The sequence below is a fragment of the Denitratimonas tolerans genome (assembly GCF_037203605.1).
GTDB classification, from domain to species: Bacteria; Pseudomonadota; Gammaproteobacteria; order Xanthomonadales; family Xanthomonadaceae; genus Denitratimonas; species Denitratimonas tolerans.
The window spans coordinates 57,672-169,963 of record NZ_JBBDHC010000004.1 but is presented as its reverse complement, the minus strand read 5'-3'; the positions used below and the strand labels follow the sequence as shown (position 1 = coordinate 169,963).

Genomic DNA, 112,292 nt, shown 5'->3' with positions numbered 1-112,292 from the left:
CATCACGCGCCCACCGGTGGCCTGGCTGGCCAGGCCGTGTTCGTACAGCAGGGCCAGCAGCAGCGCCTCGTCACGCACGTCCGAGCCGTAGTCGCCGAGATAGCCGGGACGTTCGGAGGTCATTTCCAGGGCCGCGGCGATGGCGGCATCGGCGCGCTTCTCGTCGCCGGCCAGCTTCAGCGCGATACCCAGATGCACCAGCGGCAGCGCCGTGAGCGAGCGATCGCGCTGGTTGTCCCAGAGCGAGCGCAGGGTGCCGAGCGGAGCGCGGTTCACGCGCGCGAGCACGTAGCCGCCGTAGGCGTTGGACGCAAAGCGCAGATGCTGGGAATGGTCGTAGCTGTAATAGCCGTCACCGCCGGTGAGGAGGTCGTCGTTGAGGCGCGTCAGCGCCTTCTCCAGCACGGTTTCGGGGATCGCGATGCCGTTCTGCTTCGCGGTGATGAGGATGTCGGCCACATAGGCGGTCATCTGCGGCATCGGCGAATCCTCGCCGGGCCAGAAGCTGAACTGGCCGTTCTGCCGCTGCATCGCGGCAATGCGGCCGAAGCCGGTATCGAGCATGTCCTTGCGCTTGGCCTCTTCCAGTGGTTCCAGGCCGAACTTGCGCGACGTGGCGGCGTCCAGGTCCACCAGCGGCCACAGCCGGCTGGTGGTCTGCTCGATGCAGCCGTAGGGGTAGCCGATCAGTCCGTCGATCGCGGTGGTGAAGGGCAGCGGCGGGATCGAGGCGATGCTCAGCTGCGCGATGCCCGATTCGGCGAACAGGCCGTCGAACAGGCTGGGGCCGAAGCTGAGCGTCTGCGCGCCGTCGAGCTGCTGCGCCTGGCTGCGCCGCACCGCCGGCCAGGCCGGCCGCACGGTGATCTCGAACTGGCGCGTGAGGCTGGATTCGGGCGACTGCGCGCTGACGCTGAACTTGCCCACCGCATTCTGGCTGCCGGCCAGCAGCGGGAAGTGCAGGGTGGTGCGCGCATTGTCCGCCAGGGTGACTTCGCGCGCCGGTGCCTCGATGCCGATCGGCGCGGTGCCGACCGCGCTGACCCGCCAGCTGGCGCTCTTGCCGCTGAGGTTGTGAAGGTCGACGGTGAGCTGGGCGCGGTCACCCGGTGCCATCACGCGCGGCGTGCTGACCTCCATCACCAGCGGTGCGCGCACCAGGGTTTCGTCATCGGCACGGGCATAGCGATCTTCGGAGAATGCCAGTGCGGCGACGCGCAGGGTGCCGTTGAAGTCCGGGGCGGTGAACTCGACGCTGGCGCGGCCCTGCGCATCGAAGCGCACCGGAGCGGCATGCAGCGCGACGGTCTGTACCTTGGCGGTGGGGCGGCGCGCCTGCGGCAGCGCCGCCAGCGCGGCATCACCGCCGTAGCGCAGGCGTGCGGCGGCACCGTCCAGCGGCGCGATCACGCGGCCGTAGAGGTCGTAGGCGTCGATGCCGAAACCGCGCGGGGCGAGGAAATGGCCGGCCGCGTCGGGTACCGGATAGCCGGTCAGGTTGATGATGCCCAGGTCCACCGCCTCCACCACGGCGTGCGCCTCCGTGCCCGCGAACTCGGGAGAGGACAGATCGATCCGGATCGCCTGTCCCGGGCGCGTCAGTTCCGGCACCTTCACCTCGAGGCTGGCATCGCGCTGGCCGCGGGCGATGGGCAGGTGCGCCACGCCGATCGCTCGATTGGGACCAACGAGGCTGGCCTGGTCGGCTGGCCGGAAGACCAGCGCGGTCACGTAGACGTCGTGGCGCATGAAGCTGGCGTCGACCGGAATCTTGACCGTGGTGGCACCGCGCACCTGCACGTTGCCGCGGTAGAGCAGCCGGTCGGATTCGACCAGCACCACGGCCGGACCGTCGTAGGGCGAGGTCAGGGTGACGACGGCGGTGTCACCGGCACGGTAGCCGCTCTGGTCGAACGCCACCTTCACCTTGTCCGGACGCGCGTCGATGCCCTGGTTGTCGTTGTTCCAGCTCCAGCCGGCGGTGAAGGGGTAGCGCATGGTGAGGCCGGTGGACGGGTCGGTGACTTCGAGCCGGTACTCGCCCCATTCCACGCGTGCCGAGAAGCGCGCCGGCGTGGTGCCGTCGAAGTTCACCGTCGCCTCGGAGTCGGTCTGGTAGCGGCGGGTGAAGTCGGTGTTCCAGCCGCTGCCGTCGACCCAGTGCCAGTGGTAGTTGCGCAGTTCGCGCACCAGCTTGACCGAGAGGTTCTGCGCCGGCTGCAGGTTTCCTTCCGGATCGGATTTCACGATCTCGAAGGCGATCTCGCTGTTGGCATTGGGGCCGTCCTCGGCATCGAACAGCGGGCGCACGCCGACCAGCGCGTCGGCCGGCCACACCGCGCGTACCAGCGAGCGGCGTACCGCGCGGCCGCCGGACTCGAACACGCTGCCGCTGACGATCACCTCGAACGGTGCCTTGGGCGCTTCGGCATCGGGCAGCACCGCGATGGGTTCGTGCAGCTGGCCTTTGTCGTCCAGCGTCGTGTCGATGGACTGTTCGGGCTCCTTGGGCAGCGAGACGGTGGGATCGCCGAAAAAGTAGCCCTTCAGCGCCGGCACCGCGCGCAGCGCCGGACGGTAAAGCACTTCGGCCAGGAAGCGGTTGCCGGCAGCGGGCGCGCCGTAGAGGAAGTCGGCGTCCACGTCGAGCGGCAGCGGCGCGCCGGGCGCGAGCCGGGCAACCGCCGATTCGAGCACCAGCTTGAGGCGCTCGGGCAGGAACTCCTCGATGCGGAACTCGAAGCGGCCGATCGGATCGGCGGCGGTCGGATCGAGCCGGAACTCCAGCGCCCAGCGGCCGGTGGGCACGTCATCGGTCAGGGTGCGCTGGTAGCTGTAGTAGCCCAGCTCGCCCGGCTCCAGCGGCAGGGTGGAGGTGACGCGGCCATCGGGCTGGCGCAGGGTGGCAAACAGCGTCTGCGCTTCGGGCAGCGGGCGTCCGTCGTAGTCGCGCAGCAGCGCCGAGACCTGCAGCACCTCACCGGGGCGGAAAAGGTCGCGTCCGGACCAGGCGTAGACATCCTGCGCGGTCTGGCGGCGGCCGCCCACGGAGAAGTCGGAAAGGTCGATCGCCGGCTGGTTGAACGAAACCACGGCCACTTCACTGCCCTGGCGGGCGATCAGCACGAGCTTGTCCTTCGGCTGCGCCGGCAGCATGGCGGCGCCATCGGAGTCGGTGCTGGCGCTGGCCAGGGTTTCACCCTTGCGGTTCTGCAGGCGCAGCTCCACGCCGTTGCGCGGCTGGCCGCTGGAGAGGGCGGCGGCGTGCACGAACAGCCCGTCCTTCTCCGCGCGTGCGTGCAGGCCAAGGTCGGTGACGTAGAAGTGGGTGGTCTCGTAGCTGCCGTCGAACGCGCCGGCGCGGCGCAGTACCGCGAAATAGACGCCCGGCTCGCGCAGTTCGGCGATGGTCTGCACCGGCAGGAAACTCACCTGGCGCACGTTGCGGCTGGCGTCGACGGCAAAGCGGTTGGCATAGACCGAGTCGGCCAGGGCGTTGATATGGTCCAGCTCCCAATAACCGCGGCTCTCGGCGCGACCGTAGCGCCCGAGGAAGTCCGACAGCGATTTCTCGCGCACGCGGAAGAACTCCACATCCACTTCCGGCGTGTTCACCCCGATGATCGGCAGCCCGCGCGTGCCGCGCGCCGGCAGCACGCTGCCCTGGCTGGCGAACCCGACCGCCGGCGGCAGATTGCCCGAATACACCTCGCGGTCAGGCAGGGCACCGAGGCTGCGGCCGTCCGGCGTCGCCAGCCCGGCCTTGAAGCTGATCGTGTAGGTTTTGTCGCCCTGGACGTAGGGGAAGCGCAGCACGCGCGTGTCTTCCTCATCGAGCGACCAGCTTCCCGGGGCATCCGCGCCTTCGGCATCGCGCACCAGCAGCAGATCGTCGAACGGCAGGTCGGCCACCAGCGGCTGGGAGAACGCGAGCCGCAGCGCGGGGCGGCCGTTCCAGCTTTCCCCGGTGGCCTCGGCCAGGATGAAGGCGTCGGTGGTGGCGGGCTCGGTGGCCACCGGTGGTGCCTGCGGCGGAGCGTCGGGCGTGCCGCAGCCGGGCAGCAGCACCAAAAGGATCAGCGTGGCAAGAAAGGTTGCCGTGAGGCCGAATCGACGCGAGATGCACATGCCGGATGCCCTTGGGAAAGACTGGCCGCAGTATAGGCGAGCGGCGTCACGCTTCCGTGGCAAATCGCGGGCAGGCGCGTGGCGCGGTGCGGCCGATTGGGGCGGCTTGCGCGGATGCGGGGCGACGAAGAACCTGCGGCAGCTCGCGCGGGCTGCCGCAGGCGGGAGCAGCGGCCTACTTCGCCGCCACAGCGAATTCCTCGTAGGCCTGAATCGCGTGCGAGGCGTACATCAGCGAGGGACCGCCGCCCATGTAGACCGCCACGCCGAGCATCTCGCGCAGTTCCTCGGGCGTGCCGTGCAGGCGTACCAGCGCCTTGGCGTGGAAGCCGATGCAGTCGTCGCAGCGCGTCGCCACGGCAATGGCGAGCGCGATCAGCTCCTTGGTCTTTTCGTCGAGGACGCCGGCTGCGAGCGCGGCGCGCGAGAGTGCGCCGAAGCCCTGCATCACCTCGGGCAGGTGGCTGCGCATCGGGGCGAGGTGGCGGCTGGTGTTGGCGGTGAGATCCTGGAAGCGGGTGTCGGACATGGGAGTTCCTCGGGAAGGTTGGAGCGGGACGCACGGGCCGTGCGCCGCGGACGAAGTGCATCAGCGCCGCATCGCGCCCTGGACGAACGGCAGGCCGGCTGCCATCCAGGCACTCATGCCGCCGGTGACGTTGACGTAGCGGTGCCGCGCATCGCGCGACAGGAGGTTCTGGGCGATGCGCGAGCGCATCCCGCTCTGGCAGATCAGCAGGATCTCGCCGCCGTTCGCCGCAGGCGCGATTCCATCCAGTGCCGCCGTACCGCGCACCTGGATCTGCCCCAAGGGCAGCGAGCGCGCGGCGTTGGCGCGGGCACGGGAAAATTCCGCCGGCTCGCGCACGTCGATCAGCACCGCGCCGTCGTTCAGCCGCCTGACGGCCTCGTGCGGCCCGACGCTTTCGCCGCCCAGGCCGAGCAGCGCCTTGATGAACGCGATCATCGGCGACCTCCTCGGGTGGCGGCCTGGTCGGCACCGGGGGCGCAATAGATTCCGTGCAGGGTCTGGATGATCCGATAGGCCGGGCCGGCGGACAGCGCGTAGTAGATGCTCTGCGCCTCGCGGCGGGTGTCGACCAGACCTTCCTCGCGCAGCACGGCCAGGTGCTGGGACAGCGCCGACTGGCTCAGGTCCACCAGCGCATTGAGATCGCCCACCGAACGCTCGCCCTCGGCCAGCAGGCACAGGATCAACAGACGCTTTTCGTTGGCCAGCGCCTTGAGCAGGTGTGCGGCCGAATCCGCGTGCTCGCGCATGGCGCTCGGATCGATGACCGGCACTTCCGGACGCGGGAGCGCCATGTCAGGCTCCCTCGACCGGCAGGCCGGCGCCGGTCCAGCCGGTGAAACCGCCGATCAGGCACTCGACCTTGCGAAAGCCCAGGCGCTGCAGGCTGTCGGTCGCCAGAGCGGCGCGTCCGCCGGAGAGGCAGTAGACCACCAGATGGCGCGAGCGGTCGGCGAGGGTCGGGCTGGTCTCGCAGGCGAGCGCCGGATGGGCTTCAATAGCAAACTCGAGCACGCCGCGCGGCAGGTTCACCGCGCCGGGCAGGTGCCCGGCGGCGAATTCGCCCGGCTCGCGCACGTCGATGAGCAGCGGTGCTTCGGTCATGGCGTGCAGCGCCATGGCGTCGATCTGACGGATGCGGGTGCAGGCGTCGGCGACGAGGTCGTTGGCTGTCATGCCCATTTCAGTTCCTTCTGAATTAGTTGACACTAATATAAGTCAAGGCTAATATTCATGCAAGCGCCGCTGCGCAGGCAGTCCGGTCCACAGTCCATCCGAGCAAGTCAGAAGGTAAGAGTCATGGCAAACATCGTGGTTCTGGGAGCGGGAATCGGCGGCATGAGCGCGGCGTTCGAGCTGCGCGCACTGCTGGGCAAGGAACACTCGATCCAGGTGGTGGGCGAGGGCGGCCGGTTCGCCTTCACCCCGTCCAATCCCTGGGTGGCCGTGGGCTGGCGCAAGCCGTCGGACATCACCCTGGACGCCGAGGCGGCGCTCAAGCGCAAGGACATCGCCTTCGACGGTGTCGGCGCAGCGCGCGTGTATCCGCAGGAAAACCGGGTCGAACTGCGCGACGGCAGGAGCCTGGCGTATGACTACCTCGTGGTCGCCACCGGCCCGCGCCTGGCCTTCGACGAGGTGCCGGGCCTCGGGCCGGAGGGCGGTTTCACCCAGTCGATCTGCACCACGCCACACGCGGCAGCGGCCTGGGACGCCTATCAGCGCTTCCTCGAGAATCCGGGTCCGGTCGTGGTGGGCGCGGCGGCGGGTGCCAGCTGTTTCGGCCCGGCCTACGAGTTCGCCATGATCCTCGACCGCGACCTGCGCAAGCGCAAGCTGCGCCACAAGGTGCCGATGACCTATGTGTCCCCCGAACCCTACATCGGCCACATGGGCCTCGGCGGCGTGGGTGATTCCAAGGCCCTGATGGAAAGCGAGCTGCGCCAGCGCGACGTGCGCTGGATCATCAACGCGAAGGTCGCGGAAGTGCGCGGGAACGAGATCGACGTGGTCGAGATGGATGAAGCCGGCCAGCCGAAGAAGACGCACACGCTGCCGTTCGCCTATTCGATGATCCTGCCGGCCTTCACCGGGGTGGACGCGATTCGCCAGAGCGAAGGGCTGGGCAATCCGCGCGGCTTCACTCCGATCGACCCGTACCAGCGCCATCCGAGCTTCGGCAACGTGTATTCGATCGGGGTGTGCGTGGCGATCGCCCCGCCCGAGCCGACCCCGGTGCCGACCGGCGTGCCCAAGACCGGCTTCATGATCGAATCGATGGTCACCGCCGTTGCCGAGAACATCAAGGCCGAGCTGGAGGGCAAGCCGGTCAGCGTGATCCCGACCTGGAACGCGATCTGCCTGGCCGACATGGGCAATACAGGCGCCGCCTTCGTGGCGCTGCCGCAGATGCCGCCGCGCAACGTGACCTGGGCCAAGGTGGGCAAGTGGGTGCATCTGGCCAAGATCGCGTTCGAAAAGTATTTCCTGATGAAGATCCGCTTGGGCAACACCGAGCCCGTCTATGAAAAGTACGTGCTCAAGCTCCTGGGCATCGTGCGCACCCGCTGAGCCTTTTCCCGAAACCAACTCCAAGGAAAGCCGACATGAACCTCGATCGTGCCATTTTCGCCTTTGCTGGCGTGATGATCCTCGCCAGCCTCGCGCTGGGCCATTTCGTTTCGCCCTGGTGGCTGCTGCTGACCGCCTTCGTCGGTCTGAACCTCCTGCAGTCCGCCTTCACCGGATTTTGTCCCGCGGCCAAGCTGTTCGCGAAGCTGGGCGTGCCCGGCGGCTGCGCGTTCAAGTAAGGGGCCCGACGTGCGAGAGCGATCCATGGTCACATCGACGCTTGCGCTGGCCCGGATCGGCGGTTTGGCGCTGCTGGCAGCGGCGCTCGCCGCCTGTGGCGGGGCCACCGACGATGCCCGCGCGCCCGGCAGGATCGAGGGTCTGGAAACCTGGGTCGTTGCCGATCCCGTCAGCGACGAGGGCCGTGCCTGGGACGGCGTGGTCGAGGCGGTGCAGCAGGCTACGCTGACCGCGCAGACTGCCGGTCGCGTGGCCGAGGTCGCGCACGACGTCGATGATCACGTCACCGCCGGCACCGTACTGGTGCGCCTGAGCGCGGTCGAACAGCAGGCCGAGGTCGACACCGCCCGCGCCCAGCTGCACGCCGGCGAAGCAGCGGCACGCGAAGCCGAGGCCGACTACCAGCGCTATGTCGAACTGTCGCAGCGCCAGTACGTGTCGCGTTCGCAGCTGGAACGGATGCACGCCGCACGCGACGCCGCGGTGGCCGCCCGGGATGCCGCCCGCGCGCGCCTGGCCAGCGCCAGCCAGACCGTCGACTACACCGTGGTGCGCGCGCCCTACGACGGCATCGTCGCCAGCCGCGACGTCGAGCCGGGAGAATCGGTGGCGATGGGGCAGCGCCTGGTGTCGGTGTTCGCGCCCACAGCGCTGCGGATCGAAGTCGAGCTGCCGCAGGGCGCGGCGGATCAGGTGCGCGCGGATCCGCGCGCGCGCGTGCGATTGCACGACCAGCGCGTGATCGAAGCCGACGATGTCATCGCCTTTCCCGCCGCCGACGCGGCCACGCACACCGTTCGCGTGCGCGTGCTGCTGCCGGCGCTGGATCCGGCACCGATACCGGGGAGCACGGCCAAGGTGCGGTTTCCGGCGGTGGCGGGCCACTCCCAGCCGCGGATCCCCGCGAGCGCGATCGTGCGCCGCGGCGAAGTCACCGCGGCCTATGTGCTCGCCGATGGCCGGCTGTCGCTGCGCCAGCTGCGGCTGGGCGAGGCCATGCCGAGCGGCGTGGATGTGCTCGCCGGCCTCCAGCCCGGCGAAACCATCGCGCTCGATCCGGTGGCCGCGCGCCAGGCCCTGGTCGCCGCCCGCGGAGGCGACTGAAGTGACGGCATCCGCTCCCTCGCGGCTTGGCGTCTCCGGCCGCCTTGCGCGCACCTTCCAGGACAATCCGCTGACGCCGATCCTGGCGCTGCTCGGCCTGCTGCTTGGCCTGGTTGCGGTGTTGATCACGCCGCGCGAGGAAGAGCCGCAGATCAACGTGACCATGGCCAACGTGATCGTGCCCTTCCCGGGCGCGGACGCGGGGCAGGTGGAGCAGATGCTGGCGTATCCGCTGGAGCAGGTGCTCTCGGAGATCGAGGAGGTCAAGCACACCTACTCGATCAGCCGTCCCGGCCTGGTGGTGGCCACCGTCGAGTTCGAGGTCGGGGTGAAGCGCCAGCCGGCGCTGGTGCGCCTGTACGACAAGGTGTTCTCCAACCAGGACTGGATACCGCAGGGCTTGGGCGTCGGCCAGCCGCTCATCAAGCCCAAGGGCATCGACGATGTGCCGGTGATGGCGCTGACGCTGTGGACCGACGACGCCGACCGCGGCCCGCGTGAGCTGGCCGAAGTCGCGCACACGCTGGAAACCGAGCTCAAGCGCATCCCGGGCACCCGCGACGTGTTCACCATCGGTGCGCCCGAGCGCGCGGTGATGGTCGAACTCGACGCCACGCGCCTGGCCAGCCACGGGCTCGCGGTCGAGGATCTGGCCGGGGCGCTGCAGGCCGCCAACCTCGCCCGTCAGGCCGGGGAGCGCGTTGGGGTCGATGGCGTGGCCCAGGTCACTTCCGGCAGCTTCCTCGCCGGGCGCGGAGAGGTGGAAGGGCTGGTGCTCGGGCTGAAGGATGGCCAACCGGTGCGGCTGGGCGACGTGGCCCGGATCAGCGACGCCGCCGACACGCCCTCGAGCTACGTCTGGCACGGCGCGCCGGCCGGGCGCGACGGCCCCGAGACCGGCACCGCGCCCGCGGTGACGCTGGCGATCGCGAAGAAACCGGGCAGCAACGCCGCCAGCATCACCGGCAGCGTGCTTGAACGCATCGAGGCGCTGCGCGGCCAGGTCATCCCCGAGGGCGTGAACGTCGAAGTCACCCGCGACTACGGCCTGACCGCCAGCGACAAGGCGCAGACCCTGATCAAGAAGCTGTTCTTCGCCACGTCGGCAGTGGTGCTGCTGGTGCTGTTCGCGCTCGGCCGACGCGAGGCGCTGGTGATCGGTACCGCGGTGGTGCTGACCCTGTCGCTGACCCTGTTCGCGTCCTGGGCGATGGGCTTCACCCTCAATCGCGTGTCGCTGTTCGCGCTGATTTTCTCGATCGGCATCCTGGTGGACGATGCGATCGTGGTGGTGGAGAACATCCACCGCCACATGGCGCTCGGCGGCAAGAGCCTGCGCGAGGCGATTCCGCCGGCGGTCGACGAAGTCGGCGGTCCGACCATCCTCGCCACCTTCACCGTGATCGCGGCACTGTTGCCGATGGCCTTCGTCAGCGGACTGATGGGGCCGTACATGCGCCCGATTCCGATCAATGCGTCCGTCGGCATGCTGCTGTCGCTGCTGATCGCGCTGATCGTGACGCCCTGGCTGTCACTGAAGCTGCTCAAGCGCCACGCCGGCGGCGGGCACGCCGATCATGATGCCGCCGATGGCCACGCTCCCGGCAGCATCGCCGCGCGCCTGCAGCATTTGTTCGAACGGCTGATGGGGCCGTTTTTCGATCCCGCGCGCGGCGCGCGCCGGCGCCATCTGCTGTTCGCATCGATGGCGGGGCTGGTGCTGCTGGCGGTGAGCCTGGCCGGCTTCAGGCTGGTGGTGATGAAGATGATGCCCTTCGACAACAAGTCGGAGCTGCAGGTGGTGGTCGACCTGCCCGAGGGCCGCACCCTGGAGGACACCAGCGCGCTGCTGGCCGAGCTCGCCGAGGCCATCGACCGGGTGCCCGAGGTGCTCAACTACCAGGGCTACGCCGGCACCGCCGCGCCGATCAATTTCAACGGCCTGGTGCGACAGTACGACCTGCGCGCCGGTGCCAACGTCGGCGACCTGCAGGTGAACCTGGTCGATCGCCGCGAGCGCCGCCGCAAGAGCCACGACATCGCGGTCGCGCTGCGTCCGGAACTGGCGGCGATCGGTCGCCGTCAGGGCGCGTCGGTGAAGGTGGTCGAAGTGCCGCCGGGACCGCCGGTGCTGTCGCCGATCGTGGCCGAGGTCTACGGCCCGGACTACGCCGCTCAGCGGCGGATCGGGCTGGCGCTTGAGCAGCGCTTCCTCGCCACCGAGGGCATCGTCGATGTCGATACCAGCGTCGAGGCCGAGGCTTCGCGCGAGATCCTGGCGATCGACCGCGAACGCGCCGCGCGCCTGGGCGTGTCGCAGGCGACGATCACCGAAACCATCGCCGCCGGGCTGTCCGGTCACGATGCGACCTGGGTGATCGACGACAGTTCGAAATATCCGCGCCCGATCCGCCTGCGCCTGCCGGCCTCCGACCAGGCCACGCTCGACGGCGTGCTGTCGCTGCGGGTGCGCGGCGGGGATGGCCAGCTGGTGCCGTTGTCGGCGCTGGTGCAGGTCCGCGAGGTGGCCTGGGATGGCGTCATCCACCACAAGGACATGCTGCCGGTGGTCTATGTCATGGGCGACGAAAACATCGTCGCCGACAGCCCGCTGTACGGCATGTTCGACCTGGTCGGCCAGGTGGCCGACAGCGTCATCGAAGGACAGTGGCTGTCGCAGCACTACATCGCCCCGCCCGCGGACACCGCCGCTTTCTCGATCAAGTGGGACGGCGAGTGGCAGATCACCTACGAGACCTTCCGCGACATGGGTATCGCCTACGCCGCCGGCCTGCTGCTGATCTATCTTCTGGTGGTGGCCTACTTCCGCAACTACCTGGTGCCGCTGGTGATCATGGCCCCGATTCCGCTGACCGTGATCGGGGTGATGCCGGGGCACGCGCTGATGGGGATGCAGTTCACCGCCACCAGCATGATCGGCATGATCGCGCTGGCCGGCATCATCGTGCGCAACTCGATCCTGCTGGTGGATTTCATCGACCATCTGGTGGCGCGCGGCAGGTCGCTGGAGGATGCGGCGATCGAGTCCTGCGCGGTGCGCGCCCAGCCCATCGCGCTGACCGCGGTGGCGGCGATGGCCGGCGCGGTGTTCATCATCGACGACCCGATCTTCAACGGACTGGGCATCTCGCTGCTGTTCGGCATTCTGGTGGCCACCGTGCTGACCCTGGTCGTGATTCCGCTGCTGTACGTGATGCTGCGCCGCCGCTGGCCGCATCGCGATCCCGAAAACCCCGTTCCGGAGGAGTCGCACGCATGAAGACACGGATTCCCCGCGCACTCGGCGTACTGCTGCTGGTCGCCGGCAGCGCCGCATTCTCGCAGGAGGGCGAGCCGTCCGGCCCGGCCGATGCCGCGCGCGCCGAGGCGGCGATGAACGATCTGGGCGGTCGCCTCAAGACCGCGCTGACGGCGAAGGTGCAGGCGGATGGCCCCGTTGCCGCGGTCGGCTTCTGCCGCGAGGAGGCACCGAAGATCGCCGCTGCGGTGGCGGCCGAGCGTGGCCTGCGGGTCGGGCGTACCGCGCTGCGCCACCGCAGCCCGGCCAATGCGCCAACGCGCTGGCAGGAGGAGGTGCTGGAGGCGTTCGTCGAACGCGCGACGGGCGCGCCGCCGGCGAGCCTGTCCTGGGCCTCGCGCCAGGATGGCGTGTACCGCCAGGCGCGCGGTATCGCGACCGAGGCGGCGTGCCTGACCTGCCACGGTTCCGGCATCGCGGAACCGGTGCGCGCGGCCATTGCCGCAAGCTATCCGCAGGATCGCGCCACCGGCTTTTCCGAGGGCGAACTGCGCGGCATGTTCTGGGTCGAGATCGGCAAGGGCTCGGATGCGGGCGAGGTGCGGCCATGAGCGCCGCTTCCGCGCTGCTGCTGGCCTGCCCGGCCTGTCATCGCATGAACCGCGTGCCGGCCGCGCGGCAGCACGACGCGCCGACCTGCGGCCAGTGCCACCAGCCGCTGTTTGCCGGGCGTCCCTTCGATCTGGACGAGCAGGGCTTTGATGCGCACGCCGCGCGCAGCGACGTGCCGCTGCTGGTGGATTTCTGGGCGCCCTGGTGCGGCCCCTGCCGCGCCATGGCACCGGCCTACGCGCAGGCGGCCGGCGTGCTGGAGCCCGAGGTTCGCCTGGCCAAGGTCAACACCGAAGACGTTGGCAGCCTCGCCGCGCGTTTCCGGATACAGGGCATTCCGACCATGATCCTGTTCCTGCACGGCCGCGAGCTGGCGCGCCAGTCCGGTGCCATGCCGGCGCAGGCCATCGTGCAGTGGGTGCGCCAGCACCTTCCCCTTTCACCCGCATGAGGAGCATGAGATGAGCGAAACCATCGGCATCACGCTGGAGCAGATCGACGGCTACGAGTTCCGCGTGCGCTTCGACAAGGATTCCATCGCCGACCTCACCACCGACCTGAGCGAGCCGCTGGGCCAGTCGCGCGGCCCCAATCCCGAGCATCTGCTCAACGCCGCCATCGCCAACTGCCTCAGCGCCAGCCTGCTGTTCGCACTCGGCAAATTCAGGAACGACGTGCGTTCGCTGCGCGCCACCGCCAGCGCCCGAATGGGTCGCAACGCCGAAAACCGGATGCGGGTGGAGGCGGTGCAGGTGAATATCACGCTGCCCGGCGAGGCTGGCGGCTACGCCAATCTGGATCGCGTGCTGGCCCAGTTCGAGAACTTCTGCACCGTGACCGAAAGCGTGCGCCACGGCGTCGCCGTGGATCTGACCGTGAGCGACGGCAGCGGTACGGCGCTGCACCACAGCCTGGCCGGCGGCGCGGGGCAGGGCGCGACGGGCTGAAGGCCGCGCGCCGCCGCGGCGCATCGCGCGCCGCGAGATCGACGCGGGTCGGCGTGTCCGCCGCGGATACGCCCTAGAATGCCGGCGTGAGCGTTCCTCCGACTCCAACCCTGTTCGATACCCCCGCGCCGCTGCAGCCGCTGGCCGAGCGGATGCGTCCGCGCACGCTGGACGACATGGTCGGCCAGCGCCGCCTGCTGTCGGAAAACTCCGCGCTGCGTCGCGCGGTGGAAGCCGGGCGGGTGCATTCGATGATCCTGTGGGGGCCGCCCGGCTGCGGCAAGACCACTTTCGCCCTGCTGCTGGCGCACTATGCCAAGGCGCGGTTTCGCGCGATTTCGGCGGTGCTGTCGGGGCTGCCGCAGGTGCGCGAGGTGCTGGCCGAGGCCGAGCGCGCCTTCCAGGCCGGCGAGCGCACCGTGCTGTTCGTCGACGAGGTGCACCGCTTCAACAAGGTGCAGCAGGACGCCTTCCTGCCGCACATCGAGCGCGGCACCATCGTGTTCGTCGGGGCCACCACGGAAAACCCCAGCTTCGAGCTGAACTCGGCGCTGCTGTCGCGCTGCCGCGTGCACGTGCTCGAAGCGATTTCGGCCGACGACATCGTGCAGGCGTTGCAGCGCGCGCTGGGCGATGCGGAGCGTGGCCTGGGCGGGCGCGGCATCCGCATCGGCGCGGACGACCTCGCGCAGATCGCGCAGGCCGCCGACGGCGACGTGCGCCGGGCGCTCACCCTGCTGGAAATCGCCGCCGAGCTTGCCGAAGGAGAGGGCGGGGAAATCACGGCCGCAACGCTGGCGCAGGTGCTGGCCGACCGCACCCGGCGTTTCGACAAGCAGGGCGAGCAGTTCTACGACCAGATCTCGGCCCTGCACAAATGCGTGCGCAGCTCCAATCCCGATGCCGCGCTGTACTGGCTGGCGCGGATGCTGGACGGTGGCTGCGATCCGGTCTACCTGCTGCGCCGCCTCACGCGCATGGCGACCGAAGACGTCGGCCTGGCCGATCCGCGCGCGCTGGCGATGGCGATCGACGCCTGGAACACCTACGACCGGCTCGGCAGCCCCGAGGGCGAGCTGGCGCTGGCGCAGGTGGCCGTGTATCTCGCCTCCACCGCCAAATCCAACGCGGTCTACAGCGGCTGGAATGCCGCCCGCGCCGACGTGCGCGAACACGGCAGTCTGCCGGTGCCGCTGCACCTGCGCAATGCGCCGACGAAGCTGATGAAAGAGCTCGGTTACGGCAAGAACTACCAGTACGACCACGATGCGCAAGGCGGCGTCGCGCTCGGCCAGACCGGCTTTCCCGAAGCGATGGGCGAGAAGGTCTACTACCGCCCGGTGGATCGCGGGCTGGAACTCCAGCTCGGGGAAAAGCTGGATCGCCTGCGCGACGCGCGCGCGAAGGCGCGGAGAGCGGGCGGATGAGCGCGGCGACGTGGTGGCAGCATGCGGCTCTGGTCGCCGCCGGCGGCGCACTCGGCTCGTTCGGGCGCTTTGCCGTCGGCACCTGGATGGCGCGCCTGGCCGGAACCGGCTTTCCGTGGGGCACGCTGGCGGTGAACCTCGCCGGCAGCCTTGCGGCCGGGCTGCTGTTCGCCGCGCTCGACGGGCGCGAGCATTCCGCCTGGCTGCGCGCCCTCCTGATGGTGGGTGTGCTCGGCGGGTTCACCACCTGGTCCTCGTTCGCGCTGGAGGCGCTGATGCTCGGGCGCGGCGAGCATCCCGCCTGGGCACCGGCGTACGTGCTGGTCAGCCTCGCCGGCGGGCTGGTGCTGGTCTGGATCGGCTGGCGCGGCGGGCTCTGGCTGCGCGGGTGATCCGGCGCGAATCGCGAATGGCACGCTTCCGCATATCGCCGGAGCTGCCGCTTCGCTACCATGGCGCCGCCCGAGGGGGCAGGTTGTTCTCGACCACACCACTGGAGTCTCATGATGAACTGGGGAAAGTTCCTCTTCTCGTTTTCCGGCCGGATCTCGCGCAAGGCCTTCTGGCTCTATGTCGCCGCATCGATCGCACTTGGCCTGATCCTCAACGCGGTGGCGATGCCGTCGCAGCCGGTGCTTGATCCTTCGGCGTCGCCCGAACAGGCGATGGCCGCGATGTCCGGCTACTACGGCGCAATTCCGCTGTGGTACTGGCTGCTGCAGATTCCTCTTTTCTGGATCGGTCTTGCGGTCATGGCCAAACGCTGGCACGACCAGGACCGCTCCGGCTGGTGGACGCTGCTGCTGCTGGTTCCGCTGCTGGGCGCGCTGATCGTGCTGATCATGCAGGGCTTCATCGCCGGCACGCCCGGCCCCAACCGCTTCGGCGAAGGGCCGATGGCCTGACCTTGCGTCACGCGCAGGGGCCGGCGACGGCCCCTGCGTTGCCTCGGCCGCGCCCTGCCGGGGATAATTGGCGGTTCCGCACCGAAGGATGCCGCCATGCTCGATCCCACCCTGCTTCGCACCCAGCTTGCCGAGACTGCCGCGCGGCTCCGGGCCACGCGCGGCTATGCGCTTGATGTCGCCGCGTTCGAGCGCCTGGAGGCCGAGCGCAAGACCATCCAGGTGCGCACGCAGGAGCTGCAGAACCTGCGCAACACGCGCTCCAAGGCCATCGGGCAGGCCAAGGCCAAAGGCGAAGACGCCAGCGCGATCCTTGCGGAAGTGGCCGGAATCGGCGACGAGCTGAAGGCCAGCGAGGCGCGGCTGGAGGCGGTCCTGGCCGAGGTCGATGCGATCACCTCGGGCATTCCCAACCTGCCGGATCCGTCGGTGCCGCTGGGCGCGGACGAGGGCGGCAACGTCGAGCAGCACCGCTGGGGCGCGCCGCGCCGCTTCGAATTCGAGGTCAAGGACCACGTCGAACTCGGCGCGCGCCACGGCTGGCTCGATGGCGAGGCCGGTGCCAAGCTCTCCGGCTCGCGCTTCACCGTGCTGCGCGGCGACCTCGCGCGCCTGCACCGCGCCCTGGCCCAGTTCATGCTGAACCTGCACACCGGCGAGCATGGCTACCTCGAAACCAACGTGCCGCTGATCGTCAATGCCGACAGCATGCGCGGCACCGGCCAGCTGCCGAAGTTCGAGGAAGACCTCTTCGCCACCGAATTGGGCGACAGCCGGCGCTACCTCATCCCGACCTCGGAAGTGCCGCTCACCAACCTGGCGCGCGGCGAGATCCTGGAGGCCGAATCGCTGCCGCAGCGCTACACCGCCCACTCGCTGTGCTTCCGCTCCGAGGCCGGCAGCGGCGGGCGCGACGTGCGCGGCATGATCCGCCAGCACCAGTTCGAGAAGGTGGAGCTGGTCAGCGTCGCGCATCCGGCGCAAAGCGCCGAGGAACACGAGCGCATGACGCGCTGCGCCGAAGTGGTGCTGGAGCGCCTCGGCCTGCCGTATCGCCGCATGCTGCTGTGCACCGGCGACATGGGTTTTGGCGCAATCAAGACCTTCGACCTGGAAGTCTGGCTGCCCTCGCAGAACACCTATCGCGAGATCAGCTCGTGTTCCAACTGCGGCGACTTCCAGGCGCGCCGCATGCAGTCGCGCTTCCGCAATCCGGACACCGGCAAGCCGGAGCTGGTGCATACGCTCAACGGTTCGGGCGTGGCGGTGGGGCGTGCGCTGATCGCGGTGATGGAGAACTACCAGAACGCCGATGGCTCGATCACGCTGCCCGAAGCGCTGCGCCCGTACTTCGGCGGTGCCGCGCAGATCGCCTGAGAACGGTGCAAAACTGAATCCCGAGCGAGCCGCCGCGAGATATCTTTGACGGGGCATGGATTTTGCGACGGAATTGACGTATCTTACGCACGCTGTATTTTTTGCCCGGGGTCACGGAGGTTCGTGACCTGACGGCGGGTCGCAAGGCACGCCGTCTTTCCGCTCCATTCCACTCCCGCAAAAAAGCAGTTCCGTAGCCCGACAACGGGCGTTTTTTTGTTTTTGCAGGAGTTGCAACAATGTCTGATCGTCAGACGGGTACCGTGAAGTGGTTCAACGACGCCAAGGGCTTTGGTTTCATCACGCCGGAGAGCGGCCCCGACCTGTTCGTGCATTTCCGCGCCATCCAGGGCAACGGCTTCAAGTCGCTCAAGGAAGGCCAGAAGGTGACCTTCGTCGCCGTGCAGGGCCAGAAGGGCATGCAGGCCGACCAGGTCCAGGAGGCCTGATCCACTGAGGCATCCGCGCAAGCGGATGCCTCTCGCCGAAGAGACGCCGGGTTGCGCAAGCACCCGGCGTTTTTTTGTGCGCGCGAAGCCGCGCCGGCGCGCCCTGCGTCGTGCGATGCCGGCCGACGCGGTACCAGTCCGGGTTGCGCACAGGTGCCGTGAACAAGTCGCGGGACAATGATGTGGATAACCAAGGCGTATTCCTTTTGGAACAATGACTTGGCGCATATTGCTCAACAATTGGCCAGGTCCGCCACCGGCGCGTGAACACAGCGCCCGGGATCGGACAGGGCGGCGCTGTCGAACCACCCGGCGCGGTGTACCATGGCAACGTTTCGGCAGGCGTGCCCGCCCGTCTTGGGATCCTCGGGCCGTGCCGCACAGGGCAACGGATCGCCACACAACAACACATCAGAAAACACTATTTGAGGAGTCAGCCGCCATGTCCAAGGGACAGTCTCTCCAGGATCCCTTCCTGAACGCCCTGCGCCGCGAGCGCGTTCCCGTTTCGATCTACCTGGTCAATGGCATCAAGCTCCAGGGCACGGTCGAATCCTTCGACCAGTTTGTCGTGCTGCTGCGCAACACGGTGAGCCAGATGGTCTACAAGCACGCCATTTCGACCGTGGTGCCGGCGCGCAACGTGCGCCTGACGCCGGCGGGTGAAGAGGACGACGGACAAGAGGTCTGATGTTCGAACGATCCCGAAGGGGCGAGCGCGCCCTGCTGATCCAGCCGTTCACCGCGGGCCACAGCGACCCGTCCTCGCTCGAGGAGTTTGCGGAACTGGCGCGATCGGCCGGTGCCACGGTGGTGGGCAGCGTGCCGGCGCGCATCGACCGCGCCAACCCGGCGACCCTGATCGGCAGCGGCAAGGTCGAAGAGGCGCTGAGCCTGTGCAACGCCGTCGATGCCGACCTGGTGCTGGTCAACCACACGCTTTCGCCGGTGCAGGAGCGCAACCTGGAACGCGCCCTGCAGCGCCGCGTGGTGGACCGCACCGGCCTCATCCTCGACATCTTCGCCCAGCGTGCCCGTTCGCACGAGGGCAAGCTGCAGGTCGAGCTGGCCCAGCTGCGCCACATGGCCACGCGCCTGGTGCGCGGCTGGACCCATCTGGAGCGCCAGCGCGGTGGTTCCATCGGCCTGCGCGGCCCCGGCGAAACCCAGCTGGAAACGGATCGGCGGCTGCTTGCCAAGCGCGTCGACGCGCTGCAGGCGCGCCTTGCCAAGGTGGAGGTGCAGCGCACCCAGATGCGCCGCGCCCGGGTTCGCCAGGGCGTGGCACGGGTGGCGCTGGTCGGTTACACCAACGCGGGAAAGTCGACGCTGTTCAACGCACTGACCGGCGCCGATGCCTACGAGGCCGACCAGCTCTTCGCCACGCTCGATCCCACGGTCCGACGCCTGGATCTGCCCGGGGGCGAAGTCGTGCTGGCCGATACGGTGGGGTTCGTGCGCGACCTGCCGCACGATCTGGTGGCGGCGTTCCGTTCCACCCTGTCCGAAGCGCGCGACGCCCAGCTCCTGCTGCACGTCGTCGATGCCTCCGATCCGGCGCGCGACGAGCGGATCGGGCAGGTGGACGAAGTGCTGCGCGAGATCGGTGCCGGTGACATTCCCCAGCTCGTGGTGTTCAACAAGATCGACCGGCTGGATGATGCAAGCGCGCGCGTGGACCTGGACGAAGACGGCGCGGCGACACGGGCCTGGGTCTCCGCGCGCACCGGCAGCGGCCTGGGTGGCTTGCGCGATGCCATCGCCTCGCGCCTCGCGCGCGAGCGGGTGAGCGGACGGATTCACCTGCCCTCCACGGCCGGTCGCCTGCGCGCGCGGCTGTTCGCGGCCGGCGCGGTGCAGTCCGAAGAAACCTGCGATGACGGCTGGCGGATCGATCTGGACATGCCGCTGGATGCCGCTCGCCAGCTTGTCGCCGACGCCGATGCGGAAGCTGCCGCGCTGCGCGACCTGCTGCCCATGGATGACAGGGCCTAGTCCGGCTACCTACAATCCACGATTCGCCGCGCCTCGCGGCCGCGCCCGCCCCCGGGCCGGTGGATGCGCGGCGCACGGACAACGACGGAGTGATGCATGGCCTGGAATACGCCCGGCGGCGGCAAGGACAAGGATCCCAAGGACTCGTGGGACGGCGGGCGCGGCGGCCAGGGGCCGGACGTGGACGCGTTTCTGGATCGCCTGAAGGCGAATCTCGGGCGGGTTTTCGGCGGTGACGACGGCCGCGCCGGTCGCGGTGGTGCGGGCGGCGGCAGCGGCGGGCCCTCGTTGGGCCTGATCCTGCTGGCGATCTTCCTGATCTGGTTCGTTTTCGATTCCTGGACCCTGATCGACGAGCGCCAGCGCGGCGTGGTGCTGCGCTTCGGCAAGTACGAGCGCCTGATGACGCCCGGCCCCAACTTCAAGCTGCCGCGACCGATCGAGAGCGTGATCAAGGTCGATGCGACCCAGGTGCGCAACATCTCCGATCAGGTGCGCATGCTCACCCGCGACGAGAACATCGTGCTGGTCGACTTCAACGTGCAGTACCAGGTGTCCGATCCCAAGCTGTACCTGTTCGGCACCCGCGACCCCGACGACACCCTGCGCCAGGCGGCCGAAAGCGCGGTGCGCGAGGTGATGGGCAACAGCGTGATGGACACCATCCTCTCCGGGCAGCGCGCCGAGTTGGCCGCACAGGCCAGCGAGCGGCTGCAGCTGGCGCTCAACCAGTACCGCACCGGCCTGACGGTGAGCGAGTTCAACCTGCAGAACGCGCGCCCGCCGCAGGAGGTGAAAGACGCCTTCGACGACGCGATCATCGCGCGCGAGGACAAGCAGCGTTTCGAGAACGACGCGCTCGGCTATGCCAGCAAGCAGGTGCCCGAGGCGCGCGGCGCGGCGGCGCGCATCAAGGCCGAATCGGAGGGCTACCAGGCCCAGATCGTCGCGCGCGCGCAGGGCGACGCCGACCGCTTCACGCTGCTGGCCGACGAGTACCGCAAGGCACCGGCGATAACGCGCAAACGCCTCTATCTCGAGACCATGCAGGAAGTCCTGGCGTCCAATCCGAAAGTGGTCGTGGGCGACCGCAGCGGCAGCAACGTGATGTACCTGCCGCTGGACAAGCTTTCCGGTTCGCCCCCCTCGGCCCGCGCCGACACGACCTTCGTCGAGCGCCTGCCGGCGATCCAGTCGGCGACCGTGCCGACCACCCCGCGCGCGCCGGCGCGCGATGCGACCCGTACTCCGCGCGAGGGCTCCAACCGATGAAAAATGCAGCCGTCATCCTCGTTCTGTTCGCGGTGCTGCTGCTCACCAGCACGATCTTCGTGGTGCGCGAGGATCAGGTGGGCGTGCTGTTCCAGCTGGGCCGCATCGTCAAGACCGACATCGAGCCCGGGGTGCACTTCAAGCTGCCGCTGGTGCAGGACGCGCGTACCTTCGACCGGCGCATCATGACCCTGGACTCCCAGCCCGAGCGCTACCTCACCTCGGAGAAGAAGGACGTGAACGTCGACTTCTTCGCCAAGTGGCGCATCGTCGAGGTGGGACGCTACTACACCACCACCTCGGGTGACGAGCTGCAGGCCATGCAGCGCCTCAACCCGATCATCAAGGAGGCGCTGCGCAACCAGATCAACCAGCGCACCCTGCAGGAAACCGTCTCGGATGCGCGCAGCAGCATGACCGAAGCCCTGGTGCGCACCGCCAACGAGGGCACCAGGAGCCTGGGCATCGAAGTGGTGGACGTGCGCATCAAGCGCATCGACCTGCCCGAGGAGGTCTCCGAATCGGTCTACAACCGGATGCGGGCCGAGCGCTCGCGGGTGGCCAACGAGCTGCGCTCGCAGGGCGTGGAGGCGTCGGAGACGATTCGCGCCAATGCCGACCGCGAGCGTCAGGTGATCCTTGCCAATGCCGAGCGTGACGCGCAGCGCATCCGCGGCGAAGGCGACGCCCAGGCTGCCGACATCTATGCCCGCGCCTACGGCCAGGATGCCGAGTTCTATGCCTTCCACCGCAGCCTGGAAAGCTACCGCACCGCGTTCGAGGGCGGCGACAGCGTTCTGGTGCTCGACCCCGATTCGGAGTTCTTCCGCTACTTTGGCAACGCCGGCCGCGGCGAGTAAGCCGTGTCCGACGACCTCCTTGCCGCACTGTGCCTGGTGCTGGTGCTGGAGGGGCTGCTGCTGTTCGCCGCGCCGGGCCTGTGGAAGCAGGCCGTGGCGCAGCTGCTGGAGCGGCCTGATCAGTCCCTTCGCGCCGCGGGTGGCGTGATGATCGTGCTGGGCCTGGTCGCGCTGCAGTTCGTGCGCTGAGAGCGGTGCAGAGCCCCCGCATGGGGAACTGCAAGCTGAATCACGCGCTGCCGTTTCTGACCTGAGTCAATTGCGGTTCGGGAAACTGGCCCCACAATAGCCGGGACGGTGGCCGCGTGGTTGCCGCACTGATGCATTTCACGAAGGAGTCCATTCCATGTTGCGTTCCTCCCTGCTGGCCATCGCGGCCCTGCTGCTTTCCACCCAGCTGCAGGCCAAGACCTGCGAACTGAGCATCGATTCCACCGACCAGATGACCTTCAGCGCGAAGGAATTGTCGGTCGGTGCTGATTGCACCGAGGTCAAGCTGACCCTGCACCATGTCGGCAAGCTGGCCAAGAACGTCATGGGCCACAACTGGGTCCTGACCAAGACCGCCGACTACCAGCCGGTGGCCCAGGACGGCATGAAGGCCGGTCTCGACGCCGATTACCTCAAGGCCGACGATGACCGCGTCATTGCCCACACCGCGCTGATCGGCGGCGGCGAGACCACCAGCGTGACCTTCCCGGTAAGCAAGCTGGAGAAGGGCGGCGACTACACCTTCTTCTGCTCGTTCCCCGGCCACTGGGCCGTGATGCACGGCAAGCTGGTGTTCGGCGGCTGATCGCCGGATCCACGCAGTTGTGCACGAAAACCGCCGGCCGCAGGGCCGGCGGTTTTTTTTGCGTGTCAGATTCCGCTGTGCTCGATCGTCTCGCGCAACTGCGGCGGGAGGTGCTGGCCGAGGTGATCGAGGAAACAGCGCGCCGCCCGGCTCAGGCCCCGGCGCGAGGGAAACACGGCGTGCAGGTACATCGTGCCGCCGTGGAACTGCGGCAGCAGCCGCTCCAGCCGTCCGGCCTCCACCTCGCGCTGGCACAGGCTCCCGGGCAGCAGTGCCACGCCGATGCCGTCCAGAACGGCCGGCAGCAGCACCAGCGGATCGCTGGACGACAGGCGCGGATGGTGCGCGATGGAATGCACCCCTTGGCTTGAGTCCAGAACCTGCCAGACCGTGCCGGCCAGCGTCTCGCCCTCGTTGCGCAGGAAGGCGCTGGCACAGCCGTTGAGGTCGGCCGGCCGGCGTATCGGCCCGAGCCATCGGGCAATGTCGGGGGAGGCCACGAGCCAGTGCTGGTCGAGGCGAAAGGAGCGCACGATGAAGCGCGAGTCGTCGAGCTGGCGCTGGATCTTGAGCGCAAGGTCATAGCCTTCCCCCAGGAGGTCGACCTCGCGGTAGTCGGCGTCCAGGACCACGTCCACCTCCGGGTAGGCCCGCAGGAATGAATTGACCACCGGCATCAGCACCGCCTGGGCAAACAGCACCGGGCAGCTGATCTTGAGCGTGCCGCGCGGCACGCTGCGCGCCTCCTCGACGACGGACTGGGCGCGCTCGACTTCCGCAAGCACGCTCAGGCAGCGCGCGTGGAACTCGAGGCCCAGAGCCGTGACATCCATGCGCCGGGTGGTGCGCTGGATCAGGGAGACGCCCAGGGTTTCCTCCAGGCGCGACAGGTGCTGGCTCAGCAGCGACTTGGTGACGCCCAGTGCGCGGCTGGCCCGGCTCAGGCTGCCGGCATCGATGATCGCCGCAAAGTAGCGCAGGTCGTTGAGATCCAGTGGTTTGCTCATGTTTGCCCTCCCTGACGCCGGTGGCGCACGGCGATTGTTCAATATTCTGAACGATGTTTCGCGCGATCTGGGCTGTACCTTCCGTTTAGGTTCATACAAAGTTCGGTCAACGAGAAGTTAACCAAAACTTCCACTGCGCCGACGGCGCACCCGAGCCATACCGCCAGGGGAGGGAACATGCGAGCACTCTTTTTCGGCTTTTTCGCGGCCTCGTTGCTGCTTTTGCCAGGGGTACCTGCAGCGCAGACCCCGGCCTCCAACGCCCTTCCGTCCACGCACTTCTCGGCTGAGCCGGGATTGTCTCCGGGCGACGTGGCGGGCGGACAGTTCGCCGACGTCGCGCCCGGGTTCTCCTGGGCGTTCCCGGCAAGCAACCCGCAGGCCCCCGACGCCAAGCCGATCGGCGAGGCGAGCTGTGCCAGCTGCCACACCCTCGAGACCGAACATTTCGCCCACACCACCCACGCGCTGGGCATGGCGGTGGCGCTGCGCGCCAACCCGATGGCGGCGACCTGCGAAGCCTGCCACGGTGCCGGTTCCGAACACGCGGCCGAGCCGACCACGCCGGGCAAGATCATTGCCTTCACCCACGGCGGAGGAACCACCGTCGCGACCCAGGCCGCGACCTGCCTGACCTGCCATCAGGGCGGGCCGCGCGACCACTGGACGGGTTCGGTGCACCAGCGCAATGACGTGAGTTGCTCGGATTGCCACAACCCGATGGCCAAGTTCTCGGCCGAAGGACTGATGGCTACACAGTCGATCAGTGAGACCTGCGCCACCTGCCACAAGGACATCCGCGTCCAGTTCAATCGGCGCTCGCACATGCCGCTGCCCGAGGGCCTGATGTCTTGCGACGACTGCCACAACCCGCACGGCAGCCGCGATGCGCCGCTGCTCAAGACCGCGACCGTCAACGAAACCTGCTACACGTGCCATGCGGAAAAGCGCGGCCCGTTCCTGTTCGAGCACGCGCCGGTGCGCGACAACTGCCTCAACTGCCACACCCCGCACGGCTCCAACCAGCATGCGTTGCTGGTGGCTCCGGTGCCCGTGCTCTGCCAGCAGTGCCACTCGCATGTGCGACATCCCAATGACATGCACCTGCCCGGCGGGCTGGCCAGTGGTCAATTCCCTGACGAACGCCTGATCGGCCGCGGCTGCATCACCTGCCATGCGCAGATCCACGGGTCAAACCACCCGGGCGGCCCTCGTTTGCACAAGTGATGGAGGACGAACCCATGACCTGCATCAGATCGGCATTGGCCCTCGCGCTGGCAAGCGCGCTGGCCGGCACGGGAGCCCAGGCCCAGGATTCGGGCGTCGGCATCGATTACGGATTCGGCAGCAAGCTGGAGGCGGCCAGCACGTCGGCGCGGGACTGCGATCCGCGCGGAATGAGCTGGCTCAGCGCCGAAGGCAGGCGCTCGCCGACGGGTGCCCGCTACATCTGCGCACCGGAGATTCTCGAATCCGCACACGGAGAGTGGCTGCGTTCGGGACAGCTCAGCGTGGGTTGGCTCGCCACCGGCGGGGACGTGGATGCCCCGAACTGGCTGCGCTACAGCGACTGGGACGATGCCCCCGTGCTGGGACTTCTGGCGCTCAATTTCAGGCGACCCTACGACGGCACCTATGTGGAACTGCGTGCGAGCCGGGTTTCCTCGGACAACCAGTACATCAAGGCCACGGCAGGGCGGGCCGGCAAATATCGCATCGAGGGGTTCGCGCGTTCGCAGCCCAACGTGATGAGCACCACGGCGCGCTCGATCTGGAATGGCGTGGGCAGCAATCGGCTCACGCTGGTCCCCGGCCTGACGCCGGGTGCGAGCCCGGTTCCCGACGTCATGGCGGCTTCCGCGACGGCCGTACCGCAGCGCCTGCAGGTGACGCGCGACAAACAGGGCCTGGGCGTCAATTATTTCTTCACCTCGCGCTGGACAGGCTACTTCAGCACCACCAACGAGGAGCGCAAGGGCGCGCGCGCCTTTGGCGGTGCATTCTTCTTCAACTACCCGTTCCCCGCCAACGGCGGCATCTACGAAACCCCGCGGCCGATCGATGACGCCACGGTCAACGTCAACGGCGGTCTGCGCTACGTCGGCAACCAGTGGCGCATGGACCTTGCCTACACCGGCTCGTTCTATCGCGACAGCCATGATGCGTTCACCTACGAGAACCCTTATGCCTTGTGGGCCGTGGTCCCGGGCGCGACGTCCATCACGCCGCTGGTGGGCGAGTTCGCCACCGAGCCGGACAACGATTACCACAACGTCCGCGCCACGTTCACGCGCAAGCTGGCGATGAACGGCGAACTGTCCTTCGGCGCGGCGGGCGGTACGATGCGGCAGAACGAGGCGCTGCTGCCGCCGACAAACTGTACCGGCATGATGGGCATCGATCTGTCTCCGCTGGGCTCCCCGGTCAATCCGTATCTGTTCGATTGCGCGGACTGGAACACCCCCGCCTCGCTGTCCCGGCAGAGCGCCGGGATGCGGATTGACACGACCGATGCCAACGTCGGCCTGGTGCTGCAGCCCACGAACTTCGCCACCTACCGAGCCACCCTGAAGTTCCGCCGCGAGGATTACCGCGATACGTACGTGGCCTACAACCCGATCACCGGGCAGTACGGCTACGTTGCCGAGAACGGCGCGATGGGCGCGGTGGTTCCGGGCGAGATGGGCATCTGGGATCCGTTTGCGAACGCCAGAGTGCCGACGCGCGTCAGGAGCCTGGCGCTGGACAAGGAAACGCGTGAGCTGGCGCTTGCCGCCGATTTCCGCCTGAACAGCCGCAACACGTTCGGAGCGGCCTATACCTACACCGACGTGGAGCGGACCCATCGCGAAGTCAGCCATGCGCGCGATCACGTCCTGAAGCTGACCTGGGTCAGCCGCGCGTTCGAGTACGCCACGCTGCGGGCCAACTACCAGTACCTGCGCCGCAGCGGCAGCGACTATGTGTCCAATCCCTACGAGCACACCCTGTCCATGGGCATGCCCGGTTTTGGCGGCGATCACACGAACACCCCTCCGCATACCGTTGATGCGCTGCGCAAGTACGACGTCGGCGGCCGCACCCAGCACAAGGCGACGCTGATCGCGAGCGTGATGCCGAGCGAGACCACCAGCCTCAACGCCACGCTGCGCGGCGACTGGAACGATTACCGTGCCGAGCTGGGGCGGCAGTCGCTGGACACCTATGGCTTCACCGTGTCCTGGGACTGGCAGCCGTCGCTGCAGACCAGCGCCAGCGCGTTCGTGGGATGGGACAAGTCCTCGCTGGGCATGGCCAACGTCAACGACGCGGCCACCGTGCCGGAAGATCCGACGCTGGGCGGCCCGGTGTATCCGGAGAGTTCTCGCTGGTGGATGGACGACGACAACCGCAGCCGCAACGCGGGAGTGACTTTCAACCACGACTTTGGCCGGGTGAAGCTGGATGCGATGTGGAACTTCGTGCACACGCGCGGGCTGACCAGCTACAGCTACGCATCCGCAGCTGCGCTTGCGTGGCCGGCGCTTGCCGAGGCCAGTCTGTCCGGCGAGTACCCGAACCTGACCTATCGCACCAACACCTTGACCGTCGGGCTCACCGTCCCCTTCAACGACCGATTCTCGCTGCGCATATTCGACTCGTGGGAGCGCGGGCAGATTTCCGACTGGCACTACAGCGGGCTGGAGGATGGCCTGGTGATCGACCATCGGGTCTATCTGGATGCCGGTCAGCGCGGCTACAACGCCAATCTCATCGGTGTGATGCTGGAGGTGAAGCTGTGAACGCGCGATCCTTCCTACTGGCAGTCGCGGCTGCCGCCGTGCTGCCCTCCGGTGCCGCGTTGGCGGCCAAACTCGACCTCATCGAGTTCAGGTATCCGGGGCCGGTTGAGGGCAGCGTTGCCGCCGGCAAGGAAAAGGCGCAGGTCTGCAACAACTGCCACGGTGCCGATGGCAAGGCTCCGGTGGCGATGTTCCCCAGCGTGGCTGGTCTTCCCGACCAGTACCTCTACTGGAAGCTGGTCGAGTTCAAGCACTCGCTGCGCGGCGACTCGATCATGACGCCGCTGGTGGCGAACAACACGATCGAGGACCTGCGCGACATCGCGGTGTTTTATGCCTCCCTGCCGCTGGTGGCACCTTCGCCACTGACCCCCGAGCCTGTCGATGCGGCAGTCCTGGATCGCGGCCGCAGCCTGTACCTGCACGGCGATCCGGCGCAGGGTGTGCCACCCTGCCAGGGCTGCCACGGCGTCGAAGGCAAGGGGCCGACGAACGCCCAGCCGTTCCAGATGGCCTGGCCCGCGCTTTACGGCCAGCAGGCGACCTACATGACCACGCGGCTCAACAACTTCCGCACCGGTTACGCCATCGACACCACCATGGACAAGATCATGCAGGGCGTGGTGCGCAACATGACGGCAGAGGACATCGACGCGGTTGCCGCCTACGTCGAACGACTCGACGGGCGCTGACCGTCGAGACACTGCCGCGCGCTGCGCGGCAGCGTCGAATCCGGGTAGGCTTGCGGGCACGTTGTTCCCGAGTCAGATCCGGCGTCCATGCTGACCAACACCGTCGTTGTTCTCGCAAGCCTGCTCTGGCTGGGCATGCTGTTTGCCGCCGCGGTCTGGGGCGAGCGGCGCGGCTGGAGGCTGGATCGCCATTGGGGCACGGTCTACGCGCTGTCGCTGGCGGTGTACTGCACCTCATGGACGTTCTACGGCACCGTGACCCAGGCGATGCGCTCGGGCTGGCCGCTGCCGCCCACCTTCGTCGGCACCATCCTGCTGTACGTCTTCGGGATCGGATTGCTGTACCGCGTGGTGCGCCTCGCGCGCGAGCACAACGCAAGCTCCATCGCCGACCTGATCGCCACGCGGCTGGGGCGCAGTTCCTCGCTGGCAGCCGCGGTCACCGGCGTCGCGCTGCTGGGGTTGATTCCCTATGTGGCCCTGCAGCTCAAGGCCGTGGCGATGAGCTACGGGATGCTCACGCGCGGCAGCGAGCTTTCCGTGATGCCATGGAACGACAGCGCGCTCTGGGTGGCGCTGGCGATGGCGCTGTTCGCGATGCTGTTCGGCACCCGCAGCGTGGCGGCGGCCGAACACAACCGCGGCCTGGTGCTGGCGGTGGCGGTGGAGTCGCTGCTCAAGCTTGGCGTGATGCTGGCGCTGGGGCTGTTCGTGATCCTGGGTCCGGACTGGCCGGCACCGCCGCTGGTGCCCCAGCCCGGTGGTGCCGATGGATTTCCGGCGCTGGTCATCCTGGGCGTGCTGGCGATGTTCACCCTGCCGCACCAGTTCCACGTCGGCGTGGTCGAGTGCCGCGACGAGAGCCACCTGCGCACCGCGCGCTGGATGTTTCCCCTCTACATGGTGCTGATCGCGCTGCCGCTGTTGCCGCTGGCGCGTGCCGGACTGGCGCAGCTGGCACCGCTGGGCGTGCCCTCGGATCTCTACGTCCTGGCCCTGCCGCTGGCGCAGGGAGAGCGGGGGCTCGCCCTGCTGGCCTTCCTCGGCGGCCTGAGCGCCGCCACCGGCATGGTGATCATCGCCACGCTGTCGTTGAGCCTGATGATCGGCAATCACTGGCTCGCACCACTGCGCGTGCGCGGTGCGTGGGCGCAACCGGGTGGCCCGAGCCGGCGCGGCGAGGTGCTGCTACAGCGGCGCCTCGGCATCCTGGGGACGGTGCTCCTGGCCTGGGCCTACAGCCGTGCGATCGGCGGAAACGAGGCCCTGGCCGACATCGGCGCGGTGTCGTTCTCGGCCCTGGCGACCATCGCGCCGGCGCTCGGGTTCGCGATGTGGCGCCCGCGCACCTCGCCACAGGCGGTGTTGATCGGCCTGTTGCTCGGGGTGATGGCCTGGGCCTGGATGCTGCTGGTGCCCACGCTGTGGCCGATGCTTTCACAGGACCAAGGGTGGATCGACAGCGGCCCCTTCGGGCTGGCTTTTCTTTCACCCGACGGGTTCCTCGGGCTGACCGGCTGGAGCCGCATGCTGCGCGCCTTGCTGGGCAGCCTGGTCATCGCGACCCTGGCGACCTGGCTGATCGATCTTTCGTGGCGCCGCGCGCCACGCGCGGGTGACGCACGCCCGATCCCGGTGGCGGCGCTGCGCGACCTCGGCGGGCGCTTCCTGCAGCCGGCGCGCATCGAGCAGCTGTTTGCCGGCAGCGCCGCGGACGCCTTCGCCAGCGCGTCCCTGCAGCAGGGCATCGAGCGCGAACTGGCGGCCGTGCTGGGCGCGGCGTCGGCGCGATTGCTGATGGATACCGCGCGCACCGACCTGGGATCGGAGCTGGAAACCGTCGCCACGATCGTGGGCGAGGCGTCGCAGGCCTCGCGCTTCAATCAGCAGCTGCTGGAGGCGGCGCTGGAAAACATGAGCCAGGGCATCAGCGTGGTGGATCGCGAACAGTGCCTGGTGGCGTGGAATCGGCGCTATGCGGAAATGTTCGGATTCCCGGCCGAACTGCTGCAGGTCGGCCAGCCGGTCGAGGCGCTGGTGCGCTGGTCGCTGGCGCACGGCTTTGGTGGCGGCGACGCCGGCGACGCCGCCGTGCTGCGCCGGCTCGCCCACATGCGCGCCGGCACCCCGCACCTGTCCCAGCGCCGCTTCCCGGATGGCAGCGTGGTGGAAATCCGCGGCAACCCGATGCCTGGCGGCGGCTTCGTCGCCACCTTCACCGACGTCACCGCGTTCCGTCACGCCGAAGCCGAGCTCAAGCTCGCGAACGAGACGCTGGAGTTGCGCGTGGACGAACGCACGCGCGAACTCGACACCTCGCGCCGCATCGCCGAGCGCGCCAACGAGGCCAAAAGCCGTTTCCTCGCGGCCATCAGCCATGATCTTCTGCAGCCGCTGCACGCCGCGCAGCTTTTCGCCCACGCGCTCGACGAGCGCGTGCACCACGAGGAATACCGCCCGCTGGTCGGAAACCTTCGCAGTGCGCTGGGTTCCACCGAATCGCTGCTTGGCGGAATCCTCGATATTTCGCGGCTGGACGCCGGCCGCCAGCCGACCGAGGTGCGCGACTTTCCGCTTGCCCAGCTGCTCGAACCCATGGCGGCCGAATTTCGCGTGATGGCCGCCGAACGCGGCATCACGCTGACCCTGGTGTCCACTGCGGCCTGGGTGCGCAGCGACCCGCAGCTGCTGCGCCGCATCCTGATGAATTTCGCCGCCAATGCGGTGCGCTACACCGAGCGCGGCCGCGTACTCATCGGGGTTCGGCGGGTCGCGGATCGATTGCGCATCGAAGTCTGGGACAGCGGTCCCGGCGTTGCCGTGAGCGACCAGCGCGCGATCTTCGACGAGTTTCGTCGCGGCGAAGGTGCGCGCGGGCAGGGGCTCGGCCTGGGCCTGGCCATTGCCGAGCGCACCGCGCGCCTGCTCGGCCACGGCCTGGCGCTGCGAAGCTGGCCGGGGCGCGGCAGCGTCTTTTCCGTCACCGTACCGCAGGGCTTTGCCCGCCGTGCGGAGTCGCCCGGCCCGCACTTGTTCGAGCGCCGCACCGTGGTGGAACCCGCCGCCGGCCGCGGCGGCACCGCCCTGGTGCTGGACAACGACGCCTCCGTGCGCGCCGCCATGCGCGAGCTGCTCGAAGGCTGGGGCTGGCGCGTACATTGCGCCGCGGGCATCGAAGAGGCACACGCGCTGCTGGCGCAGCACCGCGTGGACCTGCTCCTGCTCGATTACCACCTGGATTTCGGAACCACCGGCCTGGATGCCTGGCGCAGCTTCGGCCTCGACATCCCCGCCATCGTCATCACGGCCGACCGCGACGAAGCCATCCGCCGCGAGGTTGAATCGAACGGACTGACGCTGCTGCACAAGCCGCTGCGGCCCTTGGCGCTGCGTTCACTGCTGCGGCGGGTGGAGGCGGGCACCTCAATCCGCTGACGCACCGAAGCCGGCGCGCTGGCTGCGGTCGTGCTCGATCAGGATGGGCACGCGCTGGGCGAAGCGGATGGTCGACAAGTCAGGATCAGGGCATCGAGGGCCATGTGCGCGGGCCGGGTGCGGGCATCGCCCACGGCGCTGTAGCGCAGGTACGGGAAGGCATCCTTGTTGCGGCGGATGGCCTCGGCTTGACCTGCGGCGTACCAGGCCTGCACGTTGTTGCGGAAGATGGTTTCGAGCCGATGTGGGGCGAGGCCGAAGTCTTTGCCGCTGGCGAGGGTGGCTTTCTTCCACGCACCGAAGGAGTGGCCCTTGCCCAAGGCGGTGTGCAGGCTGTCGGCGATGCGCTGCACCCGCAGGCATAATCACTGGCGAAGGGCGCGATGGCGTGGCCCGAACGGGTGAATGCGCGAATGAATCACGGCTGGCGTCGGGACATGGGTGTTTTCAGCGCGAGCGCGATGGGCCTGCTCGTCGGTGTGGTGCTGTGGCTGCTGGACCTGCGCGAGGCGGCCGCCTGGAGCTGGCGCATCGGCAGCCTGATCGTGGGCGTTCCCCTGCTGGTCACGGTCGTGCGCGGCCTGCTGCGCCGCGACGGTGGCGTGGATGTGCTGGCGCTGATCTCCATTGTCGGTGCGCTGGCCCTGGGCCAGGACCTGACCGCTGCGATCATCGCGCTGATGCTCGGGGGCGGGCAGCTTCTGGAATCGTTCGCCGAACGCCGCGCCGGGCGCGAGATGTCGGCCCTGCTCGGGCGCGCGCCGCGCGTTGCGACGCGCTATCGGGGCAGCGAGCTGGAAGAGGTCGCGCTGGGCGAGGTGGTGCCGGGTGATCGCCTCATGGTGCGCCACGGCGAGGTGCTTCCCGTGGATGGCGTGCTCGCCAGCGCGCGCGCCGTGCTGGACGAATCGGCGCTCAGCGGCGAGTCGATGCCGGTCACCCATGCGCGCGGCGAGCACCTGCGCAGCGGCACCGTCAATGCCGCCGATGCCTTCGACCTGATTGCGGCGGCGGCGGCGGCAGACAGCACCTACGCCGGGATCGTGCGGCTGGTCGAGCAGGCCCAGTCGTCGCGCGCGCCGGCAATGCGGCTTGCGGACCGCTATGCCGGGTGGTTCGTCCCGCTGGCGCTGGCCGTGGCGGGCGGTGCGTGGCTGGCCACCGGGGATCCGATACGCGCGCTGGCGGTCATCGTCGTGGCGACGCCGTGCCCGTTGCTGCTGGCGGTGCCGGTGGCGGTGGTGTCCGGCATCTCGCGCTGCGCCAGCCGCGGCGTGCTGGTGAAGGGCGGCGGCGCGCTGGAGTCGCTGGCGGCGGCGCGCTCGCTGTTTTTCGACAAGACCGGAACCCTCACTGCGGGTCGCGCGCACCTGGTGTCGGTGGAGACCTTCGGCACGCACGCCGCCGACCGCGTGCTGGCGCTGGCGGCCTCGCTGGAACAGGCGTCCGCGCACGTGTTGGCCGGTGCCATCATCAGCGCCGCGCGCGAACGCGGGCTCGCGCTGGAAGGTGCCGAGGACACGCGCGAAACCGCGGGTTCCGGCCTCGTCGGCACCGTTGGCGGCACCCGCGTCGCGGTGGGCTCCGTGGCCTTCGTGACGTCCCAGGCGGCGGTTCCGCCGAGCGTGACGAGCGTTCTGGATCGGGCCGTCGGCGAGGGCACCTCGTTGGTACTGGTGGCGATCGATGGCGAGGCGGCGGGCGCGCTGCTGCTTGCCGATCTGGTCCGCACCGAAACGCCGCGCGCGCTGCGCCTGTTGCGCCGCGCCGGCATCGAGCGGATCGTGATGCTGACCGGCGATCGGCAGGACGTGGCCGATGCGGTGGGCGCGGGCTTGGGCGTGGACGAGGTGCTGGCCGAGCAGACGCCGGAGGACAAGCTGACGGTGATCCGCGCGGCGAGCGAGATCGCGCCCTGCGTGATGGTGGGCGACGGCATCAACGATGCACCGGCCCTGGCTGCCGCCGACGTCGGCGTGGCGATGGGCGCGCGCGGTGCGACCGCGTCGGCCGAGGCCGCCGATGTCGTGCTCCTGGTGGACCGCCTCGACCGCCTGGCGGAGACGGTGAACATCGCGCATCGCACCCGCACCATCGCGCTGCAGAGCGTGTTTTTCGGCATGGGATTTTCGCTGGTGGCCATGGGGTTCGCGGCCTTTGGATTCCTGACGCCGCTGCACGGAGCGCTGCTGCAGGAAGTGATCGACGTGGCCGTCATCCTCAACGCACTGCGCGTGCTGCGCGTGCAGCCGGTGCGGGCCAGCCGCCACCACCTGTCGCAGGAGGACGTGGACCGCCTCCACGCCGAACACGAACAGCTGGCTCCGCTGCTCGATCATCTCGCCGCGGTGGCGGCACGCCTGCCGTCGCTGTCCGGTCCGGAGGCATCGCGCCTGCTGGGTGAACTGGAGCATCGCCTGCAAACCGAACTCCTGGCGCATGAGCACGCTGATGATCGCGAGGTCTACCCGGCAGTGGCCGCGCTCTTGGGCGGTGATGATCCGCTGGCCGCCATGAGCCGCTCGCACCGCGAGATATTTCGCCTGCACCATCGCCTCGCCGCGCTCATTGACGGACTGGACCCGCAAACGCCCGATCCGCAGGCGCTGCAGGACGTGCAGCGCCTGCTGTACGGGCTGGACGCGATCCTGCGCCTGCATTTTGCGCAGGAAGAGGAAATCTACTCGGGGCTGTCGTACGCCTGAGCCGCGCACGCTTTGCGTCGGTTCAACTCCGCCTCATCGCCCTGACGCGGGGCGGTACGGCACCAGCAGCGCATGGAGGATGCGGGCGTCGTCCGCCCCCGGCGGACTGTCGTCGCCCTCGACGGCACGGAAGCGGCGGCGAAAGGCGCGCAGCGCGGCTTCGGGGTCGTCCAGCGCATAGCCGAACGCCGTCATCGCGAGCCAGAAGTCGAAACCCTCCGGCGCAGGCCCGGCATCGTCCGGCGGCCAGACCCCGAAGCCGGCCTGCGCCAGCGTCTGCCACGGGAACCGTACGCCCGGATCGCGCCGCCGCGTGGGCGCAAGGTCCGCGTGTGCGATGACCTGGCTGCGCGGGATCGAATACCGGGTGCACAGGTCATCGAGCAGGCGCAGCAGGGCGTCGATCTGCGCCGGCGGGTAGTCGCTGCTGGCGTCGTTGTCCAGCTCGATGCCGATCGAGGCGGAATTGAGGTCGGTGATCGTGCCCCAGCGCCCGCCGCCGGCGTGCCAGGCGCGGCGCTCGTCGGCCACCAGCTGGTAGAGATCGCCGTCGCGTCCGATCAGGTAGTGCGAGCTGACCGGTCCGCCGCTGTTGCCGGTGCGCAGCGTGTGCAGGCTGCGCGCCACGCTGTCCTGTTCGGTGGCGTGGATGACGATGATCACCGCGCGACGTGGCTCCTCGTTGGGCGAGTGCACCCATTGGGCCATCGGATTGCGCGCGGGCAGCGGGGCGCAGGCCGCGAGGATCAGGAACGCAAGGGGTGCCAGCAGGCGCAGGATGGTTTTCATGCGGCGATTGCAGACGTTCGCGCCGCCAAATGCAAGCCACGCATCCGGCCGTTCCGGCGTACGGGCACCGCCCGGCACCGTGCCACAATGCGCCCCCCCCTTCTGCGGAAAACGCCCATGGCCGGTGCCAGCCTGCTCACGCTACTCGATGACATCGCGACCCTGCTCGACGATGTGGCCGCCATGACCAAGGCGGCGGCGGCCAAGACCTCGGGCGTGCTCGGCGACGATCTGGCGGTAAACGCCGAGCAGGTTTCCGGGGTGCGCGCGAGCCGCGAGCTGCCCGTGGTCTGGGCGGTGGCGAAGGGATCGCTCATCAACAAAGCCATCCTGGTGCCGTCGGCGCTGGCGATCAGCGCCTTTGCTCCCTGGGCGGTGAACCTTCTGCTGATGGCCGGCGGCGCGTTCCTTTCTTTCGAGGCGACGGAGAAGCTGCTGCACAAGGCACCGTCGCAATCGCATGAGGCCGAGCCGGTGCCCGGCGATGAGAGCATCGAGGAATTGGAGCGCCGCAAGATCCGCGGCGCGATCCGCACCGACTTCATCCTCTCCGCTGAAATCATCGTCATCACCCTGGGCACCGTCGCCGATGCGGCGTTCTCTCGCCAGCTTGGCGTTCTGATCATGATGGCCGTGCTGATGACCGTGGGCGTCTACGGCCTGGTGGGCGGCATCGTGAAGATGGACGACGCGGGGCTTGCGCTCCAGTCGCGGCGCGGTGACGGCCCGGGCGCGCGCATGGCGCGCGGCATCGGGCGCCTCCTGCTGGCGCTGGCACCCAGGATGATGAAGGGGCTGTCGTTTGCCGGCATGGTGGCGATGTTCCTGGTGGGCGGCAGCCTTCTGCTTCACGGCATCGCGCCGCTGCACCACCTGGTCGAATCGCTGGCCGTTGCGCTGGGGGGATTTGGCTGGATCGTCCGCCTGCTCGCCAACGCGGCGGTCGGGCTGATCGCCGGCTGCGTGATTCTCGGGGCCACCCGGATCGTGGGCAGGCTGCGCGCGCGCGGCTGAGGGTTCAGCCTGTCCCGCGCGCCTTGAGCGCGGCGTCGACGTCGTCCAGCGCGCGCCGCAGCCGTTCGGTGGCCTCGGTGATGCGCCGCGGTGCCGCGGCGAGGCTGGTATCGAGGCTGTGGGTCGGGTCATCCAGGATGTCGCGGCGCAGGACCAGCCCGTGGCGCGCGAGCAGCGGGGCGAGCACATCGTAGCGCTCGCGCAGATCGGCCAGGGTGGCACCGTAGGCGAAGTCGCAGACATCGGCGCGTGCGCCGTAGCTGAAGGCATTGGTGAAGAACATGTCGCCGTCCTTCGGGCTGGGCTCGAACACGATCTGGTCGATGTCGTTGTACTGCTGCGCGTGGCGCTGCATGCCGACCTGCACACGCGACTGCAGCAGGGTGCGGAAGGTCTGCGACAGCACCATCGGCAGACCGCCCGAGGCCAGGCGGTCCGGGCGTCGCCCGTTGGAATGCTGCGCCTTGGAGGCATCGACCGGCACCAGCGGGTTGATGCCGAAGAAGAGATCGATGCCCTCGTCGAAGGCGAGCGAGGCGTGCATGGTGCGGCGCAGGGCACCGTCGACGAACTGGCGTCCGCGAATTTCCACCGGCGGATAGAGCACGGGCAGGGCGGAACTGGCCTGTATGGCGCGGGAAATGGGCACGTCGTCCCAGCCCGGCTTGCCGAAGCAGACGACTTCGCCGTTGTCGATGTCGACCGCCACGATGTAGAGCGTGCGTTTGAGGTCGCGGAAGTCGTCGCTGCGGCCGTGGCGGGTGTAGGCCTGGTGCAGGAAGTGGCCGATCTTGCCGTTGTCGAACAGCCCCGTGGGCACCAGCGCGCCGAGGCTGCTGACCGCTTCGCCCAGGTGCAGGCTGGTCGGATCCTTGAGCATGCGCCGCCACCAGTCGCGCACCAGCCTCGGTGCCGCCGCCAGGCGCTGGCGATACTCGCGCAGCGCCGGGCGCACGAAGGTGTCCGGATCGAAACGCACGTCGTTGGCATCGCCGGTGATGAAGATGCGGCACATCTGCTCGGTGTCGATGCGGTTGGCCAGGCTCGCGGCCAGGAAGGCACCCGAACTGACGCCGACGTAGACATCCAGCGCGGTCAGGTCGAGTCCGTCGATGGCCTGTTCCAGGGCGCGCAGCACGCCCAGTTCGTACATGCCGCCGATGGGGCCGCCGCCCGCAATGGCAATGCCGATGCGGGAGTGGCTCGGGCGATGACGGGTGGCAGGCTGGAGCAGAAGCATCGCGAACGCCATGGAAATCGGACTCTTCCGATTCTAGCCCGAACCGATTGGAGCAGACCGTCGACTGGAGCGTCGCCTTGTCGCACCGCTTCGGCGCGACGTGCCGCGCCGCAACCCGCGATGCGCAGGCGCAAGGCGCGTGCGGCGCAGGACGCCTCAGCTGAACTCGCGCTCCAGATAGCGCCGGATTTCGCTTTCGATCGGCCCGCGCAGCATGGAAAGCATGAAGCCCAGGCGCATGACGACATGCACCTCGCTGGGCAGCAGCCGGATCTCTCCTTCGACCCCGGAACGGTTGAACTCGAGCGCGTCGCCGTTCCAGGCGCAGTCGATCGAGAACCGCTCCTGGATTTTTTCGGCAACGTGCTCGACGGCTGCGCGGGCGTCGTCGTGACTCTGGCAATGCGGGTGGCGGATGTCGATGCTGGGCATGGCGTGCGGAAAGGTCGGGGTGCGCGGATTGTGTTCCGGCAGCGCCCGGATGCCAATGGGTGCGGGAACATTGGCGACAGACAGGTGCTGAGAGCATTGGCGATCCCGGCGGCGGCTTTTTCGTGACCTGATGCGGCAACCGCGCTAAAGTTCCGGTCGAACTGCGGAGAGCACTGAATGCGCCTGGTATTTCCCGGCCGAGACCATCCGGATGCAACCTTGCAGGCAGGGGACTATCGCGTGGGTGTCAGCGAGGAGTGCGACATCCGGGTGCGAGATGCTGACTGGCTGCCACATCACGCGACGCTCTCGGTCGATCCGCAGCGCGGGCTGTGGCTGCGGCTGGAAGACGGTGCCGCCCCGATCCACGTCAACGCCAGGCCCGTGCGCGAATGCGCGATGTTGCGCCCGGGAGACATCGTGAGCATGGGGCGGGTGCAGTTCAGCGTGCTGCTCGAAGACGATCCCTCCACGCCGCTCCTGCCGCCGCGCCGCAGCGCACCGATGGACGGTGCGCTGCGCGTTGCCGCATCGCGCGCCGTGCTGCGCGGCGTATCGGGCCTGTCCCACGGCCACACCTTTGCCCTCACTTCGGACCTGGTGATCGGCTCGGCCGACGATGCCGACATCCGGATCGAATCGGCCGATGTCGCGCCGCACCACGCCCGCGTGGAGCTGCACGGCGATCGCATCGTGCTGCGTGCCGAAGCGCCCGGGCAACGCCTGAAGGTCAACGGCATGCTGGTCGAGAACGCGATCCTGCATCCGGGCGACCAGATCGCGATCGATCCGCACCGCTTCGTGATCGAGGCTCCCGGCCTACCGCCGCGCGGCGGAGGCGCACTGTCGCGCCAGCGTCCCATCACCCAGGCGATGCCTGCGATTCCCGTGGTGCCGGCATCCGTGCCGGAAGCGGCACCGGCACCGGCACCGGCATCGTCGACCGGCCCGAGCGCATGGTGGCTGCTGGCCGCAGCCTGTGCCATTGCTGCGGCGCTGGCGGGAATACTGTTCTGGGGCCCGCGCTAGACGTGGCCCGCCCGGCGCGCACCCAAAAGCCCGGCGGAACTGACCGGATGGCCGCAGCCGACTCGCCCGTCCGGCTCGTGATCCACGGCGCTTCCGGCCGCATGGGGCAGGCGCTGGTGCGGCTGTGCGCGGAAGCGCCTGCGCTGCGGCTGGTCGCCGCCGTGGCCGGAAGCGAAGCGCCGCACATCGCCGGCGTGCCGGGATTTGCCGCAGGCGAGCTTGCGTCGCTGCCGGCGTTCGAGGCCTGCATCGACTTCAGCCTGCCGGCGGGATTCGATCGCGTGCTGGATCGCTGCCTCGCGCAGGGGGCCGCCTTCGTCAGCGGCACCACCGGGCTCGATTCGCACCAGCTGGCGCGACTGGACGAAGCGGCCGCCCGGATTCCCGTGCTCTGGGCCGCGAACTTCAGCCTCGGCGTGGCGGTGCTGCAAGACCTCGTCCGCCGCGCCGCCGCAGCCCTGCCGCAGTGGCATCGCGACATCGTGGAAACCCACCACGTCCACAAGAAGGACGCGCCATCAGGCACCGCGCTGGCGCTGGGCGAATCCATCGTCGAAGGCGGCGGCGCGGCCCCGCACTACGCCAGTCTGCGCGCCGGCGACATCGTCGGCGAACACCTGGTGCAGTTCACCGGCGCGGGCGAGCGCATCGAACTCATCCATCGCGCCACCCACCGCGACATATTCGCCCGCGGCGCACTGCACTGCGCCAGCGCCCTCGCGCATCGAGCGCCCGGCCGCTACCGGGTAATCGACCTGTTGTCCGGAATGACCGGTCGGGGGGCTTAGGGCGGATGGCAGCGGACAGCAAAGCAACAAAAAACCCCGCCGTAGCGGGGGTTTTCATGTTCAGACCGGACGCCTGCGGACGGCTGCGGCCAGCATGTTGGTGCCCGAGGTCGGACTCGAACCGACAAGCCTTGCGGCGGAGGATTTTCATCCCACTTCGGCTTTCGCCGCCGTCCGTTCAGACGTTCGTGGTCTGGAGCACGCCTTCACCTTGACCTTGCGGCTTTAGGTGCCCGCCGTCTGCTCTCTACACCTTCCCGAAGCGGGCTTCGGGCTTGGCTCGGCATCAGCTCGGAACGGATCCAGGGCCTTCACCGAGTTTGACGGGCTTCACCTCCAAGGTTTCCCTCGAAGGGCTCAAATTGTCTGAGTCCTCTGCGTCTACCAATTCCACCACTCGGGCGTGATGTGCTTGCCGCGGCGCGTGACGCCGGTGCCGTGGCGAGCGCGGAAGTATACGGCATCGCGCCCACCCTGCAAGGCGCGCGCTCAGGCGCGCAGCGCGGCGGCGTGGTGCGCGATGTGCTCGCCGATGAAGCTGGCGATGAAGTAGTAGCTGTGGTCGTAGCCGGGCTGCATGCGCAGCAGCAGCGGGTGGTCGACCGCCTCGCAAGCGGCCTGGAACAGCTGCGGCCTGAGCTGGGCATCGAGGAATTCGTCGGCCTGGCCCTGGTCGATCAGGATCGGCAGCTTTTCCGTGGCCGATTTGACCAGTTCGGTGGCGTCGTACTGTGCCCAGGCCGCGCGATCCGGGCCGAGGTAGGCAGCCAGCGCCTTTTCGCCCCACGGCACCTGCGAGGGTGCGACGATGGGGGAAAACGCCGAGACGCTGCGATAGCGCCCCGGGTTCTTCAGCGCGATGGTCAGCGCGCCGTGGCCGCCCATCGAATGGCCGCTGATCGCGCGCGCATCGCTGGCGGCCGGGTCCGCTTCCACCCAGGCCGGGAGCTCATCGACGATGTAGTCGTACATGCGGTAGTGCTTCGCCCAGGGCTCCTGCGTGGCGTTGACGTAGAAGCCCGCGCCCTTGCCCAGGTCGTAGCCCTCGGCGTCTGCGACGTCGTTGCCGCGCGGGCTGGTGTCCGGGGCGACGAGGATGATCCCGTGCTCGGCGGCGTAGCGCTGTGCGCCGGCCTTGGTGATGAAGTTCTGCTCGGTGCAGGTCAGGCCCGAGAGCCAGTACAGCACCGGGCAGGGGCCCTTCTCCGCCTGCGGCGGGAAGTACACGCCCACGGTCATGTCGCAGCCCAGGACCTCGGAGCGGTGGCGGTAGACGTCCTGCCAGCCGCCGAAGCATGCGCGGTGTTCGATTCTTTCCAAGACACACCTCATCAGACTCTGTAGGAGCGGCCACGGCCGCGAACATGGTTGGGCCGACTCCCCTGTCGCGGCTGTAGCCGCTCCTACAGGTGGTGGCCGGACCGGTGGGAGCATGCGCTCAGTAGCGGATCACCGTGCGGATCGACTTGCCTTCATGCATCAGCTCGAAGGCCTCGTTGATGCGCTCCAGCGGCAGGGTGTGGGTGACGAAGGGCGCCAGTTCGATCTCGCCCTTCATCGCGTCCTCGACCATGCCCGGCAGCTGGGTGCGGCCCTTCACGCCGCCGAAGGCGGTGCCCATCCACTTGCGGCCGGTGACCAGCTGGAACGGACGGGTGCTGATCTCCTTGCCCGCGCCGGCCACGCCGATGATCACGCTCTGGCCCCAGCCGCGGTGCGCGCACTCCAGCGCCGCGCGCATCACCTCGACGTTGCCGATGCACTCGAAGCTGTGGTCCACGCCCCAGCCGGTCATGCCGACGATTACTTCCTGGATCGGCTTGTCGTGGTCCTTCGGGTTCACGCACTCGGTGGCGCCCATCTGCCGGGCCAGCTCGAACTTGGCCGGGTTGGTGTCGATGGCGATGATGCGGCCCGCCTTCGCCTGCTTCGCGCCCTGGATCACGGCCAGGCCGATCGCGCCGAGGCCGAACACGGCCACGCTGTCGCCTTCCTGAACCTTCGCCGTGTTGTGCACCGCGCCGATGCCGGTGGTCACGCCGCAGCCGAGCAGGCAGGTGTGCTCCGGGTTGGCCTCGGGGTTCACCTTGGCCAGCGAGACCTCGGCGACGACGGTGTGCTCGGCGAAGGTCGAGCAGCCCATGTAGTGGTAGACCGGCTGGCCCTTGTAGCTGAACCGGGTGCTGCCGTCGGGCATCACGCCCTTGCCCTGGGTGGCGCGCACGGCCACGCACAGGTTGGTCTTGCCGCTCTTGCAGAACAGGCATTCGCCGCACTCGGCGGTGTAGAGCGGGATCACGTGGTCGCCGGGCTTGACGCTGGTCACGCCCTCGCCCACCTCGACCACGATGCCCGCGCCCTCGTGGCCGAGCACGACGGGGAACAGGCCTTCCGGATCGTCGCCGGAGAGCGTGAAGGCGTCGGTGTGGCAGACGCCGGTGTGGGTGATGTGGACCAGCACTTCGCCCTTGCGCGGCGGCGCGACGTCGATCTCGACGATCTTGAGGGGTTCGCCTGCGGCGAAAGCGACGGCGGCGCGGGATTTCATAGCGGGAGCCTCGAACGTGAACCGGACAGCCTGTCACCATAGCCGCTTGCCACCGGAGACCGCCAGCGCCGCAGCAGTAGCGCGTTGCTGGTGACGCTGACCGACGAGAGCGCCATCGCGGCACCGGCCAGCACCGGACTGAGGTAGCCCAGGGCCGCCAGCGGAATGCCGATGACGTTGTAGATGAAGGCCCAGAAAAGGTTCTGGCGGATCTTGGCGACGGTGCGGTGCGAGATGTCGAGCGCGGCGGCGACGAGTCGCAGATCGCCGCGCATCAGGGTGATGCCGGCGGCGTGCATGGCCACATCGGTGCCGCTGCCCATGGCCATGCCGACGTCGGCCGCGGCCAGCGCCGGGGCATCGTTGACGCCATCGCCCACCATCGCCACGACGTGACCTCCGGCCTTGAGGCGTTTCACCGCGTCGGCCTTGTCGCCGGGCAACACCTCGGCCATGACTTCGCCCGCGTCCGGATCCATGCCCAGGCGTCGCGCCATGGCCTCGGCCGCGGCGCGGTTGTCGCCGGAGATCATCACGGTGCGGATGCCGGCGGCGTGCAGCTGCGCGATGGCCTCGCGCGCTTCGGATTTGGGTTCGTCGCCGAAGACCAGCAGCGCCAGCGCGCGGGGCGCAGCGCCCGGCGCGCCGGATTCGGCCAGCACTGAAAGCGTGGCGGCGCGGGCGTCGGGCGGAACGGGCAGGGCGTCGAGTGCCGCGCCCAGTTCGCCCATCCAGCGCAGGCTACCGAGGAGCAGCGGGCGTTCGCCGACGCGCCCCTGCGTTCCACGTCCGGGCACGGCGAGCACCTCGCGCGGCGCTTCGAGTTCGAGGCCGCGAGCACGGGCGGCTTCGATCACGGCACGCGCCAGCGGGTGTTCGCTGCCGCCCTGCAGGCTGGCCGCCAGCGCCAGTGCCGCGTCGGCATCCACCTCGGGGGCCGGAGAGAACGCAAGCAGCCGCGGCCGGCCGCGGGTGAGGGTGCCGGTCTTGTCGAAGGCCACGGTGCGCACGCGGTGGGCGATTTCCAGCGCCTCGGCATCCTTGATCAGGATGCCGAACTTCGCCGCCACGCCGGTGCCGGCCATGATCGCGGTCGGTGTCGCCAGGCCCAGCGCGCAGGGGCAGGCGATCACCAGCACGGCGACCGCGCGCATCACCGCGGTTTCGATGCCTGCGTCCAGGTACAGCCACAGTCCGAACGTGGCCAGCCCGATCAGGATCACCAGCGGCACGAACACCGCCGACACCTTGTCCACCAGCCGCTGTACCGGCGCCTTGCCGGCCTGCGCGTCTTCCACCAGACGGATGATGTTCGCCAGCACGCTTTCGCTGCCGGCGGCAGTGACTTCCACCACCACGCGGCCCTCGCCGTTGATCGAACCGCCGGTGAGCCGGTCGTCGACGCGCTTGCCGACCGGCAGCGGTTCGCCCGTCAGCATGGATTCGTCCACCTGGGTTGCGCCTTCCAGCACGCGTCCGTCGGCGGGAACGCGTTCACCGGGACGTACCGCGAGGCGGTCGCCGGGGCGCAGTTCGTCCACCGGAATGTCGGTCTCGCCGCCGTCGACGTCGATCAGGTGCGCGAGTTCGGGGCGCAGCGCGTGCAGGGCGCGGATCGCGGCGGTGGTCTGGCGCTTGGCGCGCGCCTCCAGCCACTTGCCCAGCAGCACCAGGGTCACGACGACGGCGGCGCTTTCGAAATACAGGCCGCCGTGCTCGCCGTGCGGCGAGAACAGCCACAGCCATACCGACATGGCCCACGCCGCGCTGGTGCCGATGGCGACCAACAGATCCATGTTGCCGGTACCGGCCCTGAGGGCGTGCCAGCCGGCGCGGTAGAAGCGCGCGCCGAGCCAGAACTGCACCGGCGTTGCCAGCAGGAATTGCACCCATGCCGGCGGCATCCAATGGATGCCGAACGGCATCAGCAGCATCGGCAGCACCAGCGGGGCGCACAGCAAAAGCCCGATGCCGACCGGTGCGAAGCCGGCCCAGGGGGAAGCATCGGCGGCATCGATGGCGGCTTCCGGCGCGCGCGGCTCGTAGCCCGCATCGCGCACCGCGCGGCGCAGTAGCGGCACCATGTCTTCCTCACCGCGCCAGGTGATGCGCGCGCTTTCGGTGGCGAGGTTGACGGCAGCGTCGTGCACGCCGGACACCTTGTTCAAGGCGCGCTCCACCCGCGCCACGCACGAGGCGCAGGTCATGCCGCCGATGCCAAGGTCGAGGGTATTCAGGTCGGTTTTCGCATCCATGCGCGCAGTCTGAACCCTGACACCGTGGCAAGGTCAAGTCACCGCGACAGAGGCTTGACCTTGACATCATGGCAAGGCGCACCATGTTCAGCGAATTCCCATTCCCCATTCCCGGAGAAAACCATGAGCGAAGTCTTCACCGTCACCGGCATGACCTGCGGCCACTGCGAGGCGGCCGTGACCCGCGCCATCCGCCGTCTGGATGCACAAGCCCGGATCAGCATCGATCGCGGCCGGAACCGCGTCGAAGTGGTCCAGTCCAGCCAGCCGCGCGAGACGCTGGCCCGGGCGATCCGCGACGAGGGCTATGACGTTGGCGAGTAGCCGCAGGCGGGCCCGGGGATCGGCGCGCGCGTCGGTCGTGGCAATTCCCGCCGAACCGGTGAACATCGGCGATGCGGCGCGTGCCTCCGGCGTTTCGACGAGGATGGTGCGCCACTACGAATCGCTCGGACTGCTCGGCCAGGTCGTCCGCACCGAGTCCGGCTATCGCCAGTACGGCGAGGCCGACGTGCATGCGCTGCGCTTCATCAAGCGGGCGCGCGACCTCGGTTTTTCCATGAGCGAAATCACCGATCTGCTGGATCTGTGGCGCAACCGCCGCCGCGCCTCCGCCAGCGTGCGGCGCATCACGCAGGCACACGCAGAGGATCTCGCGCGCCGCATCGAGGCCATGCAGGCCATGCGCCGCACCCTGATGAACCTGCTGGAACACTGCCACGGCGACGCGCGCCCGGAGTGTCCGATCCTCGACGATCTGGCGGGCGGGGAGGAGACTGCGCGCTGATTGCAGCGCAGCCGGCTTCCGCAACTCAGACGGGGCGACCTTCCGACCGCCCCGCTGCGGTTTTTCACCGGGTTTGAGAGACTTACAGCGCCTCGAAAATCCCCGCCGCGCCCATGCCGGTGCCGATGCACATGGTCACCATGCCGTATTTCTGCTTGCGCCGTCGCATGCCGTGGACGATGGTCGCGGTGCGCACCGCGCCGGTCGCGCCGAGCGGATGGCCGAGCGCGATCGCGCCGCCCAGCGGGTTGACTCTGGATGGGTCCAGTTCGCAGTCGCGGATCACCGCCAGAGCCTGTGCGGCGAAGGCCTCGTTGAGCTCGATCCAGTCGAGCTGGTCCCGGGTCATCCCGGCCTGCTTGAGCGCCTTGGGAATCGCCGCGATCGGGCCGATACCCATCACTTCCGGACGTACGCCGGCGACCGAGAAGCTGACGAACCGCGCCAGCGGGGTGAGTCCGTAGTCCTTGATCGCCTGTTCCGAGGCCAGCAGCACCGCGCCGGCACCATCGGACATCTGCGAGCTGTTTCCGGCGGTCACCGTGCCGCCGGCGCGGAACACCGTGCGCAGCTTCGCCAGACCTTCGGCGGAGGTGTCGGCGCGCGGGCCTTCGTCGTGCTCGAACAGGGTCTTGCGGGTCTTGATGCGGTAGCCGGCAAGGTCGGGCGTATCGGCGATGATTTCATACGGGGTGATCTCGTCGCGGAATTCGCCGGCTGCCTGCGCCGCCAGCGCCTTCTGGTGCGAGGCCAGTGCGAAGGCGTCCTGGTCCTCGCGGCTGACCTTCCATTCTTCCGAGACCTTCTCGGCGGTGATGCCCATGCCGTAGGCGATGGCGATGTGGTCGTTCCTGAACACGTCGGCCGAAAGGCTCGGGTGGTGGCCCATCATCGGCACCATGCTCATCGATTCGGTGCCGCCGGCGAGGATCAGGTCGGCGTTGCCGAGGCGGATCTGGTCGGCCGCGAGCGCCACGGCCTGCAGGCCCGAGGAGCAGAAACGGTTGATGGTTTGCGCCGCGACGGTGTCGGGCAGGCCGGCCAGCAGCACGCCGATGCGCGCCACGTTCATGCCCTGCTCGCCTTCCGGCATGGCGCAGCCGATGATGGCGTCATCGATGCGCGAGACATCGATGCCCGGTGCTTGCGCCACGACCGAGCGCAGCACGTGCGCGAGCATGTCGTCGGGACGCGTGTTGCGAAACGCGCCGCGCGGCGCCTTGCCCACCGGGGTGCGGGTGGTTGCGACGATGTAGGCGTCCTGGATCTGTTTCATGGCTTTCTCCGAAAGCGGGGATTAGAGATTGGGGACTGGGGATTCGTGAGAGCGGGGAGGGGAGGGCTTTTTACCAATCCCGAATCCCGCAAACCGCTCAGTTCCTGAGCGGCTTGCCGGTCTTGAGCATGTGCATCACGCGCTCCTGGGTCTTGGGCATCTGTGCGAGGGCGATGAAGTGCTCGCGCTCCAGGCGCAGCAGCCAGTCCTCGTCCACCAGGGAGCCCTTTTCGACCTCGCCGCCGCACAGCACGATGGCGATGCGGGTGGCGATCTCGTAGTCGTGCTCGGAGATGAAGCGGCCTTCAAGCATGTTGACCAGCATCATCTTGAAGGTGGAAATGCCGATCTTGCCGGCCACCGGAATGGCGCGCGCGGGCAGCGGCGGGCGGTAGCCGGATTCGGCCAGCGCCAGCGCCTGGGCCTTGGCCACGTGCAGCAGTTCGAAGGGGTTGAACACCACCACATCATCCGGGCGCGCAAGGCCGAGTTCCCGGGCCTCCAGCGCGGAGCCGGAGACCTTGCCCATCGCAACGGCGTCGAAGTAGGGCTTCAGGCCGCTGTAGAGATCGCCGCTGGCGGGCATGTTGGCGCCCACGCGCACGGCGATTTCCTTGAGCCCGCCGCCGGCCGGCAGGAGGCCCACGCCGGCTTCCACCAGGCCGATGTAGCTTTCCAGCGCCAGCACGCTGCGCGCCGAATGCATCTGGAATTCGCAGCCGCCGCCCAGCGCCATGCCGCGCACCGCGGCCACGACTGGCACCAGCGAATACTTGAGGCGCTGGCTGGCCTGCTGGAAGTTGGCCACCATGGACTCGAGGCCGGCGAGGTTGCCGGCCTGCAAGAGGCCGATGGCACCGCTCAGGTCAGCGCCCGCGGAGAAGGGCTCGTTCGGTTGCCACACCACCAGCGCCCTGAAGCCTCTTTCCGCCGCGTCCACGGCTCTCAGCACGCCGTCGATCACGCCGTCGGAGACGGTGTTCATCTTGGTCTTGAAGTTCAGCACCGCGACGCCGTCGCCGTCGTGCCAAAGGCGCACGGCGTCGGTTTCGAACGCGGTTTCACCCGGCGCGAAGCGTTCGCCCAGGAGCGGATCGGGGAAGCGCTGGCGCTGGTACACCGCCAGCGAGGAGCGCGGCAGGTCGGTATCGCGCGCCGGGCTGAAGCTGCCGGCGGCACCGTGTACGCCGCTGCGTCCGTCGAACACCCAGTCGGGCAGCGGGGCCGTGCTCATCGCCTTGCCCGCGGTGATGTCCTCGGCGATCCAGCCGGCCACCTGCTTCCAGTCGGCCGCCTGCCAGGTCTCGAACGGGCCGAGCTTCCAGCCGTAGCCCCAGCGGATCGCGAAGTCCACGTCGCGCGCGGTGTCGGCGATCCCGGCCAGGTGGTAGGCGCTGTAGTGGAACAGATCGCGGAACAGCGCCCAGACGAACTGCGCCTGCGGATGGGCGCTGGCGCGCAGCCGGGCGAACTTCTCCACCGGATTCTTCGTCTTGAGGATCTCGACCACCTCGTCGGCGGCCTTGCGGTCGCTGGCGCGGTAGTCCTGCTTTTCCAGATCCAGCACGACGATGTTCTTGCCGATCTTGCGGAAGATGCCGGCACCGGCCTTCTGTCCGAGCGCGCCCTTTTCGATCAGCGCCGTGTGCCAGTCGGGTGCCTTGAAATACGTGTGCCACGGGTCATCGGGCAGGGTGTCGGCCATGGTCTTGATGACGTGCGCCATGGTGTCCAGGCCCACCACGTCGGCGGTGCGATAGGTCGCCGACTTCGGGCGGCCGAGCAGCGGGCCGGTCAGCGCATCGGCCTCGTCGAAGCCCAGGCCGAACTGCGCGGTGTGGTGCATCGTGGAAAGGATCGAGAACACGCCGATGCGGTTGCCGATGAAGTTCGGCGTGTCCTTGGCGCGAACCACGCCCTTGCCCAGCGTGGTGGTGAGGAAGGTCTCAAGCCCTTCCAGCACCGCCGGCCGGGTCTTGCCGCAGGGAATCAGCTCGGCCAGGTGCATGTAGCGCGGCGGATTGAAGAAGTGCACGCCGCAGAAGCGCGCGTGCAGCGATTCGGGCAGCGCCTCGACCAGCGCGTTGATCGACAGCCCCGAGGTGTTGCTGGCGACGATGGCGTGCGGCGCGACGTGATCCTCGATGCGGTCATAGAGCGACTTCTTCCAGTCCATGCGCTCGGCGATGGCCTCGATGATGAGGTCGCAGCCGCGCAGGAGGTCGAGATGCTGGTCGTAGTTGGCCGGGGTGATGGCACCGGCAAGCGACTTGCTGGCCAGCGGTGCCGGCGAGAGCTTGCCGAGGTTGGCGATGGCCTTGTCGACGATGCCGTTGGGCGGGCCTTCCTTCGCGGGAAGGTCGAACAGCACGGTGTCGACGCCGGCGTTGACGAGGTGCGCGGCAATCTGCGCACCCATGACGCCGGCCCCGAGGACAGCGACCTTGCGGATCGGAAGTTGCGACATGGTGGAAGCTCCGGTGGGTGGGGAGGAAGGATCAGCCGGCGCGGAAGCCGGCGGCGGCAAAGGAAACCAGTTCGGCCGCGGCGCGTTCGCAGTGCGCCTTTTCGTCGGCGTGCGTATCGCGCCGCAGCAAGCCGAAGTCGGCCATGGCATAGGTGAGTGCGCCGGCGAGGAAGTCCAGACGCCAGTACAGCGCCTCCTTGTCGAGCGCCGGCAGGCAGTGCGCCAGAGTGCGCGAGAACTCGCGCAGCACGTGGCCGTAGTTGTCGGAAAGGAAGGTGCGCAAGCGCTCGTTGCGCTCGGCGTAAGCGCGCGCCAGCACGCGCACGAAGGCACCGCCGCCGTCGCGATCCAGGCTCAGCGCCAGCGCCGGCTCGATGAAGGCGCGCAGTACCTCTTCGAGCACCACGTTCGGCACCTTGCGCGCGTGCTCCAGACGCTCCAGGCGCGCCTGGCTCATGGCGTCCATGCGGTGGCGGAAAACCTCGGTGATGAGGTTGTCCTTGGAGCCGAAGTGGTAGTTGACCGCCGCGAGGTTCACCTCGGCCTGGCTGGTCACCAGGCGCAGCGAAGTGCCGGCAAAACCATGCTCGGCAAACAGCGCTTCCGCCACGTCAAGAATGCGCTGCTTGGTGGAAAAATGCGGAGCGGGGGAGCGCGTCATCGGGGTGCGTGAGCCATGATCAAACGTTCGTTTGGTCGAACATACCGGCGCGCGAAAGAGCGGTCAATCGGCGCGAAAGTGAAAAACCGTGACGAACTTCGAGCAATACCCCGCCCAACGCTCATCCATTCTCTTGGAAAAGCACCTAAGCTCGTGTTTCGTCGCCTGTTTGCAGTGCTACAATGCCAGCCCCCTTTTGTGGGGGGTAAGCCAAGAACCCTGCACGGAGAACCCCATGGCGCTGGAGCGCACCCTGTCCATCATCAAGCCCGATGCCGTTGCCAAGAACGCGATCGGCGCGATCCTTTCCCGCTTCGAAGGTGCCGGTCTCAAGATCGTCGCCGCGAAGATGAAGCACCTCTCGCGCGCCGAAGCCGAAGGCTTCTACGCCGTGCACCGCGAGCGTCCTTTCTTCGGCGCGCTGGTCGAGTTCATGATCTCCGGCCCGGTGATGATCCAGGCGCTGGAAGGCGAGGGTGCCGTGCTCAGGAACCGTGAGCTGATGGGTGCCACCGATCCGAAGAAGGCCGACAAGGGCACCATCCGCGCCGACTTCGCCGACTCCATCGACGCCAACGCCGTGCACGGCTCCGACAGCGCCGAGAACGCCGCCATCGAGATCGCCTACTTCTTCGCGGCCACGGAGCTTTGCCCGCGCTGATGAACGCGACCGCGGCCGACGCCAGGACCAACCTCTTCGGACTCGACCGCGTCGGGCTGGAGCGCTTCTTCGTCGAGGAGCTCGACGAGAAGCGCTTCCGCGCCCACCAGGTGATGAAGTGGATGTACCACCGCCACGTCACCGATTTCGAGGATATGACGGACCTGGGAAAGGCGCTGCGCGCCAAGCTCGCCGAGCGTACCCACGTCACGCCACCCAACGTGCTGCACGACAAGCCCTCCGCCGACGGCACGCACAAGTGGCTGCTCGGCATGGACGCGCGCAACGCCATCGAGACGGTCTACATTCCCGAGAAGAACCGCGGCACGCTGTGTGTCTCCAGCCAGGTCGGCTGCGGACTCAACTGCAGCTTCTGCTACACCGCCACGCAGGGTTTCAACCGCAACCTGAGCGCGGCCGAGGTGATCGGCCAGGTCTGGGTCGCCGGTCGCCACCTGGGCAACGTTCCGCACGGCAACCGCCGGCTCACCAACGTGGTGATGATGGGCATGGGCGAGCCCCTGCTCAATTTCGACAACGTCGTCACCGCCATGAACATCATGCGCGACGATCTGGGCTATGGCCTCGCCAACAAGCGCGTCACGCTGTCCACCTCGGGCGTGGTGCCGATGATCGACAGGCTCTCGGAAGCCTGCGACGTTTCGCTCGCGGTGTCGCTGCACGCGCCCGACGACGCGCTGCGCACCGAGCTGGTGCCGATCAACAAGAAGTACCCGATCGCCGAGCTGCTGGCCTCCTGCGAGCGCTACCTCGCGCGCCGCAAGCGCAGTTCCGTGACTTTCGAATACACCCTGATGCAGGGCGTCAACGACCGCCCCGAACATGCGCGCGCGCTGGTCAAGCTGCTGCGCGGCTTCACCAACCGCGTGCAGGATGCGAACGCCGCCAAGGTGAATCTGATTCCCTTCAACCCCTTCCACGGCACGCGCTACGCGCGCCCGACCGAGGCGGAAATCCGCACCTTCCAGGAGATCCTGCAAAAGGGCGACATTCTGGCGATGGTGCGCCGCACCCGCGGGGACGACATCGATGCCGCCTGCGGCCAGCTCAAGGGCCAGGTGGCCGATCGCACCCGCCGCCAGGCGCAGTTCCTCGCCTCGTTGGCCAAACCCCGGGAGGGCGTTGCCCATGCCGTGGTCTGAGCGCGCGATGATCCTGCTTCTGGCCGCGGTCCTGACGGCCTGCGGCGGTGCCACCCAGACGCCGCGCAAGAGCGTGGATTCGGAGAGCAAAGAAGCCGCCGAACTGCAGGTCAAGCTGGGGCGTGGATACATGGAGCAGGGCGATCTGGAGATCGCGATGGAGAAGCTGCAGCGTGCGCTGCAACTCGATCCGCGCAGCGTCGATGCCCACACCCTGCTGGCGGTGCTCAACGAGCGGATCGGGCGTCGCGAGCGGGCCGAGGGCTTCTACCGCAAGGCCGAGCGCCTGGCACCGGACAATGGCGAGGTGAACAACAACCTCGGTGCCTTCCTCTGCGGCAGCGGCAATTACCGGGAGGCCGACGCCTACTTCGTCAAGGCGCTCGCCGACCCCTTTTACCGCTCGCCCGCCGCGGCCCTGACCAACGCGGGCGTGTGCGCCGGCAAGGCCGGCGATGCGGTCAAGGCGGAAGACTATTTCCGCCGCGTGTTGGCGATCCAGCCCAACGGTGCCACCGCGCTGTTCGAGCTGGCGAAGATGTCCCATGCCCGCGGCGACAGCCTGCGCGCGCGCGCTTTCCTGCAGCGCCTGGAAGCCATCGCGCCGGGCGATCCCGTGGTGCTCGACCTTGGGCAACGCATCGAGACCCGTCTGGGTGATGCCGATGCCGCACGCCGCTATGCTGACCGACTGAAGAACGAGTTTCCGGACTATGCGCCGGATGCAAGCCTCGAAGGACCGAACTCCCCATGAGCCGCCCCGTTTCCGACACCGTCCCGATGAACCCGCCGTCCGACGCGTCTTCCCACGCCCCGCCCGGGCTGTGCCTGCGCGCGGCGCGCGAAGCGGCCGGGATGTCTCTTGACGAAGCGGCGCGACGCTTGAAGCTGCGCGCCCCGATGCTCGATGCGATCGAGCGCGAAGACGTCGCAGCGCTGGGGGCACCGGTTTTCGCACGCGGCTATGCGATCAGCTACGCACGCCTGCTGCACGTGCCCGAACAGATCGTCGATCGCCTGTTCCCGCGTGAGGCGGTGGTCGAAGCCGTGCCGCTGCAGACCGCCGCGCGCGGATCGCACGGCCGCCACCTGCTGGATCGCTACGCGCGGCGCTTCGTCTATGTGGCATTGACCGCAGCGATCGTGGTGCCGGTGGTGCTGCTTGCCACGCGCGACCACCTTCCCGATCCCGAAACCCTGCTCACCCCGCTCGATGCGCCGCTGGCCGATGTGGTGTCGAATGATCCATCGCGCATTGCCTTGCCGCTGCAGCGTGAGGATGTCGGCCCGCCGGCCCCGGTCGAACAGCCGATCATGGCCTCGCTGACGCCGTTCTATTCGACTCCGCGCGCCGCCGCACCGGATGCCGCGGCCACCGGCGGGGTGGCTGCGGCTCCTGTCGGGCTGGTTCTGGAGCTCACCGGCACAAGCTGGGTCGAAGTGATCGGCCACGATGGCACGCGGCTCGCGCATGAGCTGCTGCGCGACGGTTCGCAGCGGACGTTCGCGGTCGATCGGGTCGCGCGCGTCCTGCTCGGCAATGCCGAAGCGGTGAAGGTGCGGGTCGACGGCCGCGAAGTGGACACCACGCCCTACCGGCGCGCGAACGTGGCCCGGTTTGAGCTATCCTCCGACGGTTCGCTCGCCTCTGGCGGCGAATGAGGCATCCGCGTCGTCGGTGCGACGGCGGATGACCCGACACCATCAACCCGGAGCGCCCGCGTGGCGCTCCCAATTTTCCTGGAGTGGAATTCCGCATGGACGAACACGAACAGAGTGAACTCGTTCGCTCCTGGCTACGCAACAACTCGGGCGCGCTGGCCGGTGGCCTGGTGGTTGGGCTGGCCGGCATCCTTGGCTGGCAGTGGTGGCAGCACAATCAGGCGCAGCATCGTTTCGATGCCGCGACCACCTACCAGGCGCTGCAGGACGCGGCCGAGCGCAAGGATGCCGTCGTGATCGACCAGATGGCTGCGGAGCTGGGTTCGCGTTACGCCAACACGCCGTACGGTGCGCTCGGACTGCTGCACCTTGCCGACCAGAAACTGACGGCAGGTGATGCCGAGGCCGCCCAGTCCGCGCTGCTCGACGCGGCGCGCGCGGCGCAGGATCCGGCCTTGGCCGGCTTGGCGCAGCTGCGTCTGGCGCGCATCCAGATCGAGGCTGGCAAGGCGCAGGATGCACTCGACAGCCTGGCCAAGCTGCCGGCGGACGATTTCACCGGCCTTGCCGCCGAAGCGCGCGGTGACGCGCTGCGCGTTCTGGGGCGCAGCGAAGAGGCACAGGCGGCGTACCAGGACGCGCTGAGCACCCTTGAGACGGGTGCGCCCAATCGCACCATCATCGAGATGAAGCTGGCGGACATGGGCGCGGCACCTGCGACTCCGGAGGCCTGACATGCGCCGCCTTCTTGCACTGCTGGCACTGGCTGCCCTCGTCGCGGGCTGCGGCAAGAATGCCAAGCGCGACAACGTCGAAGAGCCGGCGGAACTTCTCGAGTTCACGCCGAGCGTGAGCGTGTCGAAGGTCTGGAGCCAGGATCTGGGCAAGGGTGAGCGGCGTCTCGGCATCCGCCAGCATCCGACCATCGACGGCACGCAGGCGTACGCGGCCGATCCCAAGGGCAAGCTGTATGCGTTTGACGCGATTTCCGGTGCCACTGCCTGGTCGGTGGATACCAAGCTGCGGATTTCGAGCAGCCCGGGCGTGGGCGAGGGCACCCTGGTGATCGGCACCCTGGACGGCGACGTGGTGGCCTTCAATCCCGACACCGGCAGCGAGCGCTGGCGCAACCGGGTAACGGCGGAAGTCGTGGCGGCACCGGTCGTGGCGCGCGGAATCGTCGTGGTGCGCGGCATCGACGGCCGGGTGTTCGCATTTTCGATCATCGACGGAGAGCGCCGCTGGGTTTACGACCACGGCACCCCGGCCCTGACACTGCGCGGAAGTTCCGCGCCGATTCTGGCCGAAGGTCTGGTGCTGCTCGGCTATGACAGCGGCCAGGTGGTTGCCCTGCGCGGCGAAGACGGCGTCCAGCTCTGGGAGCAGGCGATCGCCTTCGGCGAAGGCCGGACCGAACTGGAACGCATGGTCGACATCGACGGCGAGATGGCCTACGACGCCGGCCAACTGTATGCCGCCGCGTTCAACGCCCAGGTCGTCGGCGTGTCGCTGGAGGGCGGCCGTCCGCTCTGGAATCGGGAAATGTCGAGCTATGCCGGCGTCGCCCTGTCGGACAGCAAGCTGTTCGTGACCGATCGCGACGGCGTGCTCTGGGCGCTGGATCGCGACAACGGTGCCGCGCTCTGGAAGCAGGACGGACTGGGGCACCGCTGGCTCACCACGCCGGCGGTGCAGGGCACGCGCGTCGTGGTGGGCGATGTCGAGGGTTACCTGCACTGGTTCGACATCGAAACCGGCCAGCCTGCAGCGCGCGAGCGCCTCGACGGAAAGCCGATCCGCGCCACGCCGCAGGTCCTCGGCGACACGGTTTTGGCGGTATCCACCGCAGGTCGCCTCGGGGCGTTCCGCGTTCATTGAACCGGCAGCGGCGCGCCGGGCGTGCCGCTGCATCACGCGCCCGGGCCTTGACGGGTCCGGGTGCACCGCGGCCTTCACGCCGCCGCCACTCGCGAGGTCGCCATGCTGCCGCTGGTCGCTCTGGTTGGCCGACCCAATGTCGGCAAATCGACGCTCTTCAATGCCCTCACCCGCAGTCGGGCGGCACTGGTCCATGACGAGCCCGGCGTCACGCGTGATCGCCACTATGGCGTCTGCCGTCGGGTCGAGGATCGCCCCTTCATGGTCGTGGATACCGGTGGCATCAGCGGTGAGGATGAAGGTCTCGCCGGCCTGACGGCGCAGCAATCCGGGGCCGCGATCGACGAGGCCGACATCGTCGTGTTCGTGGTCGATGCCAAGCACGCGCCGCTGCCGGTCGACGAGGAGATCCTGCGTCGCCTTCGCCGCACCGGCAAGCCGGTGCTGCTGGCGCTCAACAAGATCGATGCGGCCGACGCGCACGAGGCCGGTGCCGAGTACGCACGACTCGGCGTGGCCGACGTGATCCGCCTGTCCGCCGCGCACCAGCGCGGCGTCGACGAACTGGTGGATGAAATCCTCGAGCGCCTGCCCGAGACAGCGGATGCCGCCGTCGAGGAAGTGGAACCGGACCGCCTGCGCGTGGCCATCGTGGGGCGGCCCAACGTGGGCAAGTCCACCCTGGTCAATCGCCTGGTCGGTGAGGAACGGGTGATCGCCTCCAGCGTGCCGGGCACCACGCGCGACTCGATCCACGTCGACACCGAGCGCGACGGGCACAAGTATCGCCTGATCGATACCGCCGGCATCCGGCGCAAGTCGAAGGTCGACGAGGCCGTCGAAAAGTTCAGCATCATCAAGACACTGCGCGCCATCGAAGAGGCCCAGGTGGTGATCTTCATGCTGGATGCGAGCGAGGGAGTGACCGATCAGGATGCCTCCGTGCTGGGCCAGGTGCTGGACGCGGGGCGTGCCCTGGTCATCGCGGTCAACAAATGGGACGGCCTTTCCACCTACCAGCGCGAGCAGACCAGGGCAGCGCTGGATCGGCGCCTGGTGTTCGTTCCCTGGGCCGAATCGGTGACGATTTCGGCCGCGCACGGCTCGGGCCTGCGCGAGCTCCTGCGCGCGGTGCAGCGCGCGCACCGTTCGGCCGGCTTCCAGTTCACCACCTCGGATCTCACCCGCGTGGTGGAGGCGGCGGTGGAGGCGCACCCGCCGCCGCCCGTTGGCGGACACGCCGCCAAGCTGCGCTTCGCCCACCCCGGCGGCACCCATCCCCCCACCGCGGTGATCCACGGCGGCCGCGTCAACAAGCTGCCGGACAACTACAAGCGCTATCTGGAAAACTACCTGCGCCAGCACTACAAGCTGGTCGGCACGCCGCTGAAGCTGGAGTTCCGCCAAGGCGAGAACCCTTATGCCGACAAGGTCAATCCGCTCACCGAGCGCCAGGTTCGCCAGCGCCGGCGCCTGGTGCGTCACAGCAAGCGCTGAAGGTGGCACCCGACGCGCTCGCATCGGCGATAATCCGCGCTGGTTTCCAACGGACCGCCCGATGACCGCACGCATTCTGGATGGCAAGCGGATTGCCGACGAACTGCTCGACGACATCGCCGCCAAGGTGGTGGTGCGGACGGCATCAGGACGTTCGGCCCCCGGCTTGGCGGTGGTGCTGGTGGGGGCCGATCCGGCGTCTGCGGTCTACGTGCGCAACAAGCGCCGCGCCTGCGAGCGCGTCGGCTTCGCCTCGTTCGACTTCGACCTGCCTGCCACCACCTCCGAAGCCGAGCTGCACGTGCTGATCGATCGCCTCAACGCCGATCCGGCCGTGCACGGCATCCTGATCCAGCTGCCGCTGCCGGCGCATATCGATACCACCGCGCTCATCAACCGCATCGATCCCGCCAAGGACGTGGACGGCTTCCACGCCGCCAACGTCGGTCGCCTCGCGTTGCGCCAGCCCGGCCTGCGGCCCTGCACTCCGCGCGGCATCCTCACGCTGCTGGCGCATACCGATCGGCCGGTGCGCGGGCAGGAAGCGGTGGTGATCGGCGTATCCAACCACGTCGGTCGCCCGATGGGCCTGGAGCTTCTGATCGCCGGCTGCACCACAACGAGCTGCCACCGCTTCACGCCGCGCGACACCCTGCGCCGGCACGTCGGCGAGGCCGACATCGTGGTGGTGGCGGTCGGGCGGCCGGACCTGGTGCCGGGCGAGTGGATCAAGCCCGGCGCCATCGTCATCGACGTGGGCATCAACCGGCGCGAGGACGGCTCGCTGTGCGGCGACGTGGGTTTCGATGCGGCCTTCGAGCGCGCCTCGTGGATCACGCCCGTCCCCGGCGGCGTGGGGCCGATGACCGTGGCCACGCTGATGCAGAACACCCTGGACGCCGCGGAAATGGCATGGCCGGTCGCCTGACCGCGGCGACCCGGTTCTGAACGTGCGTCATCCCGGATCGCCGTCGGGTTCGTGAATGCCGGCCGTTCTGGCGTTACAATGGCGCGCTTCCCCACCTTCCACGGGAACCGCCGATGCTGCGCATTCTGGCCGAAGCACTGACCTACGACGACGTTTCGCTCGTCCCCGCCCATTCCACCGTCCTGCCCAAGGACGTAGCGCTCGAAACCCGGCTGACGCGCGATCTGCGCCTCAGGATTCCCCTGGTTTCCGCCGCCATGGACACCGTGACCGAAGCGCGCCTGGCCATCGCCATGGCGCAGCTGGGCGGCATCGGCATCATCCACAAGAACCTTTCCGCCGAGCAGCAGGCCGCGGAAGTGCGCCAAGTGAAGAATTACGAGGCCGGCGTGATCCGCGAGCCCTTCACCGTCGGCCCGCAGACATCCATTGGTGAAGTGTTGAAGCTCACCCGCGCGCGCAACATCTCCGGCGTGCCGGTGGTCGAGGGCGGCAAGCTCGTGGGCATCGTCACCGGGCGCGACATGCGCTTCGAGAAGAAGCTCGACGATCCGGTGCGCAACATCATGACCCGCAAGGATCGCCTCGTGACGGTGCGTGAAGGCACCAGCGAGGAAGAGGTCATCCAGCTCCTGCACAAGCACCGCATCGAGAAGGTGCTGGTGGTCAATGACGCCTTCGAACTGCGCGGCCTGATCACCGTCAAGGACATCCAGAAGGCGCACGATTTCCCCAACTCCGCCAAGGATGCCGACGAGCAGCTCCTGTGCGGCGCGGCCGTGGGCGTGGGTGCCGACGCCGAGGCGCGCATCGAGGCCCTGGTCGCGGCCGGCGTGGACGTGCTCATCGTCGACACCGCGCACGGCCATTCACAGGGCGTGATCGAGCGCGTGGCCTGGGTCAAGAAGACCTATCCGCAGGTGCAGGTGGTCGGCGGCAACATCGTCACCGGCGACGCGGCACTCGCCCTGATGGACGCAGGTGCGGATGCCGTGAAGGTGGGCGTCGGCCCAGGCTCCATCTGCACCACGCGCGTGGTCGCGGGGGTCGGCGTGCCGCAGGTGACCGCGGTCAGCCTGGTGGCCGAGGCGCTGAAGGATCGCATACCACTCATCGCCGACGGCGGCATCCGCTACTCGGGCGACATCGGCAAGGCGCTGGCGGCCGGCGCCTCGACCATCATGATCGGCGGCCTGTTCGCCGGCACCGAGGAAGCGCCGGGTCAGGTCGAATTGTTCCAGGGCCGCAGCTACAAGAGCTACCGCGGCATGGGCAGTCTGGGCGCGATGGAGAAGGGCAGCAAGGACCGCTACTTCCAGGACGCCGCCGACGCCGACAAGCTCGTGCCCGAAGGCATCGAGGGCCGCGTGCCGTACCGCGGCCCGGTCGGCGGCATCGTGCACCAACTCATTGGCGGCCTGCGCGCCACCATGGGCTATGTGGGTTGTGCGTCCGTCGAAGAGATGCGCACCCGCCCGCAGCTGGTGCGCATCACCGGTGCCGGCCAGCGCGAAAGCCACGTCCACGACGTCCAGATCACCAAGGAACCGCCGAACTACAGGATGGGGTGAGGCGGGCCGCTTGCGCGGCACTGCCGAACGCCCGGCCATGGATGGCCGGGCAGGCCGTCCGTGTGGCGCTACGTTCCGCCATGGATGGCCGCCGCAACCTGAAACGAAGAAGCGATCAGGCTTTCCATGACCAGCATCCACTCCGACAAGCTCCTCATCCTCGACTTCGGCGCGCAGTACACCCAGCTGATCGCGCGGCGCATCCGCGAGATCGGGGTCTACTGCGAAATCTGGGCCTGGGACCATGACCCGGCGGAAATCGCGGCCTTCGGCGCCAGGGGCATCATCCTCTCCGGCGGCCCGGAGACCACGACCGTGGCCGACAGTCCGCGCGCGCCGCAGGAAGTTTTCGACGTCGGCGTGCCGATTCTTGGAATCTGCTACGGAATGCAGACCATGGCCGTGCAGCTGGGCGGTGCCACCGAAGCCGCCGACCAGCGCGAATTCGGTGCCGCCGAGGTCAGTCTGGTGGCACCGGATCGCCTGCTCGATGGCCTCAAGGACCACGCCGGTTCGCCGCCGCGGCTCGATGTGTGGATGAGCCATGGCGACCACGTCTCGCGTGCGCCGGCCGGTTTCGTCGTCACCGCGAAGACCGACCGCATTCCCATTGCCGCCTTCGCCGACGATGCGCGACGCTGGTACGGCGTGCAGTTCCATCCCGAAGTCACCCACACCCGCCAGGGCGAGGCCCTGCTGCGGCGCTTTGCGGTGGATATCTGCGGCTGCGCCACGCGCTGGAACGCCGAAGAGATCATCGAGGACCAGATTGCCCGCATCCGCGCCCAGGTCGGCTCGGACGAGGTGATCCTCGGCCTTTCGGGCGGCGTCGATTCCTCCGTGGTGGCCGCGCTCCTGCATCGCGCCATCGGCGGCCAGCTCACCTGCGTGTTCGTCGATACCGGCCTCCTGCGCTGGCGCGAAGGCGACCAGGTGATGCAGACCATGGCGCAGCACATGGGCGTCAAGGTGATCCGCGTCAACGCCGCCGCGCGCTACTTCAAGGCGCTCGAAGGCGTCAGCGACCCGGAAGCCAAGCGCAAGATCATCGGCAACCTGTTCGTCGAAATCTTCGATGAGGAAGCCGGCAAGCTCGGCAATGCGCGCTGGCTGGCGCAGGGCACCATCTACCCGGACGTGATCGAGTCGGCCGGCAGCCGGACCGGCAAGGCGCACGTCATCAAGAGCCACCACAACGTCGGCGGCCTGCCGGAACACATGAAGCTCGGCCTGGTGGAACCGCTGCGCGAGCTGTTCAAGGACGAGGTGCGCCGCCTCGGCGTCGCGCTCGGCCTGCCGCGCGAGATGGTCTATCGCCATCCGTTCCCCGGCCCGGGCCTGGGCGTGCGCATCCTGGGTGAAGTGAAGCCCGAATACGCGGACCTGCTCGCGCGCGCCGACGCCATCTTCATCGAGGAACTGCGCGTCGCGGGCTGGTACGACAGGACCAGCCAGGCCTTCGCCGTGTTCCTGCCGGTGAAATCCGTTGGCGTGGTCGGCGATGCGCGCGCCTACGAGTGGGTGATCGCGCTGCGCGCGGTCGAGACCATCGACTTCATGACCGCCCACTGGGCGCACCTGCCGTATGATCTTCTCGGCAAAGTTTCCAATAGAATAATCAATGAATTACGCAATGTTTCTCGCGTAGTTTATGATATCAGCGGCAAGCCGCCCGCGACGATCGAGTGGGAGTGAACGGCCCCGGTCGCGCGTGCTGACCGGCAGGTACCGGGGCCGGTGGGGCTGCCGCAGGGTGATGTTGCCGCCGGCGGAAGTGCCTGTCGAGCCTGGCCCGCCAGGAACATCCGCGCATACAGGCCGTGTGCTTGCAAGAGCGAGGCGTGGCTGCCGGTTTCGATGAGCGCGCCGTTTTCCATGACCACGATCCGGTCGGCATCGCGGATGGTCGAGAGCCGGTGCGCGATGATGAAGCTGGTCCGATTGCCGGTCAGCTTCTTCATGCCGTGCTGGATGAGCAGTTCGATGCGCGTGTCGACCGAGGAGGTGGCCTCGTCGAGGATGCCCCGGCCACCGGGCCAACCGCTCAGGCCGGCGCGTCGCGCTCCGAACCGGGCGCAAAGCGGCCCAGGCCTATTTCCGTCCAGCCCTTGTCGTGGCGCAGCAGGAACAAGGCATCGAGGCGCAGGCGACGGGCCAGTTCGAAGCCTTCGGCCGGGCCGGCGACCAGCAGGGCGGTGGCCCAGGCGTCGGCATCCATGCAGGTGCGCGCCAGCACCGTGACCGAGGCCAGCGCGTGGCGCACCGGCGCGCCGGCGCGCGGGTCGATGAGGTGCGACAGCCGCTGTCCGCCGATGTCCAGGAAATGCCGGTAATTGCCCGAGGTGGCGATGGCCAGGTCTTCCAGTTCGATGACGCCGTGCGTCCGGCGCTGGCCCGCGACGGGTGCTTCGATGGCGATGGGCCAGGGTTCGCCATTGGCCTGGGGGCCGAGCGCGCGCAGTTCGCCGTCCAGCGACGCCAGCGCGTGCTGCACCCCGTGCGCGGCGAGCACCTCGATCATCCGGTCCACGGCGTAACCCTTGGCGATTGCGCACAGGTCGAAGCGGACGGGCGCAAGGCGGCGCGCGCGTGCGCCGGGTGCATCCAGCTCCAGCGCGACGTGCGCGAGAGCGGCCGGCTCACCGGCGGCGGCGCGGATCGCCGCAGGATCGGGCGCTCGTCTGGCGGCACCGAAGCCCCAGGCGTCGATCAGCGCACCGACCGCAGGATTGAAGGTGCCGGCGCTCAGGCGAGCAACCTCCAGCGCCCGCGCGAGCACCAGCAGGATCGGCGCGGGCAGCGCCAGCCAGTGCCCGACCGGCTGTGCATTGAGGCGGTTGAGATCGCTCGCCGGCTTCCAGGGCGACATCTGGTGGTCCACTTCATCCACGGCGTCGGCCAGCGCCTGGCGCAAGTGTGCCGTATCCAGATGCGGGCCGACGTCGGCGCTGACGGCCCAGCGCGTACCCATGGTCGGGCCGTGCAGGTGCAGGCGATGGCGCGGCTCAGAACACGTCTTCGGCATAGCGCCCCCCGGCCCGGAGGCGCGCGATGTCGAGATCCAGCGGTGCCAGGATTTCATCGAGCGCAAGGACCACGTCGTGCGCCATCGGACGGCTGCCGCAGACCCGGATCCGGGCGCCGGCGCGCACCGCCTCGCGTACGCTTTGCGCATCCTGGCGCAGCGCATCCTGCACATAGCCGCCGTCGCCCACGCGCGAGAAGATCGTGCGCAGTCGCGTCAGGCGCCCGTCCGCGAGCCACTGCGCCAGGCTCTCGCCAAAATAGAAATCGCGGGCCGGATCGCGGGCACCGAAATACAGGTGCATCGGCACATGCCGGCGGTTGCCGCGGATGAAGCCGGCCAGCGGTGCCACACCGGTGCCGGCACCGATCAGCACCGCAGGCCGGCGGTCGCGCTCCAGGGTGAAGCCCGGGTTGGGACGCACGAAGGCGCGCGCCGCGTCGCCGGGTGCGAGGCCGTGCAGGAAGGTCGAGCATTCGCCTCCCGGCAGCAGCCGCACGCACAGCTCCACGAAGCCGTCGCGGTGTCCGGAAGCCAGCGAGTAGTAGCGCGGCACGCTCGATCCGGGCGCGAGAACGCCGAGCAGATCGCCGGCAACGAAGCCTCCCAGCCCGCGCATCGCCAGGCGATCGCGCCAGCCGCGCGCCGGAAGCGCGAAGCGCAGGATCGCGCCGGGGCGATCGCCTTGCCCCGGATAGGACTCGCGTGAGATCAGCCGCAGCTCGCAGGTGGGCGGCAGGTGAGGGCGATAATGCACCTGGAGCGGCTCGCCGAGCGCCTCGGCCAGCGTCTCGCACCAGCGTGCGAACTCCTGGGCCGACTGCTGGTGGATGCGCGCCAGCGGCAGCAGCGTCGGCCAGCCTTGCGCGCGAAAGGACTGCTCCAGCGCATCGGCGAAGGCGCAGAATGCCGGGTACTGCCGGTCGCCGAATCCCAGCACCGCGACCGCCGCATCCTGCGGCGCGGTGCGCGCGATCTTCTCCAGCGCGCCGGTTGCGTGCGCGGGCGATTGGCCATCGCCGTAAGTCGCCGCAAGGACGATGATCCGGCGCGTGCCGGCGGCCGCCTGGAAATGCTCCAGCGGCGCGACGTGCACGCGATGGCCGGCCTGCCCAAGCGCCGCGTGCAGGGCGGCGGCAAATCCCCAGGTAGTGCCGGTTTCGCTGGCGACGAAGACCAGGGTGTCGGCCTGCGGCAGAGGCTGGTTGCCGACGATGCGCGGCCGCACCCGCCGCGCCCGCCACCACAGGATCAGCCCGGTGAACCAGAACAGCGGAATCGAGGCGCCCGCGAGTCCCAGCAGCACGGCCCAGACCCAGGCACCTTCGCCGGTGTGCAGCAGCATGGCCCAGCCGTGGATGCGCTGCGCGAGCGTGGCGTCCTGCCAGACGAGCAGTTCGCCGGAGCGGCGATCCAGCCATCCCTGGCCGCCGGTGGTGGTGGTGACCTGCCAGGTGTCCTCGGGGTCATCGGGATTCGGAAAGCCCAGCCGCTTGAGTTCGCTCAACGGCAGCGTCTGCAGCAGGGGGAGCTGCGCGACCGGGAGATCGTCCGCGAGCGCGCTGGTCGATATCGGATCCGGGTCGTCCGGCGGATGCAGGCTGACGAGGTTGAAGGTGGTGGCACTGAGCCAGAGCGCCGCCAGCGCCGACACCAGCAGCACCGGGATCGCGAGCCGGCCGGTCACCGCGTGGAGGCGGTCCATGCCGCGACCGCGCATCCGCCCGCCCAGCCGCCGCCAGCCGCCGAGGCGACGCAGCAACAGGACCAGTCCCGTGATCGACAGTACCAGCATCGACAGGGCGACCACCGCTGCCGCAGCGCGCCCGACGTCGCCAAGGAGCAGCGAGCGGTGCAGGTTCTTGACCCAGCGCGGCATCAGCGAGGGCTGCCACGGTCCACGCACGCGCCCGTCGACCGGATCGATCCGGTCGGCCCGTACCTCGCCCTGATCGTAGGAATAGGCCACGATCATGCCCGACGGCAGCCGGCGGATTTCCTCGATGCCGGGCACGTCGGCTCCGACGCGCTGCGCCAAGGCCGCCACCGAAGGCTCGCCAGCGCCCGCGCGCGCCTGCCAGGCGTCGGTGACAGGATCGAGTGCAAGCATCGCGCCGGTGAACCCCAGGACCAGCGCCAGCGCACCGGCAACCAGTCCGAGCCAGCGATGGATCAGACGAAAAGGCATGTGGCAGGTCCGCTATTGCAGATCGAAGCGCAGCGATTGGACGTACTGTTTGCCCGGATGCGTCTTGCCGCCGTTGTCGGTCGTGAGCGGAATGCGCAGTTCCGAGGGGCTGTCGCGCATGTCCTCGGCCGCGGCATCGATGCGGATCTCGTATCCGGCGTCGATCAGCGCATCGGCAAGCTCGGCTGTCACCTCAAGCGAGCGCCCGGCACCGACGCTCGCGCCCGTGACGCCCTGCAGGCGCTGCTTGTCACCGGCCGACATGCGGTTCCAGGCGGACAGGTGCTTGTAGTACTTGGCTTTCCCACCCGCCACCCAGAGCGTGCGCACATAGGCACCGCTGGCGTCGGTCAGGTAGACCGCAAGATAGGCACCGTCGCCGCCGTAGTTCTTGAGCGTGGTGGTCAGCGAGACATTGCGGGCCTGGGCGGCGGCAGGCAGGGCCAGGATGCACGCGGCGGCAAGGGTCTTCATCAAGGGGCTGGACATGGCGCGTTCTCCGGGAGGGATGTCGGGCGTGACGTGACGTTGCTGGCATGGGATTCGTGCGCATTGCCGGAAGTTTTCCCGGCCTCGTCGCGGTGATGGTGCCGCTCGCGCTGATCGCGCGTCTTGAGCTTCATGACGCGCAGGGTCTCCGGGTCGATCCGGGCCTTGAAGGCGCGCCCGTCGGCATCGATGCCGCGCACCTCGTAGCAGCCGTCGTCGATCTTGATCCGCTCCAGCGTCCAGCCGCGCTCCCGCGCCATTTCGTGCACCGCTTCACGCGATTGCCACAGGCCGACGGGGGCATCGCAGTGCCGTTCCGCCGCGGCGAGCGAGGCTGCGGTGGAAAGCACGATGGCGATGGCGAATGAAGCAGGTTTCATGGCGCACCTCCGTTCGCGGCCGCTGTCGGCTACGATACTGTCGGATCAGTTGAACGTCATCGTGCGCCTGTCCCGTCGCGCCTGGAAAACGGTGGTTGGGCTGCGCTTCAGCTCTTTTCGTGGAAGCGCGCGATGAAGGTGGCGCGGAAGCGCTGGTGGCAGGCCAGACAGTTGCGCTGCAACTCGGCAAAGGAGGCAATCACCGCCTCGCCATCTTCACGGACAGCCGCTTCGCCCAGTGCGGTGGCGGTCTCGTGCACGGCACCGTCAAAGCCGCGGAACTGCGCTGCGTCACTGCCCAGCCAGCCGAGGATTCGCACCTTTTCGCCGGCGGGCGGCTGCGCGTGGCGCGCGATGCCGGGTGCCAACCGGGCGACGCGCTGCCAGTCTTCCATCGAAATCGCATGGGTGACCTGCTGCATGTCTTCGCCGAGCTGGCGCATGATGCCCTGCAGCGCGGGGGGCTTGCCGGCTTCGGCGGCGGCGGGCGGGGGTGCGACTGCGCCCAGTGCGATGGCGACGAGCGCGGCGAGCGCGCGCAGGGAGCGGATCGTGGGATTCATGGCATCTCCGTGGTTGGGGTGGTCCGTGGCTTCAGAACTCGACGTTCAGGGCGACCGAGCCGAAGGCGTGGAGGCCGGCCTGCCCATCGGATTCCCGCGTGCGCCAGACCCGCATCACCGCGAGCCTGATTCCGTGACGGGAGGTCAGCCACTGCGCGCTGATTCCCGCCGCGATCTGCGCGACCCGGGGCGGCGGGTGACGCTGTGGCTGGAGCGAAAGCGGTTGCCATCGAGGGACAGGCCGCGCAGAGCGCGATGAGGCACGCGGAGGCTGCGGCGTGTCGGACCCCGCGCGACGTCGGGCCGGCACTTTTCAGCATGGCGATAGCGATACCTCCGCTGGCGAACCGTGAAACCGCTCCAGCGCCGCAATGATTTCCTCGGGTTCGTCCGCGAACTCGAACAGACCGAGATCCGCAGCAGCGATGTAGCCCTCGTGCACCAGATGATCGAAATCGATCAGTCGCTGCCAGAAGGCGCGGCCGACCAGCACCACGGGGATGCGGGGCACCTTGCCGGTCTGGATGAGGGTAAGCACCTCGAACAGTTCATCGAGTGTGCCGAAGCCGCCGGGGAAAGCGACCAGGCCCTTGGCGTGCATCAGGAAATGCATCTTGCGCAGCGCGAAATAGTGGAAACGGAACGCGAGCTCGGGGGAGACGTAGGGGTTGGGTGCCTGTTCGTGCGGCAGCGTGATGTTCAGGCCGATGGAGCGCGCGCCGGCTTCGTGCGCGCCGCGGTTGGCGGCTTCCATGATGCCCGGACCGCCGCCGGTGACCACCACGAAGTCGCAGCGCCCCTCGTGCTGGAAGCGCCGGGAAACAAGCTGCGCGAAGCGCCGCGCCTGTTCGTAGTGGTGCGACTGCCGCAATCGGTGGCGGGCGCGCTCCAGCGCCTGCTCCAGCGCGGGAGTGGTTCCCGACTCCCGCGCCGCCGCTTCCAGATCGTCGAGGTGCGTGCGCGCAGCGCGGGCGTCCTGGACCCGCGCGCTGCCGAACACGACCACGGTGGATCCGATGCCTTCTTTCCGCAGCGCGCGTTCGGGCTTGAGCAGCTCCAGCTGCAGGCGCAGCGGGCGCAGATCCTCCTCGTTGAGCAGCGCGATGTCTTCGAAGGCCAGGCGATAGGTGGGCGAGCCGACGATCTCGCGCAGGCGCGCCGCGCGTTCGGAAGATTCCGGTGTGCTCATGCCGCCGCGCCTCCCGACGCGGGCCACCGCAGCGTCTGGCTGTGCTCGGCGACGTCCACCCGCCAGCCCAGGGTGTGCCGAAGATTTTCCGCCAGCGCCTGCGCGGCCGGCGCTTCGCCATGTACCAGGAAGGTGCGCGCCGGAGGCGTGCGAAAGGCCTTCACCCAGGCCAGCAGCGCGCGGCGGTCGGCGTGCGCGGAGAGGCCGTCGACGCGGTGGATCGCGGCACGCACGGGGACGTCTTCGCCGAACAGGCGCACACGGCTGGCTCCGTCCACCAATCGCCGCCCCAGGGTGCCCTGGGCCTGGTAGCCGGGCATCATCACGCTGCATTCGCGGCGCGCAAGATTGTGGAACAGGTGGTGGCGAATCCGGCCGGCATCGCACATGCCGCTGGCCGAAATGATGATCGCGCCGGAGCGTATCTGGTTGAGCGCCTTGGATTCCTCGACGCTGGCGGTGAAGTGCAGGTTCGGCAGGTCCTGCCCCAGCGCGTGCCAGTCGACCAGCTCGCGCGCCTGCGCGTCGAACAGTTCCAGATGGCTGCGCGTGATGCGGGTCACCTCGGTGGCCATCGGCGAATCCACGAAGATCATGGGCGGACGCAGCCGGCCCTGCCGCACCAGCTGGTGCAGGAGGTAGATGACCTGCTGGGTGCGTCCGACCGCGAAGGCCGGCATGACGACGTTGCCGCCGCGCTCGTACAGGGTGCGTTCGACGATCCCGATCATTTCCTCTTCGGTCGCGGCGAGCTGCGTGTGATCGCGATCGCCGTAGGTCGACTCCAGCACCAGGATGTCGGCGTCCTCGATGGTTGCCGGATCGCGCAGGATGGGCCGCCCGGGCTGGCCCAGGTCTCCGGAGAAAACGAGCTTGGTCGTGCGCCCCACTTCCCTGAGCCAGACCTCGAGGATCGCCGAGCCGATGATGTGCCCGGCTTCGCGGAACCGCACCCGCACGGCGGGATGCGGGGCGATCTCGCTGTCGTAGTCCACGCCCTCCACCTGCTCCAGGCAGGCCTTGGCGTCGGCCACCGTGTACAGCGGCGGCGTGGCCTTGCCGCCGCGCCGCCGCGCTTCGCGCTCGGACTCGTATTCCTGGATGTGTCCGCTGTCGGGCAGCATCACGCCGAGCAGGTCGGCGGTGGCACCGGTGGCAAGGATCGGCCCCTTGAACCCGGCGCGGGTGAGCTTGGGCAAAAGGCCGCTGTGGTCGATGTGGCCGTGGGTCAAAAGGACGAAATCGAGCGTGGCCGGATCGAATTCGAACGGCCTGCGGTTGCGCGCCGGAGCCTCGCGGCCGCCCTGCACCATGCCGCAGTCCACCAGGAAGCGGGCGTTCGCGCCTTCGACCAGAAAGCAGGAGCCGGTCACTTCGCCGGCGGCACCCAGGAAGTGCAGCTTCATGCCGAGCGATCCCGCTCGTCGACTGCGGCGTTCGAACCGCGCAGGGTCATCCGCCGCAAGGTGTCGTCGCGCGACACATAGTGGTGGAACAGCGCGGCCGCGGCGTGCAGGCCGATCAGCCAGTAACCGATCGTGCCGATCAGCGCGTGGAGGTCTTGGAGGCGCTCGGCCAGCGCCTTGTCCGGGGCAACGAGCGGCGGCAGGGTCAGCCCGAAGAAGGGCACCGGCTTGCCCTTGGCGCTGAGCACGATCCATCCCAGCAGCGGCATGCCGACGAGGAATACGTAAAGCGCCAGGTGCATCGATTTGGCCAACCATTCCTGCCATGCCGGCGGTGCCGGCGTGATCGGCGGGACGCGAAACAGGGCGCGCGCCGGCAGGCGGATCAGCACCAGGGCAAACACCACCAGCCCCAGCATGAAGTGCCAGTGCTTCATCAGCTCGCGCGTCTCGCTGCCCTTGGGATACATCTCGCGCAGTTCGATCAGGGCATAGACGGCAACCAGCAGAAGCAGGGTCAACCAGTGCAGGCTGATGGACAGCCCGTGATAGCGGGAAGGGGCATGTGGCGTGTTCATGGATTTCGCCTCGAAGGATGGCCGCTGCGGGCCGGGGACAAGTGGCATGGGGGTTCCGGCGACGCGCTACTCGCGCCGCTCCAGCGGGCAGGTGTCGAGGCCCATCAGGCGATAGCCGGGGCAGCGGCCGGAGAGGCCGGTGATGATCGGCATCACGCCGATGAGACCGAGCCAGCGCCACGGCGAATCCAGCCAGAAAGGCAGGCTGACGAGGGCGAGTCCGATGACGATGCGAATCAGGCGATCAAGGTTTCCGACGTTGACTTTCATGACAATGCTCCATTGCGGTGGACACGGAAGCCGGTGCAGGAATACGCGGCCTGCGCGCGGCGACTCTTTCATTGAACGTCACGAACGCGCGCGATCCGCCGCGGCGAGCGCTTCCTCGCGCGGCGCTTCCCAGCCCCCGCCCAGCGCCTTGTAGAGCGCCACGAGGCGAACTGCGGCGCTGGACTGGGCGCGCGCCTGCGTCTGGCGCGCCTCGTGCAGCAGGCGCTCGGCGGCCAGCAGTTCGACCAGCGCGATGTCGCCGGCGGCGTAGCGCGCCTGCGCGTGGGCGTGGCTGCGCAGGCTGGCCTGCAGCGCCAGATCCCGCCGCGCCAGCGACTCCAGGCCGGCGCGGTAGTCGCTCAGCGCCCGCTCGGCGTCGCCCAGCGCCGCGAGCACGGTCTGCTCGTAGGCCAGGGCCGCGCGTTCGGTCGCGGCTTCGCGCGCACGGATTTCGGCGCGCACCCGGCCGCCGTCGAACAGGCGCCACGAAATCATCGGCAGGATGGAGAAGCGCGCGCTGGACGAATCGAACCAGTCGCCGGTGTCCAGCGCCTGGAATCCGCCGCCCGCGCCGATCGCAAGCTTCGGGAACAGCTCGGCGGTGGCCACGCCGATCTCGGCGGTGCTGGCGGCCAACTGGCGTTCGGCAGCGCGCACGTCGGGGCGACGGCGCAGCACGTCGGCACGCTCGCCGACCGGCAGGGGCGACAGCGTCGGTGCCTCCGGCAGCACATCCAGCAGCGCCAGCTCGGCGTCGGGGCCGCTGCCGAGCAGCACGCCCAGGGCCAGCACGGCGGCGCGTTGGCGCGCCTCGATCTCGGGCAGGCCGGCGTTGGCCGTGGCCCACTGCGCCGCCACGGTTTCCACGTCGGCCAGGGATGCGTCGCCCAGGGCATGACGCTGCCGCGCCAGTTCCAGGGTCTGTTCGAGCGCGCGCACCGTGCCCTGCTGGGCCAGGAGCTCACGTGCGGCCCCGGCGGCTTCGAACCAGGTGCGGGCCACTTCGGCCGCGATGCGCATGCGCGCGCCCCCGGCCTCGATGCGGGTGGCGGCCAGGCGTGCCTCGGCGCTTTCCAGCGCGCGCCGCGTGCCGCCGAACAGGTCGAGTTCCCAGGCGGCATCGAAACCGGCGTCGTAAATGGTCTGGCTGGCATCCAGTCCGGGTAGGGAGCCGATCGGCAGCGCGCCGTTCTCGCTTTGCCGGCGGCGATTGACGCTGGTGCCGGCCGCGACGGTCGGGGCGCGCGCGCCCGCCGTGCGGTCGCGCAGCGCGCGCGCCTCGTCGATTCGCGACATGGCCTGGCGCAGGTCGAGGTTGCGTTCGAGCGCGGTGCCGATCAGACGTTCCAGAACGGGGTCGCCCAGGGTTTCCCACCAGCGCGACAGTTCGGCCGGCGCCGTTCCAGCGGGCAGGGCGACGTCCGGCTGGATCCAGTTGCCCTCGACCGCCAGCGCCGGCGGGCCGGCGTAGTCGGGGCCGACCGTCGCGCAGCCGCCCAGCACGGTCGCGGCGAGCAGCAGCGCCAGCGCGCGCCGCCGGGATCGTGGCGGCACCGCGGCCGGCGTGGTCTTCATGGTGCTGGCGCGGATTCGCATGGCGATACTCCTGGGTGAGACGGTGTCGGGCGCGGTCAGCGCCTCTGGAACGGTTCGTGGCGAGTCGGACAAGAGCTACGGCTCAGGGCAGTGTGCGACCGGGTCATTGCAGGCGTCTACGCACGAAGAAGATCGCGGCCAGCAGGGTCGTCAGCGCGATCAGGGCCAGCGGCCAGAGGCTGGAAACGATGTCGCCGGGCGGCATCGCCTTGAGGAAACTGCCCTCGACGATGATGAGGAAGTGGGTCAGCGGAATTCCCTGGGCCAGCCATTGCAGGACCACGGGCATGTTTTCCACCGGGGTGGCGAAGCCGGACATCAGCACCGCCGGCACGCCGATGGCGAAGGCGCCGAGGATCGCCTGTTGCTGGGTCATGCTGACGGCGGAAATCACCAGGCCGATGCCGACCACCGACAGGATGAAGAGCACGAGGCTGCCGAGCAGGAGCGGAAAGCTGCCGGAAAACGGAATCCCGAACAGGAACACGCCGGCGCCGATCATGAACAGCCCCAGCAGGGTGCCGATGGCCAGCGCCGGCAGCGATTTTGAAATGATGATCTCGGGCGTCGAGGTGGGCGAGACCAGGAGCTGGTCGAAGGTGCCCAGCTCGCGTTCGCGCGCGATCGACAGCGCCGTGATCATCAATGAGCTGAACAGCGCCAGGATGCCGGTCAGTCCGGGCACGATGAACCAGCGATACGTCAGGTTCGGGTTGAACCAGTGGCGCACCGACACCGGTGCGCCGGCGGGCGTATCGGGCACGAGTTCCGCGCCGACCTCGGCCGCGATGCTGGCGAGATAGGCCACCGTGATCTGCCCCGAATTGCTGCGCCGGCCGTCCACCAGCACCTGCACGCGCCCGCCGCTGCCCGCGGCGATGGCGCGGGAAAAATCCTGCGGAATGGCAAGTCCGGCGATGACCGTACCGTGATCGATCAGGTTGCGCATTTCCTCGACGCTGGCGACATGGTGCACGCGCGTGATGAAGCGCGCGCTTTCCATCTGCTGCACCAGCTCATGCCCGCCGCGCCCCGCGTCCTGGCTGTGCACGGCGACGTCGACGTTGCGCACTTCCAGCGTGGCGGCGAAGGCGAAGATCACCAGCTGCATGATGGGTGGCGCGAACACCACCATGCGGCTGCGCGGGTCGCGCAGCACGCTGAGCACCTCCTTGACGAACTGGGCGCGCAGGCGGGTGGGGTTGAAGTAGTCGGAAACCTTCATTCGCGCTCACTCCAGGTTCTTGCGGGTGGCGCGTTTGGCCAGCGCGAAGAACACCAGGCCGATGGCCGTCATGGCGGCAAGATTGGGCAGGAACACCGCCCAGATGTCGCCGGCGAGGAACACGGTCTTGAGCGAGGCCACGAAGTAGCGCGCCGGGATCACCAGGGTGACCATGCGGATCGGCGCCGGCATGGCGTCGATCTCGAACAGGAAACCCGAGAGCATGAAGGCCGGCAGGAATCCGGAAAAAAGCGCGATCTGCGCGGCGAGGAACTGGTTGCGCGCCAGCGAGGAGATCAGGAGGCCCTGACCGAGCGCCGGCACCATGAAGGCCGCCGAGAGCAGCATCAGGGCCGCGAGCGAGCCGCGCAGCGGCACGTCGAACACCCACACCGCCAGCCCGGTGGCACCCAGCGTGGCCAGCATCGCCAACGCGAAGTAGGGCAGCAGCTTGCCGATCAGTATCTCGACCACCGAGGCCGGCGTGGAAAGCACGGCCTCCATCGTGCCGCGCTCCCACTCGCGCGCCACCACCAGCGCGGTGAGCATGGTGCCGATGATCGCCATGACGATGGCGATGGCACCGGGCACCAGCGAGCGGCGGCTTTCCAGCTCCGGGTTGAACCAGAAGCGCGGCTCCAGCGTCACCGCCGGCGTCGGTGCCTGACCAAGTTGCGCGGCGCGCCAGGTTTCGACCACGCCCCGGCCGTAGTTCTCCACGTAGTTGGCGGTATTGGGATAGGAGCCGTCGGTGATGATCTGCACCAGTGGCTCCTCGCCGCGCCGCGCCAGGCGCTGTTCGAAATCCTGCGGGATGACGATGAAGCCGCGCAGCCGCCCGGCAACCACGGAATCCACCACCTCGCGCCGGTCATGGGCGAAGGTCACGTCGAGGTAGCGCGTGCCGGCGAACGCCGCCGCCAGCGACTGCGCCGTGGCCCCCTGCGATTCGAGCACCACGCCCACGCGCACGCCCTTGGCATCCAGGGAAACGGCGTAGGCGAACAGCAGCAGCAGCACCACCGGCAGCACGAAGGCGATCAGCAGGGTGGAGGGGTCGCGCATCGCCTGCAGGCTTTCCTTGGAGACCAGCGCCAGCAGCCGGCGCGTGTCGAAGCGGCGCAGTCCGGCCGCCATCGCGGCATCGGTTCCGGGGGCGCGCCCGGCCGCGCTCACGCCGCGTTCTCCAGCGCCAGATCGGCCGACTCGACCAGCTGGATGAAGGCGTCCTCCATCGTCGGATCGGGGCGTTCGGGGGTGATCGCGGCGCGCTTGAGCGCGTCCGGCGTGTCCAGCGCGATGAGCCGCGCCCGATACAGCATCGCCACCCGATCGCAGTATTCGGCCTCGTCCATGAAGTGGGTGGTGACCATGATGGTCACGCCCTTGCGCGCCAGTCCGTTGATGTGGGTCCAGAACTCGCGCCGGGTGATGGGGTCGACGCCGGAGGTCGGCTCGTCGAGGAACAGCACCGGCGGGTGGTGCATGAGCGCGCAGGCCAGCGCGAGGCGCTGCTTGTGGCCCAGCGGCAGCGAATCGGGTGCTACATCCAGCCAGCCGCCGAGGTCGAAGGTTTCGATCATCTCGGCGATGCGCGCGCGCCGGGTGGCCGCGTCCAGCCCGTAGACGCCGGCCGAGAACTCCAGGTTCTGGCGCACCGACAGCAGGCCGTACAGCGAGAACTTCTGGGCCATGTAGCCCAGCCGGCCCTTGACCGCGCCGGTGGCCCGGCGCAGGTCCAGCCCGACCACCTGGGCTTCGCCCGCACTGGGCTTGAGCAGTCCGCAGAGCATCTTGAACGTGGTGGACTTGCCCGCGCCGTTGGGCCCGAGCAGGCCGAAGATCTCCCCCTTCTTCACCTCGAAGCTGACGCTGTCGGTGGCGGTGAAGGCACCGAAGCGCTTGGTGAGATTGCGGCAGGACACGGCGACATCCGAACCCAGTTCGACCGGCGGCAGGCGCTCGGCCAGCGCCGAGGTGCCGCCGGGGCCGCCGCCGAGGAGGTCGATGAAGGCGTCCTCGAAACGCGCCGGCACCGCCGCCAGCGGTACCCGCACACGATCGGCGAACGCCTGCAGTTCGAGGCTGTCGTGGCCTTCGCGCAGCACCGCGCGCACGCCGGCACCCTGAATCACGCCGTCGCTGACGCTGGCGAGGTCGAGCACCTCGGTCAGCACCGCCCGGCGCTCGGCACCGACGTTTTCCAGACGGAAGCTGCGGCCTTCAAGCTGCGCGGTGAGTTCCTGCGGCGGGCCATCGAACAGCAGTTGGCCTTCGTTGAGCAGGAGCACGCTTTCGCAGCGTTCGGCTTCGTCCAGATAGGCGGTGGACCAGACCACGGCCATGCCCTCGTCGGTCAGCGCCTGCACCATGCGCCAGAGGTCCTGACGGCTGACCGGGTCCACGCCGACGCCCGGTTCGTCCAGCAGCAGCACGCGCGGCCGCGCCATCAGCGCGCAGGCCAGACCCAGCTTCTGCTTCATGCCGCCGGACAGCTTGCCGGCGAGGCGTTCGGTGAAGGGTTCGAGCCGGGTGAACTCCAGCAGTTCGGCAAACAGAGCGGCGTTGCGCTCGGCGTCCATGCCGCGCAGGCGGGCATACAGGCGCATGTTCTCCATCACCGACAGGTCCTCGTAGAGCCCGAAGCGCTGCGGCATGTAGCCGGTCACCACGTGGATCGCATCGTTGCCGGCGACGGTGTCGAAGCCGGCGACGACGGCCTTGCCCGAGGTCGGTTCGAGCAGCCCGGTCAGGATGCGCATCAGCGTCGTCTTGCCGGCGCCGTCCGGCCCGACCAGGCCGGTCAGGCGACCGTAGCGGATGCGCGCGTCAAGCGCGCGCAGCGCCTGCACCTGGCCAAAGCGCTTGTCCAGCGCGGTGATTTCCACGGCGTCCGATTCGGCCGAGGCGGCGCTCGGTGGGTGCGATTCCATGGCTCAGAACCGGGCCAGTGGCTGGCCGTCGGCCGCGCCGTCCAGGTCGATCGTGACCGGCATGCCCTGACGCAGCGCCGCATCGCCATCGTCCAGGACGATCCGCAGGCGATACACCAGATCGGTGCGCAGATCGGTGGTTTCGACCGCCTTGGGGGTGAACTCGGCGCGCGGCGAGATGAAGCCGATCTGGCCGCCATAGATCCTGTCCGAGGAGTCGGTGCGCACGCGAACCCGCGTGCCCGGCGCGATCCGCCCCAGATCGGTTTCGCCCACATAGGCGCGCACATACACCGGGGCGTCCAGGCTCAGGCGATAGACCGTGCTTTGGCTCGCCACCATGCTGCCCGGCTCGCGCACCCGCACAATCACGGTGCCCTGACTGGGTGCAAACAGCTCGGTATCGGCCAGCGCGGTGGCGGCCTGGGCGCGTGTGGCCTGCGCGGCGGCAAGCCGGGCTTCGCCCGCGGCGATGTCTTCCTGGCGGAAGCCTTCCTGCGCCTGCGAGAGGGCGGCCTGCGCCGCCTTCACGCCCGCTGCGGCCTGGTCGCGGGCGGTCCGGGTGGCGTCCACCGTGCGCTGGCTGCTGGCCCCCGTGGACAGGAGCTCGTGCTGGCGCCGGTAGTTGGCCTCGGCGTCTGCGGCCAGTGCCTGGGCCTGCCTGAGCGCCGCCTGGGCCTGGGTGATCTCCTGCGGGCGCAGTCCGGCGCGCAGTTTGGCCAGCTCGGCCTCGGCGATCGCCACCGAGGCGTCGGCCACGGCCAGTGCATCGTGGAAGGGCTGGGCGTCGAGGGCGGCCAGACGTTCGCCGGCCGTGACCCGGTCGCCTTCGTCGCGGGTCATTTCCAGCACCCGGCCCGGCTGGCGGAAGGCGAGATCCACTTCGCGGATGTCCACGTTTCCGTAGAGGCGCAGCGCGGCACCGTCCGAGGGTGACCGCGCTTTCCAGGCAAAGATCCCGACGGCGGCGACCGCAACGACGACCGCGACAATGATTGGTGTGCGCTTCATGACCGTGCCTCGATGCCGCGACGATAGAGGGCGAAGATGGCGGGAGCGTTCTCCCGCATCCTCCGGGGCTTGCCTTCGAGGGTTGACTGGATCACCAGCCCCTGGATCGAACCGATGAACTGTATTGCCGCGGTGGTGATGTCGATCGCGGAATCGATTTCGCCGGCCTCGACCCCCCGCTTGAGCAGGTCCGTGATGCGGGCGGCGTAGTGGCCGATCAGAACCTGCACCGCCTGCTTGGGCAGGGTGTCGCCGGCGCGCTGGAGTTCTCCGAACAGCATCCGCGGCACGCCGGGATGTGCCGCGACGAAGTCGATGTGGGCCAGGAACACGGCCTCCAGTGCGGCCATCGGGGTGCGGGCACCGGCGCGTGCGGCATCCAGGCGCGTCAGCAGGCGGTTGCTCACCCAGCCCATGACCGCTTCCAGGATGGAATCCTTGCTGGGGAAGTGGCGGAAGAGGGCACCTTGCGTCACACCCATGCGCTTGGCGATGGCTGCGGTGGTGATCTCGCTGGGATTCTGGACCGCGGCCAGAGCGACGACGGCTTCCACGGTGGCGGCGCGGCGCTCGTCCGCGGGCAGGTATTTCGGGAGTATGTTCATGGTTGCCCGGCTGAAAGAAAGTAATCGATTACTATCTTACTCCGGCAATTCATGAACGCAGGCTGAAAATTTCAGGGCCACTGTCGCCGGCAGCCTCGGACGTGGCCGCCCGCCCGTGCGGCTCGCGATCGCGCCGGCGGTCGCGCTACCATGCGCGGTCCACGATCAGGAGTTCCACCATGTCCGACCTTCGCGCCGAAATCGTGACCTCGCGCGGCACGATCCACCTGACCCTCACCCCCGACCAGACCCCGGTAACCGTGGCCAATTTCGTCAACCTGGCGCAGCGCGGGTTCTACAACGGCCTCACGTTCCACCGCGTCATCCCGGACTTCATGATCCAGGGCGGCTGCCCGCACGGCATCGGCAACGGCGGCCCGGGATATCGCTTCGAGGACGAGTGCACCCCGGCACTGCGCCATGAGCGCGGCGTGCTGTCGATGGCCAATGCCGGCCCGGGCACCAATGGCAGCCAGTTCTTCATCACCCACGTTCCCTGCGGCTGGCTGGACGGCAAGCACACCGTGTTCGGCAAGGTGGTGGGCGACGCGGACCAGGCCGTGGTCGATGCCGTGAAGGGTGGCGACATCATCGAGGCCATCCGCATCGTGGGCGATGCCACCGCGCTGCTGGATTCGCAGAAGGCCCGCGTGGCGCAGTGGAACGCGGCGCTGGCACCCTGATTGCGCCCGCTGCGAAAGCCACCGCAACGCCGGCCACCGCGCCGGCGTTGCGCGTTCCAGGACGGGGCGAACCCATCGTTTTCATGACGCGACCGGCGGATTCCACGCGCGCTGCGGCGACCATGCCGCACTGCAACAAAGTCCGGTGACAGTGATAGAATCGCGCCTTCGACAGGTTCCCTCCAATGAGGATGATGTCCATGCCACAGCTCGCGCGGCGCATGGGGCAGGCCAAGCCCAGCGCCATCATGGTGATTGCCGAAAAGACCCGCGCGCTGAAGGCGCAGGGGCGCGACATCATCAGCTTCTCCATCGGTGTCCCGAACTTCCTGCCTGGCGAGCACGTCTATGCTGCGGCACGCGCGGCGCTGGAGAAGGATTCGGGCCAGTACGGCTCCAACCGCGGTGCCGATGCGCTGCTCGACGCCATGCTCGCCCACTTCGAGCGCAACGGCATCGCCGGCCTCACGCGCCGCAACCTGTGCGTGGGAATCGGTGCCAAGCAGGTGCTCTACAACCTGGCCGAGGCGCTGCTGGATCCGGGCGACACGATTGCGTTCCCGACGCCTTTCTGGACGACCTACGCCGACATCGCGGCGATCGTCGGGGCGAAGACGCTGCTGCTGCCGTGTCCGCCCGAGCAGGACTACAAGCTCACGCCGGCCCAGCTCGACGCGGCGTTGGCGCAAAAGCCCAAGGTGTTCCTGTTCAACAATCCCTCAAACCCCACCGGCATGGTCTATCACCGCGAGGAGATCGCGGCGCTGGCGGCGGTGATGGCGCGTCATGCGGACACCTGGATCGTGCTGGACGACATCTACAACCGCATGGTGTTCGATGAGGTGGGCTATCACAACGTGCTCGCCTTCGAGCCGTCGCTGCGCGACCGCACCATCGTGGTGGATTCGCTCTCCAAGACTTACGGGATGCCGGGCTGGCGCGTGGGTTTCGCCGCGGCGCCCGAGCACGTGGCGCAGGCGATGGTCACGCTCAATTCCAACCACATCACCAGCCTGCCTGAAGTGGTGAGCGCCGCCGCCGCGGCGGCGCTGGCGGGGCCGCAGGACATTCCCGCGGCGCAGTGCGCCGGATTCGCACGCAAGCGCGACGTGGTGCTTGCCGCGCTCGCGCAGATCCCCGGCGTGCGCTGCCCGCGCCCGGAAGGCGCGTTCTACGCCTTCCCGGACGTCAGCGTTGCCTTCGGCCGCACCCACGGTCCCAGCGGCCGCCTGATCGGCAACGACGTCGAGCTGTGCGAGGCGCTGCTGGAGTCGGCCGGGGTGGCCTGCGTGCCCGGGTCGGCCTTCGGCGAGCCGCGCGCGCTGCGTATTTCCTACGCCTGCCCGGACGCCGCGCTGGCGGAAGGTCTGGCGCGCATCCAGAAGTTCTTTGCCGAGTTCGAGTGATGCGCAGGCGCGGATCCGGGCGGCGGAATTCCGCCGCGAGGCCGCGCCGCGCATCGCCGTTTCCCCCACACCCCGAGGAGAACGCCGCATGAAAACCCCCGTTCGCGTTGCCGTTACCGGCGCTGCCGGCCAGATCGGCTATTCGCTGCTGTTCCGCATCGCCTCCGGCGAGATGCTGGGCAAGGACCAGCCCGTCATCCTGCAGATGCTGGAGCTGCCGCTGGAGAAGGCCCAGGCCGCACTCAGGGGCGTGATGATGGAGCTGGAGGACTGCGCCTTCCCGCTGCTGGCCGGCATGGTCGGCACCGATGACCCGGAGGTGGCGTTCAAGGATGCCGACGTGGCCCTGCTCGTGGGGGCCATGCCGCGCGGCCCCGGAATGGAGCGCAAGGATCTGCTGCTCAAGAACGCCGAAATCTTCACCGTGCAGGGCCGCGCGCTGAACAAGGTGGCTTCGCGCGGCGTCAAGGTGCTGGTGGTCGGCAACCCGGCCAATACCAACGCCTACATCGCGATGAAGTCCGCGCCGGACCTTCCCGCGAAGAACTTCACCGCGATGCTGCGCCTGGACCACAACCGCGCGCTCAGCCAGCTGGCCGGCAAGGCCGGCGTGGCGGTGGGCGAGGTCGAGAAGCTGGTGGTGTGGGGCAACCACAGCCCGACCATGTACCCCGACTACCGCTTCGCCACCGCCAGCGGTGCATCGATCAAGGACACGATCAACGACGCCGACTGGAATGCCAACGTCTTCATTCCGACCGTGGCCAAGCGCGGCGCGGCCATCATCGAGGCGCGCGGCCTGTCCTCGGCGGCGTCGGCCGCCAACGCGGCCATCTGCCACGTGCGCGACTGGCTGCTGGGCACGAACGGCAAGTGGGTGACGATGGGCATTCCCTCCGACGGCAGCTACGGCATTCCCGAGGGGGTGATCTTCGGCTTCCCGGTCACCGCGCAGAACGGCGAGTACAGCCTGGTGCGCGACCTGCCGATCGACGCGTTCAGCCAGAAGGCCATCGACAAGACCCTGGGCGAGCTGGAGGAAGAGCGCGCCGGCGTGGCGCACCTGCTCTAGCAAACCGCCCATCCGGCCGCAGGGCGCGCCTGCGGCCGGATCGCAGCGGCGTACGGGACAGGGGAGCGCCGCGCGCGTTCCGCTCCGCCTCACTCCGCGCTTGCGCCAAACCCGCGCTCGCGTCCCCAGATCACCGCCGTGCTGCGGCGATTGACGCCGATCTTCCCGTACAGCGTGGCGACGTGGTTGCGCACCGTGTTGCGCGACAGCCCGAGCCGCTCGGCGATCGCCGCGTCGCCGTGGCCGCTGCAGATCAGCTCCAGCACCTCGCGCTCGCGCGCGGTCAGCGCGTCCATCTCGCTGGCGGTCGCCTGCGGACGGCGCACCTGCGCCAGCTTCTCCATCACCGTGCGGCTGAACCAGGAGGCGTCCTTCATCACCGCCTCCATGGCGCTGATGAGCTCGGCCTCGCCGCGCTTGCGCTCGGTGATGTCCTGGATGACGAACAGCGCGCAGGCTTCGTCCTGCAGAGTCACCGACTCGGCCGAAAGCAGGCCGTCGATCACCACGTTGTCCAGCGCGCGCAGCTGTACGTCGCGGTTGCGGATCATCTGGCCGGCGTCCAGCGCCAGGTTGATGTCGCGCAGCGTGGCGCGGTCCAGGTACAGACCGCTGCTGGTGATCGAGCGTCCGACGATTTCGCCGCGCGGCCGGCCCACGGCGGTGGCGAAGGCGCCGTTGGCCTCGATCACGCACCAGTTGGACTGCACGCATACCGCCATCGGCACCGGCGCCATGCGGAAAGCCTTGGCGAAGCGCTCCTCGCTCTGGCGCAGCGACTGCTCGGCGCGACGCCGCGCCTCCAGGTCGATGAAGGTGAACAGCATGCAGGGCCGCCCGGTCACCACGATGGGCTGGCCGGCCACCATCACCGACTTCCGGTCGCCGTCGCTGGTGCGCACGCACGTCTCCTGCGGGCGGATCGCGCTGTGCGTGGCCAGCGCGCGCAGCGCCTGCTCGCGCCGCTGGGCGTCGTGCAGCACGTCGATCTCGTGGAAGGGCCGGCCGAGGATGTCCTCGCTGGCAAAGCCGGTCATCTCGCAGAAGCCCTCGTTCACCCGGATGTAGCGCGAATCGTCCAGGCGCAGGATCGCGGCAGGGGAGGGCTTGGTGGAAAAGAAGCGGTCGAACAGCTCGTCGGAATCGACCTTCTCGGTGGTGTCGATGGCGAAGAGCACCAGCAGCTCCGCCTGGTCGGCCTCATCTAAAAGGACTAGTCCACGGAACTCCAGCGTGCGCACCATTTCCTGTCCGTCGCGCTGCGTGAGCTCCAGCACCAGGCTGGCGAAGGACTCGCCCGACGCCAGGCGCGCGAACGGACTGCGGCTGGGCGGGATCGCCCGCCCGCCGGACTCGCGCAGCAGGAACCGCTCGGCGTACTGCGCCGTCGATTCGCCAAGATCCTGCTGCGTGGCGCAGCCGTGCATGTCGAGCGCGGCGCGATTGGCCCAGAGGATGGCGCCGTCCGGATCCAGCAGGATCACGCCCTCGCTGAGGTGGGCCATGATCTGCTGGAGCTGGCGGCGTCCCACCCCCTGGGCGGCGTGCGGTTCACGGGTCATGGGCGTGCTCCAGAAAACGGGTTGCGGTCCGGTGGGATTCATTCTCGCATTAGTATCTGGTTAAAAAAGGTCAATAGGTACTAGTTTTACTGGTATATCGATCACTATCTGGCCCCTTCGGCGCTTCCTAGCATGGATTCCGCCCGGAACGCCGCATCGCGATCCGGGTGCCGGTCGAGGCGGAGGGTTCTGCTGTCCGTCCCGGTCGGCCCATCCAACGGCCTTCGCGCCACGCGTTCCGCGGAAGCGTCGCCGAAGGCCCTGCCAGGAGATCGACATGAACAACGTCAACAGGATGACCGCACTTACCCTGGCCGTTTCGCTTGCGCTCGGTGCTGGACTTGCCGTCGCGGCGGAGCAGGCCAGTTCCTCCGAAGATCATTCGTCCAGCGCCACCCAGGCGATGGGCGACGCCTGGATCACCGCCAAGGTGAAGGCCGAGCTGGCCACGGCCGACGGGGTATCGAGCAGCGCCGTTTCGGTGACCACGGTGGACGGTGTGGTGACGCTGACCGGCGTGCTGCCGACCCGCAGCGCGGTCGACGCCGCGATCGCGCATGCCCGCAGCGTCGAAGGCGTCCTGAAGGTGGACGCCGCCGGCCTGAAGGTCGGCGATGCCGCCAAGGTCGCGGCCAGCGGAGATGAGGACGGCACGTCCTCCAGCGTCGGCCAGGCGGTGGACGACACCTGGATCACCACCAAGGTGAAGGCGGAGCTGGCGACCACCCAGGGCGTGCCGAGCACCGAGATCTCGGTCAAGACCGTCGATGGCGTGGTCACCCTGATCGGCGCGCTGCCGAGCGAGCTGGCGGTGAAGAAGGCCGTTGCCGCGGCGCGCAGCGTCAAGGGCGTGCGTCAGGTCGACGCGAGCTCGCTGCTGGTCGAAGGCTGAGGAGACAGACCATGAACGAAGATCGCATCAAGGGCCAGTGGAAGCAGCTCAGCGGCAAAGTGAAGGCGCGCTGGGGCAAGCTCACCAACGACGACGTGCGGGTCGAGGAGGGCAACGCCGAATACCTTATCGGTAAACTCCAGGAGCGCTACGGGCTGGCCAAGGACGTGGCGAAGAAGGAAGTGAACGACTTCGTCGATTCGCTCTGACTCCGCCGCAGCGAAACCCTCGGTGCCGGGGCGCATGGCGGCCCCGGCACCGATCCTGGCGCAGCGACGCGCCGCCCGCCATGGCTGTATCCGGCCTTCAAAGGAGAACGACATGCTCCACTATGCAATCGTGTTCCTCGTCATCGCCCTGATCGCGGGGTTCCTGGGCTTTTTCGGCATCGCCGGCACCGCGGCCTGGATCGCCAAGATCCTGTTCGTGGTGTTCATCGTGCTGTTCCTGATCTCGCTGGTCACCGGGCGCCGGCCGCGGGTCTGACCCCTTTCCGTGCCCGGCCACGTCGCCGGGCGCGGCCACCTGGCGGCGCGCTTCATTCCGCCGCATTCTTCTGGAGAACGAAAATGAACCTGCAACGTACCCTGTTGATCGCCGCGCTGTCCGCGCCCCTGCTCGCGCTGGCCACCGGATGTTCGGTGGCCCGCAAGCAGGAAACGGTGGGCGAGTACATCGACGGCGCCGCAATCACCACGGAAGTGAAGGCCAAGCTGGCCTCGGATGCGGAAACCTCCGCGCTCAACATCGGCGTCAAGACCATCGACGCCGGCGTGGTGCAGCTGTCCGGCTTCGCCAAGTCGCAGCGCGAGAAGACCCGCGCCGGCGAGCTGGCGCGCTCGGTCAAGGGCGTGCGGACCGTGCACAACGACCTGATCATCAGGCCGTGACCGGCGGGAACGGCGCGCATCCGAGTGGAAGACCGGCACTTCGACCGGCGTCGCGACGGATTCCGCGCGCCGTGCCGCGCTGACGGCGGCGGCTCGGTCGCCGTCAGCGCGGCTTGTTGGAGCGCGGCGCGCCGTGTCCCGGGCGTCCGGCGCCGCGCGGTGCGCCCTTGCCGCCCTGCGGACTGCGCGCGCCTGCGGGTTTTCCCGCGCCGCCGGGGCGCGCGCTGGCGCCGGGTTTGGCCGCACCGGCACCCGGACGCCCGCCGCCGGGCTTGCCGCGTCCACCGCCCGGGCGCTCACCGTAGGGGCTGGGCTTGCCGTAGGGATTGGGTTTCCCATACGGACTGGGCTTGCCGGCCTGGCGCGGCGGAGCAATGCGGCTGGTGGTGGTTACGCCTTCAGGCACGTACCAGGAGCGATGCTCGGTCGGATTCTCGAAGCCGGGCGCGGCGCTGCGACGGCGCTTGCCGGGCTGTCCGCCCGCCGGAGCGGTGAGGCGGTTGCCGATGTCATCGGGCACGGTGCGCGGGCCACGCGGCTTGTTGCCGCCGGGCTTGCCGTAGCGTCCCTTGCTGCCGCGATCCTCGCGCAGGTTGTCGAAGGCGCGGAACTCGCGCGCTTCGTCGCCATAGCCGCTGGCCTGGGTCCAGGCGCGCTGCTCGCGCGGCGCGGGGCGGTATTCGGCGGCCTTGGCGCGGCGCTGGCCGATCACCGGCTGCAGGGTCAATACGCCGGTCGCTTCGGCCAACTGCATGTCCGCGCGCAGCTGCATCACGGCTTCGGGAGGCAGCTCCTCGAAGTGGCCGCGCTTGAGCAGGCGCGGCAGCGTCAGGTTGCCGTAGCGCACGCGCTTGAGCCGGCTGACCTGGCAGCCCTGGGATTCCCACAGGCGCCGCACCTCGCGGTTGCGGCCTTCCTTGACCACGACGGTGAACCAGTCGTGCGAATCGCTGCCGCCGATGCGCTCGACCCGATCAAAGCGCGCCGGGCCGTCGTCCAGCTCGATGCCGCGGGTGAGCCGCTGGATCAGCGCCTCGGAGACGCCATCGCTGCCCTCCGGCCCGCGCACGCGGCACACGTATTCGCGCTCGACTTCGCCCGAAGGGTGCATCAGCGCATTGGCCAGGTCGCCGTCGGTGGTCAACAGCAGCAGGCCGGTGGTGTTGATGTCCAGGCGCCCGACGTTGATCCAGCGCGCGCCCTTGATCTGCGGCAGGCGGTCGAACACGGTGGGGCGGCCGTCCGGATCCTCGCGCGTGGTGACCTCGCCCTCGGGCTTGTTGTAGACCAGCACGCGCGGTGGCTCGCTCTGCAGCGTGGCCACGAAGGTCTTGCCGTCCAGGTCGATGCGGTCGCCGCTCTTGACGCTGCTGCCGAGCGAGGCGACCTCGCCGTTGACCTGCACCTGCCCCTGCGAGATGCGTTCCTCCAGCGCCCGGCGCGAGCCGAGCCCAGCCTGTGCGAGGACTTTGTGCAGGCGTTCTTCGACCGCCGCCGCGGGGGGCGTATCGCGCTTGAGAGAGAGGGTGCGGCGCGAGGCCGGCGAGGAAGGTTTGGAACCAGTCATGCAGTGTGCTCCGGTGCGGCATCATCGGCCGCATCCATGGGGAGGGAATCGGTGGGATCGGTGCCGGTGTGGTCCGGCAGGTCGACGGCGGCGGTGGTGATGACCTCGGGTGCGATCACCACGTCGGTCGCGTCCTGGAACGAGGCCCCGGGCAGCGCCGGTGCCGCGTGTTCGGGTTCGAAGGGAAGCTGGGGCTCCAGTTCGGCGAGATCGCGCAGCTCCGACAGCGGCGGCAGCTCGTCCAGGCTCTTGAGGTTGAAGTAATCGAGAAACGTCTTGGTGGTGCCGAGCAGGGCGGGGCGCCCCGGGACGTCGCGATGGCCGATGGTGCGGATCCATTCGCGTTCTTCCAGCGACTTGATGATGTTGCTGCTGACCGTGACACCGCGGATTTGCTCGATTTCGCCGCGCGTGATCGGCTGGCGATAGGCGATCAGCGCCAGGGTTTCCAGCGTGGCCCGGGTGTAGCGCTGCGGGCGCTCTGCCCACAGGCGCGCCACCCAGGGATGCACCTCGGTGCGCACCTGGAAGCGGAAGCCGCTGGCCACTTCCACCAGTTCCACACCGCGTTCGGCGCTGGCTTGGCGCAAGGCGTCCAGCGCGGTTTCGATCGCGCCCGGCGCGAGCGGCTCATCAAGGGTGAAGAGGCTCTGGAGATCGGCCAGCGTCAGCGGCCGGCTGGAGGCCAGCAGGGCCGCCTCCACGATGCGTTGGATCAGCGCCGGGTCCATCGTGTCATGCATCCTGGGTGGCGATTTCGCCGCCATCGGTGTCGGAAGTGGGCTCCGCGTCGATCGCTTCGCTTTCGCTGTCATCGATGGCGAGGGTGCGCAGGTAGATCGGTGCGAACTGGCCTTCCTGCACGATCTCCACGAGCTGTTCCTTGGCCAACTCCAGGATCGACAGGAAGGTGACCACCACGCCGAGCCGGCCTTCTTCGGGCTGGAACAGCGACTGGAAATCGTGGAACTGGCCGTCGGCGATGCGTTCGAGCACCTGGCTCATGCGCTGGCGCACGCTCAGCGCCTCGCGCCGGATCGCGTGCCGGGTGAAAAGTTCGGCGCGCTTGAGGACATCGACCAGCGCCGCGAGCAGTTCGCGCATGTCCACCGCGGGCGGTTCGCGCTCGATCTTCAGCTCCGGCACGAAGGCGTGCACCGGCACGGTGTCGCGCTCCACGCGGGGCAGGGCGTCGATGTCCTCGGCGGCCTTCTTGTAGCGCTCGTATTCCTGCAGGCGGCGCACCAGGTCGGCGCGCGGATCTTCTTCCTCGCCCTCGGTCGAGGGCGGGCGCGGCAGCAGCAGGCGCGACTTGATCTCGGCCAGGATCGCGGCCATCAGGAGGTATTCGGCCGCCAGTTCGAAGCGCAGGTCCTGCATCACGCTGATGTATTCGACGTACTGCCGGGTGATCTCGGCCACGGGGATGTCGAGGATGTCGAGGTTCTGGCGGCGGATCAGGTACAGCAGGAGGTCCAGCGGGCCTTCGAACGCCTCCAGGATCACTTCCAGCGCGTCGGGCGGAATGTAGAGATCCTGCGGCATCTGCAGCAGCGGCTGGCCGAGCACGAGTGCCAGCGGCATTTCCTGCTGCTGCGGAACGGATGCCATCGCTGGATGTGTGGCCGGTGCGGCCGTGGTTTCGGTCATGCGGCAATCCGGCCTCGCGGCCTGCCCGTGAAAATCGTGAGGTTGATCGTCGATCGCAGCAGTTGCTGCATGATTCGACGGAGTTCAAGCGCGGATGCCGACGCCCCCTGGCGCGGCACGGCTGGCACGGTCAACCGCCTCTCGCGGTCAGTCCAGCTCCAGTTCGACGAAACCCTGACGCGTGATCATCGGCTCGTCGCCCGTCAAGTCAAGAACACTGGTCGGACCGGGCTGGCAATCCCCGGCATCGAGCATCAGGTCCACGTGGCGCAGCGAGCCTTCGGCTACCGCTTCGGCCTCGTGATTGTCCAACGGTTCGTCAGGCAGCACGAGACTGGTGGTCAGCAACGGTGATCCCACGGTGTCCAGCAGCACGCGCGTCACGGCGTTGTCCGGGATGCGGCACCCGATGGCGCGGCGCTTGGTCTGCTTGAGACGGCGGGGAAGGTCCGCGCCGGCCGGCAGGATGAAGGTGATCGGTCCGGGGGTCAGCGATTTGATGATGCGGAAGGCCCGGTCGTCGAGCTTGGACAGGCTTCCGATCTGGCTGATCGTGCTACAGAGTACGGTGAAAGGGTGGCGCGTGTCCAGCGCGCGCAGCCGCAGCACGCGGTGTTCGGCGTCGAGCGCCTCGATCCCCCACATGAAGGAATAGCCGGCGTCGGTGGGCGCGACGATCAATCCGCCGTCCGCAATGCAGCGCGCCGCCTGGTGGAGGGCGCGGGGCTGCGGGTTGACGGGATGGACTTCGAGGCGACTGCTCATTTGCGCTGGATCAGAGAAGGGGCAAGCCCATATCATGCCGCCCTTTGGTGCAGGGCGGAAAGCACGATGTGGTACGCACTTCTGGCGCGTGATGCTCCCGACAGCCTCGAACGGCGGCTGGCGGCGCGTCCCGCGCACCTGGAGCGATTGCATCGCCTGCGCGAGGACGGGCATCTGCTGCTGGCCGGGCCGCTGCCGGCGATCGACGCCGAAGATCCCGGTCCCGCAGGCTTTTCCGGCAGCCTGGTCGTGGCGGAGTTCGCCAGCCTGGAAGACGCGCGCACCTGGGCCGATGCCGATCCCTACGTCGCCGCCGGCGTGTATCGCGATGTGGAAATCCATCCCTTCAAGAAGGTGTTGCCGTGATTCGTTCCCGTACACTGCTCCTGGGCATGGCGCTGGCGGGGCTTTGCGCCTGCGGCGGCAAGGCACCAGAGGTCGCCGCGCCGGAAACCGCGCTGCGCTTCGCGCCGGAGAACGCCGTGGCGGTGACGGTCAACGGCGAAGCGATCAGCGAGGCGCTGCTGGTGCGCCTGGCGCGCGGGCGCGGCCTGGACCTGGCCGACGCGCGGCAGCGCGAGCAGGCGCTCGACCTGGCGGTGGAAACCGTGCTGCTGGCGCAGGATGCCATCGCCGAGGGGGCGATCTCCCGACCCGACGTGCAGACCGAGCTGGACCTGGCCCGCATCCAGACGCTGGCCGCGCGCAACCTGGCCGACGCCCGCGCCGGGATGAAGCTCGGCGACGAGGATCTGCGCAGCTACTACGAAAAGATCACCGCCCGCACCGGCGCGCAGGAGCTGCATCTGCGCAACGTGCTCTATGCCGATGAAGCGGCGGCGCGCGCGGCCGTTGTCCCAGCCGCGGCGAGCGGCGACTTCGGCGCATGGATGGCGGGCCTGGGTGCAGCCGAAGGCGTCCAGGCGCGCGATCTGGGCTGGGCCAATACCACCCAGCTTCCGCCGGAACTGGCGCAGGCCGCGCTGGAGCTCCCCGATGGCGGCATCAGCGCGGCCCCGGTGCAGACGCGCTTTGGCTGGCACGTCTTCCAGCGCGTCGCTTCGCGCCCCTTTTCGCCGCCGCCGTTCGAAGAGGTGCGCGAGGGCATCCGCAAGCAGGCCGGCGACGAGTTCCTGGAGGAAAAGCTCGCGGCGCTGCGCGCGCGGGCGCGGATCGAGCGGGAAAGCCGGTAATCGGAACGCTTTTCGGCCGCTACTGGAGGTAATGCTCCCGGATTGCCTGCAGAAGCGGATCGCGCTGGCCCGCCGGTTCGGCGGGCAGATGCGTCCGGCTGATCGCTGCGCCGAATCCCGCGTTGCGCGCGCAGGCCGCCTTGACGGGCGTGGAAATTCCCGGATCTTCGCAGGTCACCAGATTGCAGCCCATCGGCCCGCCCTGGGTGGCGGCGGTTTCCAGCGGCAGCGTGCTGCGCATTCCGGCGCTGTTGCCGCCGTCGCCATGCAGCGAGATCAGCAGGGGCAGGGCAGCGGCGGGCATCGTCGTGGCGGGCCGCGCGAGCAGATAGCTGCGCGAGATGCCCGATACCGTCATCGCGCGGGTTTCGGTGAGGTATTGGGCGTTCGCCGCAGCTGGCAGGATTCCGGCCAGCAGCGCCAGGAGCGACACGATGATCCCGTCCATGACGAGCCTCGTGAGGGAATCAGACTGGGATACGGGAAAAGGTGGTGCCGATTACGCGGGCGGATCAGTCGCGATCCGGGTGGATTCGTGCGTCCCGGAGAGGGCCCACTCGCCGTTGTGGCAGGCTGGGCCGGCGTTTCGGGGGATTGCATGCCCGCGCCGGCGGTCCTGCCGGCGGCGCCGTCGACAGGCACCCGCTATATACTGCCGCGCCGCCGCGCCCCCATTCGGAAGCCCGCCACCGCATGCGCCTGTCCACCATCAAGCTCGCCGGTTTCAAGTCCTTCGTCGATCCGACCACGCTGCACCTGCCCACGAACATGACCGGCGTGGTCGGGCCGAACGGCTGCGGCAAGTCGAACATCATCGACGCGGTGCGCTGGGTGATGGGCGAGAGCTCGGCCAGCCGCCTGCGCGGCGATTCGCTCACCGACGTGATCTTTTCCGGGTCTTCCTCGCGCAAGCCGGTCGGGCAGGCCACGGTGGAGCTGATCTTCGACAATTCCGACGGAGCGCTCACCGGCGAATACGCCGCCTTCAGCGAGATTTCGGTCAAGCGCCTCGTCAGCCGCGACGGCCAATCGAGCTACTACCTCAACGGCACCCGCTGCCGCCGCCGCGACATCACCGATCTGTTCCTCGGCACCGGCCTGGGGCCGCGCAGCTATTCGATCATCGAGCAGGGCATGATTTCGCAGATCATCGAGGCGCGACCCGAGGACCTGCGCATTTTCCTGGAAGAGGCCGCCGGCATCTCCAAGTACAAGGAGCGCCGCAAGGAAACCGAGCAACGAATGCGGCAGACAAGAGAAAATCTTGATCGGCTCAACGACTTGCGTGAAGAAGTTGATAAACAACTTGAACACCTGAAGCGCCAGGCGCGCCAGGCCGAGCAGTACCAGCAGTACAAGGAAGAACAGCGCGTCAAGGAAGCCCAGGTGCGCGCGCTGGAGTATCGCCAGTTCGATGCCGAACGCCTTGGCCTGCGCGAGGCGATCGCCCAGGAGGAAACCCGCCTGGAAGCCCAGGTGGCCGCGCAGCGCCATGCCGAGACCCAGATCGAACTGTGCCGCGAACAGCACGGCGAAGCCACCGAACGGCTGTCGCAGGCCCAGGGCGAGAGCTACCGCGTGGGTGCCGAGATCGCCCGCATCGAGCAGCAGATCCGCCACCAGCGCGAGCTGGCGGAAAGGCTGGCGCGAAGCCACGAGGAAGGGGCCGGCCAGCTTGCCGCGCTGGCCGAGGACATCGCCCAGGACGAGGGCAAGCGCGAGGAGCTGGCGCTGGAGATCGCCGAGGCCGAACCGCGGCTCGCCCTTCTCAGTGGGGACGACGACACCCGCCAGCAGTCGCTGCGCGAGGTCGAGACCGCGCTGGCCGAGCTGCAGGTGGCGTGGGACGAGCACCAGCGCGTCACCTCGGAAACCACGCGCGCGGCCGACGTGAATCGCACCAAGATCGAATATCTGGAGCGCCAGGGCATGGAGGCCGAACGCCGCCACGAGGTCCTCGTGGCCGAGCGCGCCACCCTGGACCTCGCCTCGCTCGGCGAGGCGCTGGAGCGTCTCGCTTCGGACCACGACCTGCAGCGCGCCGGCCTCGACACGCTGGGCGACGCACTCGACGAGCGCAAGCAGGGCGTTGCCGGCCTGCAGGAACAGCAGCGCCGGCTGCAGAACGAGCTTTCCGAAGCCCGCAAGGACGGCGAGGCGGCGCGCGGTCGCCTGGCGTCGCTGGAAGCCCTGCAGCATGCGGCGCTCGGGCAGGAGCAGGGTGCAGCGCAGGCGTGGCTGGCCGCGCAGGGCCTGGATCGCGCCGCGCGCCTGGGCGAAGCGCTGACGGTCGATCCGGGCTGGGAAACCGCGGTGGAAACCGTGCTGGGCCACCTCATCGAGGCGGCGCTGGTGGATGCGCCGGGCCGGCTGCTGCCGGCCGTGGCGGATTTTTCCCAGGGCCGCCTGGCCCTGATCGACGCACAGCCCGGCAACGCGACCACGCCCGGATCGCTCGCCGCCCGCGTGCAGGGGCCGGCCGCGGCGCTGCGCTGGCTGGATGCGATCCGAACCGCCGAATCGCTCGACGATGCCATCGCCATGCTGCCGCGCCTGGCCGCGCACGAGGCCGTGGTGACGCGCGCCGGCGAGTGGCTGGGGCCGGGCTGGGTGCGGATCGTGCGTTCCGGCGAGGCCGGGCAGGGTGCCCTGGCGCGCGAGCGGGAAATCCAGGCCCTGCGCGGCCGGATCGATGCGCTGGCCGAGCGCGAGGGCGCGTTGGGCGAGCAGCTCGCCCAGGTGCGCGAGGACATCGCGCGCGCCGAACAGGAGCGCGAGGATGCCCAGCGCGTGCTGTATCTGGCGCATCGCAGCGTCGCCGAGCTTTCCGGCCAGATGCAGAGCCAGCAGGGCAAGCTCGAATCGGCACAGGCCCGGCTGGAGCGGATCGAGGTCGAGTGCGAGCAGCTGCGCCAGACCCTTGCCGATGCGCAGGAGCGCGCCCGTGAGGCGCGCCAGGCGCTGGAAACATCGCTGGCCCGCATGGCCGAACAGGAAGCCGCGCGCACCGCGCTGGAATCGCGCCGTCGCCAGCTCACCGAGCAGCGCGACTCGGCGCGCGGCAGCGCCCGCGAGGCGCGCGACGCCGCGCACCAGATCGCACTGCGGCTGGAAGCGGCGCGCACCCAGGTGGCCGCGCTCAACCAGTCGCTGCTGCGCATGCAGGCCCAGCGCGAGCAGTCGACCCAGCGCCAGGCCGAGATCGAAGCGCAGATGGCGCAGGGCGATGCGCCGATCCGCGCGCTGGAGACCGAGCGCCAGGCCTTCCTGGAGCAGCGCATCGTCGCCGAGCGCGATCTCGCCGCGGCGCGCTCGGGCATCGAGGGCGTGGATGCGGAACTGCGCCGCTACGAGCAGCAGCGCCAGCAGGCCGACCAGCAGGCCCTGGTCCTGCGCGAGAGCGTCACCCGGAAGCGCATGTCCGAACAGGGTATCGGGATCCGGATCGAGGCCATCGTGGAAAGCATCACCGGCGCCGGATTCGAGCTTGCCGCGGTGCTCGCCGATCTGCCCGAAGGTGTGCGGGTGGACGACTGGAGGCGCGCCGTCGCGGATCTGGAAACCCGTATCCGGCGCCTGGAGCCGGTCAACCTTGCGGCCATTTCCGAGTACGGCGAAGCGCAGCAGCGCAAGACCTATCTCGACGCCCAGAACACCGACCTGGTCACCGCGCTGGAAAGCCTGGAAAGCGCGATCCGCCAGATCGACCGCGAAACCCGCGGTCGCTTCAAGGACACCTTCGATCGCGTCAACGCCGGCGTGCAGGCGCTCTATCCGCGCCTCTTCGGCGGTGGCCACGCCTATCTGGAACTCACCGGCGAGGATCTCCTCGATACCGGCGTCTCGATCATGGCCCGACCGCCCGGCAAGCGCGTCTCCAACATCTCGCTGCTGTCCGGCGGCGAGAAGGCCATGACCGCGGTGGCGCTGGTGTTTGCCATCTTCCAGCTCAACCCCGCGCCGTTCTGCCTGCTCGACGAGGTCGACGCGCCGCTCGACGAGGCCAACGTCGGACGCTTCTCGGCGATGGTGTCGGAGATGAGCGAGAAGGTGCAGTTCCTCTTCGTCACCCACAACAAGGCCACGATGGAAGCCGCGCGCCAGCTCGCCGGCGTCACCATGCGCGAGCCGGGCGTCTCGCGCCTGGTATCGGTCGATCTGGCCGAGGCTTCCCGGCTCGCCGGCGCGGCCTGAGCCTGCGATAGGATGGACGCATGAACTGGAACCCCGACATCGGTATTCCGCTCGCCATTGCCGGCGTACTCCTGCTCATCGGCATCGCGATCTTCGGCCGTCCGCGCAAGCCCGACCAGGGGCGGCGACGGGAACTGGAGGACACGCCGCGCAGCGCCGGGAAGCGGCGCGAGCCCGAGCTGGGTGGCGATGCGGACGGTGATGGCGAGTTCCATCTGGGCAATCTCGACGGACTGGACGATGCCGCAGGCACGACCCAGGAGGAACTGGACCTGATCGCCCGCAGCCTCTCCGACGATGACGGGGGCGCGCCCGATCCCGCGTCGGCGGCCTCGCGCATCGGCCGTCGCGGCGATGCGGTCCCCGAGCAGATCATCACCCTGTTCGTGGCGGCGCGCGGCGACGAGCTGATCGACGGTGCCTCGATCGTCGTGGCGGCCGAGAAGGCCGGGCTGCTCTACGGCGACATGGGCATCTTCCACCGGCTGGCCGACGGCAAGCCCACGTCCGAGCCGGTGTTCAGCGTCGCCAATCTGGTCAAGCCCGGCCATTTCGACCTGCGCCATGTCCACGATATCGAAACGCCCGGCCTGACCTTCTTCATGACCCTGCCCGGGCCGGTGTCGGCGCTGGATGCCTGGGAAACCATGCTGCCCACCGCCCAGCGCATGGCCGAGCTGCTCGATGCGGTGGTGCTGGACGAAGAGCGCAACGCCCTCGGACGCCAGCGCGTGGCGCACATCCGCGACGAACTGCGCCGCTTCGACCGCGCCCGCGAGCGCGAGTCCAGGCGCTTCTGGTAGCCGCAAGGCGCGCGGCCGCGGCGCACGCCAGGCACCGATCCGGCGCGGCGTCGCGGGTAGAATCGGCGCATGGAAACCCACCCTGATCCGGACGCGCGCGTCGCGGCCCTGCGTCGCCAGCTGCGCGAGGCCAACCACCGCTATTACGTCCTCGACGACCCCGCAATTCCCGACGCGGACTACGACCGCCTCCTGCGTGAGCTCGAAGCGCTGGAAGCCGCGCATCCGGAGCTTGCGAGCGACGACTCGCCCTCGCGCACGGTCGGCATCCGCGCCGACGGCGGCTTCGGTGAAGTCGTCCACGCCCAACCGATGCTGTCGCTGGCCAACGCCTTCGAGAATCCCGCCGCGCCGGAGGGCGCGGACGACCGCGTGCGCTATGCCGAAGTGGCCGAGTTCGTGCGGCGCATCGAACAGGTGCTCGGGGATTCGCGCCCGGTGTTTTCGGTCGAGCCCAAGTTCGACGGGCTGGCGATCAGCCTGCGCTACGAGAACGGACGCTTCGTGCAGGGGGCCACGCGCGGCGATGGCGAGACGGGCGAGGATGTCACCGCCAACCTGCGCCAGGTGCGCTCGGTGCCGCTGCGCCTGCGCGAACTGGAGGAGGCGGCCGTGCCGCAGGTGCTGGAAGTGCGTGGCGAAATCTACATGCCGCGCGCCGACTTCGCCCGCTTCAATGCCGACGCCCTCGCGCGCGGCGAAAAAACCCTCGCCAACCCGCGCAACGGCGCCGCCGGCTCGCTGCGCCAGAAGGATCCGACCATCACGCGGCGTCGCCCGCTCGCCTTCTACGCCTATGCCGTGGGCGAGGTGCGCGGGCTGGCGCTGCCGCCGACGCACTCGGCCACGCTGGCCCTGCTGCGCCGCCTCGGCTTTCCGGTGTCATCGCAGGTGGACGTGGCCACCGGATTCGATGGCTTGATCGCCTACTACCGCCGCATCGGCGCGCTGCGCGACGCACTGCCCTATGACATCGATGGCGTGGTCTACAAGCTCGATCGCTACGACCAGCAGCAGGCCATGGGCTTCGTCTCGCGCGCGCCGCGCTGGGCCATCGCACACAAGTTCCCGGCGCAGGAAGCGGCCACGGTCGTGCGCGCCATCGAGATCCAGATCGGCCGCACCGGTGCCGCGACCCCGGTCGCGCGGCTGGAGCCGGTGCAGGTCGGAGGCGTCACCGTCACCAACGCCACCTTGCACAACGCCGACCAGATCGCGCGCCTCGACGTGCGCGTGGGCGACAGCGTGATCGTGCGCCGCGCCGGCGACGTCATCCCCGAGATCGTGCGCGTGATCGAAGAGGAGCGGCCGCCGGGCACCGAGCCGTGGAAGATGCCTGCGGCGTGCCCGGTGTGCGGGTCGGAGATCGTGCGTGAAGAAGGAACGGCGGTGTGGCGCTGCTCGGGCGAACTGGTCTGCCCCGCCCAGCACAAGGAAAGCGTGCGCCACTTCGCCTCGCGCCGCGCGATGGATATCGAAGGCTTGGGAGAGCGTCACATCGAAGACCTGTTCGACCTGGGCTACCTGCGCTCGGTGGCGGACATCTACGCGCTCACGCTGGACGACCTGCTTGAAATGAAGCGCCGCGCCGACGCGCGCGACGGCACGGCACCGGACACCGCCAAGGGCGGGAAGATCGCCACCCGATGGGCGGAAAACCTGATCGACGCGATCGACCGCAGCCGCCAGGCGATGCTGGCGCGCTTTCTGTTCGCCCTCGGCATCCAGCACATCGGCGAGGCCACGGCCAAGGCGCTGGCGCAGTGGTTTGGCGATCTGGAAATCATCCGCCGCCTGCCGTGGCCACTGTTCAAGCGCGTACCGGACGTGGGTGGCGAGGTGGCCCGCGCCCTGGGGCATTTCTTCGACCAGCCCGGCAACCAGCAGGTGATCGACGCGCTGCTGGGCGGCGGGGTGAGCATCATCGACACCCATCCTCCCTCGGCGCGCCTGCGTGACGCACTCGATCCGGCGGCGCTGCTCGTCGATCTGGAAATCCCGAAAATCACCCCCCTGCGTGCGAGCCAGCTGGCCGACGCCTTTCCCGACGTACTCGCGCTGCGCGATGCCTCACGGCGCGATCTTCTGGCCGCCGGACTCCCGGATGATACGGTTGCGGCCCTGGAGCACTGGCTTTCGGACCCGCACAACGCCCGGCTCCTGAGCGCCTGTGCCGAAGCGCGGGAGCGATTGCTTGCGCAGGCTGCGCCCGTCGCTTCCGTTCGCATCGCTCCGCTGGACGCCGCCACGGTCGTTCTGACCGGCACCCTGTCGACCCTGACCCGCGACGAGGCCGGTGCACGTCTCGAGGCGCTGGGTGCCAAGGTCGCCGGCAGCGTTTCGAAGAAGACCAGCTTCGTGGTCGCAGGCGCCGAGGCCGGCTCCAAGCTCGCCAAAGCCGCCGAGCTGGGCATCGAGATCTGGGACGAGGCTCGGCTGCTGGCTTTTCTGGCCGAACACGAAACGCAGGCATCGCCTTGACCGACCCCTCCAAACCCCTCCGCGAACAGCAGACCGAGGCCGGGGAGCGCAAGCGATCGACCCTCACCCTGCGCGCCAGCGCCTACCGCCGCATCCGCGAATTTTTCGCCGAGCGCGACGTGCTCGAAGTGGAAACCCCGATCTTCTCCGCCGGGGCCAATACCGAGCCCAACATCGAGAGCTTTTCCACGCGTTTTTCCGGCCCGTTGCCCGATGGCGGCTCGCGCGAGCGCTGGATGCGCACCTCGCCCGAGTTCGCGCTCAAGCGCCTTTTGGCCGAAGGGATCGGCGACTGCTACGAGCTGGGCCGGGTGTTCCGCGATGGCGAAGCGGGACGGCACCACAATCCCGAGTTCACGATGCTGGAGTGGTACCGCGTCGGCTGGAGCCACCGCGAGCTGGCGGAAGAAGCCGCGCAGCTTGTGCGCAGCCTGATGGCCGATGCGGGAGTCGCGCTCGGCATCCACCGCGTCGATTACCGCAGCCTCTACCGCGATGCCTTCGGCTTCGATCCCTTCACCGCGCGCCTGGAAACCCTGCGCGAACCGCTCGCCGACCTCGACATCCGCGCCGATGGACTGTCGCGCGACGACTGGCTCGATCTGCTGATGACCCATCGCCTGCAAGCCCGCTTCCCCGCGGATCGGCTCACCGTGGTGTTCGATTTTCCACCCGGCCAGTGCGCGCTGGCGCGGGTGGTCGGCGAGGGCGGCGATGCGCTGGCCGAACGTTTCGAGCTTTATCTGGGCGAGCGGGAGCTGGCCAACGGCTATCACGAGCTGACCGACGCCGCCGAACAGCGCGCGCGCTTCGAGAGCGACAACCGCCGCCGCCGCGCGCGCGGCCAGCGCGAGCTGCCGATCGATCGGCAGCTTCTCGCCGCCCTCGAGCGCGGCCTGCCCGACTGCGCCGGCGTGGCGCTGGGCGTGGAACGGCTGCTGATGGCGATGGCGGGCACCGACGACATCGCCGATGTGCTGGCCTATGCCTTTGATCGCGCCTGAGGCGTGACCTCGGACACGGGACGGGCGCAGCGCGCGCTGCCATCATCCAAGGTTGGCCACGTCCCACGGAAACCCTGCATGAAGAACACACTTGCCCTCGCGCTGACGCTTTTTCTCGCCCTGCCGCTGGCGTCGCAGGCGCGTGCGCCCGCGCGCGATGCGTCCGCGCAGGCGGATGCGGCGTTCGTGAAGATCCATGAGGCCGAGTGGGGCTGGCGACAGAAGGAGCTCGGCCGCAGTCCGGAGGACGGCGACTTTTCCAGCCGCACCCGACTGCCGAACGTCGATGCCGCCACCCAGGCCGCACGCCTGAAGGTGTGGGATGACGTGCTGCGCCAGCTCGATGCCATCGACCCGGCGGCGCTGTCGCACGGCCAGCGCATCAACTACCGGGTGTATCGCGCGCAGGTCGAGAACCTCGCGGCAAAGGTGCGTTTTCGCAGCTACGAGATGCCGTTCAACAGCGATTCCTCGTTCTGGTCGAACCTCTCCTTCATGGCGCGCCGCCCGTTTCGCAACGAAGACGACTACCGCGCCTACATCGCGCGCCTGAACGACGTTCCGCGCTACTTCGATCAGGAAATCACCAACATGCGCGCCGGCCTTGCGCGCGGCTTCAGCGTGCCGCGCGCGGTGCTGGACGGGCGCGATGTCTCGATCGCGATGATTGCCGAGGCATCCGAGGTGGAGTCGCTTGCATTCTGGGAGCCGTTCAAGGCCATGCCCGCCGCGATTCCGGCGGAAAAGCAGGTGGCGCTGCGCCAGGCGGGCAGGGCGGCGCTCGCGCAGCGCGTGCAGCCGGCGTATGCCGAACTGCTGCGCTTCTTCCGCGAGGACTATGTGCCGGCCGCCCGCACCACGCTGGCCGCCGAGGCCATGCCCGAGGGCGAAGCCTGGTACCGCCAGCAGATCCGCGAATACACCACGCTCGACCTCGAACCCGAGGCCATCCACCAGACCGGCCTTGCGGAAGTGGCGCGCATCCGCACTGAAATGGAAGCGATCATCGTCGAAACAGGCTTTGAGGGAGACTTCTCGGCCTTTCTCGAATTCCTCCGGACCGACCCGCAGTTCTACGTGGAAACCGGCGAAGAGCTGCTCATGCACGCGGCCTGGATTTCCAAGCGCGTGGACGCGCAGATCGGCAAGTACATGACCCTGCCGCGGGCGCGTTTCCGGATCATCCCGGTGCCCGACGACATCGCGCCGTTCTGGACCGCCGGGCGCGGCGGCAACGGCACCTACTGGGTGAACACCTACAACCTGCCGGCGCGTCCGCTCTACAACCTGCCGGCGCTGACCTTGCACGAATCCGATCCCGGCCACGCGCTGCAGGGCGCGATCGCCGCCGAACAGGACGCGCAGCCGGCGTTCCGGCGCGAGAACTACATTTCGGCCTATGGCGAAGGCTGGGGGCTCTACTGCGAGAAGCTGGGCGTGGACATGGGCATCTACCGCACGCCCTACGAGCACTTCGGCCGCCTCACCTACGAAATGTGGCGCGCCGCGCGCCTGGTGATCGACACCGGCATTCACCACAAGGGCTGGAGCCGCGACCAGGCCCTGGCTTTCCTGCGCGACAACACCGCCCTGTCCGAGCACGAGGTCACCACCGAAATCGACCGCTACATCTCCTGGCCGGCGCAGGCGTTGAGCTACAAGCTGGGCGAAATACTGATCGTCAAGCTGCGCGCAGAGGCCGAAGCCGCGCTCGGCGACGCCTTCGACATCAAGGCCTTCCACGACACCATCCTCAACCTCGGCTCGGTCACGCTGCCGGTGCTGGAAGAAGAAGTGCGCGCCTTCATTGCGGATTCGGCGAAGCAGGCGGAAGCGCGCGGGCGCTGAGCGCTGCATCCCGCCGGGCCTTGGACCGGTGCGTGCGTCACGGCGCTGATTCGGTCGCCCAGCGGTCGGCCAGGCGCTGGATCGCCATGCGATAGCGCTCCTCCACCTCGTCCAGGCCGGCGATGTCCAGGCCCAGGTCATGCAGGTGGCCGTCGCTCAGGCCGTACACCCAGGCGTGCACGCGCAGGCTCTGCCCGCGTGCCCATGCGTCGCGCACGATGTTCGTGGCGCACACGTGCATCGCCTGTTCGATGGCATTGAGCTCGCAGAGCCGGTCGTGGCGCACCTGGAAGGGCAGGGACTCGTCCAGCATCCGGCGATGCGTGGCGGCCACGTCGCTCACATGCCGCAGCCAGTTGTCGATCAGCCCCATGCGCTCGCCCCGCAGCGCCGCACCCACGCCGCCGCAGCCGTAGTGGCCGACCACCATGATGTGGCGCACCTTGAGCGCATCGACCGCGAACTGGATGGTCGATAGCGCGTTGAAGTCGGTGTGCACCACCACGTTGGAGACGTTGCGGTGCACGAAGATCGCACCGGGATCGATGTCCACGATCTGGGTGGAAGGCACGCGCGAGTCCGAGCATCCGATCCAGAGGAATCCGGGTGCCTGCTGCTGCGAAAGACGCCGGAAGAAGCCCGGCTCCTCCCTCTCGATGCGCTCGGCCCAGGCATGGTTGCGCTCGAACAGATCGCGGATTTCGCTCATTGCCACTCCATGGACGGTCGGGCCACAGCCCTCGAAAGTGCGAAGTGTGACAGGCACGGGCCATGGAGCGCATCCGCTCAGCAGGCAGCGTCGGCCACGCAGGGCCTGCCCCGGACATGATCCGGGGCCGACCCGCGGCGGTGCGCAACGCACGGCGGCTCGTCCGGCTACGGAGACGGTTCGCAGGTCGGGGCTACGCCTCCGGCGCGGGGTTTAGTCTTCGCAGGGGAAGCCGTGGGAAAACCCCAGCGTCTGAACAAGTCGTCATCCCGGCGAAGGCCGGGATCCGTGTTGTTGTTTTTGGAATGGATTGGACCGACCTTCGTCCGTCAGCAGCGGCCAGCCCTCGCTGGAATGACTGGGAGTCTGGTTCAGACTTTCCCTGATGCCCCTGGATCAAGCACCGCACCTTGCAGCACCCCCGCCGGATCAGCGACAGCGCGCCGCGCGGAGCCGTCGTCAGGATGGTCTTTACCGAGACGGCCCGACCCGGTATCCTTCCGCGTCCACCGTGAGGCCGTCGCCAGCACGCTGGGTCGCCGTTGCATACGGAGTGATGCCCGAGAGGCCGAAGGGGCTCCCCTGCTAAGGGAGTATGGGGTCAAAAGCTCCATCGAGGGTTCGAATCCCTCTCACTCCGCCAACGATACGAAAAAGCCGCCGATTCCGGCGGCTTTTTCGTGCGCCCAGCAACAGCCGCGCGAACGCGCATCTGTCACGAACCATCCTTCATGTCGTAATCCATTTCAGTGATCTCCGGCCGGGGTTGAGCCGGGTGCGGCACCAGCTCAAGCTCAACAATTCGTGTCCACTGAATGTCTTGATCGCTCATCTCGTGGGGCACCACTGGCTGAAGGTCACGGACCGGCCTGAGGACCGTGCTTGCGCCAGCAATGCACCTCCTTAATGGCCCCGAGTCTCAGTCAAGCGGCGCGCGGTGCGCGCTTGCGGTGCAGCAGCAGGAATCCCGCCGGGATCACCAGCATCGAGAGCAGCGGTGCGGTGATCATGCCGCCGACCATGGGGGCGGCGATGCGCTGCATGATTTCCGAGCCGGCACCTTCGCCGATGAAGAGCGGGAACAGGCCGGCGAGGATCACCGCCACCGTCATCGCCTTGGGCCGCACGCGCTGGACCGCGCCCTCGCGGATCGCGGCTTCGAGCGTGGCGAGATCCGGCGCGGCACCGGCGGCGAGGCGTTTGCTCCAGGCCTGGCGCAGGTAGACCAGCATGATCACGCCGAACTCGGCGGCCAGGCCGCCCAGGGCGATGAAGCCGATCAGGGTGGCGACCGAGACCGCGTGGCCCAGCAGCCAGATCAGCCACAGCCCGCCGACCAGCGCCAGCGGCAGGCTCAGGAGGATGATCGCGACTTCGCCCGGATCGCGGAACACGGTCCAGATAAGGATGAAGATGATCGCCAGCGCGATCGGGATCACCCAGGCCAGGCGTGCGCCGGCGCGCTCCAGGTATTCGAACTGCCCCGACCAGCCCAGGCTGTAGCCGGGCGGCAGCGTGACCTGGTCGCCGACCGTGCGCTGCAGGTCGGCGACCACCGAGCCGAGGTCGCGTCCGGCCACGTCGATGTAGACGTAACCCGTCAGGCGCGCGTTCTCGCTGCGCAGCATGGGCGGGCCCGCATGGATGGCGATCTCGGCAATCTGGCCCAGGGCGAGCTGCGCGCCGCCGGGCGCGATGATGGGCAGGCGCGTCAGGGCGGCCACCGAATCGCGCTGGGTGCGCGGATAGCGCACCACGATGGGATAGCGCTCCCGCCCTTCCAGGGCTTCGCCGATGGGCTCGCCGCCCACGGCCATCGCCACGAGACGCTGCACGTCGGCCTGGCGCAGGCCGTAGCGCGCCGCCGCGTCGGTGCGCACCTTCACATCCACGTAGCGACCGCCGCTGACGCGCTCGGCGAGCGCGGAGCTGACGCCGGGCACGGTGCGTGCGACCTGTTCGATGCGCGTCCCGATGTCGTCGATCAGCGCAAGATCCGGGCCGCTCACCTTGATCCCGATCGGGCTCTTGATGCCGGTGGCGAGCATGTCGATGCGGTTGCGGATGGGCGGGATCCAGAAGTTGCTCAGGCCCGGCACCTGGACCGCGGCATCGAGCGCCTCGCGCAGCCGCTGCGGCGTCATGCCGGGACGCCACTGGTCGCGGGGCTTGAAGGTGATGGTGGTTTCCAGCATTTCGATGGGAGCGGGATCCGTGGCGGTTTCCGCGCGCCCGGCCTTGCCGAAGACGTGCTCCACTTCGGGCACGGTCTTGATCATGCGGTCGGTCAGCTGCAGCAGCTGGCGCGCCTTGTCGGCCGAAAGCCCGGGCAGGGCGGTGGGCATGTAGACCAGACTGCCCTCATCGAGCGTCGGCATGAACTCGCTGCCCACGCGCGCGAGCGGCACGGCGGTGACGGCGATGAGCACCGCCCCCAGCGCCAGCGTGGTCCAGGGATGGCGCAGGCTGAGGTCGAGCAGCGGGCGATAGGCCACGATCAGGAGGCGATTGGCCGGGTTCTCGCGCTCGGGCCGGATGCGGCCGCGGATGAGATAGCCCATCAGTACCGGGATGAGCGTCACCGACAGGCCGGCCGCCGCCGCCATGGCGTAGGTCTTGGTAAAGGCCAGCGGCGAGAACAGACGGCCTTCCTGCGATTGCAGCGCGAACACCGGAATGAAGGACAGCGTGATGACCAGCAGGCACACGAACAGCGCCGGGCCGACCTCGGCCGCGGCCTCGCCGATCAGGCGCCAGTGCGCCTCGCCGGTCGGGGCTTCGCCGTGCTCGTCGCGCCAGTGTTCCAGGTGCTTGTGGGCGTTCTCGATCATCACCACGGCGGCATCGACCATGGCACCGACGGCAATCGCGATGCCGCCGAGCGAGAGCAGGTTGGCGGTGATGCCCTGCCACTGCATCACGATGAAGGCGGCCAGGATTCCCAGCGGCAGCGTGATCACGGCGACCAGGGCCGAGCGCAGGTGCCAGAGGAACAGCAGGCACACCAGCGCCACCACGAGGAACTCTTCAGCCAGCTTGCCGGTGAGGTTGTGGACCGCATCGAGGATCAGCTCGGAGCGGTCGTAGACCGGCACGATCTGCACGCCTTCGGGCAGGCTGGCGGACAGCTCGGACAGACGCGCCTTCACCCGCTCGATGGCGCCGAGCGCATCCTTGCCGCTGCGCAACACGATGATGCCGCCCACGACCTCGCCTTCGCCGTCCAGCTCGGCGATACCGCGGCGAAAGGTCGGTCCGCGCGTCACCCGCGCAATCTCGCCCAGGAGTACCGGCACCGGGCCGTCGATCGCCACCGGCACGCGCTCGAAATCCTCGCGGCTGCGCAGCCGGCCTTCGCTGCGCACCATCATGTCGGCCTCGCCCTGCTCGATCACCGAGCCGCCGGTGGCACCGTTGGCGGCGGTGATGGCCTCGGCGATCTGCTCGAAACCGATGCCGCGTGCGGCCAGCGCGGCGGGATCGGGTTCGATCTGCCAGGCGCGCACCGCGCCGCCCACGCTGGCCACTTCGGCCACGTCCGGGATCGTGCGCAGCTCGTAGGAGAGGAACCAGTCCTGCAGGGCGCGCAGTTCGCCGATGTCGCGCCGGCCGGAGCGGTCGACCAGCGCGTACTGGTAGATCCAGCCCAGGCCGGTGGCATCGGGCCCCAGCGCCGGATTGACGCCGGCGGGCAGGCGATCCCGAATCTGGCTGAGGTATTCGAGTACCCGCGAACGCGCCCAGTAAAGGTCGGTGTCATCGTCGAACAGGATGTAGACGAAGGAATCCCCGAACATGGAGAAGGCCCGCACCGTCGCCACGCCCGGCACCGAAAGCAGGGTGGTCGCGAGCGGATAGGTGATCTGGTCTTCAACCACCTGCGGCGGCTGGCCGGCCCACTGGGTTCGCACGATGACCTGGGTGTCGGAGAGGTCGGGCAGGGCGTCGAGCGGGGTGTTGCGCACCGACCAGACGCCGACCGCGGCCAGCAGCGCGGCCGCCATCAGCACCAGGGCGCGGTTGGCGATGCAGGCGTGGATCAGGCGCGCGATCACGGGGTCGGATCCTTGCCGTGATTGGCGTGATCAACGTGATCAACGTGATCAACGTGCCCCTGCGCGTCGTCCCGCTCGACCGCACCCGGCTGCAGGGCCGGATTCGCGCGGTGGCTGGAATGGTCCATCGCGGAATGATCCATCGTGGAGTGGTCCATTGCGGAGTGGTCCATCGCGGAGTGGTCCATCGCGGAGTGGTCCATCGCGGAGTGGTCCATCGCGGAGTGGTCCATTGCGGAGTGGTCCATCGCGGAGTGGTCCATCGCGGAGTGGTCCGGGGAGGGCGTGGCGAGGCGCTCCAGCGCGCCGGAGAGGCTGGCCTCCGAGTCGATCAGGAACTGGCCCGAGGTCACCACCCGGTCGCCTTCGGCCAGACCGGAAAGGATTTCCGTCGTGCCGCCGGCGCTGCGCCCGGGCTGTACCCGTACCGGCGCGAAGCTGCCGTCGTGGCGCTGCACGATCACGCGGCTGTCGCTGCCGGTGGAGACCAGTGCATCGGTCGGAATCAGCGCCACGCGCGGGCCGGCTGGCGGTATCAGGGTGACGCGCGCGAACATGCCCGGTGCCAGTCGACCGTCCTGGTTGTCGAGCACGATGCGGGCCGGCTGGGTGCGGCTGGCGGCGTCCACCTGCGGCAGCAGGGATTCGACATGGCCGGCAAAGACCTCGCCGGGGCGTGCGTCAACGCGCGCTTCGACCGCGAGCCCGGCGGCAAGGCGGGCGGCGTCCGCCTGCGGGATCGCGGCCTCCAGCCAGAGCGTGTCGAGACGGGCGACGCGAAACAGCGGTGCGCCGGCCGCCACGGTTTCACCCTCGCGCACCAGCACCTCGCTGACCACGCCATCGTGCGGAGCGAGCAGCGCCAGCGTGCCGGAACCGCTGGCGCTGCCGGGCAGCCCGAGCGCGCGCAGGCGCTGGCGCGAGGCATCCTGCAGCGAGCGCGCGGCCGGGGACTGCGCTGCATCCAGCGCACGTGTTTCAGCCGCAGCGCTGCTCCACTGCGGCGCGCGCATCAGCGCGAGGCGCTGGCCCCGGCGCACGGCGGTAAACGGCGCGCGCACGTCCACCCGTTCCACAAGCCCTTCCACCCGCGCCGCGACCACCGCCTCATGCCGCAGGTCCCAGGTCAGCGTGCCGGGAACCGTGATGTCCGATTCCAGGCGGCCGGCCTTCACCTCGCTGGTGCGGATGCCCAGGTTCTGCTGCACGCCCGGGTCGATTCGCACCTGTGCCTGCGCCGCCTCGTCGGCGTAGCGCGGCACGAGATCCATGTCCATGAAAGGCGACTTTCCGGGCTTGTCGAAGCGCTGGTTCGGCACCATCGGGTCGTACCAGTAGAGCACCTCGCGATGTGCCGCAGCGGACGATTCGCCGCCGGCGTGCTCGGCATGGCCCGGGTCGCGGCCGGCGTTCCATGAAATCCCGAGGCGGAATCCGATGAACAGCACGACGGACGCGACAAGGAGGAGGAATGCAGGATGGAATCGCAGGTTCATGGAGTGGATACCTCGTCGGGCAACAGCCAGGCCAGCGCCGCCCAGATGCGGCCGAGTTCGCCCTGAAGCCGGGCGTGTTCGATGGTGAGTTCGATTTCGTCGCGGCGCGCCTCGATCCAGGGCTGCAGTTCGCCACCGGCTCCATAGGCCGCCAGCGCCACGGCGGAACGGTCGTGCGCCAGCGGCAGGGCGTGGTGTTCGATGCGATCCAGCTGGCGCACCTGCGCGCGCCAGTCCGCGAGGGTGCGGCGCAGCGACTCGCGCTGTTCGCGGCGGGCCTCGTCGCGTTCGGCGACCGCGGCGTCCAGGTCGGCGCGGCGTGCGGCGATGGTGCGGTCCTGACGATTGCGTGCGAACAGCGGCAGGCCGACGGAAAACTCCAGCATCAGCATGTCGCTGCGTGACCCGCCCTCGGGAGATCGGTCGCGCCGGCCGTAGCTCAGCGCCAGGCCGTAGTCCGGGCGCTTTTGCGCCAGCGCCGCATCCACCTCGGCTTCGGCCACGCGCTCGCTGCCGGCCCAGGGCAGAAGCGGGGCGAGCTGGTCAAGGTTCGCCAGCAGGCGATCTTCGGCGATGCGCAGCTGGCGCAGGTCGGGCAGCGTGCCGGATGCGGTGGGCGGATCGGCCTCGCCATCGACCCAGCGCGCGAGCCCGGCGGCGGCCGATTCCACGTCGCCCTGCGCCGCCTCGATCCGGTTCTCCAATGCCAGCGCGGTGGCCTGGATGGCCAGGGTTTCGCTGGCCGAGCCGCTGCCGCCGGACAGCCGCGCCCGCGCGGTCCGTTCGGCAATATCGGACGTTTCGCGCAGGGCTTCCAGCGCCTCGCGCTGCGCCTGTGCGCTCCACAGCGCGAACCAGGCCTGCGCTACCCGCTGGCGTACCGTCGCGCGTTCGGCGACGCTCACGTCCTGCGCCCGGCCCCACTGCGCGCGCGCGATGGATCGCTGCGCCTCGCGCTTGGCGCGTGCGGGAAATTCCTGCATCAGGCCGATCTGCTGGCTGGTCATGTCGTCGGCGCGCAGGTCGAAGGCGTCGGGGCCGGTGACCGGCCAGTCGGAAATGCCGAAGGTCAGGCGCGGATCGGGCAGGGCGGCGGCGCTGGCGATGGTTTGGCTGGCGGCGACTTCGCGCGCGGCGCTGGCCGACAGGCTGGGCGCGCGCTCGGTGCCAAGGCGCAGGGCCTCGTCGAGATCGATCGCGCGTGCGCTCGCCGTGCCCGCGGCGGCGGCAAGAATCGCGGCGAAGGCGGCTGGCACGCTGAAGCGGGCCTGGAGGGATGCCATGCGGACGCACTCCACGATGGGTGATGGATGCAGCCCGTGAGTCTGAAGAAGCGCGGGTGTCGGCGGGATGGCCCAGGATGACAAAGCCGTAATGATGGGGTGGGCGGCGCAGCGGTTCGCGCGATGCTCGCGGTGCTTGCGCCGGCCGCCGCGGCACCGTGCGGACGGCGGGCAGGTATCCTTTGGAATCCGCCCACCGCTTGCGCCACGTCAAGGCCGATTGCCTGTTCGTGGCGCAGACTTCCACCACTGCCGGAGCCCGCGCCATGCCCCCTGCCATTCCCGATGCGGTCCGCATCCTCGGCCTGCTCGACCTCACCAGCCTGGGGGAAGACGACACCCCCGCGAAGATCCGCGCGCTGTGCGAATCGGCCCGCACGCCCTACGGGCTGCCGGCGGCGCTGTGCGTGTATCCGGAACACGTGACCACGGTGCGCGAGGCCATGGCCGGAAGCGGGATGAAGGTGGCGACCGTGGTGAACTTTCCCGATGGCGGCAGCGATCCGGATCGCGTGGTGCGCGAGACCCGCCGTGCCATCGCCGCCGGTGCCGACGAGATCGACATGGTGCTGGCCTGGCGCGCGCTGAAAACGGGCGATGCGGCCACGGCCCGCGCCGGCGTGGAGGCCTGCCGCGCCGCCTGCGGGCCGGGTATCAGCCTCAAGCTGATCCTGGAATCGGGTGAACTGGGCACGCCCGGGCTGATCCGCGCAGCCAGCGATATCGGCCTCGACGTCGGTGTCGATTTCCTCAAGACCTCCACCGGCAAGGTGCCGGTCAATGCGACGCTGGAAGCGGCCGCGGTCATGCTCGACGCCATCGCCGCGCGCGGCGGGCGCTGCGGCTTCAAGGCGGCCGGCGGCGTGCGCACGCTGGCCGAGGCGCAGGCCTATCTGGCGCTGGCCGAAGCCCGCTTCGGTGCCGACTGGATCACGCCGGCGCACTTCCGTTTCGGTGCCAGCGCGCTGCTGGGTGCCGTGACTTCGGCGCTGGCGGAGTAGGGCGATGGCGCGGGCGATCTGGCTGGTGCTCGACTCCCTCGGCCTTGGCGGTGCCCCCGATGCCGTCGCCTACGGCGACGAAGGTGCCGATACCTTCGGCCACATCGCCGCCGCCTGTGCGGCGGATGCGCGCGGGCCGCTGCGGCTGCCGAACCTCACGCGCCTGGGCCTGCCGCAGGCGCATGCGCTGTCGGTCGGTGCGCCGGCACCGGGCTTTGAAAATCTGCCCGAACCGGCAAGCCTGTGGGGCTGCATGGCGGAGCGATCCAGCGGCAAGGACACGCCTTCCGGCCACTGGGAAAGCGCCGGCGTGGTGCTGGAAACGGCGTTTGGCCTGTTCGATGCGCCGGAAAACACGTTTCCGCCCGAACTCCTCGATGCCCTCGTCACGCGCGGCAGGCTGCCCGGCGTGCTCGGCAACTGCCACGCCTCGGGCACCGAGATCATTGCGCGCCTGGGCGAGGAGCACATTGCCAGCGGCAAGCCCATCGTCTATACCTCGGCCGACTCGGTGTTCCAGATCGCCGCGCACGAGGAGCACTTCGGCCTGCAGCGCCTGCTCGATCTGTGCGTGCTGGCGCGCGAACTGCTGGGGCCGTGGAACATCGGCCGGGTCATCGCGCGGCCGTTCATCGGCACCGCGCGCGACGGCTACGTGCGCACCGGCAACCGCCGCGACTATGCGCTGGAGCCGCCCGCGCCGACCCTGCTGGATGTCGCCCGTGCCGCCGGCCGCGAGGTGGTGTCGGTCGGCAAGATCAGCGACATCTTCGCCGCGCGCGGCGTCACCCGTGCGCTCAAGGGCAACGGCCACGACGCCCTGTTCGACGCCACGCTCAGCGCCATGGCCGAGACCGGTGACGGTGCCCTGATCGCCACCAACTTCGTCGATTTCGACAGCGTGTACGGGCACCGCCGCAACGCATTGGGCTACGGCGTGGCGCTGGAGCATTTCGATGCGCGCCTGCCCGAGGTTCTCGCCGCGCTGCGCCCGCACGATCTGCTGGTGATGAGCGCCGACCACGGCTGCGATCCGACCTGGCCGGGCAGCGACCACACCCGCGAGCGCGTGCCGCTGCTGGCCTTCGCGCCCGGCATCGCCGGCCGCGCGCTCGGGCGACGTGACAGCTTCGCCGATCTGGGGCAGGGCATCGCCACCCATCTTGGCCTTGCGCGCCTCGCGCACGGCCGCTGCTTTCTCACCGAGACCGCGCCATGAGTTCCGCACATATCGACGCCGCCCCCGGCCAGATCGCCGACACCGTCCTTTTGCCCGGCGATCCGCTGCGCGCGCGCTTCGTCGCGCAGGCCCTGCTCGCCGATCCGCAGCAGGTCACCGCGCGCCGCAACATGCTGGGCTTCACCGGCACCTGGAACGGCCGGCCCGTGAGCGTGATGGGCGGCGGCATGGGCATTCCTTCCACCGCGATCTACGTCACCGAACTGGCACGCAGCTACGGCGTGCGCCGCATCATCCGCATCGGCACCTGCGGCGGGCTGGGCGATGTGGCGATGGGCGAGGTGCTTCTGGCGCAGTCGGGCAGTACCGATTCGCGCTTCAACCGCATGCAGTTCGGCGGGCACGATCTTGCCGCCAGTGCCGATTTCGGCCTGCTGCGCGCAGCCGTGGACAGCGCCGCCGAACAGGATCTTGCGGTGCGCGTGGCCAACGTGTTCAGCACCGACTGCTTCTACGACGGCGATCCGCAGGTGCTCGACCACCTGCGCCGGCATCACATCATCGGCGTGGAGATGGAAACCGCCGGCCTCTACGGCCTGGCGATGCGCGAGGGCTTCCGGGCGCTGGCCATCCTCACGGTGAGCGATCTTTTCGCCACCGGCGAAAGCATGCCCGCCGCCGAGCGCGAGCAGGGCCTGATCCGCATGGCGAAGCTGGCGCTGGCGTGCACCGAGCCCGGCTGAGGACGGCGCGGGATTCCTGATCCGGCGGGCGCGCCGGCCGCCGCACCGATCTGGATGCGATCGCATCGTATTGCGATCCGCGCGCCGCAGCGCGACCATGGGGCTTCATTCCACCACGCGGAGCGACCCATGGCCGATCAATGGCTGACCAGCCTCATCACCCCGACCCCGCAGGCCGGCTTCGAACTGGCGATCACGCTGAGCCGCCGCGGCGTGAAGTACGCCCAGCCCGATGTGGACGTGCTGCACAAGCTGCGCCCGGAATATGCGGACAGTGCCGCCGGTCTGACGGCCGCCTCGCAGGTGGTGGCGATCAACTTCCAGACCATCGCGGCGGCCAACGGCTACTGGCGCGGCTGAATCGCGCAGCGCTCGCCTTGATCCAGGTCAGGGCGAGCGGGAAGCGTCGGCGTAGCATGGCGGATCTTGATGCAAACAGGAGTCATTCCCATGTCGCTCGATCCCGAACCCAACGTCTACATCTTCGACGCCCGCGGCATCGCCCGCCGCTTTCGCCATTCGGCGATCTTCGGCGCGCTCGGCGCGCTGCGCAACGGCGAGACGATGCGCTTCATCAACGACCACGATCCGATCCCGCTGCTGGGCCAGCTGCAGCAGCGCTTCGGCGAATACCTCAGCGTCGATTACCGCCAGCGCGATCCGTCCGGCGTCGTGATCGACTTTGGCATCAGCGGCCTGCCGGAAGAGTGAGCCATGGCGATGCAACCGTTTTTTTCCGACGCGCCGCGCATCACGGTGCACGATGCGCTGGCCGAGTTCCTCGGCAGCTGCGATGACGGCATGATCGAGTACGGCTACGCCGATGCGGTGCGCGTGGCCGGGCATTCCTGCCCGACCGTGGCCGGTGCCTACCTGATGGCGCTGGCCGGACTGCATGCGCTCTATCCGGACGCCGTACCCGAGCGCGGCGGCATCGAGGTGGCGATGAGCAGCGGCGAGGAGGAAGGCACCACGGGAGTGATCGCGCAGGTTTTCACCCTGTTGACCGGTGCCGCGGCCAGCAACGGCTTCCACGGCATCGGCGGACGCTTCCGTCGTCACGGCCTGCTGCGCTACGGCGAGCAGATGCCGGGCTTCGTCGCCCGCTTCAGGCGCACGGACACGGGCGATGCGGTGTATCTGGATCTGGACGTGTCCAGCGTGCCGGCCGCGCCCGACCTGCGCCTGCGGATGACACGCGCGCTGCAGCCCGATGCCGACATCGAGGAGCGTCGCGGTTTTGCCGCCACATGGCAGGATCGCGTGCGCCGTCTGCTGCTGGAACACGGCAGCGATCCGGCCGTGATCCGGGTGGTTCGGCAGCCCGCTTGACGCCTTGCGCGCCCGTCGCGCAGCGCGCGGCGGGCCGATAGAGTATCGCCCCGTGCCGTGCGCGATCTCCGCGGGAACGGCCGGGTGGATGCGGAGTGATCATGCGGCTGCTGGTGGTCGAAGACGAGGAAAAGACCGGCGACTACGTACGCCAGGGGCTGACCGAGGCCGGCTTCGTGGTGGATCTGGCGCGCAACGGCCTGGACGGCCGGCATCTGGCCGCGACCGGCGACTACGACCTCATCGTGCTCGACGTGATGCTGCCGGACGTGGACGGCTGGAGCATCCTGCGCTCGCTGCGCAGCGGCGGCAGCCAGGTGCCGGTGCTGTTCCTGACCGCCCGCAGCGCGGTGGAGGATCGCGTGCAGGGGCTGGAGCTGGGGGCCGACGACTACCTCATCAAACCCTTTGCCTTCTCCGAACTGCTGGCGCGGGTACGCACCCTGCTCAGGCGCGGTGCCGCGCCGGTGAATCCCGACTTCATCCGCATCGCGGACCTCGAACTCGACCTGCCGCGCCGGCGCGCGGCGCGCGGCGGACAGCGCATCAACCTCACGCCCAAGGAGTTCGCCCTGCTGGAACTGCTGGCGCGGCGTCAGGGCGAAGTGCTGCCGCGCTCGCTGATCGCGTCCCAGGTCTGGGACATGAACTTCGACAGCGACACCAATGTCATCGACGTGGCGATCCGCCGCCTGCGCGCCAAGATCGACGAGGGCTTCGAACCCAGGCTGATCCACACCGTGCGCGGCATGGGCTATCGGCTGGATCTTCCCGATGCCTGAGGCGAACACGCGCCCGCGCCGCCCCGCCTCGCTCGCGCTGCGGGTGATCGCGCTGGTCGGCATTTCGATGGCGCTGGTGCTGATCGGCTTCAACTGGATCAGCGCGCGCGCGCTCGACCGGCACTTCGTGGAGATGGACGAGGCCGAACTGCGCGCGGTGGCCGCCGCTGTGTTCCGCACGCTGGAAGCCACGCCGGCGGATGAAATCCCCGACCTGCAGCCGGCGGTGCGCGGGCACCACGGCGTGCATTTCCTGCTGCTCGATCCGGCCCTGCGCGACGCGCCGGCATCCCGCCACGGCCCGGAACTGGCGCGCTTTGCCGCCGGCGTGCCGCCGGTCGATCCCGATGGGCACTGGCCGCTGGCGGTGTGGGAAGAGGGCGGCACCCACTACCGCGGCACCGTGGTGGCGCTGGCGCATCCGCCCGGGCTGCGTCTGGCCGTGGCGATGGACATCGACACCCACGAGCACTTCACCCGCGAGTTCCGCCGCATCCAGCGCTGGACCTTTGCCCTGGCCATGGCGCTGGTGGTGGCGGTGGCCTGGCTCGCGGTGCGCTGGGGTCACGCGCCGATCCGCCGCACCAACGAGCGCATCCGCGCGATCTCCTCCTCGCGCCTCTACCTGCGCCTGGACCCGGACGCAGTGCCGGTCGAACTGGGCGAAACCCTGGTCGCGTTCAACGACCTGCTCGCCCGGCTCGAGGACGGCTTCGCCCAGCTCGCCAATTTTTCCGCCGACATCGCGCACGAACTGCGCACGCCCGTCACCAACCTCACCACCCAGACCGAGGTCGCGCTCGGGCAGGCGCGCAGCGCCGAGGAATACCGCGAGATCCTCTATTCCAATCTGGAGGAATTCGGGCGTCTGAACCGCATGATCAACGACATGCTTTTCCTGGCCCAGACCGAGAACGCACCGGACGCGCTCAGGCGCGAGGAGGTCGATCTGGCGGCCACGCTGCGCGACCTGTTCGACTACTTCGAGGCCTGGTGCGAGGAGCGCGGCGTGCTGCTGGAACTGTCGGGCGACGCCGCGCCGGCATGGGGCGATCGCGAGATGCTGCGTCGCGCGCTCGGCAATCTTCTGTCCAACGCCATCCGCTACACCCCGGCGGGCGGCTGCGTGGGCGTGACGCTTGCGCAGCAAGACGGCCGCGTCCGCCTCGTCATCGCCAACCCCGGCCCGGTCATACCCGCCGCCGACCTGCCGCGGCTGTTCAATCGTTTCTACCGGGTCGATCCGTCGCGCCAGAAGCAGGGTGCCGGCGCCGGCCTGGGCCTTGCCATCGTCAAGTCCATCGTCGAGGCGCACGGCGGCCGGGTGGACGTGGCATCGGACGAGGCCTCGACGCGCTTCTCGGTGGTTCTGCCGCAGGCAAAGCGCTGAGTTCCTGCGGGGCGCTGCGCGGATCCTGATGGCTGCGTGCGCCGCGCCTCAACGCTCCGTGCCGCCGATGCGCGGCAGGTTCCAGCCCCGGCGCATCGCCAGGTAGCGCAGG

The 112,292-nt window shown here is 68.9% G+C and carries 101 protein-coding genes, 1 tRNA gene and 2 pseudogenes (2 of these 104 cut by a window edge); 61 read left to right on the top strand and 43 right to left on the bottom strand.

Annotated features, from left to right (window positions below):
- The 5 genes from WB794_RS04375 to WB794_RS04355 all read right to left on the bottom strand — a co-directional run.
- Positions 1 to 4,128 carry the 5' portion of an alpha-2-macroglobulin family protein gene (locus WB794_RS04375; RefSeq protein WP_337334630.1) on the bottom strand. It extends 756 nt beyond the left edge of the window, so the window shows 4,128 of its 4,884 coding nt (coding positions 1-4,128); the start codon lies at positions 4,126 to 4,128; the stop codon falls past the left edge of the window.
- A gap of 175 nt (positions 4,129 to 4,303) precedes the next feature.
- Positions 4,304 to 4,657: a carboxymuconolactone decarboxylase family protein gene (locus tag WB794_RS04370; RefSeq protein ID WP_337334629.1), complete on the bottom strand. Its 354-nt coding sequence runs from the start codon at positions 4,655 to 4,657 to the stop codon at positions 4,304 to 4,306.
- 60 nt (positions 4,658 to 4,717) lie between these two features.
- On the bottom strand, positions 4,718 to 5,095 hold the full coding sequence (locus WB794_RS04365; RefSeq protein WP_337334628.1) for a rhodanese-like domain-containing protein: 378 nt from the start codon (positions 5,093 to 5,095) through the stop codon (positions 4,718 to 4,720).
- A complete protein-coding gene (locus WB794_RS04360) occupies positions 5,092 to 5,454 on the bottom strand; it encodes an ArsR/SmtB family transcription factor (protein ID WP_337334627.1) in 363 nt (120 codons plus the stop codon). Before WB794_RS04360 ends, WB794_RS04365 begins: the two co-directional genes overlap by 4 nt.
- Before the next feature lies 1 nt (position 5,455).
- Entirely contained in the window at positions 5,456 to 5,836 is a 381-nt protein-coding gene (locus tag WB794_RS04355) for a rhodanese-like domain-containing protein (RefSeq protein ID WP_337334626.1), read from the bottom strand.
- Between the two features lie 123 nt (positions 5,837 to 5,959).
- On the opposite strand from WB794_RS04355, the gene WB794_RS04350 reads away from it, so the two are divergent.
- The 18 genes and pseudogenes from WB794_RS04350 (at position 5,960) to azu (ending at position 22,474) form a co-directional block, all read left to right on the top strand.
- On the top strand, positions 5,960 to 7,231 hold the full coding sequence (locus WB794_RS04350; protein WP_337334625.1) for an NAD(P)/FAD-dependent oxidoreductase: 1,272 nt from the start codon (positions 5,960 to 5,962) through the stop codon (positions 7,229 to 7,231).
- A gap of 35 nt (positions 7,232 to 7,266) precedes the next feature.
- Positions 7,267 to 7,470: a YgaP family membrane protein gene (locus WB794_RS04345; protein ID WP_337334624.1), complete on the top strand. Its 204-nt coding sequence runs from the start codon at positions 7,267 to 7,269 to the stop codon at positions 7,468 to 7,470.
- A gap of 25 nt (positions 7,471 to 7,495) precedes the next feature.
- Positions 7,496 to 8,575: an efflux RND transporter periplasmic adaptor subunit gene (locus tag WB794_RS04340; protein WP_337334623.1), complete on the top strand. Its 1,080-nt coding sequence runs from the start codon at positions 7,496 to 7,498 to the stop codon at positions 8,573 to 8,575.
- Entirely contained in the window at positions 8,484 to 11,855 is a 3,372-nt protein-coding gene (locus tag WB794_RS04335; protein ID WP_415926639.1) for an efflux RND transporter permease subunit, read from the top strand. The genes WB794_RS04340 and WB794_RS04335 overlap by 92 nt, the downstream gene beginning before the upstream one ends.
- Positions 11,852 to 12,445, top strand: a complete 594-nt coding sequence (locus tag WB794_RS04330; protein WP_337334621.1) for a Tll0287-like domain-containing protein — start codon at positions 11,852 to 11,854, stop codon at positions 12,443 to 12,445. The genes WB794_RS04335 and WB794_RS04330 overlap by 4 nt, the downstream gene beginning before the upstream one ends.
- Positions 12,442 to 12,897 carry a thioredoxin TrxC gene (gene trxC, locus WB794_RS04325; RefSeq protein WP_337334620.1) on the top strand — a complete coding sequence of 152 codons (456 nt, stop codon included), beginning with the start codon at positions 12,442 to 12,444 and terminating at the stop codon, positions 12,895 to 12,897. Before WB794_RS04330 ends, trxC begins: the two co-directional genes overlap by 4 nt.
- A gap of 10 nt (positions 12,898 to 12,907) precedes the next feature.
- Complete coding sequence (locus WB794_RS04320; protein ID WP_337334619.1) at positions 12,908 to 13,393, top strand: OsmC family protein; 486 nt, start codon at positions 12,908 to 12,910, stop codon at positions 13,391 to 13,393.
- A 134-nt stretch (positions 13,394 to 13,527) separates the two neighbouring features.
- Positions 13,528 to 14,820: pseudogene (locus tag WB794_RS04315) on the top strand (replication-associated recombination protein A); the annotation flags it as partial.
- The gene (locus tag WB794_RS04310; RefSeq protein WP_337334618.1) at positions 14,817 to 15,212 is read left to right on the top strand and encodes a fluoride efflux transporter FluC; all 396 of its coding nucleotides are present in this window, start codon (positions 14,817 to 14,819) and stop codon (positions 15,210 to 15,212) included. The pseudogene WB794_RS04315 and the gene WB794_RS04310, both read left to right, overlap by 4 nt.
- A 114-nt stretch (positions 15,213 to 15,326) precedes the next feature.
- Positions 15,327 to 15,725, top strand: a complete 399-nt coding sequence (locus WB794_RS04305) for a DUF805 domain-containing protein (RefSeq protein ID WP_337334617.1) — start codon at positions 15,327 to 15,329, stop codon at positions 15,723 to 15,725.
- A gap of 96 nt (positions 15,726 to 15,821) precedes the next feature.
- Positions 15,822 to 17,102 carry a serine--tRNA ligase gene (gene serS / locus WB794_RS04300; protein ID WP_337334616.1) on the top strand — a complete coding sequence of 427 codons (1,281 nt, stop codon included), beginning with the start codon at positions 15,822 to 15,824 and terminating at the stop codon, positions 17,100 to 17,102.
- A 239-nt stretch (positions 17,103 to 17,341) separates the two neighbouring features.
- Complete coding sequence (locus WB794_RS04295; protein ID WP_337334615.1) at positions 17,342 to 17,551, top strand: cold-shock protein; 210 nt, start codon at positions 17,342 to 17,344, stop codon at positions 17,549 to 17,551.
- Positions 17,552 to 17,993: 442 nt separating this feature from the next.
- Positions 17,994 to 18,242 (top strand): RNA chaperone Hfq, encoded by a 249-nt coding sequence (hfq, locus tag WB794_RS04290; protein WP_337334614.1) that lies wholly within the window; start codon positions 17,994 to 17,996, stop codon positions 18,240 to 18,242.
- A complete protein-coding gene (hflX, locus tag WB794_RS04285) occupies positions 18,242 to 19,546 on the top strand; it encodes a ribosome rescue GTPase HflX (protein ID WP_337334613.1) in 1,305 nt (434 codons plus the stop codon). The genes hfq and hflX overlap by 1 nt, the downstream gene beginning before the upstream one ends.
- A gap of 96 nt (positions 19,547 to 19,642) precedes the next feature.
- Positions 19,643 to 20,818 (top strand): FtsH protease activity modulator HflK, encoded by a 1,176-nt coding sequence (hflK, locus tag WB794_RS04280; RefSeq protein WP_337334612.1) that lies wholly within the window; start codon positions 19,643 to 19,645, stop codon positions 20,816 to 20,818.
- Positions 20,815 to 21,678 carry a protease modulator HflC gene (gene hflC / locus WB794_RS04275; RefSeq protein ID WP_337334611.1) on the top strand — a complete coding sequence of 288 codons (864 nt, stop codon included), beginning with the start codon at positions 20,815 to 20,817 and terminating at the stop codon, positions 21,676 to 21,678. The genes hflK and hflC overlap by 4 nt, the downstream gene beginning before the upstream one ends.
- A 3-nt stretch (positions 21,679 to 21,681) precedes the next feature.
- Positions 21,682 to 21,867: a DUF2065 family protein gene (locus WB794_RS04270; protein WP_337334610.1), complete on the top strand. Its 186-nt coding sequence runs from the start codon at positions 21,682 to 21,684 to the stop codon at positions 21,865 to 21,867.
- A 157-nt stretch (positions 21,868 to 22,024) separates the two neighbouring features.
- On the top strand, positions 22,025 to 22,474 hold the full coding sequence (azu, locus tag WB794_RS04265) for an azurin (RefSeq protein ID WP_415926638.1): 450 nt from the start codon (positions 22,025 to 22,027) through the stop codon (positions 22,472 to 22,474).
- 65 nt (positions 22,475 to 22,539) lie between these two features.
- Here azu and WB794_RS04260 read toward each other — a convergent pair whose 3' ends face one another.
- On the bottom strand, positions 22,540 to 23,481 hold the full coding sequence (locus WB794_RS04260) for a LysR substrate-binding domain-containing protein (RefSeq protein ID WP_337334609.1): 942 nt from the start codon (positions 23,479 to 23,481) through the stop codon (positions 22,540 to 22,542).
- A gap of 177 nt (positions 23,482 to 23,658) precedes the next feature.
- Here WB794_RS04260 and WB794_RS04255 point away from each other — a divergent pair, with 177 nt between their 5' ends.
- The 4 genes from WB794_RS04255 (at position 23,659) to WB794_RS04240 (ending at position 31,390) form a co-directional block, all read left to right on the top strand.
- Entirely contained in the window at positions 23,659 to 24,708 is a 1,050-nt protein-coding gene (locus WB794_RS04255) for a DmsE family decaheme c-type cytochrome (RefSeq protein WP_337334608.1), read from the top strand.
- A gap of 14 nt (positions 24,709 to 24,722) precedes the next feature.
- On the top strand, positions 24,723 to 27,263 hold the full coding sequence (locus WB794_RS04250; protein WP_337334607.1) for an MtrB/PioB family outer membrane beta-barrel protein: 2,541 nt from the start codon (positions 24,723 to 24,725) through the stop codon (positions 27,261 to 27,263).
- Positions 27,260 to 27,955, top strand: coding sequence for a c-type cytochrome (locus WB794_RS04245; protein WP_337334606.1), 696 nt, complete (start codon positions 27,260 to 27,262; stop codon positions 27,953 to 27,955). Before WB794_RS04250 ends, WB794_RS04245 begins: the two co-directional genes overlap by 4 nt.
- An 87-nt stretch (positions 27,956 to 28,042) precedes the next feature.
- Positions 28,043 to 31,390: a hybrid sensor histidine kinase/response regulator gene (locus WB794_RS04240; RefSeq protein ID WP_337334605.1), complete on the top strand. Its 3,348-nt coding sequence runs from the start codon at positions 28,043 to 28,045 to the stop codon at positions 31,388 to 31,390.
- Positions 31,391 to 31,428: 38 nt separating this feature from the next.
- Here WB794_RS04240 and WB794_RS04235 read toward each other — a convergent pair whose 3' ends face one another.
- Positions 31,429 to 31,743, bottom strand: a complete 315-nt coding sequence (locus WB794_RS04235) for a phage head morphogenesis protein (protein ID WP_337334604.1) — start codon at positions 31,741 to 31,743, stop codon at positions 31,429 to 31,431.
- An 84-nt stretch (positions 31,744 to 31,827) separates the two neighbouring features.
- Between WB794_RS04235 and WB794_RS04230 the strand changes: the two genes are divergently transcribed.
- Positions 31,828 to 34,095, top strand: coding sequence for a heavy metal translocating P-type ATPase (locus WB794_RS04230; RefSeq protein ID WP_337334603.1), 2,268 nt, complete (start codon positions 31,828 to 31,830; stop codon positions 34,093 to 34,095).
- A gap of 33 nt (positions 34,096 to 34,128) precedes the next feature.
- Here the strand turns inward: WB794_RS04230 and WB794_RS04225 are convergent, their stop codons facing one another.
- Positions 34,129 to 34,884: an N-acetylmuramoyl-L-alanine amidase gene (locus tag WB794_RS04225; protein ID WP_337334602.1), complete on the bottom strand. Its 756-nt coding sequence runs from the start codon at positions 34,882 to 34,884 to the stop codon at positions 34,129 to 34,131.
- Positions 34,885 to 35,001: 117 nt separating this feature from the next.
- Here WB794_RS04225 and WB794_RS04220 point away from each other — a divergent pair, with 117 nt between their 5' ends.
- The gene (locus tag WB794_RS04220) at positions 35,002 to 35,898 is read left to right on the top strand and encodes a DUF808 domain-containing protein (protein WP_337334601.1); all 897 of its coding nucleotides are present in this window, start codon (positions 35,002 to 35,004) and stop codon (positions 35,896 to 35,898) included.
- Between the two features lie 4 nt (positions 35,899 to 35,902).
- On the opposite strand, the gene WB794_RS04215 is transcribed toward WB794_RS04220, so the two are convergent.
- Positions 35,903 to 37,138, bottom strand: coding sequence for a patatin-like phospholipase family protein (locus WB794_RS04215; protein WP_337334600.1), 1,236 nt, complete (start codon positions 37,136 to 37,138; stop codon positions 35,903 to 35,905).
- Between the two features lie 156 nt (positions 37,139 to 37,294).
- Entirely contained in the window at positions 37,295 to 37,570 is a 276-nt protein-coding gene (locus tag WB794_RS04210; protein ID WP_337334599.1) for a polyhydroxyalkanoic acid system family protein, read from the bottom strand.
- Between the two features lie 219 nt (positions 37,571 to 37,789).
- Between WB794_RS04210 and WB794_RS04205 the strand changes: the two genes are divergently transcribed.
- Together WB794_RS04205 and dapB are read left to right on the top strand one after the other, a co-directional pair.
- A complete protein-coding gene (locus WB794_RS04205) occupies positions 37,790 to 38,599 on the top strand; it encodes an FHA domain-containing protein (RefSeq protein WP_337334598.1) in 810 nt (269 codons plus the stop codon).
- Between the two features lie 47 nt (positions 38,600 to 38,646).
- Complete coding sequence (dapB, locus tag WB794_RS04200) at positions 38,647 to 39,387, top strand: 4-hydroxy-tetrahydrodipicolinate reductase (RefSeq protein ID WP_337334597.1); 741 nt, start codon at positions 38,647 to 38,649, stop codon at positions 39,385 to 39,387.
- A 489-nt stretch (positions 39,388 to 39,876) separates the two neighbouring features.
- Here dapB and fghA read toward each other — a convergent pair whose 3' ends face one another.
- From fghA to WB794_RS04185, 3 genes are all read right to left on the bottom strand, one after another.
- A complete protein-coding gene (fghA, locus tag WB794_RS04195; protein ID WP_337334596.1) occupies positions 39,877 to 40,707 on the bottom strand; it encodes an S-formylglutathione hydrolase in 831 nt (276 codons plus the stop codon).
- 118 nt (positions 40,708 to 40,825) lie between these two features.
- Positions 40,826 to 41,935, bottom strand: coding sequence for an S-(hydroxymethyl)glutathione dehydrogenase/class III alcohol dehydrogenase (locus WB794_RS04190; protein WP_337334595.1), 1,110 nt, complete (start codon positions 41,933 to 41,935; stop codon positions 40,826 to 40,828).
- Entirely contained in the window at positions 41,932 to 44,190 is a 2,259-nt protein-coding gene (locus tag WB794_RS04185) for a heavy metal translocating P-type ATPase (RefSeq protein ID WP_337334594.1), read from the bottom strand. Before WB794_RS04185 ends, WB794_RS04190 begins: the two co-directional genes overlap by 4 nt.
- 123 nt (positions 44,191 to 44,313) lie before the next feature.
- Here WB794_RS04185 and WB794_RS04180 point away from each other — a divergent pair, with 123 nt between their 5' ends.
- Both WB794_RS04180 and cueR read left to right on the top strand, forming a co-directional pair.
- A complete protein-coding gene (locus WB794_RS04180) occupies positions 44,314 to 44,514 on the top strand; it encodes a heavy-metal-associated domain-containing protein (RefSeq protein ID WP_337334593.1) in 201 nt (66 codons plus the stop codon).
- 58 nt (positions 44,515 to 44,572) lie between these two features.
- Positions 44,573 to 44,977, top strand: coding sequence for a Cu(I)-responsive transcriptional regulator (gene cueR, locus WB794_RS04175; protein WP_415926642.1), 405 nt, complete (start codon positions 44,573 to 44,575; stop codon positions 44,975 to 44,977).
- Between the two features lie 82 nt (positions 44,978 to 45,059).
- On the opposite strand, the gene WB794_RS04170 is transcribed toward cueR, so the two are convergent.
- From WB794_RS04170 to WB794_RS04160, 3 genes are all read right to left on the bottom strand, one after another.
- Positions 45,060 to 46,253 carry an acetyl-CoA C-acyltransferase gene (locus WB794_RS04170; protein ID WP_337334591.1) on the bottom strand — a complete coding sequence of 398 codons (1,194 nt, stop codon included), beginning with the start codon at positions 46,251 to 46,253 and terminating at the stop codon, positions 45,060 to 45,062.
- Positions 46,254 to 46,350: 97 nt separating this feature from the next.
- On the bottom strand, positions 46,351 to 48,720 hold the full coding sequence (locus WB794_RS04165) for a 3-hydroxyacyl-CoA dehydrogenase/enoyl-CoA hydratase family protein (protein ID WP_337334590.1): 2,370 nt from the start codon (positions 48,718 to 48,720) through the stop codon (positions 46,351 to 46,353).
- A gap of 31 nt (positions 48,721 to 48,751) precedes the next feature.
- Complete coding sequence (locus tag WB794_RS04160; protein WP_337334589.1) at positions 48,752 to 49,381, bottom strand: TetR/AcrR family transcriptional regulator; 630 nt, start codon at positions 49,379 to 49,381, stop codon at positions 48,752 to 48,754.
- A gap of 235 nt (positions 49,382 to 49,616) precedes the next feature.
- On the opposite strand from WB794_RS04160, the gene ndk reads away from it, so the two are divergent.
- The 10 genes from ndk to guaA all read left to right on the top strand — a co-directional run bounded on the left by ndk (position 49,617) and on the right by guaA (position 60,436).
- On the top strand, positions 49,617 to 50,042 hold the full coding sequence (ndk, locus tag WB794_RS04155; RefSeq protein WP_337334588.1) for a nucleoside-diphosphate kinase: 426 nt from the start codon (positions 49,617 to 49,619) through the stop codon (positions 50,040 to 50,042).
- Positions 50,042 to 51,205 carry a dual-specificity RNA methyltransferase RlmN gene (rlmN, locus tag WB794_RS04150; protein ID WP_337334587.1) on the top strand — a complete coding sequence of 388 codons (1,164 nt, stop codon included), beginning with the start codon at positions 50,042 to 50,044 and terminating at the stop codon, positions 51,203 to 51,205. Before ndk ends, rlmN begins: the two co-directional genes overlap by 1 nt.
- Before the next feature lie 7 nt (positions 51,206 to 51,212).
- Entirely contained in the window at positions 51,213 to 51,959 is a 747-nt protein-coding gene (pilW, locus tag WB794_RS04145) for a type IV pilus biogenesis/stability protein PilW (RefSeq protein ID WP_337334586.1), read from the top strand.
- Complete coding sequence (locus WB794_RS04140; protein ID WP_337334585.1) at positions 51,956 to 52,867, top strand: helix-turn-helix domain-containing protein; 912 nt, start codon at positions 51,956 to 51,958, stop codon at positions 52,865 to 52,867. Before pilW ends, WB794_RS04140 begins: the two co-directional genes overlap by 4 nt.
- A 95-nt stretch (positions 52,868 to 52,962) precedes the next feature.
- Positions 52,963 to 53,601, top strand: coding sequence for a YfgM family protein (locus WB794_RS04135; protein ID WP_337334584.1), 639 nt, complete (start codon positions 52,963 to 52,965; stop codon positions 53,599 to 53,601).
- 1 nt (position 53,602) lies between these two features.
- Positions 53,603 to 54,745, top strand: a complete 1,143-nt coding sequence (gene bamB, locus WB794_RS04130) for an outer membrane protein assembly factor BamB (protein WP_337334583.1) — start codon at positions 53,603 to 53,605, stop codon at positions 54,743 to 54,745.
- 102 nt (positions 54,746 to 54,847) lie between these two features.
- Positions 54,848 to 56,242, top strand: a complete 1,395-nt coding sequence (gene der, locus WB794_RS04125; protein WP_337334582.1) for a ribosome biogenesis GTPase Der — start codon at positions 54,848 to 54,850, stop codon at positions 56,240 to 56,242.
- 61 nt (positions 56,243 to 56,303) lie between these two features.
- Positions 56,304 to 57,170, top strand: coding sequence for a bifunctional methylenetetrahydrofolate dehydrogenase/methenyltetrahydrofolate cyclohydrolase FolD (gene folD / locus WB794_RS04120; RefSeq protein ID WP_337334581.1), 867 nt, complete (start codon positions 56,304 to 56,306; stop codon positions 57,168 to 57,170).
- Positions 57,171 to 57,283: 113 nt separating this feature from the next.
- Entirely contained in the window at positions 57,284 to 58,741 is a 1,458-nt protein-coding gene (gene guaB / locus WB794_RS04115; protein ID WP_337334580.1) for an IMP dehydrogenase, read from the top strand.
- A gap of 126 nt (positions 58,742 to 58,867) precedes the next feature.
- Positions 58,868 to 60,436 (top strand): glutamine-hydrolyzing GMP synthase, encoded by a 1,569-nt coding sequence (guaA, locus tag WB794_RS04110; protein ID WP_337334579.1) that lies wholly within the window; start codon positions 58,868 to 58,870, stop codon positions 60,434 to 60,436.
- Here the strand turns inward: guaA and WB794_RS04105 are convergent.
- The 16 genes from WB794_RS04105 to WB794_RS04030 form a co-directional block, all read right to left on the bottom strand.
- Positions 60,391 to 60,702, bottom strand: a complete 312-nt coding sequence (locus WB794_RS04105; protein WP_337334578.1) for an ATP-binding cassette domain-containing protein — start codon at positions 60,700 to 60,702, stop codon at positions 60,391 to 60,393. The two genes, guaA and WB794_RS04105, sit on opposite strands and share 46 nt — an antisense overlap.
- An 83-nt stretch (positions 60,703 to 60,785) precedes the next feature.
- Positions 60,786 to 61,766: an FAD:protein FMN transferase gene (locus WB794_RS04100; RefSeq protein WP_337334577.1), complete on the bottom strand. Its 981-nt coding sequence runs from the start codon at positions 61,764 to 61,766 to the stop codon at positions 60,786 to 60,788.
- Positions 61,747 to 63,954, bottom strand: a complete 2,208-nt coding sequence (locus WB794_RS04095; RefSeq protein WP_337334576.1) for a PepSY domain-containing protein — start codon at positions 63,952 to 63,954, stop codon at positions 61,747 to 61,749. Before WB794_RS04095 ends, WB794_RS04100 begins: the two co-directional genes overlap by 20 nt.
- A 12-nt stretch (positions 63,955 to 63,966) precedes the next feature.
- The gene (locus tag WB794_RS04090; protein WP_337334575.1) at positions 63,967 to 64,443 is read right to left on the bottom strand and encodes a DUF2271 domain-containing protein; all 477 of its coding nucleotides are present in this window, start codon (positions 64,441 to 64,443) and stop codon (positions 63,967 to 63,969) included.
- The gene (locus WB794_RS04085; protein ID WP_337334574.1) at positions 64,428 to 64,823 is read right to left on the bottom strand and encodes a PepSY domain-containing protein; all 396 of its coding nucleotides are present in this window, start codon (positions 64,821 to 64,823) and stop codon (positions 64,428 to 64,430) included. Before WB794_RS04085 ends, WB794_RS04090 begins: the two co-directional genes overlap by 16 nt.
- Before the next feature lie 107 nt (positions 64,824 to 64,930).
- Positions 64,931 to 65,386: a cytochrome C gene (locus tag WB794_RS04080; protein ID WP_337334573.1), complete on the bottom strand. Its 456-nt coding sequence runs from the start codon at positions 65,384 to 65,386 to the stop codon at positions 64,931 to 64,933.
- Positions 65,387 to 65,699: 313 nt separating this feature from the next.
- A complete protein-coding gene (locus WB794_RS04075) occupies positions 65,700 to 66,575 on the bottom strand; it encodes an LOG family protein (protein ID WP_337334572.1) in 876 nt (291 codons plus the stop codon).
- Positions 66,572 to 67,981: an MBL fold metallo-hydrolase RNA specificity domain-containing protein gene (locus WB794_RS04070; RefSeq protein WP_337334571.1), complete on the bottom strand. Its 1,410-nt coding sequence runs from the start codon at positions 67,979 to 67,981 to the stop codon at positions 66,572 to 66,574. Before WB794_RS04070 ends, WB794_RS04075 begins: the two co-directional genes overlap by 4 nt.
- On the bottom strand, positions 67,978 to 68,559 hold the full coding sequence (locus tag WB794_RS04065) for a cytochrome b (RefSeq protein WP_337334570.1): 582 nt from the start codon (positions 68,557 to 68,559) through the stop codon (positions 67,978 to 67,980). Before WB794_RS04065 ends, WB794_RS04070 begins: the two co-directional genes overlap by 4 nt.
- 66 nt (positions 68,560 to 68,625) lie before the next feature.
- Positions 68,626 to 68,829, bottom strand: a complete 204-nt coding sequence (locus WB794_RS04060; RefSeq protein ID WP_337334569.1) for a YgaP family membrane protein — start codon at positions 68,827 to 68,829, stop codon at positions 68,626 to 68,628.
- Between the two features lie 78 nt (positions 68,830 to 68,907).
- The gene (locus WB794_RS04055; RefSeq protein ID WP_337334568.1) at positions 68,908 to 70,425 is read right to left on the bottom strand and encodes an efflux transporter outer membrane subunit; all 1,518 of its coding nucleotides are present in this window, start codon (positions 70,423 to 70,425) and stop codon (positions 68,908 to 68,910) included.
- Positions 70,426 to 70,528: 103 nt separating this feature from the next.
- Complete coding sequence (locus WB794_RS04050; RefSeq protein WP_337334567.1) at positions 70,529 to 71,650, bottom strand: ABC transporter permease; 1,122 nt, start codon at positions 71,648 to 71,650, stop codon at positions 70,529 to 70,531.
- A gap of 6 nt (positions 71,651 to 71,656) precedes the next feature.
- Positions 71,657 to 72,787: an ABC transporter permease gene (locus tag WB794_RS04045; RefSeq protein WP_337334672.1), complete on the bottom strand. Its 1,131-nt coding sequence runs from the start codon at positions 72,785 to 72,787 to the stop codon at positions 71,657 to 71,659.
- 35 nt (positions 72,788 to 72,822) lie between these two features.
- On the bottom strand, positions 72,823 to 74,583 hold the full coding sequence (locus WB794_RS04040; protein ID WP_337334566.1) for an ATP-binding cassette domain-containing protein: 1,761 nt from the start codon (positions 74,581 to 74,583) through the stop codon (positions 72,823 to 72,825).
- A gap of 3 nt (positions 74,584 to 74,586) precedes the next feature.
- Positions 74,587 to 75,594: a secretion protein HlyD gene (gene hlyD / locus WB794_RS04035; protein ID WP_337334565.1), complete on the bottom strand. Its 1,008-nt coding sequence runs from the start codon at positions 75,592 to 75,594 to the stop codon at positions 74,587 to 74,589.
- Positions 75,591 to 76,199, bottom strand: a complete 609-nt coding sequence (locus tag WB794_RS04030) for a TetR/AcrR family transcriptional regulator (RefSeq protein ID WP_337334564.1) — start codon at positions 76,197 to 76,199, stop codon at positions 75,591 to 75,593. The genes hlyD and WB794_RS04030 overlap by 4 nt, the downstream gene beginning before the upstream one ends.
- Before the next feature lie 179 nt (positions 76,200 to 76,378).
- Here WB794_RS04030 and WB794_RS04025 point away from each other — a divergent pair, with 179 nt between their 5' ends.
- From WB794_RS04025 to WB794_RS04015, 3 genes are all read left to right on the top strand, one after another.
- Positions 76,379 to 76,882 (top strand): peptidylprolyl isomerase, encoded by a 504-nt coding sequence (locus WB794_RS04025; protein WP_337334563.1) that lies wholly within the window; start codon positions 76,379 to 76,381, stop codon positions 76,880 to 76,882.
- Positions 76,883 to 77,082: 200 nt separating this feature from the next.
- Positions 77,083 to 78,288: a pyridoxal phosphate-dependent aminotransferase gene (locus WB794_RS04020; RefSeq protein WP_337334562.1), complete on the top strand. Its 1,206-nt coding sequence runs from the start codon at positions 77,083 to 77,085 to the stop codon at positions 78,286 to 78,288.
- Positions 78,289 to 78,376: 88 nt separating this feature from the next.
- Positions 78,377 to 79,360, top strand: a complete 984-nt coding sequence (locus WB794_RS04015; RefSeq protein WP_337334561.1) for a malate dehydrogenase — start codon at positions 78,377 to 78,379, stop codon at positions 79,358 to 79,360.
- An 89-nt stretch (positions 79,361 to 79,449) separates the two neighbouring features.
- Here the strand turns inward: WB794_RS04015 and WB794_RS04010 are convergent, their stop codons facing one another.
- Positions 79,450 to 80,922 carry a PAS domain S-box protein gene (locus WB794_RS04010; protein ID WP_337334560.1) on the bottom strand — a complete coding sequence of 491 codons (1,473 nt, stop codon included), beginning with the start codon at positions 80,920 to 80,922 and terminating at the stop codon, positions 79,450 to 79,452.
- 277 nt (positions 80,923 to 81,199) lie between these two features.
- Between WB794_RS04010 and WB794_RS04005 the strand changes: the two genes are divergently transcribed.
- The 4 genes from WB794_RS04005 to WB794_RS03990 all read left to right on the top strand — a co-directional run bounded on the left by WB794_RS04005 (position 81,200) and on the right by WB794_RS03990 (position 82,704).
- Complete coding sequence (locus tag WB794_RS04005) at positions 81,200 to 81,814, top strand: BON domain-containing protein (RefSeq protein ID WP_337334559.1); 615 nt, start codon at positions 81,200 to 81,202, stop codon at positions 81,812 to 81,814.
- 11 nt (positions 81,815 to 81,825) lie between these two features.
- Positions 81,826 to 82,023, top strand: a complete 198-nt coding sequence (locus WB794_RS04000) for a CsbD family protein (RefSeq protein WP_337334558.1) — start codon at positions 81,826 to 81,828, stop codon at positions 82,021 to 82,023.
- Positions 82,024 to 82,135: 112 nt separating this feature from the next.
- Complete coding sequence (locus WB794_RS03995) at positions 82,136 to 82,300, top strand: DUF1328 domain-containing protein (RefSeq protein WP_337334557.1); 165 nt, start codon at positions 82,136 to 82,138, stop codon at positions 82,298 to 82,300.
- 83 nt (positions 82,301 to 82,383) lie between these two features.
- A complete protein-coding gene (locus WB794_RS03990) occupies positions 82,384 to 82,704 on the top strand; it encodes a BON domain-containing protein (RefSeq protein WP_337334556.1) in 321 nt (106 codons plus the stop codon).
- Positions 82,705 to 82,807: 103 nt separating this feature from the next.
- Here the strand turns inward: WB794_RS03990 and rluB are convergent, their stop codons facing one another.
- From rluB to WB794_RS03970, 4 genes and pseudogenes are all read right to left on the bottom strand, one after another.
- On the bottom strand, positions 82,808 to 84,271 hold the full coding sequence (rluB, locus tag WB794_RS03985; RefSeq protein WP_337334555.1) for a 23S rRNA pseudouridine(2605) synthase RluB: 1,464 nt from the start codon (positions 84,269 to 84,271) through the stop codon (positions 82,808 to 82,810).
- 178 nt (positions 84,272 to 84,449) lie between these two features.
- A pseudogene (scpB, locus tag WB794_RS03980) lies at positions 84,450 to 85,038 on the bottom strand (SMC-Scp complex subunit ScpB); the annotation flags it as partial.
- A complete protein-coding gene (locus WB794_RS03975) occupies positions 85,007 to 85,921 on the bottom strand; it encodes a segregation and condensation protein A (protein ID WP_337334554.1) in 915 nt (304 codons plus the stop codon). The pseudogene scpB and the gene WB794_RS03975, both read right to left, overlap by 32 nt.
- A gap of 147 nt (positions 85,922 to 86,068) precedes the next feature.
- Positions 86,069 to 86,686 carry an L-threonylcarbamoyladenylate synthase gene (locus tag WB794_RS03970; protein ID WP_337334553.1) on the bottom strand — a complete coding sequence of 206 codons (618 nt, stop codon included), beginning with the start codon at positions 86,684 to 86,686 and terminating at the stop codon, positions 86,069 to 86,071.
- A 66-nt stretch (positions 86,687 to 86,752) separates the two neighbouring features.
- On the opposite strand from WB794_RS03970, the gene WB794_RS03965 reads away from it, so the two are divergent.
- Positions 86,753 to 87,052, top strand: coding sequence for a YciI family protein (locus WB794_RS03965; protein WP_337334552.1), 300 nt, complete (start codon positions 86,753 to 86,755; stop codon positions 87,050 to 87,052).
- Positions 87,049 to 87,879: a peptidylprolyl isomerase gene (locus tag WB794_RS03960; protein WP_337334551.1), complete on the top strand. Its 831-nt coding sequence runs from the start codon at positions 87,049 to 87,051 to the stop codon at positions 87,877 to 87,879. Before WB794_RS03965 ends, WB794_RS03960 begins: the two co-directional genes overlap by 4 nt.
- Positions 87,880 to 87,898: 19 nt before the next feature.
- Here WB794_RS03960 and WB794_RS03955 read toward each other — a convergent pair whose 3' ends face one another.
- On the bottom strand, positions 87,899 to 88,327 hold the full coding sequence (locus WB794_RS03955) for an alpha/beta hydrolase family protein (protein WP_337334550.1): 429 nt from the start codon (positions 88,325 to 88,327) through the stop codon (positions 87,899 to 87,901).
- 245 nt (positions 88,328 to 88,572) lie between these two features.
- Between WB794_RS03955 and smc the strand changes: the two genes are divergently transcribed.
- The 5 genes from smc to WB794_RS03930 all read left to right on the top strand — a co-directional run bounded on the left by smc (position 88,573) and on the right by WB794_RS03930 (position 98,209).
- Positions 88,573 to 92,073 (top strand): chromosome segregation protein SMC, encoded by a 3,501-nt coding sequence (gene smc / locus WB794_RS03950; protein WP_337334549.1) that lies wholly within the window; start codon positions 88,573 to 88,575, stop codon positions 92,071 to 92,073.
- Positions 92,074 to 92,093: 20 nt separating this feature from the next.
- Positions 92,094 to 92,876, top strand: a complete 783-nt coding sequence (zipA, locus tag WB794_RS03945) for a cell division protein ZipA (RefSeq protein ID WP_337334548.1) — start codon at positions 92,094 to 92,096, stop codon at positions 92,874 to 92,876.
- A 69-nt stretch (positions 92,877 to 92,945) separates the two neighbouring features.
- A complete protein-coding gene (gene ligA / locus WB794_RS03940) occupies positions 92,946 to 95,357 on the top strand; it encodes an NAD-dependent DNA ligase LigA (RefSeq protein WP_337334547.1) in 2,412 nt (803 codons plus the stop codon).
- A complete protein-coding gene (gene epmA, locus WB794_RS03935) occupies positions 95,354 to 96,361 on the top strand; it encodes an EF-P lysine aminoacylase EpmA (RefSeq protein WP_337334546.1) in 1,008 nt (335 codons plus the stop codon). Before ligA ends, epmA begins: the two co-directional genes overlap by 4 nt.
- 78 nt (positions 96,362 to 96,439) lie before the next feature.
- Positions 96,440 to 98,209 carry a DUF885 domain-containing protein gene (locus WB794_RS03930; RefSeq protein WP_337334545.1) on the top strand — a complete coding sequence of 590 codons (1,770 nt, stop codon included), beginning with the start codon at positions 96,440 to 96,442 and terminating at the stop codon, positions 98,207 to 98,209.
- Between the two features lie 37 nt (positions 98,210 to 98,246).
- Here the strand turns inward: WB794_RS03930 and can are convergent, their stop codons facing one another.
- Positions 98,247 to 98,918, bottom strand: a complete 672-nt coding sequence (gene can / locus WB794_RS03925; RefSeq protein WP_337334544.1) for a carbonate dehydratase — start codon at positions 98,916 to 98,918, stop codon at positions 98,247 to 98,249.
- A gap of 550 nt (positions 98,919 to 99,468) precedes the next feature.
- Between can and WB794_RS03920 the strand changes: the two genes are divergently transcribed.
- Positions 99,469 to 99,561, top strand: a tRNA-Ser gene (locus tag WB794_RS03920).
- Between the two features lie 280 nt (positions 99,562 to 99,841).
- Here the strand turns inward: WB794_RS03920 and WB794_RS03915 are convergent.
- From WB794_RS03915 to WB794_RS03905, 3 genes are read right to left on the bottom strand one after another with little or no spacing between them, the layout of a single operon-like run.
- The gene (locus WB794_RS03915) at positions 99,842 to 102,973 is read right to left on the bottom strand and encodes an efflux RND transporter permease subunit (RefSeq protein ID WP_337334543.1); all 3,132 of its coding nucleotides are present in this window, start codon (positions 102,971 to 102,973) and stop codon (positions 99,842 to 99,844) included.
- Positions 102,970 to 104,469: an efflux RND transporter periplasmic adaptor subunit gene (locus tag WB794_RS03910; RefSeq protein ID WP_337334542.1), complete on the bottom strand. Its 1,500-nt coding sequence runs from the start codon at positions 104,467 to 104,469 to the stop codon at positions 102,970 to 102,972. The genes WB794_RS03915 and WB794_RS03910 overlap by 4 nt, the downstream gene beginning before the upstream one ends.
- A complete protein-coding gene (locus WB794_RS03905; protein WP_337334541.1) occupies positions 104,466 to 105,752 on the bottom strand; it encodes a TolC family protein in 1,287 nt (428 codons plus the stop codon). The genes WB794_RS03910 and WB794_RS03905 overlap by 4 nt, the downstream gene beginning before the upstream one ends.
- A gap of 266 nt (positions 105,753 to 106,018) precedes the next feature.
- Here WB794_RS03905 and deoC point away from each other — a divergent pair, with 266 nt between their 5' ends.
- From deoC to WB794_RS03865, 8 genes are all read left to right on the top strand, one after another.
- On the top strand, positions 106,019 to 106,753 hold the full coding sequence (gene deoC / locus WB794_RS03900; RefSeq protein WP_337334540.1) for a deoxyribose-phosphate aldolase: 735 nt from the start codon (positions 106,019 to 106,021) through the stop codon (positions 106,751 to 106,753).
- A 4-nt stretch (positions 106,754 to 106,757) separates the two neighbouring features.
- A complete protein-coding gene (locus tag WB794_RS03895; RefSeq protein WP_337334539.1) occupies positions 106,758 to 107,972 on the top strand; it encodes a phosphopentomutase in 1,215 nt (404 codons plus the stop codon).
- Entirely contained in the window at positions 107,969 to 108,676 is a 708-nt protein-coding gene (deoD, locus tag WB794_RS03890; RefSeq protein ID WP_337334538.1) for a purine-nucleoside phosphorylase, read from the top strand. The genes WB794_RS03895 and deoD overlap by 4 nt, the downstream gene beginning before the upstream one ends.
- Positions 108,677 to 108,805: 129 nt before the next feature.
- Entirely contained in the window at positions 108,806 to 109,036 is a 231-nt protein-coding gene (locus WB794_RS03885; RefSeq protein ID WP_337334537.1) for a hexameric tyrosine-coordinated heme protein, read from the top strand.
- A 90-nt stretch (positions 109,037 to 109,126) separates the two neighbouring features.
- The gene (locus tag WB794_RS03880; RefSeq protein WP_337334536.1) at positions 109,127 to 109,387 is read left to right on the top strand and encodes a DUF2249 domain-containing protein; all 261 of its coding nucleotides are present in this window, start codon (positions 109,127 to 109,129) and stop codon (positions 109,385 to 109,387) included.
- Between the two features lie 3 nt (positions 109,388 to 109,390).
- Positions 109,391 to 110,008 carry a hypothetical protein gene (locus tag WB794_RS03875; RefSeq protein ID WP_337334535.1) on the top strand — a complete coding sequence of 206 codons (618 nt, stop codon included), beginning with the start codon at positions 109,391 to 109,393 and terminating at the stop codon, positions 110,006 to 110,008.
- Positions 110,009 to 110,109: 101 nt separating this feature from the next.
- Entirely contained in the window at positions 110,110 to 110,790 is a 681-nt protein-coding gene (locus tag WB794_RS03870) for a heavy metal response regulator transcription factor (protein ID WP_337334534.1), read from the top strand.
- On the top strand, positions 110,783 to 112,180 hold the full coding sequence (locus WB794_RS03865) for a heavy metal sensor histidine kinase (protein ID WP_337334533.1): 1,398 nt from the start codon (positions 110,783 to 110,785) through the stop codon (positions 112,178 to 112,180). The genes WB794_RS03870 and WB794_RS03865 overlap by 8 nt, the downstream gene beginning before the upstream one ends.
- Before the next feature lie 48 nt (positions 112,181 to 112,228).
- Here the strand turns inward: WB794_RS03865 and WB794_RS03860 are convergent, their stop codons facing one another.
- Positions 112,229 to 112,292 carry the 3' portion of a trimeric intracellular cation channel family protein gene (locus WB794_RS03860; RefSeq protein ID WP_337334532.1) on the bottom strand. Its footprint extends 563 nt past the window's final position, so only the last 64 of its 627 coding nucleotides appear in the window; the start codon falls outside the window, past its right edge; its stop codon occupies positions 112,229 to 112,231.

What these genes read in the sequence shown, in the direction of transcription:
- WB794_RS04370 (WP_337334629.1), bottom strand. Translation starts at nt 4,657, where the DNA reads ATGTCCGACACCCGCTTCCAGGATCTCACCGCCAACACCAGCCGCCAC.
- WB794_RS04365 (WP_337334628.1), bottom strand. Translation starts at nt 5,095, where the DNA reads ATGATCGCGTTCATCAAGGCGCTGCTCGGCCTGGGCGGCGAAAGCGTC.
- WB794_RS04360 (WP_337334627.1), bottom strand. Translation starts at nt 5,454, where the DNA reads ATGGCGCTCCCGCGTCCGGAAGTGCCGGTCATCGATCCGAGCGCCATG.
- WB794_RS04355 (WP_337334626.1), bottom strand. Translation starts at nt 5,836, where the DNA reads ATGACAGCCAACGACCTCGTCGCCGACGCCTGCACCCGCATCCGTCAG.
- WB794_RS04350 (WP_337334625.1), top strand. Translation starts at nt 5,960, where the DNA reads ATGGCAAACATCGTGGTTCTGGGAGCGGGAATCGGCGGCATGAGCGCG.
- WB794_RS04345 (WP_337334624.1), top strand. Translation starts at nt 7,267, where the DNA reads ATGAACCTCGATCGTGCCATTTTCGCCTTTGCTGGCGTGATGATCCTC.
- WB794_RS04340 (WP_337334623.1), top strand. Translation starts at nt 7,496, where the DNA reads ATGGTCACATCGACGCTTGCGCTGGCCCGGATCGGCGGTTTGGCGCTG.
- WB794_RS04335 (WP_415926639.1), top strand. Translation starts at nt 8,484, where the DNA reads ATGTGCTCGCCGGCCTCCAGCCCGGCGAAACCATCGCGCTCGATCCGG.
- WB794_RS04330 (WP_337334621.1), top strand. Translation starts at nt 11,852, where the DNA reads ATGAAGACACGGATTCCCCGCGCACTCGGCGTACTGCTGCTGGTCGCC.
- trxC (WP_337334620.1), top strand. Translation starts at nt 12,442, where the DNA reads ATGAGCGCCGCTTCCGCGCTGCTGCTGGCCTGCCCGGCCTGTCATCGC.
- WB794_RS04320 (WP_337334619.1), top strand. Translation starts at nt 12,908, where the DNA reads ATGAGCGAAACCATCGGCATCACGCTGGAGCAGATCGACGGCTACGAG.
- WB794_RS04310 (WP_337334618.1), top strand. Translation starts at nt 14,817, where the DNA reads ATGAGCGCGGCGACGTGGTGGCAGCATGCGGCTCTGGTCGCCGCCGGC.
- WB794_RS04305 (WP_337334617.1), top strand. Translation starts at nt 15,327, where the DNA reads ATGAACTGGGGAAAGTTCCTCTTCTCGTTTTCCGGCCGGATCTCGCGC.
- serS (WP_337334616.1), top strand. Translation starts at nt 15,822, where the DNA reads ATGCTCGATCCCACCCTGCTTCGCACCCAGCTTGCCGAGACTGCCGCG.
- WB794_RS04295 (WP_337334615.1), top strand. Translation starts at nt 17,342, where the DNA reads ATGTCTGATCGTCAGACGGGTACCGTGAAGTGGTTCAACGACGCCAAG.
- hfq (WP_337334614.1), top strand. Translation starts at nt 17,994, where the DNA reads ATGTCCAAGGGACAGTCTCTCCAGGATCCCTTCCTGAACGCCCTGCGC.
- hflX (WP_337334613.1), top strand. Translation starts at nt 18,242, where the DNA reads ATGTTCGAACGATCCCGAAGGGGCGAGCGCGCCCTGCTGATCCAGCCG.
- hflK (WP_337334612.1), top strand. Translation starts at nt 19,643, where the DNA reads ATGGCCTGGAATACGCCCGGCGGCGGCAAGGACAAGGATCCCAAGGAC.
- hflC (WP_337334611.1), top strand. Translation starts at nt 20,815, where the DNA reads ATGAAAAATGCAGCCGTCATCCTCGTTCTGTTCGCGGTGCTGCTGCTC.
- azu (WP_415926638.1), top strand. Translation starts at nt 22,025, where the DNA reads ATGTTGCGTTCCTCCCTGCTGGCCATCGCGGCCCTGCTGCTTTCCACC.
- WB794_RS04260 (WP_337334609.1), bottom strand. Translation starts at nt 23,481, where the DNA reads ATGAGCAAACCACTGGATCTCAACGACCTGCGCTACTTTGCGGCGATC.
- WB794_RS04255 (WP_337334608.1), top strand. Translation starts at nt 23,659, where the DNA reads ATGCGAGCACTCTTTTTCGGCTTTTTCGCGGCCTCGTTGCTGCTTTTG.
- WB794_RS04250 (WP_337334607.1), top strand. Translation starts at nt 24,723, where the DNA reads ATGACCTGCATCAGATCGGCATTGGCCCTCGCGCTGGCAAGCGCGCTG.
- WB794_RS04240 (WP_337334605.1), top strand. Translation starts at nt 28,043, where the DNA reads ATGCTGACCAACACCGTCGTTGTTCTCGCAAGCCTGCTCTGGCTGGGC.
- WB794_RS04230 (WP_337334603.1), top strand. Translation starts at nt 31,828, where the DNA reads ATGGGTGTTTTCAGCGCGAGCGCGATGGGCCTGCTCGTCGGTGTGGTG.
- WB794_RS04225 (WP_337334602.1), bottom strand. Translation starts at nt 34,884, where the DNA reads ATGAAAACCATCCTGCGCCTGCTGGCACCCCTTGCGTTCCTGATCCTC.
- WB794_RS04220 (WP_337334601.1), top strand. Translation starts at nt 35,002, where the DNA reads ATGGCCGGTGCCAGCCTGCTCACGCTACTCGATGACATCGCGACCCTG.
- WB794_RS04215 (WP_337334600.1), bottom strand. Translation starts at nt 37,138, where the DNA reads ATGCTTCTGCTCCAGCCTGCCACCCGTCATCGCCCGAGCCACTCCCGC.
- WB794_RS04210 (WP_337334599.1), bottom strand. Translation starts at nt 37,570, where the DNA reads ATGCCCAGCATCGACATCCGCCACCCGCATTGCCAGAGTCACGACGAC.
- dapB (WP_337334597.1), top strand. Translation starts at nt 38,647, where the DNA reads ATGGCCGCAGCCGACTCGCCCGTCCGGCTCGTGATCCACGGCGCTTCC.
- WB794_RS04190 (WP_337334595.1), bottom strand. Translation starts at nt 41,935, where the DNA reads ATGAAATCCCGCGCCGCCGTCGCTTTCGCCGCAGGCGAACCCCTCAAG.
- WB794_RS04185 (WP_337334594.1), bottom strand. Translation starts at nt 44,190, where the DNA reads ATGGATGCGAAAACCGACCTGAATACCCTCGACCTTGGCATCGGCGGC.
- WB794_RS04180 (WP_337334593.1), top strand. Translation starts at nt 44,314, where the DNA reads ATGAGCGAAGTCTTCACCGTCACCGGCATGACCTGCGGCCACTGCGAG.
- WB794_RS04170 (WP_337334591.1), bottom strand. Translation starts at nt 46,253, where the DNA reads ATGAAACAGATCCAGGACGCCTACATCGTCGCAACCACCCGCACCCCG.
- WB794_RS04165 (WP_337334590.1), bottom strand. Translation starts at nt 48,720, where the DNA reads ATGTCGCAACTTCCGATCCGCAAGGTCGCTGTCCTCGGGGCCGGCGTC.
- WB794_RS04160 (WP_337334589.1), bottom strand. Translation starts at nt 49,381, where the DNA reads ATGACGCGCTCCCCCGCTCCGCATTTTTCCACCAAGCAGCGCATTCTT.
- ndk (WP_337334588.1), top strand. Translation starts at nt 49,617, where the DNA reads ATGGCGCTGGAGCGCACCCTGTCCATCATCAAGCCCGATGCCGTTGCC.
- rlmN (WP_337334587.1), top strand. Translation starts at nt 50,042, where the DNA reads ATGAACGCGACCGCGGCCGACGCCAGGACCAACCTCTTCGGACTCGAC.
- pilW (WP_337334586.1), top strand. Translation starts at nt 51,213, where the DNA reads ATGATCCTGCTTCTGGCCGCGGTCCTGACGGCCTGCGGCGGTGCCACC.
- WB794_RS04140 (WP_337334585.1), top strand. Translation starts at nt 51,956, where the DNA reads ATGAGCCGCCCCGTTTCCGACACCGTCCCGATGAACCCGCCGTCCGAC.
- WB794_RS04135 (WP_337334584.1), top strand. Translation starts at nt 52,963, where the DNA reads ATGGACGAACACGAACAGAGTGAACTCGTTCGCTCCTGGCTACGCAAC.
- bamB (WP_337334583.1), top strand. Translation starts at nt 53,603, where the DNA reads ATGCGCCGCCTTCTTGCACTGCTGGCACTGGCTGCCCTCGTCGCGGGC.
- der (WP_337334582.1), top strand. Translation starts at nt 54,848, where the DNA reads ATGCTGCCGCTGGTCGCTCTGGTTGGCCGACCCAATGTCGGCAAATCG.
- folD (WP_337334581.1), top strand. Translation starts at nt 56,304, where the DNA reads ATGACCGCACGCATTCTGGATGGCAAGCGGATTGCCGACGAACTGCTC.
- guaB (WP_337334580.1), top strand. Translation starts at nt 57,284, where the DNA reads ATGCTGCGCATTCTGGCCGAAGCACTGACCTACGACGACGTTTCGCTC.
- guaA (WP_337334579.1), top strand. Translation starts at nt 58,868, where the DNA reads ATGACCAGCATCCACTCCGACAAGCTCCTCATCCTCGACTTCGGCGCG.
- WB794_RS04105 (WP_337334578.1), bottom strand. Translation starts at nt 60,702, where the DNA reads ATGAAGAAGCTGACCGGCAATCGGACCAGCTTCATCATCGCGCACCGG.
- WB794_RS04100 (WP_337334577.1), bottom strand. Translation starts at nt 61,766, where the DNA reads ATGCCGAAGACGTGTTCTGAGCCGCGCCATCGCCTGCACCTGCACGGC.
- WB794_RS04095 (WP_337334576.1), bottom strand. Translation starts at nt 63,954, where the DNA reads ATGCCTTTTCGTCTGATCCATCGCTGGCTCGGACTGGTTGCCGGTGCG.
- WB794_RS04090 (WP_337334575.1), bottom strand. Translation starts at nt 64,443, where the DNA reads ATGTCCAGCCCCTTGATGAAGACCCTTGCCGCCGCGTGCATCCTGGCC.
- WB794_RS04085 (WP_337334574.1), bottom strand. Translation starts at nt 64,823, where the DNA reads ATGAAACCTGCTTCATTCGCCATCGCCATCGTGCTTTCCACCGCAGCC.
- WB794_RS04080 (WP_337334573.1), bottom strand. Translation starts at nt 65,386, where the DNA reads ATGAATCCCACGATCCGCTCCCTGCGCGCGCTCGCCGCGCTCGTCGCC.
- WB794_RS04075 (WP_337334572.1), bottom strand. Translation starts at nt 66,575, where the DNA reads ATGAGCACACCGGAATCTTCCGAACGCGCGGCGCGCCTGCGCGAGATC.
- WB794_RS04070 (WP_337334571.1), bottom strand. Translation starts at nt 67,981, where the DNA reads ATGAAGCTGCACTTCCTGGGTGCCGCCGGCGAAGTGACCGGCTCCTGC.
- WB794_RS04065 (WP_337334570.1), bottom strand. Translation starts at nt 68,559, where the DNA reads ATGAACACGCCACATGCCCCTTCCCGCTATCACGGGCTGTCCATCAGC.
- WB794_RS04060 (WP_337334569.1), bottom strand. Translation starts at nt 68,829, where the DNA reads ATGAAAGTCAACGTCGGAAACCTTGATCGCCTGATTCGCATCGTCATC.
- WB794_RS04055 (WP_337334568.1), bottom strand. Translation starts at nt 70,425, where the DNA reads ATGCGAATCCGCGCCAGCACCATGAAGACCACGCCGGCCGCGGTGCCG.
- WB794_RS04050 (WP_337334567.1), bottom strand. Translation starts at nt 71,650, where the DNA reads ATGAAGGTTTCCGACTACTTCAACCCCACCCGCCTGCGCGCCCAGTTC.
- WB794_RS04045 (WP_337334672.1), bottom strand. Translation starts at nt 72,787, where the DNA reads ATGGCGGCCGGACTGCGCCGCTTCGACACGCGCCGGCTGCTGGCGCTG.
- WB794_RS04040 (WP_337334566.1), bottom strand. Translation starts at nt 74,583, where the DNA reads ATGGAATCGCACCCACCGAGCGCCGCCTCGGCCGAATCGGACGCCGTG.
- hlyD (WP_337334565.1), bottom strand. Translation starts at nt 75,594, where the DNA reads ATGAAGCGCACACCAATCATTGTCGCGGTCGTCGTTGCGGTCGCCGCC.
- WB794_RS04030 (WP_337334564.1), bottom strand. Translation starts at nt 76,199, where the DNA reads ATGAACATACTCCCGAAATACCTGCCCGCGGACGAGCGCCGCGCCGCC.
- WB794_RS04025 (WP_337334563.1), top strand. Translation starts at nt 76,379, where the DNA reads ATGTCCGACCTTCGCGCCGAAATCGTGACCTCGCGCGGCACGATCCAC.
- WB794_RS04020 (WP_337334562.1), top strand. Translation starts at nt 77,083, where the DNA reads ATGCCACAGCTCGCGCGGCGCATGGGGCAGGCCAAGCCCAGCGCCATC.
- WB794_RS04015 (WP_337334561.1), top strand. Translation starts at nt 78,377, where the DNA reads ATGAAAACCCCCGTTCGCGTTGCCGTTACCGGCGCTGCCGGCCAGATC.
- WB794_RS04010 (WP_337334560.1), bottom strand. Translation starts at nt 80,922, where the DNA reads ATGACCCGTGAACCGCACGCCGCCCAGGGGGTGGGACGCCGCCAGCTC.
- WB794_RS04005 (WP_337334559.1), top strand. Translation starts at nt 81,200, where the DNA reads ATGAACAACGTCAACAGGATGACCGCACTTACCCTGGCCGTTTCGCTT.
- WB794_RS04000 (WP_337334558.1), top strand. Translation starts at nt 81,826, where the DNA reads ATGAACGAAGATCGCATCAAGGGCCAGTGGAAGCAGCTCAGCGGCAAA.
- WB794_RS03995 (WP_337334557.1), top strand. Translation starts at nt 82,136, where the DNA reads ATGCTCCACTATGCAATCGTGTTCCTCGTCATCGCCCTGATCGCGGGG.
- WB794_RS03990 (WP_337334556.1), top strand. Translation starts at nt 82,384, where the DNA reads ATGAACCTGCAACGTACCCTGTTGATCGCCGCGCTGTCCGCGCCCCTG.
- rluB (WP_337334555.1), bottom strand. Translation starts at nt 84,271, where the DNA reads ATGACTGGTTCCAAACCTTCCTCGCCGGCCTCGCGCCGCACCCTCTCT.
- WB794_RS03975 (WP_337334554.1), bottom strand. Translation starts at nt 85,921, where the DNA reads ATGACCGAAACCACGGCCGCACCGGCCACACATCCAGCGATGGCATCC.
- WB794_RS03970 (WP_337334553.1), bottom strand. Translation starts at nt 86,686, where the DNA reads ATGAGCAGTCGCCTCGAAGTCCATCCCGTCAACCCGCAGCCCCGCGCC.
- WB794_RS03965 (WP_337334552.1), top strand. Translation starts at nt 86,753, where the DNA reads ATGTGGTACGCACTTCTGGCGCGTGATGCTCCCGACAGCCTCGAACGG.
- WB794_RS03955 (WP_337334550.1), bottom strand. Translation starts at nt 88,327, where the DNA reads ATGGACGGGATCATCGTGTCGCTCCTGGCGCTGCTGGCCGGAATCCTG.
- smc (WP_337334549.1), top strand. Translation starts at nt 88,573, where the DNA reads ATGCGCCTGTCCACCATCAAGCTCGCCGGTTTCAAGTCCTTCGTCGAT.
- zipA (WP_337334548.1), top strand. Translation starts at nt 92,094, where the DNA reads ATGAACTGGAACCCCGACATCGGTATTCCGCTCGCCATTGCCGGCGTA.
- ligA (WP_337334547.1), top strand. Translation starts at nt 92,946, where the DNA reads ATGGAAACCCACCCTGATCCGGACGCGCGCGTCGCGGCCCTGCGTCGC.
- WB794_RS03930 (WP_337334545.1), top strand. Translation starts at nt 96,440, where the DNA reads ATGAAGAACACACTTGCCCTCGCGCTGACGCTTTTTCTCGCCCTGCCG.
- can (WP_337334544.1), bottom strand. Translation starts at nt 98,918, where the DNA reads ATGAGCGAAATCCGCGATCTGTTCGAGCGCAACCATGCCTGGGCCGAG.
- WB794_RS03910 (WP_337334542.1), bottom strand. Translation starts at nt 104,469, where the DNA reads ATGAACCTGCGATTCCATCCTGCATTCCTCCTCCTTGTCGCGTCCGTC.
- WB794_RS03905 (WP_337334541.1), bottom strand. Translation starts at nt 105,752, where the DNA reads ATGGCATCCCTCCAGGCCCGCTTCAGCGTGCCAGCCGCCTTCGCCGCG.
- deoC (WP_337334540.1), top strand. Translation starts at nt 106,019, where the DNA reads ATGCCCCCTGCCATTCCCGATGCGGTCCGCATCCTCGGCCTGCTCGAC.
- WB794_RS03895 (WP_337334539.1), top strand. Translation starts at nt 106,758, where the DNA reads ATGGCGCGGGCGATCTGGCTGGTGCTCGACTCCCTCGGCCTTGGCGGT.
- deoD (WP_337334538.1), top strand. Translation starts at nt 107,969, where the DNA reads ATGAGTTCCGCACATATCGACGCCGCCCCCGGCCAGATCGCCGACACC.
- WB794_RS03885 (WP_337334537.1), top strand. Translation starts at nt 108,806, where the DNA reads ATGGCCGATCAATGGCTGACCAGCCTCATCACCCCGACCCCGCAGGCC.
- WB794_RS03880 (WP_337334536.1), top strand. Translation starts at nt 109,127, where the DNA reads ATGTCGCTCGATCCCGAACCCAACGTCTACATCTTCGACGCCCGCGGC.
- WB794_RS03875 (WP_337334535.1), top strand. Translation starts at nt 109,391, where the DNA reads ATGGCGATGCAACCGTTTTTTTCCGACGCGCCGCGCATCACGGTGCAC.
- WB794_RS03870 (WP_337334534.1), top strand. Translation starts at nt 110,110, where the DNA reads ATGCGGCTGCTGGTGGTCGAAGACGAGGAAAAGACCGGCGACTACGTA.
- WB794_RS03865 (WP_337334533.1), top strand. Translation starts at nt 110,783, where the DNA reads ATGCCTGAGGCGAACACGCGCCCGCGCCGCCCCGCCTCGCTCGCGCTG.